At 25.9% G+C, this 115,343-nt stretch carries 115 protein-coding genes and 4 tRNA genes (1 of these 119 running past the window's edge); 61 read left to right on the top strand and 58 right to left on the bottom strand.

Going from position 1 to position 115,343, the window contains the following annotated elements:
• Together C7380_RS05075 and C7380_RS05070 are read right to left on the bottom strand one after the other, a co-directional pair.
• Positions 1–473: the 5' portion of a metallophosphoesterase family protein gene (locus C7380_RS05075; protein ID WP_109604399.1), read on the bottom strand. The gene continues 250 nt to the left of window position 1, outside the view; 473 of the gene's 723 nt are visible here — the first part of the coding sequence; the start codon lies at positions 471–473; the stop codon falls past the left edge of the window.
• Positions 474–575: 102 nt separating this feature from the next.
• Positions 576–1,058, bottom strand: coding sequence for a glutathione peroxidase (locus tag C7380_RS05070; RefSeq protein ID WP_109604398.1), 483 nt, complete (start codon positions 1,056–1,058; stop codon positions 576–578).
• A gap of 152 nt (positions 1,059–1,210) precedes the next feature.
• Here C7380_RS05070 and C7380_RS05065 point away from each other — a divergent pair, with 152 nt between their 5' ends.
• Positions 1,211–2,095, top strand: a complete 885-nt coding sequence (locus C7380_RS05065; RefSeq protein ID WP_109604397.1) for an ABC transporter substrate-binding protein — start codon at positions 1,211–1,213, stop codon at positions 2,093–2,095.
• Here C7380_RS05065 and C7380_RS05060 read toward each other — a convergent pair.
• From C7380_RS05060 to dnaN, 6 genes are read right to left on the bottom strand one after another with little or no spacing between them, the layout of a single operon-like run.
• The gene (locus tag C7380_RS05060) at positions 2,065–3,348 is read right to left on the bottom strand and encodes a ComEC/Rec2 family competence protein (protein WP_109604396.1); all 1,284 of its coding nucleotides are present in this window, start codon (positions 3,346–3,348) and stop codon (positions 2,065–2,067) included. The genes C7380_RS05065 and C7380_RS05060 overlap by 31 nt on opposite strands.
• Positions 3,341–4,225, bottom strand: a complete 885-nt coding sequence (locus tag C7380_RS05055) for a bifunctional enoyl-CoA hydratase/phosphate acetyltransferase (RefSeq protein WP_109604395.1) — start codon at positions 4,223–4,225, stop codon at positions 3,341–3,343. The genes C7380_RS05060 and C7380_RS05055 overlap by 8 nt, the downstream gene beginning before the upstream one ends.
• A gap of 17 nt (positions 4,226–4,242) precedes the next feature.
• A complete protein-coding gene (locus C7380_RS05050; RefSeq protein ID WP_109604394.1) occupies positions 4,243–5,742 on the bottom strand; it encodes a YifB family Mg chelatase-like AAA ATPase in 1,500 nt (499 codons plus the stop codon).
• Between the two features lie 20 nt (positions 5,743–5,762).
• Complete coding sequence (locus tag C7380_RS05045) at positions 5,763–6,881, bottom strand: MFS transporter (protein ID WP_109604393.1); 1,119 nt, start codon at positions 6,879–6,881, stop codon at positions 5,763–5,765.
• Positions 6,874–7,374 (bottom strand): 2-C-methyl-D-erythritol 2,4-cyclodiphosphate synthase, encoded by a 501-nt coding sequence (gene ispF / locus C7380_RS05040; RefSeq protein WP_109604392.1) that lies wholly within the window; start codon positions 7,372–7,374, stop codon positions 6,874–6,876. Before ispF ends, C7380_RS05045 begins: the two co-directional genes overlap by 8 nt.
• Positions 7,374–8,486 (bottom strand): DNA polymerase III subunit beta, encoded by a 1,113-nt coding sequence (gene dnaN, locus C7380_RS05035; protein ID WP_109604391.1) that lies wholly within the window; start codon positions 8,484–8,486, stop codon positions 7,374–7,376. Before dnaN ends, ispF begins: the two co-directional genes overlap by 1 nt.
• 136 nt (positions 8,487–8,622) lie before the next feature.
• On the opposite strand from dnaN, the gene C7380_RS05030 reads away from it, so the two are divergent.
• A complete protein-coding gene (locus C7380_RS05030) occupies positions 8,623–11,028 on the top strand; it encodes a WD40 repeat domain-containing protein (RefSeq protein WP_109604390.1) in 2,406 nt (801 codons plus the stop codon).
• Positions 11,029–11,040: 12 nt separating this feature from the next.
• On the opposite strand, the gene C7380_RS05025 is transcribed toward C7380_RS05030, so the two are convergent.
• The 7 genes from C7380_RS05025 to C7380_RS04995 all read right to left on the bottom strand — a co-directional run bounded on the left by C7380_RS05025 (position 11,041) and on the right by C7380_RS04995 (position 18,218).
• Positions 11,041–11,571, bottom strand: coding sequence for a LexA family transcriptional regulator (locus C7380_RS05025; RefSeq protein ID WP_109604389.1), 531 nt, complete (start codon positions 11,569–11,571; stop codon positions 11,041–11,043).
• Between the two features lie 251 nt (positions 11,572–11,822).
• Positions 11,823–12,896, bottom strand: coding sequence for a Gfo/Idh/MocA family protein (locus tag C7380_RS05020; protein WP_109604388.1), 1,074 nt, complete (start codon positions 12,894–12,896; stop codon positions 11,823–11,825).
• 17 nt (positions 12,897–12,913) lie between these two features.
• Complete coding sequence (locus C7380_RS05015; protein WP_109604387.1) at positions 12,914–14,224, bottom strand: nucleotide sugar dehydrogenase; 1,311 nt, start codon at positions 14,222–14,224, stop codon at positions 12,914–12,916.
• An 11-nt stretch (positions 14,225–14,235) separates the two neighbouring features.
• A complete protein-coding gene (locus tag C7380_RS05010) occupies positions 14,236–15,384 on the bottom strand; it encodes a DegT/DnrJ/EryC1/StrS family aminotransferase (RefSeq protein WP_109604386.1) in 1,149 nt (382 codons plus the stop codon).
• Positions 15,381–16,037, bottom strand: a complete 657-nt coding sequence (locus tag C7380_RS05005) for a winged helix-turn-helix transcriptional regulator (protein ID WP_109604385.1) — start codon at positions 16,035–16,037, stop codon at positions 15,381–15,383. The genes C7380_RS05010 and C7380_RS05005 overlap by 4 nt, the downstream gene beginning before the upstream one ends.
• A gap of 111 nt (positions 16,038–16,148) precedes the next feature.
• Positions 16,149–16,754, bottom strand: coding sequence for a transglycosylase SLT domain-containing protein (locus C7380_RS05000; RefSeq protein ID WP_109604384.1), 606 nt, complete (start codon positions 16,752–16,754; stop codon positions 16,149–16,151).
• Between the two features lie 15 nt (positions 16,755–16,769).
• Positions 16,770–18,218 carry an alpha-amylase family glycosyl hydrolase gene (locus C7380_RS04995; protein ID WP_109604383.1) on the bottom strand — a complete coding sequence of 483 codons (1,449 nt, stop codon included), beginning with the start codon at positions 18,216–18,218 and terminating at the stop codon, positions 16,770–16,772.
• A 62-nt stretch (positions 18,219–18,280) separates the two neighbouring features.
• Between C7380_RS04995 and C7380_RS04990 the strand changes: the two genes are divergently transcribed.
• From C7380_RS04990 to pyrG, 5 genes are all read left to right on the top strand, one after another.
• Positions 18,281–19,876: a hypothetical protein gene (locus C7380_RS04990; RefSeq protein WP_109604382.1), complete on the top strand. Its 1,596-nt coding sequence runs from the start codon at positions 18,281–18,283 to the stop codon at positions 19,874–19,876.
• 9 nt (positions 19,877–19,885) lie between these two features.
• Entirely contained in the window at positions 19,886–21,748 is a 1,863-nt protein-coding gene (locus tag C7380_RS04985; protein WP_109604381.1) for a hypothetical protein, read from the top strand.
• Between the two features lie 5 nt (positions 21,749–21,753).
• Positions 21,754–22,983, top strand: coding sequence for a hypothetical protein (locus tag C7380_RS04980; protein WP_109604380.1), 1,230 nt, complete (start codon positions 21,754–21,756; stop codon positions 22,981–22,983).
• A gap of 108 nt (positions 22,984–23,091) precedes the next feature.
• Positions 23,092–23,349, top strand: coding sequence for an acyl carrier protein (acpP, locus tag C7380_RS04975; protein WP_109604379.1), 258 nt, complete (start codon positions 23,092–23,094; stop codon positions 23,347–23,349).
• A gap of 97 nt (positions 23,350–23,446) precedes the next feature.
• Positions 23,447–25,024 carry a CTP synthase gene (gene pyrG / locus C7380_RS04970; protein WP_109604378.1) on the top strand — a complete coding sequence of 526 codons (1,578 nt, stop codon included), beginning with the start codon at positions 23,447–23,449 and terminating at the stop codon, positions 25,022–25,024.
• A 26-nt stretch (positions 25,025–25,050) separates the two neighbouring features.
• On the opposite strand, the gene rsmA is transcribed toward pyrG, so the two are convergent.
• Complete coding sequence (gene rsmA / locus C7380_RS04965) at positions 25,051–25,842, bottom strand: 16S rRNA (adenine(1518)-N(6)/adenine(1519)-N(6))-dimethyltransferase RsmA (RefSeq protein ID WP_109604377.1); 792 nt, start codon at positions 25,840–25,842, stop codon at positions 25,051–25,053.
• Between the two features lie 67 nt (positions 25,843–25,909).
• Here rsmA and C7380_RS04960 point away from each other — a divergent pair, with 67 nt between their 5' ends.
• The 15 genes from C7380_RS04960 (at position 25,910) to C7380_RS04890 (ending at position 39,358) form a co-directional block, all read left to right on the top strand.
• Positions 25,910–27,121: a DUF4974 domain-containing protein gene (locus C7380_RS04960; RefSeq protein ID WP_109604376.1), complete on the top strand. Its 1,212-nt coding sequence runs from the start codon at positions 25,910–25,912 to the stop codon at positions 27,119–27,121.
• Positions 27,122–27,139: 18 nt separating this feature from the next.
• Positions 27,140–27,808 (top strand): response regulator transcription factor, encoded by a 669-nt coding sequence (locus tag C7380_RS04955; RefSeq protein ID WP_109604375.1) that lies wholly within the window; start codon positions 27,140–27,142, stop codon positions 27,806–27,808.
• Positions 27,777–29,117 (top strand): sensor histidine kinase, encoded by a 1,341-nt coding sequence (locus tag C7380_RS04950; RefSeq protein WP_109604374.1) that lies wholly within the window; start codon positions 27,777–27,779, stop codon positions 29,115–29,117. Before C7380_RS04955 ends, C7380_RS04950 begins: the two co-directional genes overlap by 32 nt.
• A gap of 129 nt (positions 29,118–29,246) precedes the next feature.
• Positions 29,247–30,380, top strand: a complete 1,134-nt coding sequence (locus C7380_RS04945; RefSeq protein WP_109604373.1) for a cysteine desulfurase family protein — start codon at positions 29,247–29,249, stop codon at positions 30,378–30,380.
• Between the two features lie 35 nt (positions 30,381–30,415).
• Positions 30,416–31,294, top strand: coding sequence for a YicC/YloC family endoribonuclease (locus C7380_RS04940; protein ID WP_109604372.1), 879 nt, complete (start codon positions 30,416–30,418; stop codon positions 31,292–31,294).
• 32 nt (positions 31,295–31,326) lie between these two features.
• Positions 31,327–31,620 carry a DUF370 domain-containing protein gene (locus tag C7380_RS04935; protein WP_109604371.1) on the top strand — a complete coding sequence of 98 codons (294 nt, stop codon included), beginning with the start codon at positions 31,327–31,329 and terminating at the stop codon, positions 31,618–31,620.
• Positions 31,617–32,252 (top strand): guanylate kinase, encoded by a 636-nt coding sequence (gene gmk / locus C7380_RS04930; RefSeq protein ID WP_109604370.1) that lies wholly within the window; start codon positions 31,617–31,619, stop codon positions 32,250–32,252. The genes C7380_RS04935 and gmk overlap by 4 nt, the downstream gene beginning before the upstream one ends.
• A gap of 8 nt (positions 32,253–32,260) precedes the next feature.
• A complete protein-coding gene (locus tag C7380_RS04925) occupies positions 32,261–32,497 on the top strand; it encodes a DNA-directed RNA polymerase subunit omega (RefSeq protein ID WP_109604369.1) in 237 nt (78 codons plus the stop codon).
• 5 nt (positions 32,498–32,502) lie between these two features.
• Positions 32,503–33,057 carry a hypothetical protein gene (locus tag C7380_RS04920; protein ID WP_109604368.1) on the top strand — a complete coding sequence of 185 codons (555 nt, stop codon included), beginning with the start codon at positions 32,503–32,505 and terminating at the stop codon, positions 33,055–33,057.
• Between the two features lie 30 nt (positions 33,058–33,087).
• Positions 33,088–33,513, top strand: coding sequence for a hypothetical protein (locus C7380_RS04915; RefSeq protein ID WP_109604367.1), 426 nt, complete (start codon positions 33,088–33,090; stop codon positions 33,511–33,513).
• Positions 33,503–34,771, top strand: coding sequence for a HEAT repeat domain-containing protein (locus tag C7380_RS04910; protein ID WP_109604366.1), 1,269 nt, complete (start codon positions 33,503–33,505; stop codon positions 34,769–34,771). The genes C7380_RS04915 and C7380_RS04910 overlap by 11 nt, the downstream gene beginning before the upstream one ends.
• Complete coding sequence (locus C7380_RS04905) at positions 34,746–35,402, top strand: ComF family protein (protein WP_146192151.1); 657 nt, start codon at positions 34,746–34,748, stop codon at positions 35,400–35,402. The genes C7380_RS04910 and C7380_RS04905 overlap by 26 nt, the downstream gene beginning before the upstream one ends.
• Positions 35,386–36,735, top strand: a complete 1,350-nt coding sequence (locus C7380_RS04900; protein WP_158274782.1) for an FAD-dependent oxidoreductase — start codon at positions 35,386–35,388, stop codon at positions 36,733–36,735. Before C7380_RS04905 ends, C7380_RS04900 begins: the two co-directional genes overlap by 17 nt.
• A 193-nt stretch (positions 36,736–36,928) precedes the next feature.
• Positions 36,929–38,665, top strand: coding sequence for a hypothetical protein (locus C7380_RS04895; protein ID WP_109604363.1), 1,737 nt, complete (start codon positions 36,929–36,931; stop codon positions 38,663–38,665).
• A gap of 12 nt (positions 38,666–38,677) precedes the next feature.
• A complete protein-coding gene (locus C7380_RS04890) occupies positions 38,678–39,358 on the top strand; it encodes a DUF554 domain-containing protein (protein ID WP_240597508.1) in 681 nt (226 codons plus the stop codon).
• 57 nt (positions 39,359–39,415) lie between these two features.
• Here C7380_RS04890 and C7380_RS04885 read toward each other — a convergent pair.
• The 10 genes from C7380_RS04885 to C7380_RS04840 form a co-directional block, all read right to left on the bottom strand.
• Positions 39,416–39,491 (bottom strand) — tRNA-Phe (locus C7380_RS04885).
• Positions 39,492–39,515: 24 nt separating this feature from the next.
• Positions 39,516–39,590 (bottom strand) — tRNA-Val (locus tag C7380_RS04880).
• 6 nt (positions 39,591–39,596) lie between these two features.
• Positions 39,597–39,672, bottom strand: a tRNA-Glu gene (locus C7380_RS04875).
• A gap of 123 nt (positions 39,673–39,795) precedes the next feature.
• On the bottom strand, positions 39,796–41,148 hold the full coding sequence (gene murC / locus C7380_RS04870) for a UDP-N-acetylmuramate--L-alanine ligase (RefSeq protein ID WP_109604361.1): 1,353 nt from the start codon (positions 41,146–41,148) through the stop codon (positions 39,796–39,798).
• A gap of 9 nt (positions 41,149–41,157) precedes the next feature.
• Positions 41,158–42,189: a UDP-N-acetylglucosamine--N-acetylmuramyl-(pentapeptide) pyrophosphoryl-undecaprenol N-acetylglucosamine transferase gene (locus tag C7380_RS04865; protein ID WP_109604360.1), complete on the bottom strand. Its 1,032-nt coding sequence runs from the start codon at positions 42,187–42,189 to the stop codon at positions 41,158–41,160.
• Positions 42,176–43,282, bottom strand: coding sequence for an FtsW/RodA/SpoVE family cell cycle protein (locus tag C7380_RS04860; RefSeq protein ID WP_109604359.1), 1,107 nt, complete (start codon positions 43,280–43,282; stop codon positions 42,176–42,178). Before C7380_RS04860 ends, C7380_RS04865 begins: the two co-directional genes overlap by 14 nt.
• Before the next feature lie 2 nt (positions 43,283–43,284).
• Positions 43,285–44,568, bottom strand: a complete 1,284-nt coding sequence (gene murD, locus C7380_RS04855; protein WP_109604358.1) for a UDP-N-acetylmuramoyl-L-alanine--D-glutamate ligase — start codon at positions 44,566–44,568, stop codon at positions 43,285–43,287.
• 1 nt (position 44,569) lies between these two features.
• The gene (gene mraY / locus C7380_RS04850; protein ID WP_109604357.1) at positions 44,570–45,499 is read right to left on the bottom strand and encodes a phospho-N-acetylmuramoyl-pentapeptide-transferase; all 930 of its coding nucleotides are present in this window, start codon (positions 45,497–45,499) and stop codon (positions 44,570–44,572) included.
• Positions 45,496–46,764 carry a UDP-N-acetylmuramoyl-tripeptide--D-alanyl-D-alanine ligase gene (murF, locus tag C7380_RS04845; protein WP_109604356.1) on the bottom strand — a complete coding sequence of 423 codons (1,269 nt, stop codon included), beginning with the start codon at positions 46,762–46,764 and terminating at the stop codon, positions 45,496–45,498. Before murF ends, mraY begins: the two co-directional genes overlap by 4 nt.
• On the bottom strand, positions 46,761–48,260 hold the full coding sequence (locus C7380_RS04840) for a UDP-N-acetylmuramoyl-L-alanyl-D-glutamate--2,6-diaminopimelate ligase (protein WP_109604355.1): 1,500 nt from the start codon (positions 48,258–48,260) through the stop codon (positions 46,761–46,763). Before C7380_RS04840 ends, murF begins: the two co-directional genes overlap by 4 nt.
• A 121-nt stretch (positions 48,261–48,381) precedes the next feature.
• Between C7380_RS04840 and C7380_RS04835 the strand changes: the two genes are divergently transcribed.
• The 11 genes from C7380_RS04835 (at position 48,382) to C7380_RS04785 (ending at position 59,091) form a co-directional block, all read left to right on the top strand.
• The gene (locus C7380_RS04835; protein WP_109604354.1) at positions 48,382–49,389 is read left to right on the top strand and encodes a hypothetical protein; all 1,008 of its coding nucleotides are present in this window, start codon (positions 48,382–48,384) and stop codon (positions 49,387–49,389) included.
• Between the two features lie 33 nt (positions 49,390–49,422).
• On the top strand, positions 49,423–50,097 hold the full coding sequence (locus C7380_RS04830) for a nucleotide exchange factor GrpE (RefSeq protein ID WP_109604353.1): 675 nt from the start codon (positions 49,423–49,425) through the stop codon (positions 50,095–50,097).
• A complete protein-coding gene (gene dnaJ / locus C7380_RS04825) occupies positions 50,097–51,242 on the top strand; it encodes a molecular chaperone DnaJ (protein WP_109604352.1) in 1,146 nt (381 codons plus the stop codon). Before C7380_RS04830 ends, dnaJ begins: the two co-directional genes overlap by 1 nt.
• A gap of 16 nt (positions 51,243–51,258) precedes the next feature.
• Positions 51,259–52,146 (top strand): YitT family protein, encoded by an 888-nt coding sequence (locus tag C7380_RS04820; RefSeq protein WP_240597506.1) that lies wholly within the window; start codon positions 51,259–51,261, stop codon positions 52,144–52,146.
• Between the two features lie 65 nt (positions 52,147–52,211).
• A complete protein-coding gene (locus C7380_RS04815; RefSeq protein ID WP_109604351.1) occupies positions 52,212–53,531 on the top strand; it encodes a hemolysin family protein in 1,320 nt (439 codons plus the stop codon).
• The gene (locus C7380_RS04810) at positions 53,509–53,910 is read left to right on the top strand and encodes a cytidine deaminase (protein WP_109604444.1); all 402 of its coding nucleotides are present in this window, start codon (positions 53,509–53,511) and stop codon (positions 53,908–53,910) included. Before C7380_RS04815 ends, C7380_RS04810 begins: the two co-directional genes overlap by 23 nt.
• Positions 53,894–55,045: a fused response regulator/phosphatase gene (locus tag C7380_RS04805; protein WP_206050528.1), complete on the top strand. Its 1,152-nt coding sequence runs from the start codon at positions 53,894–53,896 to the stop codon at positions 55,043–55,045. The genes C7380_RS04810 and C7380_RS04805 overlap by 17 nt, the downstream gene beginning before the upstream one ends.
• A gap of 57 nt (positions 55,046–55,102) precedes the next feature.
• Positions 55,103–55,645: an NUDIX domain-containing protein gene (locus tag C7380_RS04800; RefSeq protein WP_109604349.1), complete on the top strand. Its 543-nt coding sequence runs from the start codon at positions 55,103–55,105 to the stop codon at positions 55,643–55,645.
• A 1-nt stretch (position 55,646) separates the two neighbouring features.
• Positions 55,647–57,104, top strand: a complete 1,458-nt coding sequence (gene gltX / locus C7380_RS04795; protein WP_109604348.1) for a glutamate--tRNA ligase — start codon at positions 55,647–55,649, stop codon at positions 57,102–57,104.
• The gene (cysS, locus tag C7380_RS04790; RefSeq protein WP_109604443.1) at positions 57,104–58,498 is read left to right on the top strand and encodes a cysteine--tRNA ligase; all 1,395 of its coding nucleotides are present in this window, start codon (positions 57,104–57,106) and stop codon (positions 58,496–58,498) included. Before gltX ends, cysS begins: the two co-directional genes overlap by 1 nt.
• 125 nt (positions 58,499–58,623) lie before the next feature.
• Positions 58,624–59,091, top strand: coding sequence for a chemotaxis protein CheX (locus tag C7380_RS04785; protein ID WP_109604347.1), 468 nt, complete (start codon positions 58,624–58,626; stop codon positions 59,089–59,091).
• Between the two features lie 52 nt (positions 59,092–59,143).
• Here C7380_RS04785 and C7380_RS04780 read toward each other — a convergent pair whose 3' ends face one another.
• Both C7380_RS04780 and C7380_RS04775 read right to left on the bottom strand, forming a co-directional pair.
• A complete protein-coding gene (locus C7380_RS04780; protein WP_109604346.1) occupies positions 59,144–61,171 on the bottom strand; it encodes an alpha-amylase family glycosyl hydrolase in 2,028 nt (675 codons plus the stop codon).
• Between the two features lie 96 nt (positions 61,172–61,267).
• Entirely contained in the window at positions 61,268–62,005 is a 738-nt protein-coding gene (locus C7380_RS04775) for a hypothetical protein (RefSeq protein ID WP_109604345.1), read from the bottom strand.
• A 256-nt stretch (positions 62,006–62,261) separates the two neighbouring features.
• Here C7380_RS04775 and C7380_RS04770 point away from each other — a divergent pair, with 256 nt between their 5' ends.
• Together C7380_RS04770 and C7380_RS04765 are read left to right on the top strand one after the other, a co-directional pair.
• Complete coding sequence (locus tag C7380_RS04770) at positions 62,262–62,609, top strand: encapsulin-associated ferritin-like protein (protein WP_109604344.1); 348 nt, start codon at positions 62,262–62,264, stop codon at positions 62,607–62,609.
• A 21-nt stretch (positions 62,610–62,630) separates the two neighbouring features.
• On the top strand, positions 62,631–63,416 hold the full coding sequence (locus C7380_RS04765) for a family 1 encapsulin nanocompartment shell protein (protein ID WP_206050527.1): 786 nt from the start codon (positions 62,631–62,633) through the stop codon (positions 63,414–63,416).
• 28 nt (positions 63,417–63,444) lie between these two features.
• Here C7380_RS04765 and pgl read toward each other — a convergent pair whose 3' ends face one another.
• The 3 genes from pgl to gnd are packed head-to-tail and all read right to left on the bottom strand — an operon-like array spanning position 63,445 to position 66,623.
• On the bottom strand, positions 63,445–64,131 hold the full coding sequence (gene pgl, locus C7380_RS04760; RefSeq protein ID WP_109604343.1) for a 6-phosphogluconolactonase: 687 nt from the start codon (positions 64,129–64,131) through the stop codon (positions 63,445–63,447).
• 4 nt (positions 64,132–64,135) lie between these two features.
• Complete coding sequence (zwf, locus tag C7380_RS04755) at positions 64,136–65,650, bottom strand: glucose-6-phosphate dehydrogenase (protein ID WP_109604342.1); 1,515 nt, start codon at positions 65,648–65,650, stop codon at positions 64,136–64,138.
• Positions 65,634–66,623, bottom strand: a complete 990-nt coding sequence (gene gnd, locus C7380_RS04750) for a phosphogluconate dehydrogenase (NAD(+)-dependent, decarboxylating) (protein WP_109604341.1) — start codon at positions 66,621–66,623, stop codon at positions 65,634–65,636. Before gnd ends, zwf begins: the two co-directional genes overlap by 17 nt.
• 189 nt (positions 66,624–66,812) lie before the next feature.
• Between gnd and C7380_RS04745 the strand changes: the two genes are divergently transcribed.
• The 3 genes from C7380_RS04745 to C7380_RS04735 all read left to right on the top strand — a co-directional run bounded on the left by C7380_RS04745 (position 66,813) and on the right by C7380_RS04735 (position 69,290).
• Positions 66,813–67,409, top strand: a complete 597-nt coding sequence (locus tag C7380_RS04745; RefSeq protein WP_109604340.1) for a deoxynucleoside kinase — start codon at positions 66,813–66,815, stop codon at positions 67,407–67,409.
• On the top strand, positions 67,396–68,010 hold the full coding sequence (locus C7380_RS04740) for a deoxynucleoside kinase (protein WP_109604339.1): 615 nt from the start codon (positions 67,396–67,398) through the stop codon (positions 68,008–68,010). Before C7380_RS04745 ends, C7380_RS04740 begins: the two co-directional genes overlap by 14 nt.
• Before the next feature lie 86 nt (positions 68,011–68,096).
• Positions 68,097–69,290 carry an FprA family A-type flavoprotein gene (locus tag C7380_RS04735; protein WP_109604338.1) on the top strand — a complete coding sequence of 398 codons (1,194 nt, stop codon included), beginning with the start codon at positions 68,097–68,099 and terminating at the stop codon, positions 69,288–69,290.
• A gap of 23 nt (positions 69,291–69,313) precedes the next feature.
• Here C7380_RS04735 and yjjX read toward each other — a convergent pair whose 3' ends face one another.
• The 8 genes from yjjX to C7380_RS04695 form a co-directional block, all read right to left on the bottom strand.
• A complete protein-coding gene (yjjX, locus tag C7380_RS04730) occupies positions 69,314–69,835 on the bottom strand; it encodes an inosine/xanthosine triphosphatase (RefSeq protein ID WP_109604337.1) in 522 nt (173 codons plus the stop codon).
• A gap of 12 nt (positions 69,836–69,847) precedes the next feature.
• Complete coding sequence (locus C7380_RS04725) at positions 69,848–70,555, bottom strand: adenosylcobinamide-GDP ribazoletransferase (RefSeq protein WP_109604336.1); 708 nt, start codon at positions 70,553–70,555, stop codon at positions 69,848–69,850.
• Positions 70,545–71,201, bottom strand: a complete 657-nt coding sequence (gene cbiR / locus C7380_RS04720) for a cobamide remodeling phosphodiesterase CbiR (RefSeq protein ID WP_109604335.1) — start codon at positions 71,199–71,201, stop codon at positions 70,545–70,547. The genes C7380_RS04725 and cbiR overlap by 11 nt, the downstream gene beginning before the upstream one ends.
• Entirely contained in the window at positions 71,198–71,722 is a 525-nt protein-coding gene (locus tag C7380_RS04715; protein ID WP_109604334.1) for a bifunctional adenosylcobinamide kinase/adenosylcobinamide-phosphate guanylyltransferase, read from the bottom strand. Before C7380_RS04715 ends, cbiR begins: the two co-directional genes overlap by 4 nt.
• Positions 71,710–72,312, bottom strand: coding sequence for a hypothetical protein (locus tag C7380_RS04710; RefSeq protein ID WP_109604333.1), 603 nt, complete (start codon positions 72,310–72,312; stop codon positions 71,710–71,712). Before C7380_RS04710 ends, C7380_RS04715 begins: the two co-directional genes overlap by 13 nt.
• A 150-nt stretch (positions 72,313–72,462) precedes the next feature.
• On the bottom strand, positions 72,463–73,116 hold the full coding sequence (locus C7380_RS04705; RefSeq protein WP_109604332.1) for an ABC transporter permease: 654 nt from the start codon (positions 73,114–73,116) through the stop codon (positions 72,463–72,465).
• Positions 73,113–74,207, bottom strand: a complete 1,095-nt coding sequence (locus C7380_RS04700; RefSeq protein WP_109604331.1) for an ABC transporter ATP-binding protein — start codon at positions 74,205–74,207, stop codon at positions 73,113–73,115. The genes C7380_RS04705 and C7380_RS04700 overlap by 4 nt, the downstream gene beginning before the upstream one ends.
• A 12-nt stretch (positions 74,208–74,219) precedes the next feature.
• The gene (locus C7380_RS04695) at positions 74,220–74,873 is read right to left on the bottom strand and encodes an ABC transporter permease (RefSeq protein WP_240597502.1); all 654 of its coding nucleotides are present in this window, start codon (positions 74,871–74,873) and stop codon (positions 74,220–74,222) included.
• A 250-nt stretch (positions 74,874–75,123) separates the two neighbouring features.
• On the opposite strand from C7380_RS04695, the gene C7380_RS04690 reads away from it, so the two are divergent.
• The 12 genes from C7380_RS04690 (at position 75,124) to C7380_RS04635 (ending at position 87,718) form a co-directional block, all read left to right on the top strand.
• Positions 75,124–77,298 carry a sodium-translocating pyrophosphatase gene (locus C7380_RS04690; RefSeq protein ID WP_109604330.1) on the top strand — a complete coding sequence of 725 codons (2,175 nt, stop codon included), beginning with the start codon at positions 75,124–75,126 and terminating at the stop codon, positions 77,296–77,298.
• Positions 77,299–77,444: 146 nt separating this feature from the next.
• Complete coding sequence (locus C7380_RS04685) at positions 77,445–78,254, top strand: fumarate hydratase (protein WP_109604329.1); 810 nt, start codon at positions 77,445–77,447, stop codon at positions 78,252–78,254.
• Positions 78,244–78,732 carry a FumA C-terminus/TtdB family hydratase beta subunit gene (locus tag C7380_RS04680; RefSeq protein ID WP_109604328.1) on the top strand — a complete coding sequence of 163 codons (489 nt, stop codon included), beginning with the start codon at positions 78,244–78,246 and terminating at the stop codon, positions 78,730–78,732. Before C7380_RS04685 ends, C7380_RS04680 begins: the two co-directional genes overlap by 11 nt.
• Positions 78,733–78,755: 23 nt before the next feature.
• The gene (locus C7380_RS04675; RefSeq protein ID WP_109604327.1) at positions 78,756–79,892 is read left to right on the top strand and encodes an NAD(P)-dependent malic enzyme; all 1,137 of its coding nucleotides are present in this window, start codon (positions 78,756–78,758) and stop codon (positions 79,890–79,892) included.
• A gap of 394 nt (positions 79,893–80,286) precedes the next feature.
• Positions 80,287–82,584, top strand: a complete 2,298-nt coding sequence (locus C7380_RS04670; RefSeq protein WP_109604326.1) for a methyl-accepting chemotaxis protein — start codon at positions 80,287–80,289, stop codon at positions 82,582–82,584.
• Between the two features lie 192 nt (positions 82,585–82,776).
• Positions 82,777–83,376: a hypothetical protein gene (locus C7380_RS04665; RefSeq protein ID WP_146192150.1), complete on the top strand. Its 600-nt coding sequence runs from the start codon at positions 82,777–82,779 to the stop codon at positions 83,374–83,376.
• Between the two features lie 18 nt (positions 83,377–83,394).
• On the top strand, positions 83,395–84,198 hold the full coding sequence (locus C7380_RS04660; RefSeq protein ID WP_109604324.1) for a DUF4198 domain-containing protein: 804 nt from the start codon (positions 83,395–83,397) through the stop codon (positions 84,196–84,198).
• A gap of 59 nt (positions 84,199–84,257) precedes the next feature.
• Positions 84,258–84,494: a FeoA family protein gene (locus tag C7380_RS04655; protein ID WP_158274781.1), complete on the top strand. Its 237-nt coding sequence runs from the start codon at positions 84,258–84,260 to the stop codon at positions 84,492–84,494.
• 12 nt (positions 84,495–84,506) lie between these two features.
• Positions 84,507–84,740 (top strand): FeoA family protein, encoded by a 234-nt coding sequence (locus C7380_RS04650; RefSeq protein WP_206050525.1) that lies wholly within the window; start codon positions 84,507–84,509, stop codon positions 84,738–84,740.
• Positions 84,737–85,438, top strand: coding sequence for a FeoB small GTPase domain-containing protein (locus C7380_RS04645; protein WP_109604322.1), 702 nt, complete (start codon positions 84,737–84,739; stop codon positions 85,436–85,438). The genes C7380_RS04650 and C7380_RS04645 overlap by 4 nt, the downstream gene beginning before the upstream one ends.
• A complete protein-coding gene (locus tag C7380_RS04640; protein WP_109604321.1) occupies positions 85,431–87,440 on the top strand; it encodes a nucleoside recognition domain-containing protein in 2,010 nt (669 codons plus the stop codon). Before C7380_RS04645 ends, C7380_RS04640 begins: the two co-directional genes overlap by 8 nt.
• Positions 87,441–87,445: 5 nt before the next feature.
• Complete coding sequence (locus tag C7380_RS04635) at positions 87,446–87,718, top strand: hypothetical protein (RefSeq protein WP_109604320.1); 273 nt, start codon at positions 87,446–87,448, stop codon at positions 87,716–87,718.
• A 28-nt stretch (positions 87,719–87,746) separates the two neighbouring features.
• On the opposite strand, the gene rny is transcribed toward C7380_RS04635, so the two are convergent.
• From rny to C7380_RS04585, 10 genes are all read right to left on the bottom strand, one after another.
• A complete protein-coding gene (gene rny, locus C7380_RS04630) occupies positions 87,747–89,297 on the bottom strand; it encodes a ribonuclease Y (protein ID WP_109604319.1) in 1,551 nt (516 codons plus the stop codon).
• Complete coding sequence (locus C7380_RS04625) at positions 89,298–89,765, bottom strand: regulatory protein RecX (protein WP_109604318.1); 468 nt, start codon at positions 89,763–89,765, stop codon at positions 89,298–89,300.
• Positions 89,755–90,888 (bottom strand): recombinase RecA, encoded by a 1,134-nt coding sequence (gene recA / locus C7380_RS04620; RefSeq protein ID WP_109604317.1) that lies wholly within the window; start codon positions 90,886–90,888, stop codon positions 89,755–89,757. The genes C7380_RS04625 and recA overlap by 11 nt, the downstream gene beginning before the upstream one ends.
• Positions 90,881–91,468, bottom strand: a complete 588-nt coding sequence (gene thpR / locus C7380_RS04615) for an RNA 2',3'-cyclic phosphodiesterase (RefSeq protein WP_240597500.1) — start codon at positions 91,466–91,468, stop codon at positions 90,881–90,883. The genes recA and thpR overlap by 8 nt, the downstream gene beginning before the upstream one ends.
• Positions 91,469–91,499: 31 nt before the next feature.
• Positions 91,500–92,015, bottom strand: a complete 516-nt coding sequence (gene pgsA, locus C7380_RS04610) for a CDP-diacylglycerol--glycerol-3-phosphate 3-phosphatidyltransferase (protein WP_109604316.1) — start codon at positions 92,013–92,015, stop codon at positions 91,500–91,502.
• Positions 92,012–93,313, bottom strand: a complete 1,302-nt coding sequence (gene rimO / locus C7380_RS04605) for a 30S ribosomal protein S12 methylthiotransferase RimO (RefSeq protein WP_109604315.1) — start codon at positions 93,311–93,313, stop codon at positions 92,012–92,014. Before rimO ends, pgsA begins: the two co-directional genes overlap by 4 nt.
• A 126-nt stretch (positions 93,314–93,439) precedes the next feature.
• The gene (gene polA / locus C7380_RS04600; RefSeq protein WP_109604314.1) at positions 93,440–96,103 is read right to left on the bottom strand and encodes a DNA polymerase I; all 2,664 of its coding nucleotides are present in this window, start codon (positions 96,101–96,103) and stop codon (positions 93,440–93,442) included.
• Between the two features lie 211 nt (positions 96,104–96,314).
• Positions 96,315–96,590 (bottom strand): metal-sensing transcriptional repressor, encoded by a 276-nt coding sequence (locus tag C7380_RS04595; protein ID WP_109604313.1) that lies wholly within the window; start codon positions 96,588–96,590, stop codon positions 96,315–96,317.
• A 9-nt stretch (positions 96,591–96,599) separates the two neighbouring features.
• Complete coding sequence (locus C7380_RS04590; RefSeq protein ID WP_158274780.1) at positions 96,600–96,812, bottom strand: SHOCT domain-containing protein; 213 nt, start codon at positions 96,810–96,812, stop codon at positions 96,600–96,602.
• Positions 96,813–97,024: 212 nt separating this feature from the next.
• Positions 97,025–98,305 carry an ArsB/NhaD family transporter gene (locus C7380_RS04585; protein ID WP_109604311.1) on the bottom strand — a complete coding sequence of 427 codons (1,281 nt, stop codon included), beginning with the start codon at positions 98,303–98,305 and terminating at the stop codon, positions 97,025–97,027.
• Positions 98,306–98,852: 547 nt separating this feature from the next.
• Here C7380_RS04585 and ffh point away from each other — a divergent pair.
• From ffh to lepB, 8 genes are read left to right on the top strand one after another with little or no spacing between them, the layout of a single operon-like run.
• Complete coding sequence (gene ffh, locus C7380_RS04580) at positions 98,853–100,181, top strand: signal recognition particle protein (protein WP_109604310.1); 1,329 nt, start codon at positions 98,853–98,855, stop codon at positions 100,179–100,181.
• A gap of 51 nt (positions 100,182–100,232) precedes the next feature.
• Entirely contained in the window at positions 100,233–100,529 is a 297-nt protein-coding gene (gene rpsP, locus C7380_RS04575) for a 30S ribosomal protein S16 (protein ID WP_109604309.1), read from the top strand.
• Entirely contained in the window at positions 100,529–100,759 is a 231-nt protein-coding gene (locus C7380_RS04570) for a KH domain-containing protein (protein WP_109604308.1), read from the top strand. Before rpsP ends, C7380_RS04570 begins: the two co-directional genes overlap by 1 nt.
• A 4-nt stretch (positions 100,760–100,763) precedes the next feature.
• Entirely contained in the window at positions 100,764–101,318 is a 555-nt protein-coding gene (rimM, locus tag C7380_RS04565; protein ID WP_109604307.1) for a ribosome maturation factor RimM, read from the top strand.
• Positions 101,293–102,051, top strand: a complete 759-nt coding sequence (gene trmD, locus C7380_RS04560; RefSeq protein ID WP_240597497.1) for a tRNA (guanosine(37)-N1)-methyltransferase TrmD — start codon at positions 101,293–101,295, stop codon at positions 102,049–102,051. The genes rimM and trmD overlap by 26 nt, the downstream gene beginning before the upstream one ends.
• On the top strand, positions 102,041–102,628 hold the full coding sequence (locus C7380_RS04555; protein WP_109604306.1) for an RNA methyltransferase: 588 nt from the start codon (positions 102,041–102,043) through the stop codon (positions 102,626–102,628). Before trmD ends, C7380_RS04555 begins: the two co-directional genes overlap by 11 nt.
• Positions 102,629–102,639: 11 nt before the next feature.
• Complete coding sequence (gene rplS, locus C7380_RS04550) at positions 102,640–102,987, top strand: 50S ribosomal protein L19 (RefSeq protein WP_109604305.1); 348 nt, start codon at positions 102,640–102,642, stop codon at positions 102,985–102,987.
• Between the two features lie 5 nt (positions 102,988–102,992).
• Entirely contained in the window at positions 102,993–103,979 is a 987-nt protein-coding gene (gene lepB / locus C7380_RS04545) for a signal peptidase I (protein ID WP_109604304.1), read from the top strand.
• A 26-nt stretch (positions 103,980–104,005) separates the two neighbouring features.
• Here lepB and C7380_RS04540 read toward each other — a convergent pair.
• Positions 104,006–104,092: transfer RNA gene (locus C7380_RS04540), tRNA-Ser, on the bottom strand.
• A 53-nt stretch (positions 104,093–104,145) separates the two neighbouring features.
• Here C7380_RS04540 and rsmG point away from each other — a divergent pair.
• Both rsmG and C7380_RS04530 read left to right on the top strand, forming a co-directional pair.
• The gene (gene rsmG, locus C7380_RS04535) at positions 104,146–104,871 is read left to right on the top strand and encodes a 16S rRNA (guanine(527)-N(7))-methyltransferase RsmG (RefSeq protein ID WP_109604303.1); all 726 of its coding nucleotides are present in this window, start codon (positions 104,146–104,148) and stop codon (positions 104,869–104,871) included.
• Positions 104,868–105,638: a lipoate--protein ligase family protein gene (locus tag C7380_RS04530; protein WP_109604302.1), complete on the top strand. Its 771-nt coding sequence runs from the start codon at positions 104,868–104,870 to the stop codon at positions 105,636–105,638. The genes rsmG and C7380_RS04530 overlap by 4 nt, the downstream gene beginning before the upstream one ends.
• A gap of 30 nt (positions 105,639–105,668) precedes the next feature.
• On the opposite strand, the gene C7380_RS04525 is transcribed toward C7380_RS04530, so the two are convergent.
• From C7380_RS04525 to C7380_RS04490, 8 genes are all read right to left on the bottom strand, one after another.
• Positions 105,669–106,844: a type III PLP-dependent enzyme gene (locus tag C7380_RS04525; protein ID WP_109604301.1), complete on the bottom strand. Its 1,176-nt coding sequence runs from the start codon at positions 106,842–106,844 to the stop codon at positions 105,669–105,671.
• 254 nt (positions 106,845–107,098) lie between these two features.
• Positions 107,099–107,848, bottom strand: a complete 750-nt coding sequence (locus C7380_RS04520) for an ABC transporter permease (RefSeq protein ID WP_109604300.1) — start codon at positions 107,846–107,848, stop codon at positions 107,099–107,101.
• On the bottom strand, positions 107,841–108,806 hold the full coding sequence (locus C7380_RS04515; protein WP_206050524.1) for an ABC transporter ATP-binding protein: 966 nt from the start codon (positions 108,804–108,806) through the stop codon (positions 107,841–107,843). The genes C7380_RS04520 and C7380_RS04515 overlap by 8 nt, the downstream gene beginning before the upstream one ends.
• Complete coding sequence (locus tag C7380_RS04510) at positions 108,803–109,258, bottom strand: GyrI-like domain-containing protein (protein ID WP_109604299.1); 456 nt, start codon at positions 109,256–109,258, stop codon at positions 108,803–108,805. Before C7380_RS04510 ends, C7380_RS04515 begins: the two co-directional genes overlap by 4 nt.
• Before the next feature lie 15 nt (positions 109,259–109,273).
• Positions 109,274–110,119 (bottom strand): AraC family transcriptional regulator, encoded by an 846-nt coding sequence (locus C7380_RS04505; RefSeq protein ID WP_109604298.1) that lies wholly within the window; start codon positions 110,117–110,119, stop codon positions 109,274–109,276.
• Between the two features lie 123 nt (positions 110,120–110,242).
• Complete coding sequence (locus C7380_RS04500) at positions 110,243–111,715, bottom strand: S41 family peptidase (RefSeq protein ID WP_109604297.1); 1,473 nt, start codon at positions 111,713–111,715, stop codon at positions 110,243–110,245.
• Between the two features lie 24 nt (positions 111,716–111,739).
• A complete protein-coding gene (locus C7380_RS04495; protein WP_206050523.1) occupies positions 111,740–112,507 on the bottom strand; it encodes an ECF transporter S component in 768 nt (255 codons plus the stop codon).
• A gap of 48 nt (positions 112,508–112,555) precedes the next feature.
• A complete protein-coding gene (locus C7380_RS04490) occupies positions 112,556–114,196 on the bottom strand; it encodes a GGDEF domain-containing protein (RefSeq protein ID WP_109604295.1) in 1,641 nt (546 codons plus the stop codon).
• Positions 114,197–114,267: 71 nt separating this feature from the next.
• Between C7380_RS04490 and C7380_RS04485 the strand changes: the two genes are divergently transcribed.
• Positions 114,268–114,924, top strand: a complete 657-nt coding sequence (locus C7380_RS04485; RefSeq protein ID WP_109604294.1) for a hypothetical protein — start codon at positions 114,268–114,270, stop codon at positions 114,922–114,924.
• Positions 114,925–115,343: the final 419 nt, after the last annotated feature.

The raw sequence follows: 115,343 nt of genomic DNA, 5'->3' as shown, positions 1-115,343 counted from the left end.
CTATCAAATTTTTTTATTGTGTTTTCTATTAGAGGCGGATTATGTGTCGCTACTATGTCTATATTTTTAATTCTTTTTAGAAGCATTTTTATGTTAATATCTCTTTTGAATTTTGCAGTGTCTTTTTCAGATATATGAAATGGTTTTATTCCATATGATAAAGCTCCTGAAAAGGCCATTATATTGATATCTTTTTTTATGTATCTTTTTAGGTTTATGAGACTTTTATTTAGAACAAGAAAACCTTTATATATATCAGAATATTTTTCATTTTCTTCTTTGTATACTTCTGGGAAGTATTTTTTATCATGATTTCCATGTACCATTATACTCAATGAAGGCTTGAATTCATTATTTACATAGTCCATATATCCAGGTGAAAGGTCTCCACATCCAATCAATAGATCATAATTTTTGTTTTCTCTGTTTTTTAATGTGACTTCTTCATCAGATACAGATATTATATCTATCATTTGTTTCTCCTTTTTAATCACTTTTTATATATTTTATCATATTCATTTTAAAACTTTTGCATAAAAAATAAACGAGCAGAATTAAATCTACTCGTTTATTTTTTATTTATTTAAATATTTTTCAATATCTTTTGATAGAGAAAGTGGCTTTTTTATAGGAGCATATCTTTTTACTACATTGCCCTGTTTATCTAAAAGAAATTTTGTGAAATTCCATTTTATATCTTCACTATTTAAAAGACCCTTTACTTCAGATTTTAAGTATTTGTATATTGGATGAGTATTTTCTCCATTTACATCTATTTTATCAAATAGTTGGAAAGTTACATTATAATTTAATTTACAGAAACTTCTAATTTCTTCATTTGAGCCAGGTTCTTGCTCGCCAAATTGATTACATGGAAATGCAAGTATTTCAAAATCTTTTCCTTTATATTTTTCATAAAGTTCTTGTAATTCTTCATATTGTGGAGTAAAACCACATTTACTCGCAGTGTTTACTATTAATAGGACTTTTCCTTTATACTCACTCATGTTTTTGTTTATACCCATATTAGTCTTTGCTGATAATTCATAAAATGACATTTTACCACCTCTTTTTAATTTTTTTAGATTTAATCTATATAAATCAATTATAATATTTATTTTCTTTAAAGTCAAATGGTATAAAAATGTTAAATTTTAAAATAATTTAAAAATATGATATTATTTAAATATAAAAATAGGAGGTGTTTTTGATGAAGAAAAAGTTAACTATTTTTTTGTTTATGATTTTAATATTAAATTTATTTGCTACTAAAGAATTGATCATTGGAGCAAAGATGTTTACAGAAGGGTATATTGTATCAAATTTAGTATCCGAACTTTTGAAAGAAAATGGTTTTGAAATAAAAGAAAATTTTGGTCTTTCTTCATTTCCATTGAGAAAGGCAATTGAAACAGGTCAAGTTGATATATATCCAGAATATACAGGAACAGCTTGGGCTGCATATTTTAAGAAAGATGAAAGAATTTATGATCCAGTTAAATTATTTGAACTAGTGGCAAAAGAAGATTTAGAAAAAAATTCTATAGTTTGGTTAGATATGATAAATTTTAATAATACTTATGGAATGGCTGTTAGAAGAGAGTTTTCAGAAAAGAATAATATTTATTCTTTGAGTGATCTTTCTGAATATTTGAAAGAAAATAAAGATATTATTTTTGGTGTTAATCCAGAATATTATCAAAGAGCAGATGGTATTTTTTCTGTTTTAAGTTATTATGAGATGGATGTTCCAAGAGTGAATATTAAAACTATGGAAGCTGGTTTGACTTATACAGCTCTTAATAGTAAAAAAATAGATGTTTCAATGGTTTATTCTACAGATGCTTTAATTTTAAAATATGATTTAATTGTTTTAAATGATGATAAAAACTTTTTTCCAGCATATTATCCGTCTGTTATGGTTCGAAAAGAAATATTGGATAAATATCCTGAAATCAAAGATATTTTAAAACCTTTAAAAAGGTATTTGAATGAAGATATAATGATAAGGCTTAATTATTTAGTTGATGTTGAAGGATATGAACCAAAAGTTGTTGCTCAAAATTATCTTAAAGGTCTTGGTTTTATTAAATGATTTAAAATTATAATATAAAAAATGAATATTATGCACCATATTATAAATATTAAAAAGTTATTTTCAATTTTTAATAGCGGAATATTTTCAAATATTTTTAGAAAGTTTAATATTCCACTACTTATTGTATTTGTGAATGATTGTAAAATTACAGAATTTATTAATATATTAAAAAAACCTAATAATATTAATAGTCCTATTATAGGAGAAATTATTGGAGTTATTATTATTCCTGATAATGATATTTCTCCAAACGAATATAAAGAAATTGGAAATATACCTATATAAGCTGATATGGGTATTATTATATTTTTTATTTTTGACTTATACAGCTTTTTATTTGTGTACAGTATCATAAATGTAGCTGAATAACTCATTAAAAATCCTATGTTTTGTAGGTTTTCTGGGATTATTATGAGATTTATATATCCTATTAAAGATAATATGTTTAGACTATCATATTGTAGATCTAATATCTTAAATATGTTTATTATGCTTAATAATAATACAGCTCTTAATGAACTTGCAGAAAATCCTGTTAGTATTAAATAGAAATTTATTATTATTGTTGAAAGTATTAATCGTATGTTTTTTTTGTATATTAATAAATTTATTATTTTAGATATGATAAAGTATATTATATATACATGAAATCCAGATACAGCAAATAGATGTAATGTTCCTGTTTTTTTAAATTTTTCTTTATTTTGTATATTTCCCATAATACTTGATTTTACTATGTCGAAAGTATTAGGATCTTTTAGTCTATTTTTTAATTGATTTATTATTAGATCTTTTATTTGAAGTATTGATTTATTTCCTTTAGTTGCAATGTAATCTGTTTTTATTATGTTATTATTTTGTTTTTTACCATATAGATAGATTTTTTGTCCATTTTTTAATGGTTCAACTGAGAATTTTGAATAATAAGTTATATAAATTTTGTTTGTTTTTTTCCAATTTTCATCATAGAATTTGTTTATCATTATTTTATATTTACCATCATCTTTGTCTATTATTGTTCCAAGCATTCCCAATGATTTATTTGGAATATCTGAAATTAAAAACATATTTAATATTATGGGTATTATCAATATTGATTTTGTGTAATTTTTTTTTATTAAATATAAAATAATAAATGCAATTGCAGATAAAATACCTGCAATTGCATTTATTTTTGAAATTGAAATAGTTATTATTGTTATTATGAAGAGTTCAAAAAAATAAGGTATTTTGAATTCTTTTTTAAGCATTCAAAACTCCAAGCGCTAGAGAGGCTAATTTAGATTTTGAATCATTTGCTCTTGATACGACTATTATTGGAGCTTTTGCTCCTAAAATTAAGCCAGCTATTTTACCACCTGCAAAGTATATTGCGGATTTTCCTAAGAAGTTTCCAGAGTGTATATCGGGAACAACTAATATGTCTGCTTTTCCCGCTACATCACCATCTACTTTCTTTATTTTAGCTGCCATCATATCAAGCGCATTATCTATACCAAGAGGACCATCTATAATACAATTTTTTATTTGATGTCTTTTATTCATTTGAGTTAGTATTGCAGCATCCATAGTAGCTTGCATATCTGGGTTTACAACCTCTACAGCAGCTATTAATGCAACTTTTGGGATATCTATACCAATTGAATGGGCGAGTGAAACTGAATTATCTATTATCGAAATTTTTTCTTTCAGTGTTGGATTTATTATCATTCCACCATCTGTTACCATTATTAATTTTTGTAAGTGTTCAGTTTCTATTACTGCACAGTGAGATAAAACATTTCCAGTTCTTAATCCCCATTCTTTATTTAAGACAGCTTTTAATAATGTTGATGTTTTTATATTACCTTTCATAAGTACATCAGCTGTCGATGAAGAAACTAATCTTACGCCTTTTCCAGCAGCATCTTCTACTGAATCTGCTTCTATTATTTGATAGTTTTTTTCTATTATTTTTAAGTTTTCTTCAATTTTTTCTTTGTTCCCAACAAGAATAGGTTCTGCAAATCCTTCTTGTTCTGCTTCTGAAACAGCTTTTATTGCTTCGATATCTTCAGCCCCAACAACAACAACTCTTTTTTTTCCACCCTTTTTTGCTTTTAAAATTAAATCATCAAAGTTTTTCAATTTTATTCCCCCTATATTTAAAATAAATCTTTTCCTCTATAATTAAAAGCTTCTGCTAAATGTTTTATTTGTATATCTTTTTTTTCATCCATATCAGCGATTGTTCTAGATACTTTTATTATTCTGTTTACAGATCTTGCAGTTAAATTTAATTTTTTTGAAGTGTTTTTTAGAAATTCTTCTGTTTTATCCGACATGTTAGAAAATTTTTTTAATTCTTTATTATTTAATTTCCCATTCAATTTATTTTGTCTTTTTAATTGAATAAGAGCACTTTTAGAAACTCTTTCTTTTATGTTTTCAGATTTTTCAGCAGGATCTTTTGACATTAATTCATCTATTTTTACTCTTGGAACTGATATTCTTATATCGATTCTATCTAATATGGGTCCGGATATTTTTTTATTATAATTCATTATTTGCACCATAGAGCATGTGCATTCTTTTTCTTTGTCACCATAATATCCACAAGGACAAGGATTTTGAGCTGCTACGAGCATAAATTTTGCAGGATATTCTGCATAAGCCTTTGATCTTGCAATTGTAACTTTTCCATCTTCTAAAGGTTGTCTTAAGGCTTCTATTACATCTGTTTTATATTCAGGAAATTCATCCATAAAAAGTACTCCATTATGCGCAAGACTTATTTCACCTGGTCTTGGATTTGAACCCCCACCAATAACTGAAGCTGATGAAGCTGTATGATGAGGTGCTCTAAAAGGTCTTTTTTCTATGATTTTGTTTATCATTCCAGAAATAGAGTATATCTTTGTTGTTTCTATTATTTCTTCTTTAGTCATGTTTGGGAGTATCGTTGGAATTCTTCTGGCTATCATTGTTTTACCTGAACCTGGAGGTCCATTCATTATTATATTATGAAATCCACAGGCGGCTATTTCTATGGCCCTTTTTGTTAGAAATTGACCTTTTATTTCTGAAAAATCTAAATCTGATATTTCTTCTATTATTTTATCTATTTTTGGTTTATAATTTTCTGTTTTTCCCAATAATATTTTTTCTATGTCTTTTATATGATCTATTACAAATATATCTTCTTTTTTTATGAATTGACTTTCATCTTGATTTTCTCTCGGTATTATGAATTTGCTATTTTTTATTTTATTTTTTATTTCCATTAAATAAAGAGTTATACCATTTACAGGTCTTATTTCTCCGTTTAAACCAAGTTCACCAAAAGTATATAAATTTTCTGGTATTGATTTTATTTGTTTAGATGCTTCAAGAATAGATAATGCAACAGGAAGGTCAAAATGTGAACCTTCCTTTTTTATTGAACTTGGTGATAGATTTGCTATTATTGAGCCATTTGGCACTCTATAATTACTATTTCTAATTGAACTTAATATTCTTTTTTCACTTTCTTTTATTGATGTTGCTGGCATGCCAACTATTTTAAAGTTTTGAATTGTTGATCTTGAGTTTATATCTATTTCTACAAGTATTTCTTCAACATTAAATCCATTTATTGCTCCTGTCTTTAATCTTGAATATTTCACCAGGATATCCCCCTCCCAGATTATTTATGTAGAATTTTAGTTAATATTACTATTATTGCAAAGGTTAAAAATGGTACTGAAAATGACATATAGAGATTGCTTTCTCCTATTATTCCCATTATTGGTGATATTATTAAAGCTCCCAATCCCGTTGCTGCGAAGGTTAGGCCATTGAATAGTCCAAGTTCTCTACCATTTAATATATTTGAAGAATAGTTTTGAGCTGAAGGAAATATTGGACCAAATGATAGACCTATTAGTATAAAAAATATAGGATTTTTGGTTGTTAATAGTAGTATTAAGTTTATTATGAAGAGAATAGAAAAATATTGTATAGTTTTTAAAGAAGTTATCTTTTTATTCAAATAATTTGTTACAAATCTTGCGAAAGTAAATAATATCCAGAATATACTCAAGTATATAGATGAATTTGATTTTGTTAAGCCTATTTCAGTGTTTAAAAAATTTCCAGACCAAGTTATTACACTTATTTCTGTTCCAGAATAAAGTAAGAATAATAATAAAGGTAATATGACTGTTTTTTTGCTTATTATTGTTGAAGCTTCTATTATATTTATTGGCTCATATTTTATATTTTTTATTATTTTTCTTGTGTTTAATGAGAACATCATAATTATTAATATTACTATGTATGATATATATATAGTTCTAAAATTTATATTATTTTTTATAAATATTCCAGCAAGAAATGGAGCAACTATTCCTCCAACTCCAAAAAAACCATTCAATGTACCAAAATTTTTGTATTTTTCTGAAAGATGAGCTGTTATACTGCTCAAGCTCATGAATCCACTACCTGTAGAAGCTCCTATAAAGAAAACTGCTATTAATACCATTGTAAAATTTTTTGAAATTAAAAAAATAATGCTTCCGATTAAGGCTTCTATCAATGAAATATTTAAAAATGTTTTTAATCCCAATTGAGCTATTAATAGACTTCCACTCAAATTAGATATTAATACACCAACGGTAGTCATTACTGGGATCATGGATGATGTTGCAACTGTTATTGAAAAGGTGTCTTGTATTGTTGTCATGAGTGGGGCAACTGTATTTGAAATTAAGGATAATATGAACATTGTTAATAATGTAAAGTTTCGAGAAGTTTTTTCATTCATTTTTATCCCTTCTTTGTATTTCAGCAAGAATTACACAGTAAGTTTCAATAGCTTTATCATTTCCAGCATTTCCTATGGAGTTACCGCTTTTCCCCTTTATGTTTATCTGGTCTTTTTTTATTTTTAATATTTTTTCTATTTTTTTTGATATATCATTTCTTATTTCAGTTATTCTTATACTTTTACTTATTACAGTTATATCTATATTGTTTATTTTTAAAATATAATCATTATTCAATTTTTTAACAGTTTTTTCCAGCAAGATAAGACTACTTATATCTTTATTTTCTTTATTTTCTGGAAAGAGTTCTCCTATTGAACCGTAATTAGAAATACTTATTAATGAGTCTATCAAAGCATGTAATAATACATCAGCATCCGAATGACCTGAAAGACCAAGATCATTCGGATGTTTAATATCTAAACCACCCAATATTAATTTTCTTCCTTTTACCAATGCATGAACATCATATCCAAAACCTACTTTTAACATCATGCCCACCTTGTAGGCATAACTATATACATATAGCTATTATCTTGAATTGGTTTTAATATAGTGGGATTTATATCTCCAGATATATTGAATTCTATTTCTGTTGTTTCAATTTTTTCAATTGCTTCTCTTAAAAATCTTGGTGAATAAGCTATTAACATGTCTTCTCCATCTTTTTCTATAGGAAGAGTTTCTGTTGCTTCTCCTACATCCGGAGAGTTTGCAGTAAAGGTTATAGAGTCTTCTTCTATTTGCATTTTTATTTGTTCTGTTTTTCCAGCAGCAATTGATACTCTTTTTAAAGAGCTCATGAACTGTGAATTTGATATAGTCATCTTTGTTTTAAAAGCTTGTGGAATTATATCGGTGTAATTAGGATATTTTGCATCTACAACATTTAAAACGAGTTCTATATTTTCATCATCAAAATGAAATAAAGCTCTTGAACCATCAAAATTTAATTTTATTTTTTCTGTTTTGGAATTAGAGAGTACGATTTTCAATTCTTCCATACTTTTTAATGAAAGAAGAAAAGATGAAGGAATTGTATCTTCTTGAATTTTGTTTTCAGATAATGCGAGTCTATAACTATCTGATGCAACTAAGGTTAAGTATCCTCCTTCTCTGAAATCCCAATAAACACCATTTAAATTTTTTGATAATGGGTCTGAGTCTTTTAAAGCACAAAATATTACTTTTTCTATCATTTTTAATATAGTATCTTTTTCAAGTTCTAATGTACTTCCCATTACATCTGGTATAACTTTTGGAAATTCTTCTGCACCCATAGTGGGAATTTTGAAACTGGAGTTTCCAGATTCAACTTCAAGTATTTCATTATAAGTTATTTTTATGAGTCCATCTGGTAATGTTTTTACTATTTCAGAAAAAACTTTTTGATCTACAACACATGAAAATTCTTCATCATTATTTTTTGAATCAAGAGATATATGAAATCCAGTTTGTAAGTCTGTTGCATATATATGTAACTTATCTTTGGTTGCATGCATTTTTATTCCTGCTAAGACGGGGTTTGTTGTTTTTCTGGCAACGGCATTACTTGCCATTTCTAAGGCGTTATTTAAACCCTTTTTTTCTATTTCGAAAGTCATTTTTCATCCTCCTCATTATATTTGTTTTTTTCATATTTCTATTTTACAACAAAAACGCCTAAAAAACAACAAAAAGCAATTTCTAAACATTGATTTATGGTATAATATATATGATATTTGAATGTGAGGTTATTATATGAAAAAATATATTTTTATTTTTGTTTTTATTATTCAATTAGCTCTTTCATTTGCTGTTGATGTTGTTTTAAGTTCATACGATACTTCAGATATAAAGGTACTTATAAAAAGTCCTTATAATAATTTTATATCTTTCATTTATGAAGATTATATAAAGGTCTATGATTCCAAGGATTTTAGTATTATGAATTATTTTGAAACATCTTCAAAACCTTTTAATGGTGTTTGGTCGGAAGATGAAAAATATTTTTTTAGTGGTAATTATAATGGTACTATAGATGTTTTTAATAGAGAATCATCCATTTTGAATTTTCAAATAAATGAAGCTTCTGATAATATAATATCTATTAAAAGTTATGGGAATTTTATAGCTTTTTCTTCTATGGATAGAGGCTTTTATGTTTATAATTATCAAAAAAGAAGACTTGTTTATAAAAAAATTATGGAAAATTCTATTCATTCGATTTCTTTTTTAAATTCAGATGAGATATCTATTGGTGATTCTGAAGGAAATATATTTTTTATAAATATAAATGATGGTCATAATCAAAATAAAAAAGTTTCTAATAGCCTTATAAGAGATATTTTTAAGGTTAATGATGAAATAATAGTTTTTTCTGTAGATGGTAGAATAAGTATATTTGATATGAATTTTATTCATAGAAATACTATATATCTTCAAAATTCTATTTCAAAAGTTATATTTTCTCCAAATAATAATTATTTTTCAGTTTTATTTTCAAATAATGATTTGAAAGTTTATAGTTTTGATACCATGTTTTCAACTTTGAATTTGAAAAATCTTGATTATAAAATAAAAGCGATAGAGTGGTCTTATGATTGGAAATTTATATATATTTCAGATGGAGAAAATATATACATCGTTGATATAACAACTGGAATATTAAAAAAAGTATTTGAAAATTTTGCCAGTGAACCATCAGGAGTTTTGTGGATAGATGATAAGATAGTTTATATGGATCAGAGATCAAATCTTGCAATAATAAATTCTTCCACTGCAAGAATAGAGAAGTTTTTTAAAACACCTATATTGTTTACATCATTTGATATAACTTATGATTTTAAACTCATTGGTGTTGATAGAGAAGGATTTTTATATGTTTATGATCTTGATAATGGTAGTATAATTAATAAATTGAAAGTTTCTGATTCTAATTTAAATGTTGTAAAAGTATCTAAAGATAATAGCTATATAGCTGTTGGAGGTTGGGATTCGAATTTATACATATATTCCTATCCAGACATGAAATTATTCAAAAAAATTGATAAGCTTCATTCAAATTGGATTAAAGATATAGATTTTAACAAGGATAGTAATATTATGGCTGTTAGTGGATTGGATAAGAAAGTTAGTTTAATACAATATCCTTTTGATAAAAGCAATGTCAGATATTTGAACGATTTTAAATATAATATATGGTCTGTCGAATGGTCTAATTCAAGTAATTTACTTGCTCTTGGGGGATTTGATGGGATAATGGAAATTTGGGATCCTTATTTTTCAAATATAATCAGTAGAACTGGAATTTCAACTGGAGCTATAAATATACTTGATTGGTCTAAAGATGGAGCTTTGATATCTTCAGGTTCTGAAGACGGTAGTATTTATTTGTGGAATTCTAAAGATTCTTCTTTGAACAGTATATTAACTGCTAATAATGAAAGTGTTTTTGATGTTTCTTTCGACTCAGGAGGAAGGTATTTAGTTTCTATAAGTAATGAAAATATTATTAGGATTTGGGATATTCAAGAGAAAAAAAATGTTGCAAATATAATGATATTTTCAGATGGTAAATATGTTTCTTTTAAAGATAATGGCGATTATATTACCAATATATCTGAAGAGTTTGAAAAAAAATACTTCTTGAAATATAATCCTATAAGTTTATTCGAAAGTCTTAACTTTAAAAAGATAGATTCTTTGTCTTTAAAAGAAAAAGAACCTCCAGTTATAAATGTTGTAGATGAATTATCTTATACTGTTAATAATTCTTATATAATGATAAATGTTATAGATAATGGAATTGTAAAAAATATAAGAATTCTTGATGAAAATATTCCTGTTAATAATAAAGTTTTTAATATAAATTATAAAATAAATTTGGAAAGATTATATGGTAAAAATCTTCTTATAGAAGCATACGATGATTCTGGTAATTATTCTGCCAAAAATGTTTCTCTGAATTTTAAAGATATTAAACTACAAGTTATTTCAAATCAAGCTGTTATAAGGAATGAAGAAGGAAAAATAATATCTGTTTTATCCAGAGGAATAGTTGTTGATCTAATAGATTTGGATAAAGATAGATATTTTATAGAGTACAGAGGTAAAAGAGGTTATGTAAATAAGGCTTTTATGATGAAAATAAATCCGGAAAATTAATTTTCCGGATTTTTATTTTTGATCGAAGTATGTAATTTTTCCTATGACTTTTCCAATAATTTTATGATTTTTTTCATCATATTCTATTATAGAATAGTTTAAATTTTGAGGTATTAATTGTATAGTATTTTCTGTTTTTATCATGTAGCGTATGATTAGATTTTTATTTGAATCTTCTATTAAGAATAGAACTTTATTTGTTATTTTTTCATCTTTTTTTATTAAAGCTATTTCATCTTTCTTTAGAATAGGATAGTTAGAATCATCTGTTATTTGGATTTTTAAACTAAATATTTTTTCATTGTATTCTTTGAGCTGTTCTTCTAATATGATATTTTCTTTATTATAAAAAAGGTCATTTGGGGTGATATTTAATTTTTGGCATATTCGAAATAAAATATCGGCACCTGGGATTTTCATGTTTTTTTCATAATAATATATGGACATTTTAGATATTAATACTTCATCAGCGAGTTCTTGCATAGAATATCCACATTTTTCTCTAAAGAATCTTAACTTTTCACCAATTTTTATATTTGACATTTTATTTCTCCAATATAGTATTTTTATATCACTATGGTAATATTATATTGGAGATTGATTATAAGTCAATCTAATTTTAATTAGACTTTAACCACTTCTTAAGTTGCTTTTGTATAATTTTTGTTATATAATATAAATAAGCGGGATTATTTTATTATAAATAGTATTTTTATAGTCTAATTATTGTTAGATTAATTATGTATTTTAAAATTTAAAAGCAGCCAATTATTTTTTGGCTGCTTAATTTAATTTTATAAACAATTTTTCATTTCTAATGTTGAGAATTCAAATGGAAATTTTATAGGTTTGTTTTCTTTACAAGATTTATATATGGCAAGTACTACTTCTACAGCTTTTTTTCCTTCTTTTCCATCTATCAAAGGTTTTTTATCTTGAATTATTGATTCATAAAAATCTTGATAAAGTGGTATATGTCCAAAGCCATACACAGTATCTGGATCTGGAAGTTTTTGAAATGGGTGTTCATTTTCGTTTTCAAAGTTCCAAGTTTCTATTTTATTTACAGCAAGACCACCTATTACAACTGTTCCTTTTTCACCAAATATAGATAGGGTTTCTTCAAGATTTTTTGGATATACATTTGCTGTTCCTTCTATTATTCCGATCATTCCATTTTTAAATTTTATTATTGCAGTTCCAAAATCTTCAGCATCTATATAATCATGGTTATAATTCACTGTTTTTCCGTAAACTTCTTCAACTTCAGATAAACTATTCCATATCAATAAATCTATGTTATGGGTACATTGATTCATAAGAGTACCGCCATCCATTTCCCAAGTACCTCTCCAATTTGCTTGATCATAGTAATTCTTGTTTCTATTCCATCTTATAGAGGCCTGTGAATGAAATAATTTACCAAAATCATCATTTGTTAATTTTTTTCTTAATTCTTGTATTGGAGGATTAAATCTATTTTGAAAACAAATTTCAAGTTTTAAATTCTTTTTTTCTGATAATTCTATCATTTCATCCATATCTTTTATTGATAAAGCCATTGGTTTTTCAACGAGAACATTTATATCATTTTTCATAGCATACATGCTTATTTCATGATGTTTTCCAGATTCAGTAGCTATACTTACAGCATTTAAATTTTCATTTTGAATCATCTCTTTATAATCTGTATAGATTTTTATATCCTTTATTCCATTTTCATTCAATATATTTCTTACTTTTTCAGCATTTTCTTTAACTATATCACATACAGCTATTGTTTTAATTTTGTCTTTGTTTTTTATTATTGCTTCTGTATGTTTTTTTTGAGCTATTCTTCCACAACCTATTAAAGCATGATTTAACATTCTATACACCTCTGCTTTTATAATAATATTATTTTTTCAGAGTATTTTTCTCTTTTATCTTTTAAAACATTTTTTGTATCAAATATTATTTTTGAATTTTGTAGTATTAAATCATAGTCCACATTATGTTTGTGTCCTGTTGTTATTATTACAGCATCAGAAGTTTCAATCAATTCTTTTGTTAATTTTACAGTTTTATATTCTTTACCTTTCAACATAAAAGTATCTATATATGGATCTGTTACTTTTATATCGGCATATTTGTTTTCAAGATTTTCTATTACTTTTAATGCGGGAGATTCTCTTAAATCATCTATATCATTTTTGTATGCAACACCAACGATTAATACTTTTGCACCATTTAAACATTTTTTTTGTTTATTCATCTCATCCATTAATCTTTCAACAACATATTCTGGCATAAAATCATTTATTTCTCCTGCAAGTTCTATCAATCTTGTATGATAATCATATGCTCTTGCTTTATATGTTAAATAGAATGGATCTATTGGTATACAATGTCCCCCAACACCAGGTCCAGGATAAAATGGCATGAAACCAAATGGTTTTGTAGCAGCTGCATCTATAACTTCCCAGATGTTTATTCCCATTTTTTTTGCAACTATAGCCATTTCGTTTATGAAAGCTATATTTACAATTCTAAAACTATTTTCTAATATTTTAGACATTTCTGCTTCTTTTGGTGAAGATACTGTAAATACATTTGCATCGAGAACATTCTCATATAAAACTTTTGCATGTTCTGTACATTTTGAGGTTACTCCACCAACTACTTTTGGAGTATTCTTTGTTTTATAACTTATATTTCCTGGATCTACTCTTTCAGGAGAAAATGCGAGATAAAAATCTATACCAACTTTTAAATCATCTCTTTCTAAAAGAGGAAGCATTACTTCTTCTGTTGTTCCAGGATAAGTAGTACTTTCAAGAACTATCAACATTTCTTTGTGTAATCTTTTTGAGACTTCTTTTGTGGACATTTCAACATAAGTTAAATCTGGTTGTTTGAATTTATCTAAAGGAGTTGGAACACATATCATAACTGCATCGCATTCTTTTATTCTGTCATAATCAGATGTTGCAGATAATTTTTTGTTTTTTACAATTTCTTCTAATTCTTCATTTACAACATCACCTATATAATTTATTCCATCATTCACTTTTTCTACTTTATCTTCTTGTATATCAAAACCCAATACTTCATATCCTGCTTTAGCTTTTTCTACTGCAAGTGGTAACCCAACATAACCAAGCCCAATTACACCTATTTTTGCCGTTTTATTTGATATTTTTTCTAATAAATTCATATTTATCCCCCTTAATTATAAAATTCTTTTATTTTATTTACTATATATTCTTGTTCTTCATCAGTTAATTCTGGAAATATAGGTATGGCAATTGTATTTTCTGTAGCTTTTTCAGCTATTGGAAAATCACCTGTTTTATATCCCAAATATTCAAAGCATTTTTGTCTGTGAAGACATTCTGGGTAATATTTAGAGTTTCCAATCCCATTTTTACTTAGATATTGTGCAAGTTCATTTCTATTTCCTTTTTTTAAGGTTATTACATATTGATGGTATACATGAGTTTTATCATTAATATAATCTGGATATATTATTTTATCGGTTAAGTTTAAATCTTTAAATAGTTGATCATATCTTTTGGCTTTTTCTATTCTTTTTTCTGTAAATTCATCTAACATATTCAATTTTATATTTAGTATTGCAGCTTGAACTTCATCTAATCTTGAATTATAACCTATTTCATCATGAAAATATTTTTTTGCAGCTCCATGGACTCTGAGTTTTTTAACCCTTTTTTGTAAGTTTTCTTCTTGTGTGAATATCATTCCACCATCTCCATATCCACCAAGATTTTTGGTTGGAAAGAATGAAGTTGTACCAAAATCTCCAACAGTACCAGAATAAATTTTATTTCCATCTTTTGATTTCCATATGGAACCTATTGATTGTGCACAATCTTCTATTATTTTTATATTATATTTATTTTTTAAGTATTTTAATTTTTCCATATCAAGAGTTTTTCCAAATAAATGTACTGGAATTATTGCTTTTATTTTTTCTTTTTCTGGATGTGTTTTTAATATTGTTTCAACTTTTTCTAAATCAATATTATAATATTTTTCTTCTACATCTACAAATATTGGTGTTGCATTGTTTCTTGTTATAGAACTTGCTGTAGCAAAAAAAGTGAAAGGAGTAGTTATTACATAATCTCCATTTTTTATGTCTAAAGCATGTAAAGCAATTAATAATGCATCTGAACCATTTGCGACACCACAGGCATACTTAGATTCAATTTTTTTTGAAAGATCTGATTCGAGCTTTTTAACATTTTCACCAAGAATAACTTTTCCTGATGAAAATATATTATCTAAAGATTCTAATACGTCTTTTTTTATGTCTTGATATTGTCTTGTTAAATCGAATAATGGTATATTCATATTATTTCCTCCTCATTTAAAGACACATTTCCATTTTCATCTATTTTAAAAATGAATAAATTTTTAAGCTTTTCTTTTAGAGCATTTTCTTTTATTTCTTCAGAATGCCTAAATGAAGCTATTATTATAGCATCATAATCAAATTGGTCAACTTCTTTTGGATTTAATATATCTATACCATGAATTTTATCTCCTTGTTTTGATATAGAGTCATCTATAAATCCAAGAACATTTATATCTTCTATATTTAAGACTTTTAATACTATAGTTCCTACAACACCAGCACCATAAAGAAATATATTTTTTAGATTATGTTTTTTTAAAGCTTTTATGAGTTCTTCAAAAGAATCTCTTGTATCGGTATAAAGTTTTGAAACTTCGTTTATATAAGAAACCATCAAAAATTGTAGTCTTTTTTGTCCATTTTTAGTTAATTGATATGACATCCTTCTTCTGTTTTCTCCAGATTTTATAATTAAGTCTTTATCCTCAAAATCTTTTAAATAACGATTTACCATAGAAGGAACTATTCCAACTTTTTTTGCAAGAGATTCTTGAGAAGTATCAGAATTTTTTGAAATGATTTTTAATATCATCATCTCACGATAATTGGGTGAGGGATTAAAAAACATGTACTCTTCTGTATCAAACATTTTATCACTCCTAAATCATTCATTCACTAAGTGAATTATAACATAAAAAATAAAAAGATCAAAATTTTTATTATAAAAAAACATCAGCATTTGTCATGCTGATGTTTTAATTTAAATTGTTGGATATGATACAGATATTTCTGCTATTTTATATATTACTTTTTTTGCGTAATACTCATTTCCTCCACCATTATACCAACCTACAGCTTTATAAATATCTTCTTCATGATTATTCATTAAATGTTTTAAATAGGCTGTACCTACTAATATATTGTATTGTGGGTCTATTAACAATCTTTTTTGTATCCAATCTACTGTAAAATCATCATATCCTGCATTCTTAAATATTTCTGGATACATGTCTATGACATATTTTGCTGTTGTAGGTCTTAATTGCATATAACCAACTTCTCCATAACTACCTATTATATTTCTGAAATTTGTTTCTGTGTCTATTATAGCCGCTATTAGAAGTGGAGATATTTCAAAGGTTTTTGAGGCATTCATTATACCATCTATAATATCATATAATCTTTCTGGAGCTAAATCTTTTCCACTTGCTATTTTATATTGACTTGATACATAGTCTGTTAAAAATGTTTTAAATTTTAAATCTTGTTTTGTATCTTCAGAGTTAGTATAACTGAATAGACTTTGACTGAATGTCAAGGTAGTTATGAGTGATACAGCTATTAATATTAATAAAGTTTTTTTCACTTTATCACCTCATTATTATAGATCCCCCTTTGTTATCAAAATAGAATATCCAGGGATCTCAGTTTTATTTTCTGTGCATTTAACATTATCAGAATAATATAAAATTTTATCTTCATTTATATTAATTTTTGTTTTTGAAGATTTAAAGTTATAATGAATAATAATTGAGTTTATTTCATTATTGATACTTAATTTTACCATATTTTTATCATTTTCTAAAATATTAATTTTTGAATTTTCTATCCAACTATTTTCTTTTCTAAACTTAATAAGTTTTTTGACCCTATTTAAAGTGGATTTAGGATTTTTATGCTGTTCTTCGACAGAAATTTTACTGTAAGGTGTGTTGAATTTATAGCCTTTCCATTCTGTTTGACCTGGTCCAAAACCAATTTCTGACCATTGAATTGGTTCTTCACCATCTTCTGTGAAGTTAACATTTTTAAGTTTACCTTTCATAGATAATTCTTCGCCATAATATATGAAAGGTATTCCGGGTAGAGTTAAAAGTATATTTAAAGCAAAATTTGATTTTTTTATAGATTTTAACTCACTTCTGAGCCTTGTCATATCGTGATTTGTTAAAAAATTTCCCGATTTAGTTTTTATGGGCTTTTTTTTGAAATATGCAGGCATTACTTCTTTTAAATCTTTGACAAATTTTTCTGCATCATTTAATTTTATGGAATCTTTAATGATATATGAAAGTGGAAAATTAAATCCTATTTCGAATATTCCATCGTATTTTTTTACTATTTCTTTTTCATCCCAAACTTCACTTATTATTATGGCATCTTTTTTTATACTTTTTATGTATTCTAACATTTCAATCCAAAATTTTATATTTTTATCATGTTGATATTTGAATTTCATATTTTTTTTATCATAATCAAATATATGCTTAGCTGCATCTAATCTAAACCCATCAAATCCGATATTTAACCAATGTTTAAATATTTTTTTTATTTCATCCCAGAGTTCTTTGTTTTCAAAGTTTAAATCGGGCGAACCAGGTCCAAATAACCCATAAAAATATTTATCATTTATTTTATGCCATATTTTATCATTTCCCCAATGTCGTCTTTCATCAGTATTCGTTTTATTATTTGACCATATAAACCAATTTTTATACGGCTTTTCATCATTTAAAGCTTTTTGAAACCATTCAGATGATACAGAGACATGGTTTATTGGCAGATCTAAAACAATTTTTATATTTCTTTTATGTGCTTCATTTAATAATTGTTTTAATTCATCAATATTTCCATATAAAGAATTGGTTTTATAAAAATCAGTAATTGTATAACCATGAAATGCCGGAGATTTCATTATTGGTAAAAGCCATATGGAATCGATTCCAATATTTTGTAAATAATCTAATTTTTTTTCAAGTCCTTTAAAATCACCAATTCCATCGCCATTTGAATCATAGAAAGAACGTAAATAAAGTTCATAAAAAATCATAATTATTCCTCCTTCTGGTATAATTAAAAAAAAGATATTTTGATTATTTTGAGGTGAATATTTTGAAAAATAAATCTATTTTTAAAACTTTAAACTTTTATTCTTTTATGATGATTATACTATTTTTAGTAGTTGGTTTGATGGTTTTTAATAAATCCAAATATATTTCTGATTATGAAAATATAAAATCTTATACAAAATTAATAATATCAAATTTATCTTTAAATTTTGATTCAAAAATAAAAGAATATGTAAATCTATCTTTAAATGAGGGAGTGGGTCTTGGACCAATAATTAATTTTAGTATGGATACTGATATTCAAGATACTTTTTTAGAAGATGGATTTATGGAGTATGAAAAAGTGCAAAATGAAAGCATTCTGAATGTATATTATCTTAAAAACAATATTTTTTATTATTTTGAATTTGATTTAAATTATATTTTAAAAGAAATTATATTCAGTATGGATTTGAGTGAAAATTATGCCTTTGTAGATGATTATGGAGAATTTCTTTCAGGAGATATGAGTTTTTATAATAATGTAAAGAAAGATAAGTTAACGTTCAGTGAACTTTCTCTTGATGAGTATAAAAATGGTTATATAGTTTATAATACTTTTGAAAATTTGGGTATTAATTTTTTATTTTATAAAAAAGCTGGATTATATTTGTTCATAAAAAGATATTTTTTACTTTTTATATTATTTATATTCATATCTTTTATTATCACAACTTTTTTTAATTATATAATATCTTCTGGAATAAAAAATATGTTCAATGAAAAAATTAAAGATATGAATAAAAGCTTTGATAAAAATAGAAAGTATGATTTAATCAAAACATATGATGAATTAGACATTCCACTGGAAAATTTCTTTAATGAAAAAAAGAAATCATTTTATGCATTGAAAGAAAAAATTTTGACAAATGATGAATTTTACTATCTTTATGAAGTTTCTATACAGCATAACTCTCTTTTAATAGAAATTATAAGTTTTATTCAGGAATTTTTTGATGAAGATTTTAAAAGAGAAGATATAGATTTGAAATTGAATGATATAGAAAAAAGTAAAAAATATAAGGAAATAGATGAAGAATTTTTCAATATCATAAAAAATGATGTGGGTCTTATATACAAAAAAGTTGAGAATTTTAAATTTAAAATAAAAGATCTTGAGAATAAAAAAGAAATAGATATTTATGAAAGTTTGGATTATAGAAAGAATATTTTTGATAGAATAAGCAATATTTTGAAATTATTTTTTAATCAAAAGTATGATGATGAAATAATTTTTAATGTTACATCTGGTATAATATTGTTTATAAAATACTACGATAATATAAATATAAATGTGAAAAAAGAATATGTTTTTGAACGAAGAATAGAGAATATGAAAACATTGGATATTTTTATTTGTATGAACTATATATATAATGAATATTTTGTTGAGGGGGGTGAAAAAGAAAAAATAAAAAATATGAATGAAATTTATCAAATTGCTTTTTTGATTTCCATTATTGAAATAAGTTTTGAAAAATCTGACTTTTCTGACTTTAAAGATATAAAAAAAAGTATTAAAGAATTTTTAAGCGATGAAATGATTTATATGTTTGAACTTTTATATAGGGAATTTGAGGATTTTTACATCCATTTGTGAGGTGATATTATGAGAAAGATTTTTATTTTTGGACTTATGATTATATCTATTCTGATTGTTTTATCTGCATGTAATGTAGAAAAAATCAATGTAAAAGCAAATCCTAAGGTACAGGCGCCTGTGGGGGCTACATCTTTATCTATAAACGATTTTATAGGGACTTTTGAAGATGAACTTGAAAAAGCTCTTCCTGGTTTATTAAAAGTTAATTCTAATCCTTTAACTTATAGATATGCTACGGATATAATAAACATTTCTACTGATGAACTTTTTACGACTGGCGATATGGATTTTTCACAGTTTGATTTCAATCAAAATATTTCTGTAAGTATTCCAAGTATTCCTGAAGTTTCTTTAGATGGAATACCAATATTTCCAGGTGCTGGGTCTTCAGCAATTCCAATTGAAATAACTTTTGATAATCCAAATGATCTTGTTTCTGCAACTATAAATGAAGGAACCCTTATATTGAGTGCAGATAATTTGACTTTTTCAGATGCAACAGTTACATTCAATTCGAATGATGTTAACACGAGTATCATAGATGGGAATATTCATGTGAACTTAAAAGACCAAGTTTTAAATGGTACAAATACGGTATCTTTAAATGAATTTGATTATAATTCATCAACTAATTCTTTTAGTATAAATGTTTCTGTAAGTTCTGATACAGAGTTTAAGCAGATCGTGTTTAAAAAAGAAGGTTTAAACTTTAATAATTCTGGGTCTAATGAGATTATAGTTCCTGAGGAAATTAAAGAACTCGTTGATAGAATAAATCTCTCTTCGGGGGAACTCGAATTTAGATGGTTGAATGGTATGAATGTTGATTTTAATGCCAATATATCTTCAACAAGTATAAAAGCTTCTGGAACAGATACTCCTTTGAACTCTAATCAAGTATTTACTAAAAATACTGATTATTCGACATCTGTTATAGATCTTTCTAATAAGTATATAGATGTTTCTTCTGGCAAAATAAATCTTGATTTCGATGTAGAGCCAGCAGGATATTTAAATGATGAAGTGACTTTAAATGGATTAATAAAACAGGGGGATAATCTTTCATTTGATTTTTCACTTGGATTTAAAGATATAATTATTGAATCTATAAAGACTAAGAATACTACTTTTAGTGGAAAATTATCTTCTGGATTTTTAAATTTTGGAGATGATCTTGGTATTTTGAATAATGTTAATTTTAAAACATTACCTGCAACTTTGACTATAAATAAAGAAAATATAACAGGAAATCTAGATATTACATTATCTGCATCTTATACTGGTAATAGTACACCTATTATTTCAACCGGATCTTCTGGAAATGAATTTATAGGTGATTTCAGCTCAGTTTTTAATGAAAAACCAGATAATCTCGAGATGCTTTATTCAATTCAATCAGATGGACTCACCATAGAAAGTGGTAGTTCTATTTCAGGAAATATAAAAATAGATATTCCTTTTGCTTTCGATGTTACAAAAGAATCAACTTTGTTTTCATATGAGTCTGAAGGGGACATGCTTGGAAGGAACGATGAAAATAGAGAAAGTATAAATGAAGCTTTGAATATGGTTGATAATCTTAAAGTGTTTTTTCAACTTGAAAATAGTACTGGAATTACAGCAAAAGTTTCTATAGATTTTAATGGTAGTAAATATCAAATCGATTTTTCTTCAGGAAATATACAAAGTATAGATCTTGGTAATATAGCAAAAAATATAGTCGAATCAGATGTTTATAAAGTTAAAGTTGATGTAGCGCTTCCTATAGGAGATTACAGTTTGAACTCTGATGGAAAGATGGACATAAATCTATGGGCAGCTCTTGATACTGATCTAAACATTCCTATTAAACTTAAAGGACAGGAGTGATTTATATGAAAAAGACTATATTATTAATTATTGTTTTAATTTTAGGCGCTTTAACATTTTCTCAGGGGCTTTATTCTTGGGAACATAATATAAACCCAGCCTTAATAAATGCAAGAAGAAGAAGTATTTTTGAATTAAATGTGACTCCAGACATCAATATTTATCAAAATCTTGTTAAAAATTCTTTTATATTTGATAATTTGAATAAAAAAGAAATAACTATAGATTTAAATGATTTTTATGAAGGATTAAATGGTAATGATTTTGAATTGAGTACAGATGATTATATTAATACAAATTTTGCGATCAATATTTTTGATTTAGGCCTTTCAGTTTATGCAAATGCAACTGTTGAAGCCGAAGCTAAAGTTCCAAACGAACTTTTAAAATTAATAGTTGAAGGAAATGAGATTAATAAAACATATAAAGGTAAAGGAGATTTGAATTCTTTCAGTACTGCAGAAGTTGGAGCATATCTTTCATATAAATATTCAGATAATTTATTAGGAATAAAGTATGGTTGGTTTGTTCCAGTACTTGTTTCTGATAAAAATTCCGGATATGATTATGAATTTGTGACTTCGAATCAAACATCATCCATCAATGCAAATTTAAACGTTGAAGCTCCTTTTTATTCAGTGTTTAATTCATCTGAAATAGAGAATTTAAATGTAAACACTGTTTTTGATAGAATAAATAGTAATAGAGGACAAAGTATTGATATAGGTTATATAAGGTATGCAGATGAAGAACCATGGTTTGGAATTTCTGTTGGTAATATAACTCTTTCACCAGCTCTTGCAAATAAGGGAATAAAAGCTGTGGGAAATTATACTATAGATTCTACAAATTTAATCTTTGAAAATAAATTTGAAGTTAAAGGGGATATAAAATTAGAAGATATTCAAAATGTGAATGAAAAAATTTCTAAACCTTTAAAATTAACGGGTTTTTATAAACAAAATTTATTGATAGATTGGATTCCATATATCGAATATTATCCTACATTGTCCAGAATAGATTGGGGAGTGTTTGCCAGAGGAGATTTATTTGTAATTCCTTATTCTATAGGATTTGAAAATATAAATAAATTATGGAAAGTTAGCATTGGAACTGGTATAAATCTTCATATCTTAGAATTAGATCTATCAGTGGCTTCTGTAAGTACGGATATCACTAAAATTTTAGATTTAAGAGGAATTTCAGCAAAAGTTAACCTATCTTTAGGATTTTGACTTGACAATACAACTTTAAGAAATTATAATTAATAAGAATTTTGTTATTTTAGCATTTATTTCAGCAAGGTTATGTAGAAATATAGTGTTATCCGGGAGGTTGAAATAATGACAAGAGAAGAACTTATTGAAAAAGTAAAAGAAATAATAGCAGAGACTTTAAGTGTAGATGAGGCAGACATAACAATCGATTCATCTTTTACAGATGACTTAGATGCAGATTCTTTAGAATTGGTTGATTTAACTATGGCTTTTGAATCTGAACTTGGAATAACTATAGAAGATGATGAAGTTGAAACAATAAAGACTGTTGAAAATGCTGTCGATGCTATTGCGGAAAAGTTAAATATTGACGACGAAGATTAACCTGAAATAAGGGGGAGCGTTTGCTCCCCTTTTTTATATTAAAAAAGTTAAAAATAATTGAATATTTAAATTATAAAGGCAGGAGGTTTTTTATAAAATGGCGAGGAAATATATAATAGTAACAGGTGGAGTTTTAAGTGGAATAGGAAAGGGAGTTGTTTCTGCCTCTATTGGTAGACTCATGAAAGAATCGGGTATAAAAGTAAATTCTTTGAAAGTTGATCCATATTTAAATGTTGATGCTGGAACTATGAATCCTAATCAACATGGAGAAGTTTTTGTAACTGATGATGGGTATGAAGCAGACTTAGATCTTGGGCATTATGAAAGGTTTTTAGGGATAGAAATGAAGAGATTTAATAATATGACTGCTGGACAGATCTATAAGACAGTCATAGAAAAAGAGAGAGAAGGAAAATATCTCGGTGGAACTGTTCAAATGGTTCCTCATGTAACTCAAGAAATAAAAAATAGAATAGAAGCTGTTGAGGCAGATGTTCTTCTTATAGAAATTGGAGGAACTGTAGGAGATATTGAAGGAGAAATATTTTTAGAAGCGGTTAGACAATTATCCACAGAAAAAGGAAGAGAAAATTTCATGTTTGTTCATGTTACATTTGTACCTTATTTGAGGGTTACAAATGAATTTAAAACAAAACCAACTCAACAATCTGTTCAATTATTGAGAAGAATAGGTATACATCCTGATATGCTTGTTGTTAGAACAGAAATGGAAATAGATACAGAAAGTCTTGAAAAAGTAGCTTTATTTGGAGGACTTGATAGCAAATATGTTATAAATCTTCCAGATTTGGGAAATATATATGAAGTTCCTGAGGGACTTTATAAAATGAATGTTCAAAAACTCATTGCAGATAAACTTTCATTTGATATCAAAACTGATATGAAATGGAATTGTCCTAAGAGTTTTAGAAGAGATAAAATAGCAATAATAGGAAAATATCTTGGTACTGATGATGCATATAAGAGTATTATGGAGAGTATATTTTTATGTGGAGTAAAAAAGCCTGAACTAATAGATTCCGAAAGACTTGAAGAACTTGATGATGAAGGGGTAAAGGCTTTATTATCGAATTATGATGGTTTAATAATTCCAGGTGGTTTTGGTAAGAGAGGAATTGAGGGTAAGATAAAAGCTTTGAAATATGCAAGAGTCAATGATGTTCCTCTTTTAGGTATATGTCTTGGAATGCAATTGATGGTTATAGAATATGCAAGAAATGTAAAAAATCTTGAAAATGCTAATTCAAGAGAATTCGATGAGAACACTCCTTATGCGGTAATAGATATAATGGAAGAACAGAAAAAAATAATAAATATGGGTGGTACTATGAGATTAGGTTCTCAAAGAACTGAATTGATAAGAGGATCTAAATTATTTGAATTACATAATGAAGATATAATATATGAAAGACATAGACATAGATATGAAGCTAATTCTCAAGATTTTTCAGAATTATTTAAAATGCCTGGAGAAGAAGGAGAGAAATTAATAATATCAGCTAAATCAGATTTTGTAGAAGCTGTTGAACTCGAAGATCATCCTTTTTATATGGGTGTTCAGTATCATCCTGAATTTAAATCTAAAGTAGGAGATCCTAATCCCGTTTTTATAGGATTTGTACAAGCAATAGAAAAGTTAAAAAACAAATAAAAAATGCGACTTTAAAGTCGCATTTTTTATTTGTTTATCATTTTGAATAAGCTCAAAAAATTTTCTATACTTATTTGTTCTGGACGAGTTTTTGTATCTATTTTTAAATCTTCTAATATTTTTTCTATATTATTTATATGTTTTAAATTATTTTTTATGGTTTTTCTTCTTTGAGAAAAACAAATATGTATGAATTTAAAGAATTTTGAAAGATTTATATCTTCATTCCTATTTTTGGGTGTGAGTTTTATAACAGTAGAATCTATTTTAGGTTTGGGTATAAATTCATTCTTGGGTATATTCAATACATTTTCTACATCACAATAATATTGAACGAATATACTCAAAGGACTATAATTTTTCCCACTTTTTGCAGTTATTCTTTCTCCAAACTCTTTTTGAACCATTAAAATTGCTTTTTTAAAATATGGTGTTTCAATAAATATTTTTTCCATTATTGGAGAAGATATATTATATGGAATATTTGCTATATAACTTATATTTTTCCCCTTGAATTCAGAGAGATCTACATCTAAAAAATCCATTATTTTTAAATGAAAATTTTTTTTATTTTTAAACCTTTCTTTTAACAGTCTTTCTAAGGTTTTATCGATTTCATATGCATATATTTCATTTTTAGTCTTAATCAATTCATCTGTTAAAGTACCCGCACCAGGTCCAATTTCTATTATAATCTCATCTTCTATTTGTGAAGCTTCAACTATCTTTTTTGGATATATATCACTTGCGAGAAAATTTTGTCCAAACATTTTTTTTAATCTTATATCATATTTCTTCAGATAATCTGATGTTTTCATTTTACACCTCATTTTTATTTTTTAATGTATAATTATATTATATAATATATTATTGTGGGGGATTTATATGAAAAAACTTATTATTTTATTTTTTGTTATGATATCTTTTTTTGCTTATTCTCATGATCTTATTTATAATAATATCGATATTAAAACACTTTTTATAGACCTTGAAAACATTTATGGAGTTGAGTTTATATTTTTAGATGATATAGATGAAAATTTTACATTTAAATCATCTACTGATAGTGTAGAAACTTTAATGGATATATTGTTTTATTCCAAGGGTATTAAATATGAAAAATATTCTGATTCTGTTTATGTCATTATGAAAATAAAAGGGCATTATCCCATAAAAAATGAATTTGTACAAAAAATAGAGTTGATAAATACGGATACAAATCTTTTAAATCCTTTTTTAGAAATGTACAGAAATAATATTTATTTTATAAATAATTCTAAATATATAATTTTTAAAAACAATGGAGATTTAGAAGATAAAATTAAGGATTTTTTTAATAATATAAGTTATGATAATTCAAGATATTTTATCATAAAAAATAAATATTTATTAAATTTTAAAGATATTGATGAAAAATATATTAAAGATATAAACTTTTTTTATAAATATAATTATAAATTTTCTGAATTATATGATATAGAATATGATTTTTTTGATAATATCGATGAGTATGATGAAAAAAATATAAAAAAAGAAAATTTTTATATAAATACGGATAAAGATTTTTTTTATGTATATGGTATTTTTGAAAGAAAAAAATTTATAAATAAAAATAATTTAAATTATGATTTTGATTATGGAATTTCTTTTGAAAGAAATATAAATTTTTATGGTGATGTATATAATGATAAAAATTATATAAACTTTATATGGGGTATTGATAAAAATTTTTTTGTATCCGGTGGAGCTTTTGTAGATAGAAATTTTGGATATGGTCTTTTTTATAAATGGGATGAAATGTCTTTATTTGGGGTAGAAGGACGATTTTTATTTGATTTTGATCATTTTAATTCAAATTTTATTATAAAAGCTGGTTCAGATGTAAATGATTTTAAATTTAAAGATATAATTTTTGGATTTGAAGGATATTTATTATATACTTTAAATGATATTTTTTCTGTTGGAACTAGATTTGAAAATGATTTTCAAAAAGAATTTTTTATAGATCCTATTTTTATGATGAAAGATAAAAAAATAAAAATTGAAATGACTTTTAATAAATTTTCTAAAATAATTATAAAATTTGAATTGATATAGTTACTTGGAGGTGCTTAAATGCATAAGATTTTAATTGTTGAAGATGATAAATCAATAGCGAGATTATTAGAATTAGAAATGGAACATGAAAATTATGAAGTTGCAGTTGCATATGATGGTGATGAAGCACTAGAGCTTTATGAAAGTTTTAAACCAGATATAATATTGCTAGATATAATGTTGCCCATAAGAGATGGTTTTGAAATTGCTGAGATAATAAGAAATTATGATAAAGAGGTTGGGATTATAATGTTAACTGCAAAAGGAGAACTTGAGGAAAGAGTAAGAGGGCTCAAACATGCAGATGATTATATAGTTAAACCATTTGAAATAGAAGAAATATTTGCAAGAATAGAATCGCTTTTGAGAAGACTTGGAAAAACAAGAGATAATTTAAAAGCCGATAATATAGAGCTTTTTGTTGAAAGAATGCAAGTTTTTGTAGATGATGAAGAAATTCATTTAAGTCTTACTGAATTTAATATTTTGAAGACTCTTCTAATAAACAAAAATATAGTTGTTTCAAAAGAAAAAATAATGGAAGAAGTTTGGGGATATTCGGAAGAAGATAATAAAAATATTGTAGAAGTTTACATGAACTATTTAAGAAAAAAGTTGGGTAAATCTTCAAAACTAATAAAGACGGTGAGAGGCGTTGGCTACGTTATCAGAGAAGGAGAAGAATAAAAAAAGTGCTGTATTTAATCAGACTTTTATAATAACATTTACTACTTTTTTACTTTTATCTATAATGATACTTGCTTTAAGAATAATTGTTATTGATACGAGTATAGATACTTATGCACATATGTTTATAAATGAAGTCAGTCCAAGTGGTTCTATCTTGAAAGGTACTTCAGAACTTGATAATCAAGATATAATAGATAGACTTTTGAATGATAATGATGTTATAAAAAAGTCTTTACTTGCAAATAAGATAGTTATAATAGACGGAAAAGTTTTATCTGATCCGTATAATTTGATATACGATGGTTTTACAATCAATAAACTTCCTTTTTTATATAAACATCAAGATTATTATTATATATTTGTTGCGATACAGATACTTGGCTCTAAACTTATGATAGTTGGAGGTCCAGCTTTTGAATTTACAGCTTTTATAAAAACATTCGATAGAATAGCTATAATAACAATATTTTTAGCTTCTTTAAGTTCTTTATTCATATCATATTTTCTATCAAGGAATATACTTAGGCCTGTTATATCTATTTCAAAACATATTTCTGAAATAAATATAAACAATCTTGAACATAGGATACCAGAACAAAAAACTATAGAGTATGAAATAATTTCTAATAAAATTAATTCCATGTTGGATAGAATTCAATATGGGTATGAAATTCAAAAACAATTTATATCAGATGTTTCCCATGAATTGAGAACACCTTTAACATCTATAAGTGGATATGTTAAAATGTTGAAAAGATGGGGGACAAGAGATGAGGGTGTTTTAATAGAGTCTATTGAAAGTATAGAAAGATCAACAAATTATTTGAAAGATATGATAGAAAAACTGTTGATTTTAAATGAACCTGAAACTGAAATAGAATTTGAAGAGTTCAATATAAAAAGAGTGGTAGAAAAAGTTTTAAAGCTTTATGATAATTCGGATTATAATTTTTATATACGAGGAGAAGATTTTAAGGTTAAATCTTCTAAAGAATATTTGTCCATAATTTTTAAGATTTTTATTGAAAATGCCATGAAATATTCTCCAGAGAACAAAAATATAGATATCATAATGAAGGATTATTCTATAATTATAAAAGATAATGGAATTGGAATAGCAGAAGATAAAAAAGAAAAAATATTTGAAAGATTTTATAAAGAAGATAGTGCAAGAACTACAAAAAGTCATGGACTTGGATTATCGATTGCGAAAAAACTTGGTGATAAATTGAATATAAACATAGAAGTAGAATCAAAGTTAAATGAAGGTAGTTCTTTTATATTGCAGTTTAAAAATGATGTATAATACATTGTTTTTAATTTAAATAAATTAACATTTTAATTTAATATATTTCATATAGAATTTTTATAACAAATGGCCGTATTTGTCGGCCATTTGTTATAATAGTTTGATGGGAGGTTTTTAAAAAATAATATGATATATTTTGATAATAATGCTTCTACTCCATTGGATAAAGATGTTGCAGAAGTAGTTTTAAAGTATATGTGTGAAGAGTATGCAAATCCAAATTCTTTACATGAATTTGGAGTAAAAATGGATGCAAAGATAGAAGAAGCAAGATTTAGAATTGCAAAATCTTTAGGTTGTATGCCTTTCGAGATTTATTTTACTTCTTGTGCCACCGAATCTATTAATTGGGCTTTAAGAGGTGTTTGTAAGGCAAACACTAAATATGGAAAGCATATTGTAAGTTCTAATATAGAACATTCAGCCACTTTAAACACTTTAAAATCACTTGAATCTGAAGGTTTTGAAGTTACATATATTCAAGCAGATCAGAATGGTGAAATCTCATTAGAAAAATTATCAAAAGTTATTAGAGAAGATACAATTCTTGTAAGTATTATGGCTGCCAATAATGAAATAGGAACTATTCAAGATATTAAAGGTATGTCTCAAATAATAAAAGAAAAAAATAAAAATTGTTATTTTCATGTTGATGCTGTTCAAATTGCTGGAAAAATAAATTTTTCTTTGAAAGAGATGAAATGTGATTTAGCTTCTTTTTCTTCACATAAATTTCATGGACCAAAAGGTGTTGGTATTTTATTTAAAAAAGAAAGAACAAGAATATTCCCATTCATAACAGGTGGTTCTCAAGAACGTGGTATGAGGGGAGGAACACAGAATGTCCCTGGTATAATAGGAACGGCATTGGCATTAGAAAAATCTTTTGAACATCTTGAATATATGAAAGAAATAAGAAATTTAAGGGATTTTATGGCTTTAGAAATAGAAAAAATGGGTGGTAAGATATTAACGCCTATTAGTGAAAAAAGTGTGCCAAATACATTGGCTGTTTTTTTTGAAGGTGTTAGAGGTGATATTATAGTTAATGCACTCTCAGATGAAGAAATATTTGTTTCTACATCTGCAGCATGCTCTTCAAAAGGAGTATCTGGAAGTAAAGTCATGAAGGCACTTGGCTATGATAATGAACAATCAAAAGGAATGATAAGAATAAGCCTTTCTTACCTGAATAATCGTGAAGAAACGGAAATTTTCCTAAATAAGTTGAAAAATATCCTTGTTTTTTTGAATTTTTAGCTTATTTGGTGTATAATATCATTGGAGGAGATATTATGAGAAGTATGACTGGTTATGGCAGAATAGAGAAGATAATAAACGATTATAATTATTCTGTTGAGATAAAAAGTTTGAATGGAAAGTATTCTAATTTAAAAACTTCTATTGCGGGTATATTTTCGCCATTAGAAATAGAAGTACAAAATCTTGTAAAAAAATATTTCAAAAGAGGAAATATAAGTGTTTACATCGATATTAGATTTTTAAATCCTCAAAATTTTGTAGATATAGATCTTGGTTTGGCAAAATCTTATCATAGTGCATTACAACAAATGACAAGTGAATTACATATGTCTGATGATGTATCTTTAGATGTTTTAACGAAATTTAGAGAAATAATTAAAATAAAAGTTGAAGAAGAAGCTATGAATAAGATATGGAAAGGTCTTGAAGAAATATTGTTGGAAACAATAGAAAAAGTTAAAGTTTTTCAAATAGAAGAAGGAGAAAAACTTAAAACTGTTTTACTTGGTTATATAGATGATATAGAAAAAATAGTAAATGATATACAAAATGCTGCTGTTGACATGAAAGATACTTTTAAGGAAAGACTTGAAAATAATTTAAAAGAATTATTAAACAATTCTGAACTCATAAATGAAGGAAGACTTGAGCTTGAAGTCGCACTTTTAGCAGAAAGAGCTGATATTTCAGAAGAAATAGAAAGGCTTAAAAGTCATATTAAAAAATTCAGGGATATAGTTAATTCAGAGGATGAATTGATGGGTCAAAATCTTGATTTTTTATCTCAAGAAATGCATAGAGAGTTCAATACAATTGCTTCAAAATCTAAATTGATAGAGCTTACCAATCTTTCAGTAGAGGGAAGAGGGCTTGTTAATAAGATTAGAGAACAAGTTCAGAATGTTCATTGATTTTATAAATATAAATCCTGGAGGTGTTTTTTATGTACGGACTTATAAATATAGGTTTTGGGAATGTTGTTGTTGGGGATAGAGTAATAGCGATAGTTAATCCTGGCTCACAGCCTTTAAAAAGATTAAGAGATGTTGCTGAAACTCAAGGTAAATTATTAGAAGTAAACCATGGTAGAAAAACAAGAGCTTTTATAATAACTGACTCTGGTCATGTAATAGCTTCCGCAATTCAACCAGAAACTATTACAAATAGATTTTCTCAAAATTTCTATGATATTGAAAAAGCACTTGAAAGAATACGTAATGAGGCGCGCCAGGGATGAAAAAAGGAATATTATACATAGTAAGTGGACCATCGGGAGCTGGAAAATCCACATTAATAAAAAAAGCATTGAAAACAGTAGATGGGTTTACATTCTCGGTATCTTATACAACAAGAGAAAGAAGACCTGGAGAAATAGATGGAGTAGATTATTTCTTTGTAGATGAAGATAAATTTATGGAATTAAAAGAAAAAGATGAATTTCTTGAATATGCTAAAGTACATGGCTATTATTATGGAACTTCTAAAACATTTATCCATGAAAAACTTGAACAAGGATATAATATAGTTTTAGATGTGGATGTTCAAGGTTCTCTTAATATAAAAACTTCTATCCAAGAAGAGAATCCTGTTTTAATATTTGTTTTGCCTCCTTCTTATACAGAACTTGAAAAAAGGCTTGTTGGAAGGGGTACAGAAAGTGAAAGGGATCTTGCAAAAAGATTAGAAGATTCAAGATGGGAAGTTTCAAAAATTAATGAATTTAATTATGTCATAGTTAATCGTGATGTTAATGAGTCTGTTAATCAACTCATATCCATTATCATAGCTGAACAATTGAGAGTTTGTAGAATTGAAAATGGTTTAGAAAATAGAGTTGATACATTTTTTAAAAAAGAATTTGAGAGGTGAAATAATCGATGGACGTAGGTTTTAATCATGATAAAATCATGAAAAATATAGATTTTAAATATGCTGTACCTATTATTGCTGCTAAGAGAGCTGAAAAATTAAAAGACAATTTCGAGATGAAAAATACTGATAATTTTATAAGCAATAGAAATTTTGTTAATGATGCATTTAAAGAAATTGAAGAAGGAAAGACTAATGTTAAAGATGTAGATAAGCTTGAGATGATAAAAACAGATACGAAGTGATTTGTATGAAAAAATATATAGTTTTTTTAATGATGATTGTACTTTCTATAAGTATCTTTGCTTATAATAATTTCAAAATGGGATTTACAGTTTTAACAGATGACAATCCTTTTAGATTGGCTTTAAAAACAGGGTATGAATCTGAATATTTTAATTTTTCATTTGATTTCAATCCTAATTTTGGAGAAAATTTTTATTTGATAACTATCACAGATCTTTCACTTAAAATTCTTGATATAAATGAGAATTCACAGGTGAGAGGGGGTCTTTTGTGGTTAAATGATAGACCTAATAGTGAATTTCAAGATAAGAATAGAAATATACTCTATGGATATATGGGGATAGGTTATAGCATAGAAAATTTATATGCAGGATTGGCACTTGGATATCCTATTTCAAATGAATTTAAACCTACTACAAACATCTCTGATTATTTGATCTTTAATATAGAATATACCATTCCGAAACCTGCAGAATTTGTTGATGATTTAAAAATAAGTTTTAGATTTGCAAATTATAGAAAAGATTTTTCATTGTTCATATCATATCCGATATTTTAATTTTTGATAGGTATGAAAAAAGGATTTTTGTTGTTAGAAAGTGTATTCGAATTATTTATAATAAGTTTAATAATATTAACAGTCCTTGCAACTTTTGCAAGGACTGTGTTTGTTTTGAATCAAAATATCAATGAAATGATTGAAAGAAATTTAATGATTAATTCAATGATTATTATAATAAATACAGTAGAATTTGAATTGGGAGATATAACAACAACTTATAAAGATTCTATAAGATGTAATTATGGTCATGAGTGGAAATATTTGTCTATAGAATATTCAGCTTATTATGATAAAATATACAGAAAAAAAAGAAATATGTATGATATAGGAAAAACTTATATCGGCAATAATGTTACTGATTTTATATATGATAATAATATATTGCAAATAGAATTTCATAATGAATATAGATTGATTTTGAACAAATATAGGGAGGAAAATAATGGCAAATGAAATAATAGAAACTTATAAACTCATGGAAGAAAGAATTAAATCTGAAAATGCTAAAATATTTTTTGAAATGCTTGATTCGCCTTTTCCGGCATTTAAAGCTAAAGCTATAAACGAACTCATGAAACAAAAAATAGATTCACCTATAATAAAAGAATATCTCGATGATTCAGATGCTGAAGTTAGATTTTCTGCATTGAAACATATGGAAAAATTGGGCACAATTGATGAAGAAGAAACAAAAAAAGCCTTAAAAGATCTTTCGGCTTCTATAAGAAAAGAAGCTTTAATAATATTTACAAGTTATGGATTTGAACCAATGGAGTTTATATTGGATTATGTAAAAGATCCAGATCCAACGGTTAGATATCAACTTTTAACTTCTGTTTTAGAATTTTATCCAGAAGATTCAGAAAAATTGATAGAATTGATGAAAGAAGACCCATATCAAAAAATACAACATTTAATATATGCACTTGAAAATATAGGGGAAACGCTTATTTCAGAAACAATAGAAATGAGTGTAAAAAAAATAGCTCTTTCAAGATACTATGAAAAAAATGATTCTATGACATTTTTTAATGTTTTAAAAAATAATTATTATAATTGTGATAAAAAAACAAAATTATTGATCATAAAATTTTTAGCAGGTCTTCCTTGTGATATAATAAAAGAATTTATGGAAAAAGAACTTTCAGATGAGAAAGATGATGAAATTTTAATGCAAATCACAAGAACTATAAAAAAAGTTTGTGGAAATGATTTGATACCTTCTTGGATAGTCGATGCATTTATAAATAAGGATGAACCTAAGTATATTAAATATGGTTTAAAACTTGCAACTGATAAAGATGATATGGCATATGTGGATTTTTCTAGAGGACTTCTTGATAAAATAGATGATGATTATGTTATAGGAGCTGCTGATTACTTAGTTTTTTTTCAAGATTATAAATTAAGTGATTATGTTCCTGATTTTTTGAATTCATTATCTACAAAAAGAATTTTAACTGGTTTAAAAATAATAAAAAAATTAAAACTTGAGAATTATCTTTCTGAAATATCCGATATAAGTATGAACAAAAAATATCCTATAAGCGTTAGAAGAAGCGCTATAAATCTTCTCAAATATTTTAAAGCTAAACAATATTGGGAAATACCTTATAATATTCTTAAAGATCCAACAGAAAAAGGTAGACTTAAACTTGCAGCTTTAAATGCATTATTAAGACTTAATGCGGAGATGGTTACAGATTTATAATATTTTAAATGATATGTTTGAACATAGATGCTTGAATTGTGGTGCAAAAGTTAATTTTGGAGAATTTATATGTGATAATTGTTCAATGTTTATATATGAACCTTCACATACAAAAAGCATTTATGATATTTATCATATGGGATATTATAAAGATTCATTGGCAATTTTGATAAAAGAATTTAAGTATAATAAGAATCTTAAAATAGGTAAATATTTAACAGATATACTTTGTGAATATTTTAGAAGTATAGATATAGAAAATCATGATTATTATGTTTCTTATGTACCATCTAATTATTTTAGTATCTATAATAAAGGATTTATACCTGCCAAAATCATAGCTGATAGATTTGCTAAAAATTTTGGATTAAAAGTTATAAATCTCTTTAAATCTAAATCTTATAAAAGACAGGCATCATTATCTTTGAATGAAAGACATAAAAATATACAAAAAAAGATAAAAATCACAACCTCTATACCTAAATACCTTATAATAGTAGATGATGTTTATACTACTGGTGCTAGTATGTTTGAGTGTATGAATATCATTAAGAAAAATGTGGATTTTTGTTTGGGTCTTACTTTGGCGAAAGCTCATTATGGAGGTGATTCTTTTGAAGAACAAGTATGATATTTTGATAATAGGAGGAGTTGCAGCTGGAACAAGTGCTGCTGCAAGTGCTTTAAGAGAAAATCCAAGTTTAAATGTGGCAATATTTCAAAAAGAGCCTTATATTTCATATGGTGGTTGTGGTTTGCCATATGTTTTAAATGGTAAAGTAAAAGAAGTAGATGATCTATTTGCTTTTACTTCAGAAAAATTTCAAGAGAAAAAAGGTGCTGAAGTTTATACCAATTATGAAGCTATTGATGTTGATTTTGAACAAAAATATGTTTTAGTAAAAGGCAATATGGATAGAAGAAAGATATTTTATGATAAATTAATAATAAGTACTGGAGCATCACCGATAATTCCAAAATTTGATGTTTGGGGTCAAGAAGGAATATTCAAAATGAGAAATCCTTCTGATGATGAAGAAATATTAAACTTTATTGAAAAAAACAAACCATCTCATGCAACTATTATAGGTGGAGGTTTTATAGGTGTTGAAGTTGCTGAAGTACTTATCGAAAGTGGAATAAAAGTTACTTTAATAGAGGCTAAAGAAAATATACTTGGAGATATAGAACCAGAGATTCATGATGAATTTTCTGAATATATGATAAAAAATGGAGTCGATTTAAAAACTGAAAGTATGGTAGAGAATATATTAAAAAAAGAAAGATTTATAGTTAAAACAGAAAAAGAAAGTATAGAAACAGATATGATTATTATTTCTATAGGTGTAAAACCTAATACAGATTTTTTATTAAATAAAAATGTTAATATGTTAAAGAATAAAGCAATTATAGTAGATAATTATATGAGAACTAATATAGAAGATGTATATGCTGCCGGAGACTGTGCTACGGCTTATAATATATTAAGTGGTGAAGATGAATATATACCTTTGGGAACAACTTCTAATAAACAGGGTAAAATAGCTGGTAAAAATGCAGTAAAAGGAAATGTAGAAGAGTTTAAAGGGGTAATTGGTTCACTTATAACAAAGTTTTTAGATATGGAATATGCTAAGACTGGTTTGACTTATGAAAAAGCAAAAGAGCTTGATTATAATGTTGGCAGTGTATATATAAAAGCAAAAGCCAGAGCAGGATATTATGAGAATGCAGGTAATATATCATTTAAAATGATTTTTGATAGATCAACTGGTAAAATACTTGGAGGTCATTTTGTGGGTAAAGAAATTCATTCAAGAGTTAATATCATAGTCTCTCTAATATATTCTTGTGGAACGGTACAAGAATTATATAATATGGATTTACCATATTCGCCACCATTTTCTCCAGTTTGGGATATAACTTTAATAGCTGCATCTAAGGCTATGAAAAAAGTAAAATAAAAATAATATATACTTCCAGTAATTAAATTTTATTAATTACTGGATTTTTTCATTTTAAAAGTAAATTATTTAATTAATATATCAGTTAATTAAATAATTTACTTGAAAGAAAGAATATATGACCCAAATTTTATAATATAGAAAAACTTAAAATGCTATAATTAAAGTATCATAAGAGTTTAGGAGTGGATTTATGAAAAAATTATTTTTATTATTATTAATTTTAATTAACTTTTTGTATGTTTTTGGAGGATATATTCTTTTAAAGAATGGTAATATGATAATAGGAGATATACAAAGTTTAGAACAAAATGTTTTAAAAATAATTAGCGAAGGTAAAGTTCATGTTTATTCAGCTGATAATCTTTCTTATCTATCTTATGAAGAAAAAATAACAGAGTTTAAAAAAGGATTACATTTAAAAAATGAAATAATTATAAATAAAAAATTAAATCTTTACAAAGTTAAAGATGATTTTTTTTATTTTAAAAATGATTATGATAAACTTATTATAAAAAAAGAATTTTTAAGTAGTTTTTCTATTTATAATGAGGAAAGTAAAGAAAATATTATAAACATAAAAGATACTTTTATTAAATTCAACAAAATTTTATTAAATTCAGATAATTTTGAAATAATATTGGAAAATGGAATTATAAAAATCGATTTAAATGATTTAAATCGATTTTCATCTAAAAATAAAAACTATGTTTTTTATGAAGAAGAATTTATTTTATTTTCAAATGAATTAATATTCAAAGAAAATGGCATAGTTTTTGATACATTTCCTCATTTAAAGTTTAAAAATATAAATTCATTATTTTTGATAAATAAAAATTCAAATAAAAAAAATACTTCACAAGTACTAAAATATGAAGGTTTTGAAGAAAAAAATTATGGAATATATAGAATAAATAATGATGATGATTTATTTTATACAAATTCTTTAATATTTAGAAATAACAAAATAATTGGAGATAATTTTGAAATAATAAATCCCAGTATAAATTCAATAGAGTATATAAAGGTATATGATGAAATAAATGAATTTAATAATATAAGCAATATATATAGTGATTCTGATAATATATATATTATAGATACATTTGGAAATTTATATAAATATTCATATGATGGTTTTTTAAATGATCAAATTTTAATAGAAAGTTCTTATAAACCAAAAAGATATATTGAATGCTTCAATGGAATATTGATAACAGAATCATCGGATTATTTTTATTTTATAAATTCGAAAAATATGCAAATATTAAAAAAAATAAGAAAATCAAGTAAAGATATAATAGCAACTAAAATAAATAATAATTATTATATAGGATATTTTTTAGAAAAATACTATGAAATATATAATGAAAATTATTCTTTTATTAAGAGAATAAATCTTGAAGATTATTTTAGAAATATATATTCTTATAATGAAGGATATTTAATTCTTGATTATGAGGGAATTTCTTTTTATAATTCTGAAAATGATTTAAATTGGGATTTTAAAATAAATATAGATAAAAATAATATCGAAATATTCAAAAATAAAATAATATTATATACAGAAAACAAGATCTATATTTTAAATGAAAATGGAAAAATTGTAAAAGAAATTAAATTTGATTCTTTGGTAAAAAATATATTTTTTAATGATAAAAATATATTCGTTTCTTTAGAAGATAAAAAAGTATATAAAATTAGTACTGAAGGATCATATGAATTATTATTTGAAACTGAAGAGGATATTATTTATATAAATAATAATAATAATTCATATTTTTGGAAAGAAAAAAATATTTACATAAAATTTGATGATCAAGAGTTTCATAATATAAGTATTTCAGAAGGTATGAAATATAATTTTGTTTTAGATGATTATATGATAATTTCTTCTGAAAAGGATATTTATATTTTGAGAGTAAATTGAGGTGATCTGTTGTTGAATTATGCAGTTATATTTAATTCTTGTGCTATAATCATAGGAACACTGATTGGAAAATGGCTTGGAAGTTTTTTTAATTCAAAAATTAGAAATATTCTATTCGATTCTATAGGCTTAACAACTATAATAATCGGTATTTCTATGGGATTAAAATCAAATAATATGATAATCGTATTGATTTCTTTAGCAATTGGAGGAGTAATAGGAGAATTTTTGAATATAGAAAAACAAATTGAATCACTTACCAGTTTTTTTAAGAATAATAAAGAAACAGTTTCTAAGGGTTTTTTGACTACGACTATCTTATTTGTTGTAGGTCCTATGACTATATTGGGAGCTATGAAAGCGGGTCTTTCACAAGATAATACTCTTTTAAATTTAAAAAGTATTCTCGATGGAATATCTTCTATAATATTTGCATCTATTTATGGATATAGTGTTATACTATCGGCGATCAGCGTTTTTTTTGTTGAAACTATTTTAATCATATTTTCAAAAAATTTATATTTTTTGATGGATGAAGTATATTTAAATGATTTTACAGCTGTTGGAGGTATTATGATACTTGGACTTGGAATAAGACTTCTTGATTTAAAAGATATAAAAGTTGGAAATTTTTTGCCTGCTTTATTGATGGTTATAATTATAGATTATATTAAATTGAGATTTTCTTTTTAATAAAAATATTTAAATATAAATAAAAAAACAGATGATAAAAAATCATCTGTTTTTTTATGGTGGGCAGAGACAGAATCGAACTGTCGACACACGGATTTTCAGTCCGTTGCTCTACCGACTGAGCTATCTGCCCACTCGTTTATAAATTTATAAAAAATGGTGGGCGCTGCAGGATTTGAACCTACGACCCTCTGCTTGTAAGGCAGATGCTCTCCCGCTGAGCTAAGCGCCCGGTTGATGGCGCCCCCAACCAGATTTGAACTGGTGTCTTTGGCGTGAAAGGCCAATGTCCTAGGCCGCTAGACGATGGGGGCTTTTGTTGTTTTTGTTTCGCCAACCGAAATATATAATAACATATTTATTATAAAGTGTCAAGAAAACAAAAGGAAACTAAAATATTACAAAAAAATACATAAATGCGATAATTTTATTCGGTTTTATTTTATATGTGAATTTAAAAGTTCAGAAGACAGTTTATAAGCTACTTTTGTTATATCACCAGCACCAACAAATAAAAAGACAGATTCTTTAATTGCTTTTAGATAATCGATCATATCATTGTCAATATCAAAAAATAAACAATTTTTTCCATTTTCTTTCAATAAACGACAAATATAATTTTCATCTATCCCATCTATGGGATCTTCAAAGGCTGAATATATTCTGTAAACGATTATTTCATCAGAATTTTTGAGAACATTTACAAAATCATTTTTATGTCTATGAAGTCTTGTATATCTATGGGGTTGAAATATTGTTATTATTTTTTTATTTGGGAAATATTCTTTAGCACCTTCAATAGTATGAAAAATTTCTTCAGGAGTATGAGCATAATCATCTATTACATATTTATTAGAATTAGAATATAGTATATTAAATCTTCTACCAACAGATTCAAATTTTTTTAAAGATCTTTGAATATCTTCAAATTTTATTCCATATTCTAAAGAAATGGAAGCAGCTGCCAAAGCGTCATAAGCATAATGGATACCTGGCATAGATAAAGTTATTTTTCCAAGATATATATCTTTTTTATACATATCGAATTCTTGATGAGAATTTATTTGCTTTCTATTTTTCATTATATAATCGGCATCTTCGTCTATTCCAAAATAAATAATATTTTGGAATTCATTCTTCCATTTTTTTAAAATTGGATCATCGTAATTAAAGAATAAAAATTTATTTGAAGTTTTACAATAATTTTTTATAGATTTTTTTAAATTTTCAAAATCATTATCATAATGTTCTAAATGATCAGGTCTTAAATTATTTACAAGTATTGTATTTGAAGAGGCATATTTTATATACCCATCACTTTCATCTACTTCAGATATTAAAATATTTTTCCCAAAGTTAAAGTTTCCATCTTTTAGAGATTTATGCAAACCGCCTAAAAAAACTGTTGGAGATTTTTTAGCATTTATAAATATATTTGCTGTCATAGCAGTAGTTGTTGTTTTTCCATCTGTACCCGTTATACCTATGCTATGATTTTCTTTAAGAATTGTATTTAAAAATTCCATTCTCGATAATATTTTTATATTTTTTTCTTTAGCCGCTATTATTTCAGGGTTATCATTTTTTATAGCAGTTGATTTTATAAATAGATCTACATCGGGTATATCTTTATTTTGTTCAAATTTTATATTTATATTTTGATTTTGAAGATAATTCGTTCTTTCATTTTCTTCATTATTAGAACCATATACTGTATGACCTGTATATTTTGCATATAAAGCGAGAGAACTCATACCTATCCCGCCAATTCCTGAAAAGTAATACTTCATGAGAACCTCCTAAATTTCATCTATATTATTTATAATTTCATTTGTTGAAACATCTTTTTTTGTATGCCATGTATAATTTATATTTTTGATATTTATTTTATTTATAAAATTTAAAATATCTTCTATATTTGGTTTTTTTTCATCTATTATTATTGCTTTACCATTTTTTTGTAGTTCAAGAGCATTATAATATTGATGGTTTTCTGAAGCACCACTCCAAGGTATTAATATAGCTTTCTGATCATAAAATTTGATCTCAGCAATACTTGTAGCACCAGCTCTTGATACTATTCCATCGCAAACAGATATTATTTCATATAATTCATCTATATATTTAAAACAAAAAACATTTTTAAAATTTTTGAATTTATTATCATTTTCTGTAATATGAATAAATTTTGTATTTATTGAAGATTTTTTATATACTTCATACATTATATCATCAACTTTATTTGAACCCAAACTTCCACCAAATACAAGTAATATTTTATTAGATATATTTTCTATACCATATTTTTTTAGATTTTCTCTTTTAATATCATGATCAGATATTCTTACGGGATTTCCGGTTTGTATAAATTCCTTAAAATAAAAAGAAGTGAAAATTTTTTTTGCCCATTTAGAAAGTCTTTTATTGGTTATTCCCATTATTGAATTTTGCTCATGAACATAAAAAGGAATATTTAATTTCTTTAATGAGTAGCCAACAGGTCCACAAATATATCCACCAGTTAAAAAACCAAAATCTGGACTAAATTTTTTGATTTCATCTTTAATTTCTATATATTTTTTATAAGCATGAAATAATCTTTGAATATTTTTAGGATTATAAATAGGTCTTATCAAACCTTTCATATTTATTTTTATAATATTTGCATCTGGAATATCTTTAGGAAGTTTCTTTTCTTCTATTCTACCATCAGTTACAAAGTATAAAATTTCTAAATCATTTTTCTTTTTAAGTTCTTTTAGTACAGCCAATGCTGGATAATAATGACCACCAGTTCCTCCACCGGCAACTACAACTTTAATTTTTTTCATTACTTTTTCCTCCGGAATTAAAATATATGAGTCCTAAAGATAGACCTATAGATGTTAAAGTAATTATTAATGAAGAATTTCCATAGCTCATCAAAGGAAGGGTTACTCCTGTTACTGGAACACCAGGTACACCAAGTCCTACAAGTGCATTTATAGTGACCTGTATAAAAAGCCATATGGCTATTATAGTTGAAAATGAAAAAGCAATATATGATTTTGTTTTATAAGACATCATTATTAATTCTCTTGATAGAAAATAAAATAAAGTTAGCACTATTATTATTCCTACTTTACCCCACTCTTCTCCTATTATTGACATTATAAAATCACTGTAAGATTCAGGAACCATATATTTAAAATCTCCAGCAAAAGGCGTTTTCCCGAAAAGACCTCCACTTTTAATGGCATTTAATGATTGCAAGGTTTGGAAATTATCTTCTTTATCCAATCTTTTTAATTGATAATCTGTTAATAATATATCTTTAAAATATATTGCCGTTATTCCAAATATTATAGCAATTATTAATAATATAACTATTAATTTTTTATTTCTAATAGATATTAACATAGTTAAAAAAGCTATAAAAGAAACTATTATAGCAGTACTTAAATCAGGTTCTTGCATTATTAAAAGTATTACAGGTAAAGATATAAAGATAGGAACTAAAATATTTTTAAAAATTGTTTCTTTTGAATCTCTTATAAAATCATAATAAAATATTAAAAATGCTGGCAATAAAAATTTTGCAAGTTCACTCGGCTGAAATTGAAAACCAGCCAGTGTAATCCATCTTCTAACTCCAGCAATTGGAGAAGTAAACATGACTGCAAAAAGAGCTCCCAGCATTATTGTATACATACTTATCATGAATATGGGGATTTTTATCAATTTATTACCAAATATAAAAGCTATAGAACCACCTATAAAACCTATACCCATAGATATGATATACATCGTTAGTTTTCTATCTGGATCAAATCCTTTTGCATCTTCCATAGCATATAAGGCACTATATACGAAAAAAACACCCAACATAAGGGTTATACCAAGTAAAATAAAATAAAAAACAAATGATTTTTGATTTTCTTTCATAGTTATCCCTCCAAAGAGTTAACTATTTTTTTAAAATAATCTCCTCTATCTTCATAATTTTTAAATTGATCAAAACTTGCACCAGCTGGAGATAGAATTATATTTTCATTTTGAATTGAATTTTTGAAAGCCATATATAAAGCTTTATCTACATTTTCTGTAAATATAAATTTATCAGATAAATTGTATTTTTTAATTTCTGATATCATATCTCCAAAAACATAAATGTTTTTTGAATTTTTTTCAAGTTCTTCTATTAAAGAACTCATATCTTCATTTTTTGGTATTCCACATAAAAATGCTGTATAAACTTTATTTCTAAAGCTTTTAAATGCATTTACAGCAGCATGTACATTTGTAGCTTTTGAATCATTATAAAAAGAAACGCCTTTTAAAGTTTTTATAAACTCAATTCTATGATTTAAATTTTTAAAAGATCTAAGACCAAATTCTATGTTACTAATTGGAATATTCAAATTATAAGCAGCAATGGTTGCGGCCACAGTATTTTCTTTATAAATATCAAAGTTTAAAAACTCATTTTCTACTTTTATTGTTTTATTATTTATGATTATATTTGAATTTTTTAAAAAATCTTTAGAAAAAGCATATATATTATTGCCGTTTATATTTTTTTGTATATCTTTATTTATTATACTTAAACCATTTATTTTTTGAGTATTTTTGAGCATTTTAAATTTGCTATCATAATATTCATCTAAGTCTTTATGCCAGTTTAAATGATCTGGAGCAAGATTTAAAAGTATTGAAATTTCTGGAGAAAAGTTTTTAGACCAAAAAAGTTGAAAAGAGCTCACTTCAAGAATATAGTACTTAGCATTTATAGGTGCGCTTGCAAGTGGAACACCAATATTTCCTCCAACAAAAACTTCAGAATTATTACAATGTAATATATGACCTAATAAACTCGTTGTTGTTGTTTTGCCATTTGTTCCAGTTATACCGACAAAAATACTTTTAGGATTTGCTTTTTTTATAAAATTCCATGAATACTCTATTTCTGTAGTATAATTTATGTTATTTTCAAAGATTATTTTTCCAGCTTTTCCGTAAGGGTTCACCCCTGGACTTATTATAGCTAAATCACAATTTTTTAACATCTTATCATGAGATTCTTCATATGGAATATCATATTTTTTTAATAAAAATATATCTTCTTCAGTTAATTTATTATCTTGACTGATATATATTTCATGTCCTTGATCTAATAATATATTTACTAATTGTTTATTACTTTTTCCAAATCCAACGAGACAAATTTTCATGTTAACCTCCGATTATTAAAATTCCAAATAATATATTTATAATCCAAAAATTCATGACTACTCTCTCTTCATGCCACCCTTTCATTTCAAAATGATGATGAACAGGTGCCATTAAAAAGACTCTCTTTTTTCTTATTTTATAACTCAAAACTTGAATTATTACAGAAAACATCTCAGCAATGAATACAAAGCATGTAAATATTGCAAAAATTTCTGTGGAATAATATATTGAAATAGAGGCTAATATTCCTCCTAAAGCTAAAGAACCTGTATCTCCCATGAATATTTTTGCCGGTTTAATATTAAACATCATAAACGCAATTACAGGTAAAACTATTGTATATATTAGATTAATAGGTGCTTTGCTTACTATTACTGTCATTATAGTTGAAATTATAAATAGTCCAGAAGATAATCCATCTAATCCATCTGAAAGATTAGTTGAATTAGATAAACCACTTAAAAATAAAACAGCCCAAATAGGGTAAAAAAATCCCAAATCTAAAGTTTTATCTATATAAGGTATTTTTAAATAAGTATGAGGATTAAATTTATTTACTATATAAAAAATTATCAAAGAAAAAATTATTTGCAGTAATAATTTTTGATAAGATCTAAGGCCCAAAGAATTCTTTTTGAATATGCTTAAAAAATCATCTATAAAACCTACAAATCCAAATAAAATTGAACTGAAAAATACTATTAAATATATTGGATTTGAAGATAAATAATAAGAAATTAGATTCAATATTGAAATAAAAAATAAAAATAAAATTCCACCTGCAGTGGGAGTACCCTGTTTATAATTATGCAAATCAGGACCTTCTTGTCTAATGTATTGACCATATTGTTTTTTCTTTGACCAATTTATATATTTTGGATAAAGTGAGATCAAAACAAAAAAACTTATAATAGATAATATCTCTATCATAAATAACTCCTTTCCTTCATGAATTTATAAAGGCCTGTAGAATTAGAACCTTTTATGTATATGATACCTTTAGTGTTATTTATAAGTTCTTTAACTTCTTCTATATTTTTTATAAAATTTATATTATTTAAATAATTAAATTTATTTTCGGGATCTAAAAAATAAATCTCATTGAATATATTTTGAGCCAGTTTTATTGTTTTTATATGAATTTCTTTTGAATATTCACCAGATTCTTTAATTTCTGACATTATTAATATTTTTTTATCTTTAGAAGTATATTTTTTTATAGATTCAAAACCACTTTTAAAAGATTCGAAAGAGGCATTATATGAATCATTTATTATAGTACAATTATCAGTTTTAATTATTTCAAATCTACTTGATGGTAACTCTATATTAGATATAAAATAAGGATCTATAGGGATTTGAATGAATATACAAAATGAAATAACCGCCAATAAATCTATTAATTGACCTTCAGACCAAATATTATTCAAAGTCAAAAATACGTCTTTACCAAATATTTTATAGAGTACTTTTGTTTTATTTTCTGAGTATTCAAAATCTTTTAATACAGAATCATTAGAATCTTTTTTACCAAATTTTATAATATTTAAATTTTTTGGTATAAAATCCAATAATTTTTCATAATCTCCATTCAAAACTACAAGACCTTTTTTCATATTTTTAGTTATCAAAGATTTTTGATAAGCAATATTTTCTTTAGATTCTAAAAATTCTATATGAGATGTACCTATATTAGTTATAAATGCTACATCTAAATCATAAAAATTAGATAAAAACTTAAGATCATCTTTTTTCTGAAGACCCATTTCAAGTATTGCTACATCTTCATTATTATAATAATTTAATATACTTAAAGGAATTCCTATTTCTGTATTATAGTTTTCATGAGTAGAAAATATACTTAGAGTATTTGACAAAATTTGATGTAAACATTCTTTAGTTGTAGTTTTCCCAGTTGATCCCGTTATACCAATTTTTAATTTACTATTATTATTTACTAATTTTGAAGTCTCTTTTAATATATGAATTAACACATTATCAACTTTTAAAATATTTTTAAATGGTATATCTTTTTCAACAACAGCAAAAGATGCGCCCCTTTGGAACGCATCATTTAAATAGTTATGACCATCATTTTTTTCGCCTTTTAAAGCTATAAAAACATCATCTTTTTTTATATCTTTTGAATTTGTTTGAAAAAAATATTTTTTATTTTTTAATTCTATCAAGTTCATTTTTTCATACTCCTTCTCAAGCCATCTATGGCTTCTGCTGCTACATCGTAATCAGAGAATTTAATTTGTTTTCCACCACCAAAAAGTTGGAATTTTTCATGTCCTCTTCCAGCTATTATTACTATATCTTCACGATTTGCAAAGTTAATAGCTGCATTTATAGCAGTTTTTCTGTCTGGAATGACTATGAAATTTTTTTCTTTATTTACTCCTTCTTTTACCTGTTCAATTATTTTATCTGGATCTTCATCTTTTGGATCATCATTGGTTATGACAACTATGTCGGATAATTCACTCGCTATTTGTCCCATTATCTTTCTTTTACCTTTATCTGCATTACCACCAGCACCAAATACAACGATTATTCTTCCTTCTGTTAATGATCTTGCATTTTTTAAAACATTTTCAAGTGCATCTGGAGTATGAGCAAAATCAATAACAACAGAAAAACCCAATGCTTTTGAACTTGGAATTATTTCAAATCTACCTCTAACTCCTTTAAAAGTAATTATGCCATGTTTTATTTGTTCATAGCTGAGTCCAAACTGTCTTGCCGCTATCAAGGAATTTACTATATTATAAGCATTAAAACTTCCTATTATGGAAGAATATATAGAAATTTCCCCTTCATCAGGTGTGATCAATTTGAAATTCATTTGGTATATACTTTGATTTAATTCCTTAATAACATAATCAGCATCATCTGAAAAACCATAAGTTATAATTTTTTTAGAATCTATAAATTCGAATTTCTTCATATCAAAATTATCATAATTTATTATCACTTTCCCATCAGGTTTTAAATTATTTGCAAGAGAAAGTTTTATTTTTTCATATTCATTAAAAGATGAATGATAATCGAGATGATCCCTTGTTATGTTTGTGAATGATATAATATCAAAATAAATATCTTCAATTCTTTTTTGAGAAATTGCATGTGATGATACTTCAAGATTTATAAAGTTTACATCTTTGTCTTTACTTTGTTTAAGTAAATTTGATATTTTAATTATGCTGGGTGTTGTATTGTATGGTTCTTCAATTAGCAAATCATTTATTTTAATTTCAACTGTACTCAATAAAGAAGAATTTATCTTTGATTCTCTTAATAAATGATGAAGTATATTAACACTTGTAGATTTTCCATTTGTCCCGGTAACACCAAATATTTTAAACTCGTTTGAGTCTATTTCATTTGAAAGATGAGATAGTCTGGCGAGGGCAACACGTGAGTCTGAAACCAGTATATAAGGAAAATCCAAATCAGATATATAGCTTTTATTTTCTATTATAACTAAAGAACATCCTTTTTTGATTGCCGGTTTTATAAAATTATGACCATCAAATTTGTAACCTTTAATTGCAACAAAAACATCGTTTTTGTTAATATTTTCGCTATTATCTGTTACAGAATTGAGCTCTTTAGATAAAATTAATTTATCACTCTTTTCTAAGATAATATCTGAAAGTTTTTCTAATACGTTTTCAACTCTCATATTTAATACCCCCTAAAATTCTTTTATCTATATTATTTTAACTCTTATTTTTCTATTTGACAATAAATAAATTTATTGATATCATATAATTAGCACTCATAAAAAAGGAGTGATAAAAAGTATGGGAATGGAATTAACGAGCAGGCAAAAAGAAGTTCTATTAAGTATAGTTAAGATTTATATTAAAGAACATAAGCCTGTTAGTTCAGATGATGTTTTGAGTAATTCTAGTATAAAAGCCAGTAGTGCAACTATAAGAAATGATATGCAAAAACTACAACATTTAAAGTATATATATCAACAGCATACAAGTGGAGGAAGAATTCCCACAGATGCTGCATTGTTTCTTTATTTTAATATTATAGATGAAGCTTATTCAAAAAATGGAACATATATGGAAATGCCAAAAGATTATAAATTTTATGATTTAAATCTCATGTATGAAAATATATCTAAAATGATATCAGATATTCTTAACGGAATGGTTCTTTTTGAATATCCAAATCCCAAATATATTTACATAACAAGAGCGGTTGTTACACCTCTTACAGATTATAATTATGTTGTAAATCTTATGACAAATCTTGGAATGACTATAACAAGAACTGTTGATATATATGGTCTCCCTCATTATAAAGAATTAGAAGAGATGTTGAATATAGGGCTAAAAGGAAAATCTTTTAATTCTGTTTTTGAGGCCATAAAAAATCAAAATTTTCAAACTGATGATATAAGAGTAATAAATATGTATAATCTAATTGAGGTTCTATTAAATGAATTTTCAAGAAATAAATATATAATTAATGGGCTTGAAAAGATAATTTCTTTTCACAAACCCGGTTATGATAGTATAAAAAGTTTGAGTATGATAATAGAAAATGATGAAATAAAAGATGAGATATTTAAAGATCTCGACTATTCAAGAGATATAAAAGTTTTTTTTGGAAATGATATAGGTTTTAGGTCTTTAAGAAATTTTGCTTTTTTTTATACATCTTATTGTATGTCATCGAATTCTATAGGTAGACTTCTATTTATCACTGAAAAATATTCTGATTATGAAAAAATTTATAATACAATCAAAGAATATACTTCTAGGTTCTCTGAAATTATATCAAAAAATCTTTAGTTTATAAAATTATATGTGTTGGAGGTGCTTTTAATGAGCAAAAAGGAAAATAAAAAAATTGAAAATAAAGTGAATAAAAAGATAGATGAGAAAATTGTTGAACAGATAGAAGAAGAACTTAATGAAGTCGTTGAGGAAGAAAAGAAAGAGGATATTTTAAACATTGAAGAAGTATTGAAAGAAAATGAAGAATTAAAAAAAGATCTTGAAAAAATTAAAATTGAAAATGATAAATTAAAAAATTATGCTTTTGATTTAAAAAGTGATTTTGAAACTTTTAAAGAACTCGTTGAAAAAGAAAAAAAAGATATAAAACTAAAAGAAAAAGAAAAATTGATAAGGAGTTTTTTAGTACCATATGAAAAATTGTTAATTTCTTTAAATTATAAAGAAGATGAACAATTTCCAAAAGCAATAGAAATGGTAGAAAAAGATATGAATAAATCCTTTGAAAATGCTGGATTAGAATTTATAAAACCATCATCTGGAGATATTTTTGATCCTTTTGAACATGAAGTGTCTGATAAATATGAAACTGATGAAATTAAAGAGTACCATGTTTATAAAACAGAAAATCCAGGATATAAACTTAATGGTAGAGTCATAGAGCCAGCTAGAGTTGTTGTTGCAATTAAACCAAAAGTTGTTATTTCAGTTAAAGAAGAGGCTGAAGAAGATAATCCTAAAAAAGAAGAAGGTGAAAATTAATGCCTCAAAAAAAAGATTATTATGGGATTCTTGAGGTTTCAAGAGATGCTTCTCAAGAAGACATAAAAAAAGCGTATAGAGTACTTGTTAAAAAATGGCATCCAGATAGACATTTAGAAAATAAAAAGGTTGCCGAAGAAAAATTTAAGGAAGTTCAAGAAGCTTATGAAGTTTTATCTAATCCTGAAAAAAGAAAACTTTATGATAGATTTGGATTTGTACCTGAGGGTGGTATGCCAAATGGTGGAAATGGTTCTTATACAGGTGGTGTAGAAGACATATTTAAAGATTTTTTTGGAGGTGGATCTGGCAATTTTGGAGATGCTGGAGGACCATTTTCAGATTTTTTTGATATGTTTTTTGGAAATGAAAGAGGCGGAAGTTCGAGAGGAACGAGAACTCAGAGAGCTTCTAAAGGTCAAGATATTCACGCAACTGTTACGCTTGAACTTGAAGAACTTTTATATGATGTAGAAAAAGTAATAGAATATAGTAGATATGAAAATTGTACATCATGTAATGGTACAGGTGCTGAGGGAGGAACTGCTTTTAGTACATGCCCAAGATGTAATGGTAGAGGACAAATAGCTGAAGAACAAAGAACTTTTTTTGGAACTTTTGTAAAGAATTATACTTGTCCTACTTGTAATGGACAAGGCAAGATAATAAGTAAAAAGTGTAGTGTTTGTGGTGGAAGTGGAAAAAATTATAAAAAAGAAAGACTTAGTGTTAAAATACCTGCCGGTATAGAAGATGGTTATGTATTAAAGATAACTGGGAAAGGTAATAATGGATTAAATGGAGGACCTAATGGAGATTTAATAGTTCATATAAAAGTTATAAATAATCCTAAATTTAGAAGAAATGGAGCAGATCTTGAAACAGAGATAAAAGTTGATTATATAACTGCTGCTTTGGGTGGAACTATTAAAATACCTACATTAGAAGGTAATATTACAGAAAAAATTTCTGAAGGTACTAATCCCGGAACCATAATAAGATTAAAAAATCTTGGCCTTCCTAATTTTACAGGTAAAAAAAGAGGGGATATTTATGTTAAACTTAATGTGGAGATAAATAAACCTTCTATGAGAGAAAAAAAATATCTTAAAGAGATAGCCAAAATAAAAAAATTAGATATATAAAGGCAGGTTGATTCGGTTGAATGATAATCTCAAAAAAACGATAGTTGATTATGTGATAATTTCTATAGGTACGCTGATAACAGCAATTGGAATTGTACTGTTTTTTGTTCCATACAATATTGTGGCTGGTGGAGTTAGTGGATTGGCTATAGTATTGAATTCATTGTTCGGTTGGTGGATTGGATTACAAATGTTAGTTTTTAATGTAATTCTCTTTGCACTCGGTTTTTGGTTGTTAGGACTTGGATTTGGGATGAAAAGTATATTTTCAGCGATTACTTTGTCTGTTTTTACTGATGTATTACAACAGTTTTTTGAGATGGATCAAATGATACCGAATTTAATAGCCCAAAGTCAAAGTTATAATATAGATATAATATTGATGTCAGCTGTTTATGGAGGAGTTATATCGGGATTTGGAATGGGACTTGTTATATGGAGAGGTGCAACTACTGGTGGTACTGATATTCTTGCAATGATATTCAACAAGTATTTTTCTGTATCTGTTGGTACGGGACTTTTAATATCAGATAGTTTGATAACGGCATCTTCTATTTTTATAAATCCTATATTACCAATGTATGGTATAATAACTATTTTTATAGCAGCAAAGACAATAGATGGTATAGTTAATGGTTTATCTTCATCAAAAACTTTTTTGATTATAAGTGAATATCATGATAAAATTAAAGAAAGTATATTTAATGATTTAGATAGAGGAATTACATATATTAAAGGTGTAGGTGGTTACACTAAAAAAGATAAAGATATTTTAATGGTTACAATAACGAGATCTGAGATTGGAAGACTTAAATCTTTGATAAAAGAAATAGATTCAAATGCATTTATAATAGTTCTACCCAATAGTGAAGCTATTGGGTATGGATTTAAAAAAATAACTTAAAAATTAAAAGGTAGGTGTGGGAATTGGACGACCCCCAAAGTAGCTCGCAGCTGATATTTTCACTTATGTTTATATTTGTTTTACTCATGTTATCGGCACTTTTTTCAGGTTCTGAAACAGCATTCACCTCTATGGGAAGAGGAAAACTTAAGGATTATCTCGAAAATGAAGAAGATGAAAAGAAAAAAAGTATGCTTCAAAAGTTTATGAATAGTCCAAATCAATATTTAACGACTATTTTAATCTTAAATAATGTAGTAAATATTTTGGCATCATCACTTACTACATTGTTTGTTGCAAATCTTCTTCCAAACTCTAAAGGAGTTGCTGTTGGTATTGCAACGGGTTTTATGACATTAATGATTTTAATATTTGGTGAAATAACCCCTAAAGTATATGCAAGAGAAAATAAAGAAAAATTTTTTAAATTCTCATTTAGAATAGTAAATGTTTTAAATTATATTTTAACTCCTGTTGTATGGATACTTGTTAATTTGTCAAATGTAGTAATAAAAATATTTGGTGGAAAGGGATTTGGTCAGACACCTCCTTTTGTGACAGAAAGTGAAATAATGACTTATCTTGATATGGGACATGAAGAAGGGGTAATTGAAAAGTATGAGAAATATCTCATGCAAAGAAGTCTTGAAATACGTGAAACTTCTGTAAAAGAAATAATGACCCCAAGAGTTGAAATGGTCTCACTTGAAGATGATGAAAAAATAAATGATTTGATTAAAATTATAAATGATGATGGTTATTCAAGAATTCCTATTTATAGAGAAAGTCTTGATACTATAGTTGGAATATGTTATGCAAAAGATATTTTTAAACTCATGGATGAGGTTAGTGATTCAGATAAACTAAGAAATATGAGTGTTTTAAAGATCTCACATAAGCCTTTTTTTGTACCGATTACCATGAAAGTTAAAGATATTCTCAAGATGTTTCTTACAAATCATACTCATATGGCTATAGTTGTTGATGAATATGGAGGAACTGCAGGATTGGTAACACTTGAAGATGTAATAGAAGAACTCACAGGAGAAATTCTTGATGAATATGATGATATAATTGAAGAATCTAATATAACAAGGATTGATGAAAATATTATACTTGTTAATGGTTCTACTCCTATAAATGATATAGAAAGAGAATTAGATATAGATTTTCCAGAAACAGATTTTGAAACTATAGGTGGTTTTTTATTAGAACAACTCGAAAGATTTCCAAAACCAGGCGAACATATAATATTTGAAAATTATGAATTTGAAGTTATATCTGTTACTGTTAATAAAATAGATAAAGTTAAGATAATTGTTGTTCCCGATGTAAATATAAAAGGTGATGAAAATGACAGAGATGATGATTCAGAAACTTTATAAAGAAGCTTTAAAAGCAAGAGAAAATGCTTATGTACCTTATTCTAATTTTAAAGTTGGGGCTGCATTACTTACACAAGATGATGAAATTTTTACAGGCTGTAATGTTGAAAATGCTTCTTATGGTCTTTCTATATGTGCAGAGAGAAATGCAATTTTTTCAGCAAATAATTCAGGGAAAAGAAAGTTTAAAGCTTTATTTGTAATTGCTGATACCCCAGATCCAGTGAGCCCTTGTGGAGCTTGTAGACAAGTTATGAATGAATTTGGAGATTATGAAGTTTATCTTGCTAATTTAAATGGAGAAATAAAAAAAACTTCTACAAAAGAACTGCTTCCTTACGGGTTTAGCAAGGATGATATGGATGATACAAAAAAATAAAAAATTTAAAGTTTTGATCATAGAAGATTCTATGATAATAAGAACTCTTGTAAAAACAATACTTCAAAAAGATTCGAATTTTGAATTTTATGAAGCTGAAAATGGGAAAATTGGATATGAAAGAACCTTAGAAATTCTTCCAGATGTTATATTGTTGGATATAATGATGCCGGAAATGAATGGCTATGAGGTTTGTGAACTTTTAAAAAAGAATAAGTTCACAAAAGAAATTCCTATAATAATAATAAGTGCTCTCGATGAAATAGAAAACAAAGAAAAAGGCTTTGAACTTGGTGCTGTTGATTATATAATCAAGCCAGTTGAGCCTCAGGAGCTTGTTGCAAGAATTAAAACTCATGCCGAACTTTATAATGCTCAAAAAGAATTAAAAAATTATATACAACTCTTTGAAAATGATCTAAAAACAGCTCAAACATTACAATACGCCATGTTACCTAAGAAGAAAATTTATGATCATATAGAATTGGATTGGTATTTTAAAGAATCTTTTAACGTTTCCGGAGATATATTTGGGGTTCTTGATATGACTGATGGTTCTAAATTTATTTATGTTATAGATGTTTCAGGGCATGGAGCAGCTGCTGCCATGTTGTCATTACTTGTTAAACAAGAAATAGAAAATTTGATATACGAAAAGAAAATAGTTAATATAAGTGAACTCGGGAAATATCTCGATGAAAAAGAAAAAAATATATTCAATGATGGTTCTTATTTTACTGCTGTTTTTTTAAAAATAAAAAAAGATGAGATTAAAATAATTAATTTTGGACATAGACAACCTTTTATAATAAGAAAAAATAAAAAAACAGAAATAATAAGAAATACTAATTTACCACTTGGAATGGGCCTTATAGAAAACATAAAAAATATAGATGAAATAAGTGTTGAATTTAATAAAGAAGATATGTTTTTAATATATACTGATGGATTAGTTGAAGCACATAACTCTAAAAAAGAAGAATTTTCTGAAGAAAATATAATAAATATAATAAATAATCTTCAAGAGATAAATCCTAACAAATTAGTAAACCAAATTAAAAAAGAATTAAATTTATTTTTAAACAATAATACACCTGAAGATGATATAACAATAGTATCAGGGATAAAGTTATAGCCTAAAGCAAAAAGCTTATAGGCTATTTTTATAATCTAAATGTGAGGAGTAATAATTATGAAACTTGAAGAAATCGAAATATCTGAAAAACAGATATTTAAAGGAAACCTTCTCGATGTTAGAAAATATGAAGTAGAACTTCCAAATGGTAGACAATCAACTCGTGAACTTGTTTTGCATCCTGGAGCAGTAGCTGTTTTTGCTTTTGAAGATATGAATAATAAAGTTATTTTGACGAAACAACATAGATTTCCTATTAGAGCAAATCTTCTTGAAATACCTGCAGGGAAGTTTGATTCTCCGGAAGAAGACCCTATAGAATGTGGTAAAAGAGAGCTCGAAGAAGAAACTGGATATATATCTGAAAATTGGACATATCTTGGATATATATATACTACACCTGGATTTTCTAATGAAATAATACATCTTTATTTAGCTAAAAATTTGAGAAAAACTCATCAACATACTGATGAAGATGAATTTATAGAAATAATAGAAATGAATTTAGATGAGTTTGAAGAATTAATAAAAAATGGTGAAATAAATGATGCAAAAACTATAGCTGCATATACAAGAGCTAAATTATTGGGAGGAATATGAAATGGAAGTTAGAACAAGATTTGCTCCTAGTCCTACTGGTTTTTTACATGTTGGAGGAGCAAGAACAGCTTTATTCAATTACTTATTTGCAAGAAAGCATAATGGAAAATTTATTTTGAGAATAGAGGATACAGATGTTGAGAGATCTACTAAAGAATCTGAGGATCAATTGATAGATGCTCTAACATGGTTAGGTTTAGATTGGGATGAAGGACCTAATGTTGGGGGTTCTTATGGCCCTTATAGACAAACGGAAAGAACAGAAATTTATCTTCAAAAAGCTAAAGAGCTTGTTGAACAAGGAAAAGCTTATGAATGTTATGTTTATCCAGAAGAAATGGAAAGTATAAGAGAAGAATTATTGTCTCAAGGAAAAGCTCCTCATTATAATTATGACATGCTTAAAGTATATAATACAGAAGAAAGAAAAAAGGAATATAAAGAAAAGGGATTAACACCTGTTATATTTTTTAAAATGCCAAGAAAAGATTATAAATTAAATGATTTAATAAAAGGTCCTGTAATATTCAAAGAAGGATCTGTTGGAGATTTTATACTGATTAGAAGTAATGGTTTTCCTACATATAATTATGCTGTTGTAATCGATGATATGATGATGAAAATAACTCATGTGATACGTGGAGATGATCATTTATCAAATACATTAAGACAAGTTGCCATATATGAAGCTTTTAACTCAGAATTACCAGAATTTGCTCATGTTTCTATGATATTGGGACCAGATGGAAAAAAATTATCTAAAAGACATGGTGCCACTTCTGCAGAAGAATTTAGAAATAGAGGATATTTACCAGAATCTGTTGTAAATTTTCTAGCATTATTGGGATGGTCACATCCAGAAGGAAAAGAATTATTAGATATAAATGAATTGATAGAAAATTTTGGACTTGAAAGAGTAAATTCGAGTGCAGCAGTATTTGATGATGTAAAATTAAAATGGATGAATGGAAACTATATAAGAAGTGCAAAACTCGATAGAATATATAAATTATCAATTCCTTTTATAGTTCAAAGTGGTATATTAACAGAAGAACAATGTGAAAACAATAAAAAATGGCTTCTTGAAGCAATAGAACTTGTTAGAACATCTTCAGAAGAATTAAATGATATTCCAAATGAATTAAAAATATTTATAGAAGACTTTAAAATAAATATGGAAGATGAAGAATTCATAGGGTATCTAAATGATGAAGGTGTTAAAGAAGCTATTAAACAAGCTTATAAACTATTTTTAAATGATGATGAATGGACATCAGATAGTGTGCTTGAAAATCTAAAAATAGCTATGAAAGAAAATAAACCTAAGAAAAAATCTTTTTATATGGCTCTAAGAAAAACTTTAACAAATGAATTCCATGGCCCAGATCTTGTGAAGTCCATACACTTAATAGGAAGAGCAAGAGCTTTAGAAAGATTCGAAAGGGTGATTGAATATTGATAAGAATTTATGATACTTTATCTTCAAGTTTAAAAGAATTAAAAACTATAGAAAAAAATCATGTTAAAATATATGTATGTGGACCAACTGTTTATAATATAATACATGTTGGAAATGCCAGACCTATGATTGTATTTGATTCTTTTAGAAGATTCTTAGAATTTTCAGGGTATAAAGTTACTATGGTTCAAAATTTTACAGATATAGATGATAAGATAATAAATAAATCAAATGAAGAAAATACTCCTTTTAAAGAAATTCCAGAAAGATTTATAAATGAATATTGGAAAGATTCAAATCTTTTAAATATAAGACCTGCAAATTTTCATCCAAAAACTACAGATTATGTAGATGAAATAATAATATTTATAGAAGATCTTATTAAAAAAGGATATGCTTATAAATCAGAAAATAATGATGTATATTTTGATGTTAGAAAACTTGAAGATTATGGAAAACTTTCTCATAGAAATCCGGATGATATGCGTTCTGGAAGTAGAATAGAAATTTCTGAAAATAAAAGAGATCCTCTAGATTTTACTTTATGGAAGGCATCAAAAGAAAACGAACCAAGTTGGAGCAGTCCTTGGGGTGATGGAAGACCTGGATGGCATATAGAATGTTCTGTAATGTCAACTCAAATCTTAGGTAAAACTTTTGATATTCATGCAGGAGGAAATGATTTGATATTTCCCCATCATGAAAATGAAAGAGCACAATCTGTTGCAAGACATGGGTGTGAGTTTGCCAATTATTGGATGCATAATGGAATGTTAAAGCTTTCTGGAAGTAAAATGTCAAAATCTACTGGAAATATATGGCTTGTTAGAGATATAGTAAAACAATATGGTGCAGATACATTAAAAATATTTATGTTATCTAAACATTATAGATCGCCGCTTGATTTCAGTGAAGAAGGATTGATATCTCAAAAAAAATCAGTTGATAGACTCAATGAAACACTCAAAAAAACTGAAGATTTATTTGAAAATGATATACCATATTTAGCCTATACAGATTATATGAAAGAAAAAATAAATATTTTTAAAGAATATCTTTCAGATGATTTTAATACAACAAAGGCAATTGCTTTAATATTTGATATAAGTAAAGAGTTAAATAAATCACTTGAGCAAAAAAATAAAAAAAATATACTTGAAAATTATCATCTTTTGAAGAATATATTTGGCCCAATATTTGGAATTTTTGAGGACAATTATATTGAAAAGCAGAATATGAGTTCTGATGAAGTTATAAACCTTCTCATAGACATAAGAAATAAAATGAGAAATCAAAAAAACTATGAAATGTCTGATTATATTAGAGATAAATTAAATGAAATAGGAATAGAAATAAAAGATAATATTGAAGGAACAACATATAAAATAAAATAATAAAAGGGAGAAATCCCTTTTATTTTTAAAAAAATTCAAAAATTAACATAAAATAAAATAAACGTTTAAATAAAATATTCAATTAATGTTATAATTTTATTATCAAGTATTTGGGAGGTATTAATATGATAGATGTAAAAATAATCAATTCAGTTTTAAGTTCTTTGACAGATACGTTTAAATCAGCTGCACAAACAGATATAAATTTACAAAGCCCTAAACTTGTTAAAACAATTGAAAAAACATATGAAATAGTTACAACAATAGGATTTAATGGAGTTTTAGAAGGTAATGTAATATATACTTTAACTTCTGAAACTTCATTAGAAATAGTAAATAGTATGATGGGTGGAATGATGAAATTAACCGAAGTTGATGATATGGCAATAAGTGCCATAGGTGAATTGGGAAATATGATATCTGGTGCAATAGCTGTATCACTTGAAAAAGTGGGATATTCAATAGACATAACTCCTCCTTCTGTTGTTGAAGGAAAAGAAATGAGAGTTAGTGTAGAAGGAAATATATTAAAGTTTGCTGGAACATTATTAGATGGAAAAGAAATAGAAATATTTTTAGTTGTAAAAAAATAAAAAAATATCCTGTGAAAATAACTTAAAAATATTATTCACAGGATATTTTTTATCATTTAATAGTAAATACTCTAGCCTCTCCAGGATTTATAGTTACTCTCAGTATTCCATCATTTATATCCCAAGAGCTTTCGCTTCTTCTATAATTTTCTATAGTCGTTTTTATGGAATGATTTCCTCTCCATGTATGATATCCAAGATTAATTTCAAAATAATAAGGATTATCAAAGTTTAAATTTATTGGTATTACTATTCCATCTTTTCCGTCCCACCAAAACATCACGAATGATTTTTCTCCAAAATCTAAAAATCTATAATTCTCTTTTTTCAATAATAGATTTTTATGATTATTTTTTATATTCCCAAGATATTTTAAGAGTTTTATCATATGATGATCTGTATCCCAATGAAGAGCATACCAATCAAAAAAAGCAAGTTTCCCATAAAATTGATCATCCGGTTTTAAGTATTTAAATTTTTCTTCTAAAGGTTTTTCAAAATCAAGACCTGTGTTCATAGGTTGAGATTCGAATATCTCTGATCCAGAATTTATAAAAGTTATCCCATTTGGCATAAATGTATTTATTACAGCAGAAAGTTTTGAGAAATTTTCTCCATATTTTCTTGTTATTGCTCTTGGCGAATCTGGTGTTTCAGAGGTTGCAAATGCTGGTAAAGAAAGTTCAGGCATTATTTTAGAAACGAATTTTTTAGTCCATCCCTCATCTATACGAGGCTCTGACCACCAAGAATTGCCTAAAATTCCATCATAACCATTATTTTTAGCTCTGTTATGATTATCCATATTCAATTCTTCTGCTATTATAGCAAAAGCTGGATCATATTCTTTGGCTTTTTTTATTATCATATCTTCAAGCTCAGAAGGTAAAGCATGTCCCATATCAAGTCTTGCACCATCAATACCAAAATTTTTTTGATAAAATGGCATTATATCTGAAATTAATGTCCAAAGTTCTTGATTTTTTTCTTTACCTGGGAAATTACTCGATTTAACAACATCAAAAAGTACATATGGAGGTTGATTCTTAGGTAAATATTTTTCGGCTTCTTCAGGATGAGATAAATAGAGTCTTAAGAATGTTATATCATCCCAAGTGGGTTGAGTATCGTTTATCCAATCAGAAAAACCTGGTACAGTGATAATTTTGAATGATTTTATTAATTCATCAAAGAAATCAGGATTATCCTTATTTTTTTTCAAAAAAGTTTCCCATTTTTTAGGGTTTGTAGTTTTTGGATCAAATCTAAATTTAGATAGATGTTTTTTTACTTCATCATCATTATATAAAATTTCTAAATTTTCTTTTGTAGGTTGTTCAAATTTTAAATTTTTTATTTTTGGTGGTGCATAAGAATTTAATTCTTTTAAGTCTATCCAATAAAACCATTCTGGATGATCTAATATTAATTTATTATCTCTTGCAGCAGTTCTTGGAACAAAATCTAACATAACTCTTATTTCCATTATATGGCAGGCCTGTACAAAAGCTGCAAATTGTTGATTAGATGAAAATTCATCATCCAAAAGAGTATCTTTATAATCTTTTTCCACACTAAAATAATCTTTTACTGCATATGGTGATCCCACTTCACCTTTTTTAAATTTATTAGAGCTTTGGCTTATAGGTAGAAGATATATACAATCGATATTCATTTTTTTAAAATAAGGTATCATAGCGATCATTTTTAAATATGTACCAGATTCTGTATATCCGAGTTTATCTATAGGCATAAAAATAGTTTTTTGATCATGTATATATGCAGCTGTAGCTCTTATATGTGCCCCATACATAGTTGATAAATTTACCCATGAAGGATCTTTTTCTTCTTTTATAAAAGACAAAGGATTAGAATAATCTTTTTTTTCATCAGAGTTTTTTAAAATTTCATCAATAACGCTGGAAACGTATTCATAAGGGTTTAAGAAAAATTTTCTTCCATTTAATTTAACATCACCCGAATAATTTTCTGGCATCCAATTTTTTGGAACAGCATAATTTTTTTTACCTTTTTTTACTTTAGATTTAAGATATTCATTTATATCTTTTAAGTCTTTCATTTTTTAACCTCCTTTAATAAAAGGGTAAAAAGGGGTAAATCCCCTTTTTGTAAGAATTAAGTCAAATTTATTATATCATACAAATTGTCTAATTAATTAAACAACATCATCTATTTTATGAAGTATTTGTTTCAAGAGTTTTTTTAATTCGGAATTTTCTTTCGAAAGTCTTTCATTTTCTTTCAATAAAAATTCATAATCCACTTTTTTTAAAATATTTTCTGATTGTTCATTTAAAGATTTTTTTTCTTCTTTTGAATCATGACTTTTTTTGTATATTGATTTCAAAAGATCTATTATATATTCATCGAAAAGTTTATTATTTTCTTGTATGGCATGAAAAATAAACAAATTATATTCTGGGATTTCACTTTTATCAGAATTTAAGTTAGATTTTAAAATATAATCAATAAAATTTTCTTTTTCGAGGGTGTTCATTTTATTTAAAATGGTATTTATTTTGTCATTATAATTGATTATATATATTTCAAATATATCATTTAAAATCAAGTTTAAATTTTTATCTTTTGTATAATGAGAAGTATTTTTTATTTCATTTATAAGTTTAAGATATACATTTTGCATTATTTCAATTGAATTTGTATCATTATTTATTTTTAAAATATTATTTATTTTTTTTATAAAATTATCCCAATAAATATAATTTATTCCTATTGAATCTATATATAACATCATTAAATATGCATCATATTCATTCAATTCATAAATATCATTTATCTTGTGATAGTTTTTATCAAGAAATTTGTTTATTTTATCAAAAATCGACATAAAAAAAGATTTATTATTTTTAAAATAATAAGGTCTAAAATTCATAATAGTCCCCCTGTATAATTATATTAATATTTTTATAAATAGTATTACATTATTAATACTATAGAAAAATATATTTCATATATTATTATACAATATTTTTTTTGATTTTTTCTTAAAATTGTATAATATTAATTTTTAAAAGGGTGTTTTACTTTATGTTTAAAAATATATAAAGAAAAAATGTTATAATGGTACTTAGAACAAACTAATATTTTATTTAAAGGTAGGTGATAATCCGGATTTTCCGGAGGAAAATATGGGAGATTATCATGAATCATATGATGCTTTAGATCAAAGAACAAGAGATTTAACAAGAGCTTTGAATAGTTTAAAAGAAGAAATAGAGGCAGTTGATTGGTATAATCAAAGAGTTGCCCTCGCAGAAAATGAAGAATTAAAATCTATTATGGCTCATAATAGAGATGAAGAAATAGAACATGCTGTTATGACACTTGAATGGCTTAGAAGAAATATGGATGGTTGGGATGAAGAAATGAAAACATACCTTTTTAAAGAGGGAAATATAACAGATTTGGAAGAAGAAATTGAAAAAAGTGAAGATTCAAAAGATGAATCTTTAGGAATAAAAGACATGAATAAATAAAAAGAGGGGGAGTTTAAATTTATGAGTATATTTAAAAGAGATTTAGCTCCAATTTCAAAAGAAATTTGGTCAGAAATAGACGAAAGAGCTAAAGATGTTTTTAATTCGTATTTATCTGCCAGAAAAGTAGTTAACTTCATAGGTCCTTTTGGAATTGATTATAATGTTTTATCAGAAGGAAGAATTGCAGTTGAAGAAAGTAAAGAAGGAGTTAATTTCGGTATATATAAAGTAAAACCTTTAGTTGAACAAAGAATAGATTTTGAATTGAACAGATGGGAATTAGATAACATATTTAGAGGAGCTAAAGATATAGATTTTTCACCATTGGAAGATGCTGTTAAAAGAGCGGCTCTTTTTGAAGAAAATGCCATTTATAATTCTTTATCGCAAGCAAATATAAAAGGTATAATTCAAACATCTTCAAATAAAATTGAATTTGGTAACTCATCATCTGAAATTATGGAATCACTTGCAAAAGGAATTCTTGAATTGAGAAGTTCATATGTTAAATCTGATTTAGTTTTAATTGTTGGACCAGATAATTGGAAAAAAATAAATAAATTTTCTGATAATTATCCATTAAAAAAGAAAATAGAAGAATCTTTAGGAACAAAAATAATTTTGTCCCATGTTTTAGATGGAGCTATTTTAATGCCATTAAAACATGAAGACATAGAATTAATTGTTGGACAAGATTTTTCTATAGGATATCATAATTGTACAGAAGATAAGATAAAATTTTTTATTATGGAGTCTTTCACATTTAGAATCTTAGATCCAGATATAATAGTAAAATTTGAATGATATTTTTAATTTATAAAAGACGGATATTTTAATATCCGTCTTTTGCAATTAAATAATAAATATTTTGATTTTTTAATGATGTTGTAGGATATTTATTTTTTACTGTTTCAAAATTTTCTATTATTTGATTTAAAACTTTTTCCTTTTTTTTATAATTTGACATAAAAATAATTTTGTCAGCTTTTTCTATTAAATCAAAGTTGACAGAGATTCTTTTTAATGGAGGATTTCCATGTTCTTTTTCTGTGTATATGATAAATCCTTTTTTCTTTAACTCATCTGGAAATAAAGAAGCTGTGTGACCATCATTTCCTATACCTAAATATATTAAATTAAATTTATAATTTTTAGTTTTTGTTATAATTTTATTTTCATAATCTATTATAGATTTTTCTATTGGAATATCTGTTCTTATTTTAAATATGTTTGACTTTGGTATTGGAATATGTTTTAAAAAATTTTCATAAGTATTTTTATAATTGTTATTTGAAGAATTTTCAGAAATAAATCGTTCATCGCCAAAAAATATTAAAACATTTTCCCAGTTTATTTTATCTTTATATTCAGATATTATTATTTTATACATATTTATTGGAGTAGATCCTCCTGAAAGCATTACTTTAAAAGAATTACTATTTTTTAAATATTCTTCATAGAATAATTTTGCAGATCTATTAGCCATTTCATCTTCATTTTTAAACAAATAAATTTTCATAAAATCACCTCAATGGATACCATGTACCATTTTTAAATAATCTACTACTCTCTTTAGGCCCCCATGTTCCTGCTTCATAAAAATTCAAAGTATTTTCTTTTTTCCATTTATTAATTATGGGTTCTAAAAGTTCCCAAGATATTTTCATAGCATCGCTTCTTACAAATAAAGTTTGATCACCTATTAAAGCATCTAAAATTAATCTTTCATAAGCTTCTGGTGGATCAAAATCAAAATGATTCTTATATTTAAAATCCATATTTAAAGTGTTTAAACATAATTTAGAACCAGGTTGTTTTGCCTGTATATAAAGAGAAAATCCTTCATCTGGTTGTACATTTAAAATTAAAGAATTTTGTTCTAAATTTATAAAATCATGTGAAAAAATGGAATGTGGAACATCTTTAAATATTATTGCAATTTGACTTAATTTTTTTTTAAGTCTTTTGCCGGATCTAAGATAAAATGGAACTCCACTCCAACGCCAATTATCTATAAAAAATTTTCCAGCTACATATGTTTCAGTGCAAGAATTCTTGGCTACATTTTTTTCTTCTCTATACCCTGGAACTATTTCATCATCGATTTTGGAGGAAATATATTGTCCTCTGACAAGATTATCATCTATGTTTTTATTGTTAAAAGGTCTTATAGATTTTAAAAGTTTAACTTTTTCATTTCTAACGCTTACAGGTTCTAAGGATGCTGGAGGCTCCATTGCGACAAGAGTCAAAAGTTGAAGCATATGATTTTGAAACATATCTCTTAAAAGACCTGCATTTTCAAAGTATCCAGCTCTATGACCAATACCAAGGGATTCTGATACTGTTATTTGAATATTATCTATATATTTATAATTCCATATAGGTTCAAATATTATATTCGCAAATCTTAACATCATAATGTTTTGAACTGTTTCTTTTCCAAGATAATGGTCGATTCTATATATTTGCTGTTCTTCTAAATACTTATGAAGTTCATCATCTAAAGAGTTAGAAGAATTTAAATCACTACCAAAAGGTTTTTCAATTATAACTCTTTTGAAATTATTTTTTTGATCATTTAAACCAACTTCACCTAATTTTTTTATTATTATTGAATGTATATCTGGTGGAGTTGCAAAATAAAATAAATTATTTCCATTTGTTTTGTATTTATCATCCAAATATTTAATCTTATCATTTAGTATTTTATAAAGATTAATATCATTATATTGTCCATTTTGATAATATATTATTTTTAAAAATCTATTTATTATTTTTTCATCTTTGCAAAGATTTGAAATAATATTTTTTGTTTTATCTCTAAAATTTTGATCATTCATTTGAGTTCTTGCAACACCTAAAACATAAAAATTTTCTGATAAAAGATTTCTTTTAAAAAGTTTAAATATTGCCGGAATTAACTTTCTTGAAGTTAAATCACCTGAAGCACCAAATATTATTATTGATGATTTATCAGCTTTTATTTCTTCACAACTATTACTTTGGCTTATTATTTTTTTATTTATTTTTTCCATAGAAATCCCTCTTATCTGGATTAGCTGATTCAACTTTACCGGCACCGGTAGAAGTTTTTTTGATATTCCTATCTTTTTTATAAAGTGCATGACCACCAAATTGATTTCTCAAAGCAGCTACTACTTTATCAGAAAAAACATCTTTTTGTCTTGATTGAAAACGTTTAAATAAAGAAGCTGATATTATTGGAACAGAAACACCATTATCTATTGCTTCATTTACAGTCCAACGTGCTTCTCCAGAATCTTCAACATAACCTTGAATATCTTTGAGAGAAGAATCATCTTTAAAAGCTATTTCAAGCAATTCTAATAACCAAGATCTTATAACACTTCCATTATTCCACATTTTTGATATATCTGAAAGATTTAAATTTTCACCATATTTTGAAGCTTTTAAAAGTTCAAAACCTTCTGCATAAGCTTCCATCAATCCATATTCTATACCATTGTGTATCATTTTGACATAATGACCTGCTCCTGTAGAACCACAATACATATACCCATTATTTGGAGCTAAAGACTTTATTATAGGTTCTATATATTCAAATATTTTTTCATCTCCCCCAACCATTGTACAGTAGCCTTCTTTCAATCCCCATACTCCTCCAGAAACACCTGCATCTATATAATTAATACCTTTATTTTTTAAGGTATTAAATCTTTTAATATCATCTTTATAATTAGTATTAGCTCCATCTATTATTATATCTTCTTCATCCAATATTTCTGAAAGTATTTCAATGTTTTTTTCAGTTATATCTCCAGCTGGAAGCATTGACCAAACTACTCTTGGTGTAGATAAAACATTTTTAATTGTTTTTAAATCATAAATAACTTTTGCTCCGTATTCCTTTAGAGTTTCAGATTTTTCTGAAGTTCTATTGTATACAAAAACTTCATGGCCGTCTTCTAGTAATCTAATTGCCATATTATATCCCATTCTACCAAGTCCTATTATAGATAATTTCAAATTTATCTCCTCCATTTAATTAATTTTTTAATAATAAATACATTTAAATTTTAACATATTATTTTGTATTTTCAGATAATAAAAAATAAAAATACTATTACGGGGTATTATAAATATTTGTTGTATGTTTATTGACAAAAAAATGTATTATGGTACAATATATTGAGAAAATACTTAGGAGTGATTCTTATGAATAAAATAAGAATAAATATAGAAGGAAATATAGGTAGTGGAAAAACAACATTAGCAAATGCTCTATTTAAAGAATTTAAAGCAGATGAATTGATATTAGAAGAGTTTGAAAATAATCCTTATTTACCTTTATTATATAGAAATGAAGATGTTGGATTTCAAACTGAAATGTTTTTTCTTGTATCCAGATATAAACAATATAATTCCATGTCAGAAAGTTCTTTAATTATAAGTGATTATGATATGATTAAAAATAAAATTTTTTCAAATATCACTATAAAAAATGAAATAGAAAAATTAAAATTTTATAAAATATATGATATTCTCACAGAAAATCTTGAAAAATCAGATTTAATAATATATATAGACACTTCTGTTGAAACAGTTGTTAAAAGAATAAAAAGCAGAAAAAGAGAGTTTGAAAATAAAATAGATATTGAATATTTAAAAAAAGTCGATGAAGCTTATAAAAAAACTTTTAAAAAAATTAAAAACTGTATAATTTTGGATGGAGATAAATTTGATGTTTTTAATAATGAAGATTTTGAAAGACTTATAAAAATAATAGAGGTGAAAATAGATGAAAAAAAATAAAATGATCGTCTTTGCTGGAAATGTAGGTGCAGGAAAATCTACATTTACAAATATAATTTCCAATAAAATAGAATTTAAACCATATTATGAATCTGTTGTGGATAATCCATTTCTTGAAGATTTTTATTATAATCAAAAAAGATGGTCATATCATTTACAAACATATTTTTTATTTCATAGATTTAAAAGTATAAAAGATATAATAGATAAAGAAGTTAATGCTGTACTCGATAGATCTATTTATGAAGACTCTGAAATATTTGCAAAAAATCTCTATATGAACAATAAAATGAGCAAACCCGAATATGATTCATATAAGCAAATATTTGATACTATGTTGCAATATTTAAAGAAACCAGATCTACTAATTTACATAAAAACAGATGTAAAAACAATTTTAAAACGTATAAATAAACGTGGTAGACAAATGGAGATTCAGACACCAATTGAATATTGGGAACAATTAAATGATTTATATAATAATTGGATAAATGATTATGATCAATCACCTATTTATATAGTTGATGGAAATGAATTTGATATAATTGAAAAACCTAAACTTGTTAATGATATTGTTGAAAATATAAAAACATTAATTTAAGTTTTGAATTTATTTAATTAAAAGGGAACAATTTTTATGGTATAATTAAATACGACTCAAACAATCGACTAAAGGGGGTATTATTTGTGAATGGATTCATAAATATAACTGAAGATATTTTTTATGTTGGTGTTAATGATAGAGAAACGGCTATATTTGAAAATTTATGGCCTTTGGATAAAGGAGTTTCATATAATTCTTATATTATAAGAGACAAAAAAAATGTTTTAGTGGATACTGTAAAAATAAACAAATTCAGTGTTTTCATTGAAAAAATTAGAAATCTTTTAAATGGTGAAGATATAGATTATCTTGTAATAAATCATATGGAACCAGATCATTCAGGATCTATACAGGAAATACTTGAAGAATTTCCTAATATGAAAATAATTGGAAATAAAAAAACATTTGAATTTTTGAATGATTTATATGGTATACAAAAGAATTTATATGAAGTAAAAGATGGAGATGAAATAGATCTCGGAGAACATAAATTAAAATTTTATATGACACCAATGGTTCACTGGCCAGAAACTATGATGACATATGAAACAAAGAGTAAGATTTTGTTCACAGGAGATGCTTTTGGAGGATTTGGAAGTCTTGATGGTGGAATATTTGATGATGAGGTTAATTTGGATTTTTTTGAAGATGAAATAAGAAGATACTATTCAAATATAGTTGGTAAATATTCTCCTATGGTGCAAAGAGCTTTAAAAAAGTTGTCAGATGTCGATATAAAAATAATAGCGGCAACACATGGGCCAGTTTGGAGAAAACATCCTGAAAGAATAATAGAAAAATATGATAGATGGAGTAAATATGAATCAGAAGAAGGCGTTGTTATAATATATGGTTCCATGTATGGTAATACTGAAAAGATGGCAGATCATTTGGCAAGAAAAATAGCTGAACAAGGTATAAAAAATATAAAAGTAATAAATGCTTCTAAAACTCATCTTTCACATATTATAAATGAAATATGGAGATTTAAAGGCGTAATGCTTGGAAGTTGTACTTATAATACAGGATTATTTCCACCAATGGAAGAGATAGTACAATGGATATCTCATACAGGTTTAAAAAATCGTGTATTAGGAATATTTGGAACATATGGTTGGAGTGGAGGTGGAGTTTCCACTATAGAAAAATATGCTGAAAACTTTAAATGGCCTATAGTAAATGAATCTGTGGAAGCTAAATTATCTGCGAAGGAAGATGATTTAAAGAAACTCGATGAACTCGCCAAAGCTATGGCAGATGCTGTAAAAAATAATTAAAAGGGGTTAATTAACCCCTTTTTTTATTGATATATATCGGCATTTAATATAGGTATCAAAGAACTTATTATTGCAGGTATGTATATTTTAGTCCTTGTTAAAATCCCCTTTGAAAAAAATTCAATAGCACCACCCTTTTGTTTTATATTTTCAATTTTTGAAATTTCTTCCATTATATCTCCAAGTTCAGCACCTTTTTTTATGTCTTTCATTATAAAAGTTGGAAGTTGATATATTGGGGATATTCCTATTCCTTCTTTTCCAAATTTATTTATTGTATGAACTACGGTGAATAAAAAAGGTTTATTGAACATTATTTTTATTCCAGCTTCTATACCAATGAAAAAGTCACCATCTAAAAAATTTTGTTTTAGTTGTGAAGCTCTATTATAAGCCCCTTTAAAGGTTTCTTCTTCTAAAGGTTGGGCTGAAACTTTAGAATCTATATCATAACTTTTCAGTTCAAAGTCTTCAAAATACTCTTTAAAAGCTAAGTTACAAGCATTTATTTTAACTGGGTTTTTTGAACCTACCAATATTATCATATTGAATTCTCCTTATTTTATATTTATAATCAAAAGAAATATTATTTCAGTTAAACATATATTAGCTCCTATTACATCACCATTTATACCATTGATTTTTTTATTCGATATAATATTTAATAAAAAAGAACTTATTATAGAAGATATGATACCGATTAAAAAGATTTTCAAAGAGATAAAGGCTGTTATTGAAACTATTAAGAATGAAGGAATTAAATATAATTTTTTGAATGGAAAATACATTTTTCCAAGTCCTTCATCAAATGCTGGTTTTGAGATAGATAACAAAACTGGTACAGAAAATCTTGAAAAAATTGGCATCATATACCAAAAGTCTTTATTTTGAAATATTAAAAAAATATATAATATTATATAAAAAATCCCATATAATAAAGAAAAAGCTCCAATCCTTGAATCTTTAAGTATTTTTCGTCTTTCTTCAATATCTCTTATTTGAGCACCAAATCCATCGAATAAATCTAAAATACCATCAAAATGAAAGTATTGAAAAAGATAGAAATATAAAATCATATTCAATATAAAGGTTATATTTATATTGAATATATTGATGAAAATCATTTGAAATAACCACAAAACAAAACTTGCAAATATTCCTACCAATGGAAAATAAATTACAGACCTTTTAATATTTACATTTTTTACAGTTGGGACCGGAATTCTACTAATAGTACCAAAAGCTACAAATATATCATTTAGCATTTTTTAATACCTCTACTACTTGTAATGTCTCTTCAAGTTTAAATAATTCTACACATACAGGAGTATCTTTAAAATATTTTTTATAAGTTTTTATAAAGCTTTTATACTGTTCTTTCGTTGGTAAAGAATGATCTTTGCCATTTTGAATGCCATGAAAATGTATTTCTTTTATTTTACTTTTAACACGACTTATAAAATATTCAGGATTCTCTCCGAGTAGAGTTAAATGTCCCCAGTCCATTGTTATAGAAGGATTATATTCTTTTATTTTATTATAATATTCGAAGAACTTTCCATCTTCTAAATTTTCAACACATAATCTTTTTTTAAAAATATCCTGACAATATCTGAAGGTATCTTTAAATTCCTCTATTTCTCCAAATGGATGCATTGTTAGTCTATAAACATTAAAATCTTTAAAATAAGAACAAACATTTCTAATGCTTTTCATATTATCTGTTGGGAGATGAATGCTGAGTTTTATGTCAGAGTTAAAAAGTTCTTCGGATTCTTTTTTTATTATAGATTGAATATGTTCATCCCATGAATATATTAATAATTCTACAAAATCTACTTCATCTTTTAATATTTTTAAATTTTCAAGATATGTTCCAGGTATTTGCCATGAAGTTGTTCCTACTATCATTTTATTTTCACCTCTATTCCTGAAACCATTAAAAATACATTATCACATAATTTTGCAAATTTTTTATTTACAGTGCCCAATATTCTTACATATCTTCTTGCTAAGGTATTTTCAGGGATTATTCCCCAACCTACTTCATTTGTAACAAAAATAGTTTTAGGTATATCATTCTTTTTAAGAAAATCTATAAATTTATCTACTTTTTCAAAGATTATATAATCATCATCTTTTTCATGTTTTAAAAGTAAATTAGATGTCCACATTGTAATACAATCCATTAAAATAACATTGGGATTATAAGTTAAAGCCTTTTTAAAAGCATCAATAGGATTAAAGGGTTCTTCTACTGTAAAGAAATTTTCTCCTCTTTCTTTTATATGATTATCTACTTTTATTCTCATCTCCTCATCAAATATTTGAGCAGTAGCTATATAAACTCTGTTTGGTTTTTCTTTTTCGGCAAGAATTTGGGCATAAGTTGATTTACCACATGCCTGTCCTCCAGTTATCAATGTATACATTTTTTAATCCTCCCTATTTCGAATAAAGGTATATCATTTCTTTTTATTTCTTTTTTAGAAGTAAAAATTCCGCAGGTTGCTGGGCCTGCAGATTTTTTTATATTGATATTTTTATTTTCTATTATATCATCGAATAAAATATATTTTAATTCATTTTCTTTTGATAAAATTTCGAGTTCCTTATATATGCCACCCGAACCACAGGGAAGAAAATCTCCTATTGGATTTTCTTTAATTATTTGAGCTATTATTTTAGGATTTAAAATATTATTTTGATTTTTGATAACTTCTTCACCTACATATGGAATACCTATCAAATATATATGATCATTTTCTTTTGAATTTCTCCATATAATATTTTCTGTATATCCAAAAACAGCCATACCATAAGCAGTCATTGAAGTTTTAAAGTTTTCTTCTGTACTTCCATTAATAGGAATGTCTAATTCTAACTTTGAAAGACCTTTTTTAATACCTTTTAATACATTCATTCCTGTTGGATTCCATTCATTACTAACCATAGAAAGCACTGTTAATGGTTTTACATTTAAACTATATAATTCATTTAAACAAACATTTAAAGTGAACATAGCCGAATCTACAACATTAAAAGATAATTCATCATTTTTTTTTTCACCAATTGAACCAAGAGTATCTAAAGCTATAACCTGATAAATATCTTTAAATTTATAAATAGTAGTATCTCTATAAGTATTTATTATTTTTATGTATATCGCCTCCTAATTTTCTGTTATCATTTTGATTCCTTTAGAAGTTAAAAATTTTTCTATTAGACCTAAAATCTGATCTATAATTACTGCAAGCAAAGAAACAGGTAAAGCGCCAGCTAATATCATTGTATAATCAAAAGCACTTAAACCTATGAAAATTAATTCTCCAAGTCCTCCAGCTCCAACTGCTGAAGCTACTGTTGTTGTTGCAATATTTATCACAGCTGAATTTCTAAGACCAGAAAATATTGATGAAATTGACATTGGTATTTCTATTCTAAAAAGTATATGAAAGTTTGTCATACCCATCCCTTTAGCAGCTTCGATCAATTTTTTATCAACACTTAATAATCCAGAAGCAGTATTGAATATAATAGGTACTAAACTATATAGAAATAAAGCAAAGATTGCAGGAGTTGCTCCAATACCTAAAAATATGAAAACAAGAGCTATTACAGCTATTGATGGTATTGCTTGTGTTGTACTCATTATGTTTATAATTAATTCTCCAGTTTTTTTTCTTTTTGGTCTGCTTACAAAAATACCTATCAATATACCAATTATAACAGCTAATAACCATGAAATAATAAAAATATAAAGATGTTCATAAGTTTTTAAAAATAAATAATCTAAGTTTTCATTGTAAAATTTAAAAATATTCATTTATTCACCTCTGAAAGAGAAAAATGTTTAAAAATACTTTCAAATTCAAGTAAACCAATTATTTCATTTTTATTATTTATAACAGGAATTTTAGATACTCCAGCTTTTAACATTATATTCAAAGAATCAAAAAGGCTAAAATCACTTTTTACATTTAATTTTTTTATCTTTTCAATATTAAACTTATCTTTATTCATTAAATCAAGATATCCAGAAAATTTATTATTTTCATCATTAAAAATAATAAATTTTAAATTGTTATTTTTTATCATATTAAAGACTTGATCTTCGTAATTATTTATATTGAGAACTGTATAGTTTTGACTCAAAGATTCTGAAACTTTTATAAATTCAAGAGCTTTAAATTCACTATCTTCTCCCAATAAATTCCTTACAAAAGAGTTTTTTGGTCTTTTTATGATATTGATCGTATTATCATATTGTTCTATTTTTCCTTTATTCAAAATAGCTATTTTATCTCCAAGTTTAATAGCCTCTCTTATATCATGAGTTACGAATATTATAGTCTTTTTTATTTTATTTTGAATTTCTAAAAATGCATTTTGAAGTGTTTCCCTATTTATGGGATCTATAGCACCAAATGGTTCATCCATTAATAAAATTTCTGGATCTGCAGCCAAACCTCTTGCAACACCTACACGTTGCCTTTGACCACCAGAAAGTTGAGCTGGATATTTATTAATATTTATTTCATAATCAAGATTAACAAGTTCCATCAAATATTTGATCCTATCCTCTATCTTTTTTTTCGGCCATTTTAAAAGTTTAGGTACAATAGAAATATTTTCTTTTACTGTCATGTGTGGAAAAAGTCCTATTTCTTGAATTACATAACCAATACTCCTTCTAAGAGATATAGTATCTATATCATCTATTGAATTATTATTTATATAAATTTCGCCTGAACTTCTTTCAATTAATTTATTTATAATTTTTAAAAGAGTTGTTTTACCACAACCGGAAGGTCCTATTAAAACAATTATTTTATGATCTTCAAACTCTATATTAATATTTTCTATTGCTGTAAAATCATCATATTTTTTATATATGTTTTTTAGTTTTATAGACAAATAAATCACCTCTTATTTAATTTTTAACCCCTTTGAAGTTATTAAATTTTCTAATTTTATGAGTAAATAATTTGTCATAATTCCAAGAAAAGAAATAAGTATAACTCCTGTTATTACCATTTCATATCTTGATCTACTCAACCCTGCAAATATAAAATAACCAAGTCCTCCAGAAGATACGAAATATCCCAATGTTGCTATTCCAACTCCCATCACTACTGCATTTCTTATTCCAGACATTATTATCGGTATAGATAAAGGTAACTTTATTTTTAACAAAATTTGAGAAGAAGTCATACCCATTCCTTTAGCAGACTCTATTATTTTAATGTTTATTGATTTAATACCTATCAATGTATTTCTTATTATTGGCATCAAAGAGTATATTATTAAAGCAATTACAGCTGGAGTTGTCCCTATTCCAGCTTTTATAGGTGCAAGAATTACAACCATTATACCAAATAAAGCCAATGAAGGAATTGTCATCAATATTCCAGCAATTTGAAGAGTAATATTGGCTATTTTTGAATTTTTAGATATAAAAATGCCTATAGGTACTCCTATTAATATCGAAAAAGGTAAAGATAAAGCTATAAGTTTCATATGCTGCAATGTTTCAAATAAAATTTTATTATAATTTATTAATATATAATTTATAAGGTTCAAATAAAAACACCTCCTTTAATTATTTTGTTAAAAAACATTTCTCTTGTTAACATTATTATATCATGATAATTTTATGCAATTTATATATTTAAAAGTCTAAAAGAGAAAATTTGTGAAAAAAAGAATTAATTGAATATAATGTTATTTTTTTGATTCAGAAAATAATTAATCGTATTTTTTATAATGAATCAATTGTTATAAAATTATAATGGGGGAATTTTTAAATAAATTTTTAATCGGAGGTGTGACTATGCAATTTTTGTGGTTCTTGTTAATAGTACCATTATTAGCTTTGTTGTTCGCCAGGATTAATTATAAAGGTATTCTAAAGCTTGATGAAGGAACTTCAGAAATGAAAGAAGTTTCTAAAGCTATTAGAATAGGGGCAAACGCGTTTTTAAAACATGAGATGACTACGATATTATTTTATGTAATAATAATAGGTATCGTATTATCAGTGATAATAGAATGGTATGTCGGTGTTGCTTTTGCCATCGGTGCTTTTATGAGTGCCATGGCAGGTGTTGTTGGAATGAAGAGCGCAACACAAACCAATGTGAGAGTTGCTAATACTGCAAGAAACACAGAAGATATAAGTTCCACTTTAAAAGTGGCTTTTAAAGGTGGTAGTGTTATGGGTCTTGCGGTAGCTGGGTTTGCACTCAGTGGTATGATATTGATTTATTTGATATTTGGACATTATCTTGGACAATTAGATCCAGAAAATATGATAATAAAAGTTAATTGGTTAAAAATAAATTATATACCTTTTACTATGACTGTTTCTGGATATGCTTTAGGTTGTTCTTTAATAGCCATGTTTGATAGAGTTGGAGGAGGTATATATACTAAAGCAGCTGATATGGGAGCAGATTTAGTTGGAAAAACAGAACTTGAACTTGATGAAGATGATCCAAGAAATCCAGCGGCAATAGCAGATAATGTTGGAGATAATGTTGGAGATGTAGCTGGTTTGGGAGCTGATTTGCTTGAAAGTTATATAGGGGCTATAATTTCTTCAGTAGTACTTGTATTATATACTCAATTTTTGTTGGGAGATTCAAATTTAACACATAATTCAGCTATAAATCTGACATTATATCCTTTAATTTTTATGAGCATAGGCCTTGTAAGTGCTATGATAGGAATATTTTATATATTGAAATCTAAAGGTAGTAGTAATCCTCATAAAGATTTAAATAGATCTTTGACCATATCTGCCGGTTTAACAATATTATTTTCATTCATAATGACCTTTTTTTATCTCGATTCCATGACGGCAGAAGAATTGAAAAATATAGGTTTTGTTTTTGGTAAAATATCTCCATGGGTTGCATCTATAGCGGGTATATTTTCTGGGATATTCATAGGCCTTCTTGCAGAATATTATACGAGTGATGATTATAAACCCACTCAAACATTATCTAAATTTGCAAAAGGTGGACCTGCAATAGTTATTTCAAAAGGATTGGCACTTGGAATGAAAAGTGTTTTTTTACCAGTTGGAGTATTAATGATATCTATATTATTTTCATATGAAATATCTGGACTTTATGGTGTTGCCATGGCTGCAGCTGGTATGTTGTCTTTTGTAGCAGCAACTGTAACTGTAGATTCTTATGGACCTATTGCTGACAATGCTGGTGGAATTGCAGAAATGGCTCATTTACCTAAAAAAGTTAGAGATATAACTGATAAATTAGACTCTGTTGGTAATACAACAGCAGCTGTTGGTAAAGGTTTTGCAATAGGCTCTGCTGGATTGGCTGCATTATCACTATTTGCATCATATATATATTCTGGAGCTGGACCTCAAGATGCAGGTATAGGAGATTTAACTCATATATTGAATTTAAATATAGTCAATTCAAGAACTATTGGAGGAGCTCTTTTTGGTGCAGCATTACCTTATTTTTTCAGTGCTTTTTTAATAGATGCTGTTGTAAAAGCTGCAAATAAGATGGTAGATGAAGTCAGAAGACAATTTAAAGAGATTCCAGGACTTATGGAAGGAACTGCCAAACCTGATTATGAAAGATGTATAAAAATAAGTTCAGAGGGCTCTTTAAAAGAAATAAAAATACCTGCCATGATTTCTGTATTCACTCCAATAGTTACTGGATTTATATTTGGAGTAGATTTTGTTGGTGGATTATTAGTTGGTACAACTTTAAGTGGTATAATGCTTGCAATATTTTCAGCTAATTCTGGTGGTGCTTGGGATAATGCAAAAAAATATATTGAAAAAGGAAATATACAAGATGAAAAGAAAGGTGGAGAAGCTCATAAAGCTTCTGTTGTCGGAGATACAGTTGGAGATCCATTAAAAGATACAGTTGGTCCATCTTTAGATATATTAATAAAAATAATGTCTGTTTCATCTTTGATAACAGTATCTATATTCAAAGTATATCATTTATTTTAAAACTCTAATGATTAATGAAAATGGTGAATTTAATATTCACCATTTTTTATTTTTATTGATTTTTCTTAAATGTATTTTATTTTTAATATAAATAATAAAAAATACTTTATAATATTAAAGAAAGTAAATTTTATTGGAGGTTAAAAATGTTTGAAAATATAATAAATAAAATAGCGAAAAAAATAGAAATTGCAAATAATCATATAAATAAAGATGTATTAAAAAGTTTAATAGAATATGATGGCCCATTTTCTAAAGAAATAAATGAAAATTATAAAATATCTGAAAAGCTTAATATACCTTTATGTCAAGATACAGGTATGGTTGAATTTTTTGTTTTTTTACCAAAAAAAAGTATAGATTTAGATATTGAATATATAATAAATCAGTCTGTTATAAAAGCATATACTTCTAATAATTTTAGGTATTCTACAGTTAAAGAACCTCTATTTAAAAGGGAAAATATGAAAAATAATTCTCCAGCTATAATACATTATTTTTTTCATGAAAATAAAAATATAAAAATAAAATTTTTAATAAAAGGTGGTGGAAGTGAAAATCTTTCTGCACTTTATATGTTAAAACCTTCTGCCGATAAAGAAGAAATAAAAAAAATTATAAAAGAGCATATAAAAGAAAATGGAGCAAGAGGGTGTCCACCTATGAATATAGGAATAGGAATAGGTGGAACATCAGATAAAGCTATGATATTATCTAAATTAGCTTTAACAGAAGATTTTAATGAAAGAAATCCAATTACAGAATATTCTGATTTTGAAAAAGAATTAATAAACGATTTAAATGATCTAAGAATAGGATTTCAGGGACTTGGATATGGAAAAACAGTTCATTCTGTACATATAAAATCATATCCAACTCATATAGCAACACTTCCACTCGCAATAAGTATAGATTGTTATCTAGTTAGAAAAGGAGAGGTTGAAATTGAACTTTGAAAATCTAAGAGTTGGAGATCAAATTGAATATACGGGGGAACTTATAGTTATGAGAGATGCAGCTCACAAAAGATTGAAAGAAATATATATTTCTGGTAAAGAACTTCCAATAAAATTAGATAATAAAATAATTTTTTATGCTGGCCCTGCAAAGAAACCAGATTTTCAAGTTATTGGAGCAATAGGACCAACAACAAGCAATAGGATGGATAAATATTTAGAATTTGTTTATAAACTTGGTGTTATTGCTACAATTGGTAAAGGGAAAAGAAGTTTGGAAGCATGCAAAGTGAATAAAAAATATAAAAAACATTATTTTATAACTCCCAGTGGAATGGCTGCTTTATTATCTCAAAAAGTAAAAAAATATGAAATTTTAGCTTTTGAAGATTTGGGAACAGAAGCTATTCAAAGACTTTTTGTTGAGAAATTTCCATTGATGGTTGGGATAGATAAATATGGAAAAAGCTTATGGTAAAATGAAATCTAAGGAGTGAGTTTATGGATAATAAAGAAAAAGCACTTAAAATGCATGAAAAATGGAATGGTAAACTTGAAATATTATCAAAAGCAAAAGTTAATAATGCAGAAGATCTTGCAATTGCTTATACTCCAGGAGTTGCAGAACCTTGTAAAGAAATAAATAAAAATATTGAAAATGTGTATAAGTATACTATGAAATCCAATACTGTTGCTGTAATAACTGATGGGACAGCAGTTTTAGGCCTTGGAGATATAGGCCCAGAAGCGGCATTACCTGTTATGGAAGGAAAATGTGTTTTATTTAAAGAATTTGCGGGAATAAATGCAATACCAATATGTTTAAATACTAAAGATACAGAAGAAATAATAAACACAATAAAAATAATATCCCCTGCTTTCGGGGGAATAAATCTTGAAGATATTTCGGCACCAAGATGTTTCGAAATTGAAAATAGATTAAAAGAAGAACTGAATATTCCAGTATTTCATGATGATCAACATGGAACTGCAATAATAGTATTAGCAGCTATAATAAATTCTTTAAAAATAGTAAAGAAAGAAAAAAAAGATTTAAAAGTTGTTATAAATGGTGCTGGTTCAGCTGGTATAGCCATTACAAAACTATTAAAAGATTTTAAAATAGAAAATATTATTTTATGTGATAGGGATGGTATATTAAAGAAAGAAGAAAAAAATTCAAATTGGGCGCATGATGAAATCGCAAAATCTATAAATCCTGAAAACATAAAAGGTGGATTAAAAGAAGCTTTGATGGGAGCAGATATATTTATAGGGGTCTCTGCACCAAATATTCTTAAAGAAGAGATGATAAAAAGCATGAATAAAAATCCTATAATATTTGCTTTAGCAAATCCAATTCCTGAAATAATGCCAGATATTGCAAAAAAATCAGGTGCAAGAATAGTTGGTACTGGTAGATCTGATTTTCCAAATCAAATAAATAATGTTCTTGCATTTCCCGGAATATTTAAAGGTGCTCTCATTTCAAGGAAACAAATAACTCAAGAAATGAAAATAAAAGCAGCTTTTGCGATTGCTTCTATGATAAAAGAAGAAGATTTAAATGAAGATAATATACTTCCAAAGGCTTTTGATGAAGGAATATCAGAAAAAGTTGCAAAATCTATAATATAATAAAAAAAAGGTTTAGATTTTATCATCTAAGCCTTTTTTTATTGATAATAGAAGAAAAAGAAAAAGTTTTTTTCCATCATATTATTTACTCTATCAACCTTTTTATCAATATTTTCTTTTTTCTTTTTAAAATACATAATATCACCTCTCCTAATTCGGATATTTTTTATCTCAATTAAATTATATCATTATTATATTAATTAATTATTTAATATAATAATTTTTTGTAACATAAATCTTTCTTTTTTTGAAAAATAAAGATTTACTCTCTTAATCCAATTTAATTATACATAATGTATGTTAATTGGAGATATACCGTATATTTATATATCGATAAAAAAATCTTTTTTGATATAATATTATTAGAAAACGTTTTCAAAAAAGGGGGATTTAAATGAATTATAAGGTTAATTGGTTTAATAAAATAAGTAATAAAATAGCAATTATAATGCTTTTAATAGCTGTTATACCAACTTTATTTATAGTTTTTTATATGAAAACAAATGTTGATAAAGAAAGTATAAAAGTACAAAATAATTTAAATGAGAAAATTTCTATACTTGAAGAAAATTATGAAAAAGAATTTGAAAGTTATAATGAAAACGTTATCGAAAATATAAATGATTATAATTTATACATAGTTGAAGAAATAAAAAATATTGAAAAAGATATAAATGATAAATTTTCAAATTCTTATCAAGAATCTTTTGATTCAAAATTAAAAACATTGACAAATGTTTTTGTTAATTTTATAAGAAATGAAAAATCTGATATAGAAAAGATAGGAAGGTTAATAACTGAAAATCGAGATTTAAGAGAAATTACAGCGAATAAAAAAATAAGTTTAATGCAAAGGTACAATCTTTTAGAACCATTTGCAATGCATCTTTATATGACTGGAATGCAACTTTGGGTTGTGAATCCAGAGAAAACAAACAAAGATAATATAGTACAAGTAAAAAATGATATTATCAATAAAAAATCAGAATATTTTAAGGATAGTAATAATATAATAAAATCTCAAGATATGTCAAAATATCTTGAAAAATATTTTAAAGATTTTTTGAATTCGACAAATAAACATCCAAAAATAGTTACATTATCTATAGATAATTTACCATATTATATGGGAATATTTCCTATAACTGGTATAGACAAAGTTGATACTATAAATGGATTTTTAATCATATTTGATGAATTTAATTATCAAAAACTTATTGATATTTCTTTGATACTTGATTCATATATAACAGTTTATTCAAAAGATAAAAGTCCACTATATTCAAATTTACCATTAGATAGTCTAAAAATAGATGATAAAAAAATTATTGAAGAATATTCAACAGATAAAATAATAGGTAAAAATTTGAGAAGTCATTATAAAAAAATAGATGATTTTGATGGCATATATATACAAGTATCTGATGTGTTTAAAGATGCAAAAGCTGACATAGAAATACCTTTAAAAACTGATTTCAAAGTGGATTTTTATGTTCCTGAAAAACAAAAATTTAATTTTAATATAGATCTTGATAAAATAATCCAAAATATATTCATAATATTATTTTTTATAATAGTGATTATTTTTTTAATATCTTATTATATAAGTAAAAAAATAGGAAAAAATGTAAACAATATAAATGATGAATTAAGGAATATTTCAGATGGAAATCTAAATTATTTTAATAAAACTATTAAGAAAAATGATGGGGAATTTTTCTTAATGAAAAATAATTTAGAAAATACAAAAAAATCCTTAAAAGATATTATAAATAGTATAAAAGAAAATACTCAAAACCTTTTACATGTTTCAAAGAATATAAACAATGATTCTAATGATTTAGAATTTTTTCAAGAAAATATTAAAGATATTATAAATAAAACAAAGAATTTAGATAACAAAATAGAAAATATTTTAAATAATGCATTGATTCAAATGCAAGAACTCTTAAAAAATTCATTTGAATTAAAAAATAATTCTGATAAACTTTCTAATATAAACAAAGAAGTTAAGATTTTTTCTGAAATAGGTTTAGAACAAGTAAAAACTATAAACGTCAATAATGAAGATATTGAGAATTTTATGAGTAAAACTTTTATAGATCTTGAAAAATTTAAAAAAGAATTTGAAAATATAAATTCATATATAGAAAATATAATGAATATATCTGAACAAACAAATTTACTTGCATTAAATGCATCTATAGAAGCTGCTCGGGCAGGTGAATCAGGAAAAGGATTTTCTGTTGTTGCAGAAGAAATAAGAAAATTATCAGAGAAAACTCAAAGTACAGCAACAAATATAAATGAAAATGTTTTAAATCTTTCTGAAAGATTTAAAGAGCTTATAAAGGGGTTAAATTCATCTAAAAATGGTGTAGACAATTTAAAATCATCTGTTAAAAATCTTAATTTAGGATTCAATGATTTAAATAATTCAACGAAAGAATCTATAGAATATTCTAAAAACCTTAAAAGCTCTATAGATATTCAATTATTAAATGTAGAAAATTTTAAAGAAAGTATTACAAATATAAAAGACAATATAAATATTTCAAAAGATGAATTAGATAATTTATTAAACACATTGGAAAAGAATTTAGAAATTTTTGAAAGATTAAACAATGATTCTCAAAGTATAGATAGAATTTCTTCTTTGCTCGAAGATAAATGTAAAAAATTTAATATTTGAAATTTAAAAATAAAAAACAGGATTATTTTTATATAATTCTGTTTTTTTTTATTCTTTTTTTAGATTATTTTTTTTAAAAAAAATAATAATAAATTAAGTAACTTAAAGGTTACTTTTAATTATTTTTGATTTAAACTAAATAATGTAGTATAACAATAAAAATGTAGATAAAACTACAAAATTTTTTTGGGGGTGTTTGTCATAAAAAAAACATTTTTATTTTTAATGATTTTATCAATATCGATTTTATCTTTTTCACATTCTCCACTTCTTTTGATAGAAGATAATGGCGATGGAACAATATATGTTGAAGCAGGATTTTCAGATGGAAGTGGTGCTAAAGGTCTTGAAATTAGACTTGAAGATGAATCGGGTAATATTTTATACAAAGGTGTATTGGATGATTTTAATTCTATAGAATCTATACCTATACCAGAAGTTGAAAAATATTTTGTTATATTTGATGCAGGTCCTGGTCATATTGTTACTAAAGATGGCATAGTCAATTCAAATAAATCAGAAGAAGTTTCTTTTGAAGAAGAAAAACAAGTAGAAACTAAAATAGAAGAACCTGTTCAAAAAGAAAATAATTCTCAAAACAATCAAAATGTAGGACAATATATGCCAGTAAACAGCTCTATGATCTATCCACAGATGAATTATAATTCATCTGATGATGGTATAGAAAGAACGCTTATTACTACAAATATATTATTGACTTTTATAGCGGTATGTCTTTTAATAATTGCTTTTACATCTATATTAAATTTAACTTCAAAAAATAAAAAATAAATTTAAGGGGGTAATTATATGAAAAAAAGCATTTTGGTAATTTTTAGTATTCTTATGTTAATAACTGCCTTTTCACATTTTCAACTAGTTTATACAGAAAAGGATTTTATTGGTGAAGGAGATTCAAGTAATTTAGATATTCAATTAATATTTACACATCCAGGTGGAGGAACACATGATGTTATTTCAGATCCTTTATCTATGAATATGGGAAAACCTAAAAAATTTGGTGTATGGAATAAAGGTGAATATACCGATTTAACAGATTCATTAAAAGCATATACTTTTTCACATGGAAAAAGAAATGCAGATGCCTATAAACTAAATTATAGACTTAGAGGTATGGGAGATTTTGTTTTTGTTATAGAGCCAGAACCATATTGGGAAGCTTCAGAAGAAATTTATATAACTCAATATACAAAAGCTATAGTTAATAAAGCGGGATTACCTTCAGATTGGGATGCAGAACTTGGCTTACCAGCAGAAATAGTTCCTTTAACTTGGCCAACAAATATATATGCTGGTAGTACTTTTAGAGGAGTTGTAATGAAAGATGGAAAACCAGAACCTAATGTTGAAATAGAAATTGAATATTTAAATGCAAAAGCTTTTAAAAATGCTTTTAATGAAAAAGAAATAAATTTTGATGGAGGAGAAGCTCCAGCAATGTTAATAAAAACAGATAGCAATGGACAATTTTCTTTTACTTTTCCTTGGTCAGGAGTGTGGGGATTTGCAGCACTTATGGAGGGGGAACAGTATAAAGGCCAAGATCAAGAACTTGGCGCATGTTTTATGTTAAGAGTACATGACTTACCCTAATTTTAATTAGTCCTGCTTTTTAAAGCAGGACGCCTTTTAATATAATGGAGGGATTTTATATGGTAAGTTTAAGTTTAGATAAATTAAAACAAGGTAAAAAATCAATGATTATTTCTATGGATTTAAATGAAGATATATTGAAAAGACTTAATGATATGGGCCTTAACATAGGGGCAAATATAGAAGTCCTTGTAAAAGGCAGTAAGAATTCTCCATATCTTATAGGAGTAGATTCATTTAGAGTTGCTTTAGAACCGGATCTTGCACAATCTGTATATGTTATATCTGAAATGTGAGGTGTTTTATATATGAAAGAAATTTATTTGCATTCTTTAAAACCAGGGCAAAAATGTATAATAAGATCTTTAAATTCAAGTGGTATAGAAGGTCAAAGACTTTTGGATATGGGTTTTATAAGAGGGACTGAATTAAAAGTTGTAAGAAATGCCCCTTTTGCAGATCCAATAGAAATTCTTATTAGAGGTTGTAATATAAGTATAAGAAGAGATGAAGCAAGTTTAATAGGTGTTGAAATAATATGAAAAATTTTAATGTTGCCCTTGCCGGACAACCAAATGTGGGAAAATCTACTCTTTTTAATGCATTAACTGGAGTGAGACAATTTGTTGCAAATTATCCTGGGGTTACTGTTGAAAAAAGATTTGGAAAGTATGTTTATAAAGATACAGAATTTACAGTTATTGATCTTCCGGGAACTTATAGTCTCTCTTCATATACCAAAGAAGAAAGAGTTTCAAGAGATTTTATTCTTAATTCTGATATAGAACTCGTTATTCAGGTCTTAGATGCTTCTAATCTTACAAGAAGTTTTTATCTGTTTTTTCAGCTTTTAGAGTTAGAAATACCTATAATAGGAGTTTTAAATATGGTAGATATATCTAAAAAAAGAGGAATTGAAGTAGATATAGATAAACTTCAAAATAAAATAGATATTCCTATAATAGAATGTATTGCCAATAAAAATAAAGGAATTATTGAATTAAAAAATCGAATATTTGATTTTTGTTTAAAGGATAAAAAAATTTCTAATTTTAAAGTTGATTATGGTAAAGAATTAAACAAAGAGATTGATCAAATAACAGAAATAATAAAAAAATTAAACATTAAAAATTATCCACCAAGATGGCTTGCTATAAAGTATCTTGAAAATGATAAAACAATAATAGATCTTATAAATTCTTCTTTTGAAGGATTAGAAATGAGTGATATTAATGTCTGAAAAGAAAAAAATGGAAAAAATAAAAGAAGAAATAATGGAAAAAAATAAAGTACCTTCACAAGTAATAGTGGCAGAAAAAAGATTTTTAAATGCAGAAAATATAGTAAATTCATGTTTAAAAAGTTCAGGACATGGAAAAAGAACTATTACTGATATAATAGATTCTTTTGTTTGTAATAGATTTTTAGGTCCTATAGTACTTTTTTTGACTTTGTTTGCTGTATATGAACTTGCCATTGTTGGTGGTTATAAATTAACTGATTATTGGTGGCCTATTCTTGGAGGAATTCAAAAATCTATAGTTAATATACTTCCAGCAGAAGGGTTTTTAAATGACCCTTTTATCAGAGATTTTGTTATATGGATGGTTCAAGGAATAATGGCGGTTTTAAATTATATTCCTATATTTATAATTTTATTTGCTTTAGTTGCGATAATGGAAGATTCAGGATATATGGCAAGAATTGCTTTTATATTGGATAGAGTTTTTAAACCTTATGGATTACATGGACAATCGGCCTTACCTTTAATGTTAGCTGGTCTTTATGTAGGTGGTTGTGCGGTTCCTGGAGTTATGGCTACGAGATCTATAAAAGATGAAAAAGTTAGAAATGCAACTATAATGGTAACTCCACTTATGAATTGTTTAGCTAAAATACCTTTTTATCTTCTCATGATAGATGTTTTTTTTAAGGAAAGTAGTGGATTAACTATGTTTTTGATTTCTACTATTACTATATTTATAGCATTAACAGTTAGTAAATTACTTTCTATAACAGTTTTAAAAAATAAAGAGACAGCTCCTTTTGTTATGGAGATGCCCCCATACCATATACCTTCATTTAATAATGTTTCAAGAAGAGTTATTGAAAGAACATGGATATTTATAAAAAAAGTTTTGACTGTTATAGTAGTTGTTATGGCTGTAATTTATTTCTTTTTGAATTATCCAGGAGTAAATAATATAGAAAAAGAAAACTTTGAAAATAATATAAATACTATTATGTTAGAGCATAATTTAAATAATATTGAAAATCCATATATAAAGACTTTTTCAAATTCAGAAATAATAGCAGAATATTTTGATTATTCTTCAAGATATAGAAGTAGTTTGAGAAATGCAAAAGATGATTCAGATAAAGAAAGAATAGATTTTAAATATAGGCGTATAAACCCTGAATTTTTTATAGTTTATAATAATGGAAAGGTTAATATATATGATTCTGAAAAAGAAAACTTTGAAAGATATTTTAATGATTATAATAAATCACTAAATAATCTTATAACATCATATGGCAGTATAAATAATCAAAATTATTTAATCTATTATGATTTTTATAAAGCTTGGCAAAGTGCTAATCCTGTTTATTTTAGTTTTGTTAAAGATGGAGATTCCAATTATAAAAGTTCAACATTATTCAATGCACAAGCTTCAAAAATGAATAAGAATTTAAAAGGAATAGATAGAAGTAGAAAAGAATTAAGATTAAAAAAACATGAAGAAAATCTTATGGGTAGTATGCTTGGAAAATTAGGTATATATTTAGAACCAGTTACAAAATATGCAGGCTTTAATTGGAGAATAAATGTAAGTCTTTTAAGTTCATTTGCTGCAAAAGAAAATACAGTCTCTACACTTGGTAGTATATATAAAGATGGAGTTGAATCAAAAGAATTGAGCCAAAAAATTTCTGATATGGAAAGTGGTTGGACTTCTTTACATGCAGCTGCTATGATATTTTTCATGGCTTTAACACCTCCATGTATAGCAACTATAATAACTATTGCAACTGAAGCTGGATGGAAAATAGCTGTTTTTACCTCTATTTATCCAGTTATTATAGGTTTTATATTTGCCGTTTTTATATTCAGTCTCGGATCTATTTTAAACTTGACAGGTTTGCAAATGCTATTAATAGTATATTTTATATTTGTATTCATAACCGTATTGCTTGGAATTTATAGTAATTATTCTAAAAAGAAAAAGCAAAAAAAGGTGTGAGCTATATGATTATAGAACTTTTATCCATCATAGAAAAAAATAATATATCTACTTATTATGAAATTTCTAAAATAATGGATAAAGAAGTTTTTGAAATAAAAAATTTGATTTTTTTGTTAAGAGATATGAACTATATAAAATTTTTAAATACAGAAACGTGTATAAGTTCTAATTGTAGAATATGTAGCATAAATAGTTCATGTTCGATAAAAACATTTGTAATGCCAAAAATAGTTTTAACAGAAGAGGGTAAAAATTTATTAAAGTATAAAAATTAAAAAAGCTTGCACGAAAGTGCAAGCTTTTTTAACTGGCATAAGAAACTGATCTTTTTTCTCTGATAACTGTTACTTTTATTACTCCTGGATACTGCATCTTTTCTTCTATTTGTATGGAAATATCTTGTGCTAATTTTTCAGCCATCGCATCTTCTATTTTATCAGGTTGAACTATTATTCTTAATTCACGGCCAGCCTGTATAGCATAAGCTTTATCAACATATCTAAATGATTTTGCTATTTCTTCTAATTGTTCTATTCTTCTGACATAATTTTCTAAAGTTTCACGTCTTGCCCCAGGTCTTGCAGCTGATAATGCATCAGCAGCTCCAACCAAAACAGCTTCAGGTGTCATGGCATCTACTTCATTGTGATGATATTGTATACCATTGACAACTTCGATTTTCTCATTATATCTTTTAGCTATTTGGCCACCTACAACTGCATGAGAACCTTCAACTTCATGATCAATAGCTTTACCTATATCATGGAAAAGAGCAGCTCTTTTTGCAAGTTCAACATTTAAACCAAGTTCGGAAGCCATTAAACCGGCAAATTGTGCAACTTCTATAGAATGTTCTAAAACATCTTGACCATAACTTGTTCTAAATTTTAATCTTCCAAGAAGTTTAACTAATTCAGAATGAGGTGGTTTTATTCCAACTCTCATGACTGCTTCTTTACCAGCTTCTTTTATATATTCTTCAACTTCTTTTTTCGATTTTTCATACATTTCTTCTATTCTTGCTGGATGTATTCTTCCATCTGCCACTAGCATTTCTAAAGATCTTTTAGCTATTTCACGTCTCAATGGATTAAAACATGAAAGAACTACTATTTCAGGTGTATCATCAATTATTAAATCTGTTCCAGTGAGCTTTTCAAAGGTTCTAATATTTCTTCCTTCTCTACCTATTATTCTACCTTTCATATCATCGGTTGGTAAAACTACAGTAGATGTTGTAATTTCTGATGTTATATCTGAAGCGTATCTTTGAATAGATGTTGTTATAACCCATTTAGCATATTTTTTTGCATCTTCTTCATATTGATCTTTAATTTCTTTGAATTTCAATGCTAAATCACTTTCATATTTTTCTTTTACCTCATTCATAACAATTTCTTTTGCTTCATTTTCACTCAAATTGGCAATTTCATTTAATTTTTCTTTTGCTTGAGTTTTAATTTCTTCTATTTCAGTTTTCTCAGTTTCAAGTTTTTCTTTTAATTTTTCAATATTTTGATCTTTTCTATCTATATTTTCTTCTTTTCTTATGAGTCTTTCTTCTTGATTTTTTAGATCCTCTTTTTGTTGTTTAACTTCTGAATCAAATGATTGTCTTAATTTATGAACTTCTTCTCTCGCTTCTACAATTTCTTTTTTCTTTATTGCAGATGCTTCTTCTAAGGCTTTTTCCCTTATTTTAGCAGCTTCAACTCTTGCTTTTGCAATATCTTCTTCAAGCTCTTCTTTTTTTGTTTTTAAAGTAGAAATAAATTTCGAATTTCCCATATATAATCCAATAAAAAGTGTAATTATTGCAATTATTAAAGTAATAATTATTTGGATTACTAACATTTAGTCACCTCCTAAATCTCTAATCACGAATTCTATTGTATCGGTTTCGAATCCTCGTCTGAATAAATAGTTTTTTGTTTTTAAAATATCTTTTGTTTTTTGATAATATTTTGAAGAAACATTTTTTGCAATTTCATAAATGTCGACTTCTTCTTTTATTTTTTCAAGGGTGGTATAAATTATTGATTCATCTACACCAAGTTTCTTAAGTTCTATGAAAACATACTTAGGACCTTTTTCGCTCAATGTAATTTTATCATAAGAATAATAATATGCAAACATATTATCATTTATAATGTTATGTTTTTTTAATTTTTTTATTAAATTTTCTATATTTTGTTCTGAATATCCTTTCATTTTTAATCTAAACTTTAATTCATGTTCAGAACGCATTCTATATTTTAATAAAGAAGCAGCAGCTTTTTCAACAGCTGCTGGGTCATCTGGGTCTATTTTTTTATTTTTCATCTTTTTTTACTTCACCAGCATCTTCTTTTACTTCTTCTTTTTTATTTTTTTTAGATTTATCTTTAAACATCTCTTCGAGATCTTCTGGAACTGCTATTTCCATTTTTTTTCTTATTTTATATTCAAGATAATCGAGTAATTCAGGGTTTTCCATTAGATAATTTACAGAGTTTAGTTTTCCCTGTCCTATACTTACTTCTTCTTCATTTTCATTTATATAAGAAAACCAAGCTCCTTTTCTTTGAATAAATTCATTTTCGACTGCAAGATTAAAGATATCATATTCTTTTGCAATACCTTTTCCATAGATCATATCTACTTTTGCTTCTTTAAAAGGAGGTGCAACTTTGTTTTTCACAACTTTTAAAGTTGTTTCATTTCCAACAGCATCCTTTCCTTCTCTTATCTGAGAACCACGTCTTACTTCGACTCTTATAGTAGAATAAAATTTTAGAGCTACTCCTCCTGTAGTTGTTTCTGGGCTACCATACATAACTCCAATTTTCATTCTAACTTGGTTTATAAAGACTACTATAGTTTTAGATTTACTAACACTTCCCGCTAATTTTCTTAAGGCTTGAGACATTAATCTCGCTTGTAAACCAACATGAGAATCTCCCATAGCACCTTCGATTTCAGTTTTTGGAACTAAAGCAGCTACTGAGTCTACAACAACCATATCTACAACATTTGATCTTACAAGAGAATCAACTATTTCTAATGCTTGTTCTCCAAAATCAGGTTGAGAAACTATTAATTTATCAATATTTACACCCAATTTTTTAGCATATTCAACATCAAGAGCATGTTCTGCATCTACAAATGCAGCTATACCATTATTTTTTTGAACTTCTGCGAGTGCTTGAAGAGTAAGAGTAGTTTTTCCTGAGCTTTCATTACCATAAACCTCTATTATTCTTCCACGAGGAAACCCTCCAACACCAAGTGCGACATCTAAAGATAAACAACCGCTTGGTATAGTAGATATATTATTATTATCTACACCTTGTCCCATTATCATAACAGAACCTGTACCATGACTTTTTTCAAGTTCTTTTACCAATTTTTCTAATAATTGATCTTTGTTATTATCATTATTATTTGTTGTTTTTTTCTTAGCCATTTATTATTACGCCTCCTTCAAAGTCAATACTGTAAAGCTTTTTATATACAGGACCTGTTTTTGTTAGTGTAGATGAAAAAATTCCTACAGAGTTTACAGGTATCTGTATTGGTTCAAAGCTTATAGATTTTATAAGAGTATCCCAATGTTCGGGGTGTTTTTTGACCCTTCCCAAAGTTATATGTGGAACAAACTTTTCGTCTTTAACATTAATATTTAAAAGTAATAAAGATTTCTTTATTTCTGAATAAAGACCTTTTAGAATTTGTTCTTCTTCTACTCCGAACCATATGCTTTTTGGTTCATTCTCAAAAGAAAAGTAACCTATTCCTCTCGTGGTGTAAACAAAAGTTGGGAAACCTGAAATTCTTTCGCCTATTTTATAAGCTAATTTTGCTATTAAAGACATATTTAAATTACCAAGAAAAAATAAAGTTAGATGTATATTTTCTCTCTTAGTCCAATTTGATTTAAAACCCATTCTATCGAGTTTTAATATGCTATCAGTTAAAAGATTTCTTTGTTCTTCATTAGACTCTATAGCAATAAAAGTTCTTATTGAATTTCTATTTTCCATCATTTGAATACACCCCTCCGCCACCTTTTTTTGTTTACATTTTAAAGCCTTCTTTGTTTTTTATTAAATAGTTAAAACCAGAAAATAAACTTACAAAAGCTGTTGTATATATTAATACATTGTTTAATAAGATAGAGAAATTCAAATATATAGCAATTATTAAAACTATTTGTAAAAATGTTTTTAGTTTTCCAAATTTATCTGCAGCAACTACTATATTTTTATTTGCAAGAAACATTCTCAATCCACTTACGAAAGTATCTCTAACTACTATTATTGCAACAAACCAACCAGGCACAAATCCAATGGTAAGTAATGATATTAAAACAGCATTTATCATTATTTTATCTGCTATTTGGTCAAAAAATTTTCCAAGATCTGTAACCATATTATATTTTCTTGCAATCCAGCCATCTAATAGATCTGTGAAAGAAGCTATTATGAATACTATGAGGGCTGGTAAAAAATAATTTTCACCCATAACAGTTAATATATACAATGGAAATACTGCTAAAATTCTTGAAAATGATAACCAATTAGGTATATTCAATCTACTAATTCTCCTTCCATATCATAATCAAAAGTTTCATTTATTTTTATTTTAATTAAAGATCCTTTTAATAAGTCTTTTTTGCTTTTGAAAAACACATTTCCATCTATTTCAGGTGCATCCATCCAAGATCTTGCTATGTATACTCCATCATTTTCTTCTTCGAGTATACATTTTATAATTTGATTTTCAAATTTTTTTAAGTTTATATTTGAAATATCTTTTTGTAAAGACATTAATTCATCTAATCTTTCAGCTTTTGTTTCTTCATCTACTTTATTTTTAAAATTATAAGAAGGAGTTCCTTCTTCTGGTGAATATATGAAAGCTCCAAGTTTATCGAATTCAACTTTATCTACAAAATCTAAGAGCTCTTTGAAATCTTCATCAGTTTCACCAGGAAAACCAACTATTATAGAAGTTCTTAGAATTGAAGGAACTTTTCTAACTTTTTTTACAATTTCTAATAAATTTTCCCTCATCTTTATTCTACCCATGGCTTTTAACATTTTATTTGAACCTGTTTGCATAGGAATATCAAAATAGTTTAAGATTTTATCGTTATTATGTATGGCATCTATTATTTCATCATTTATAAAATCGGGGTGAAGATACATAACCCTTATCCAAAAATCACCATCTATTTTATTCAGTTCATTCAAAAGTTTAGGTAAACTTTGTTTTCCATAAAGATCTGCACCATATAGAGTATTATCTTGTGATACAAGTATTATTTCTTTTTTTCCATTTTTTATAAGAAATTCAACTTCTTTTTTTATATCTTCGATTTCTCTACTTTTTGGATCACCTTTAAAATAAGGAATAGAACAAAAAGCACATTTTCTTGAACAACCATCTGATATTTTCACATAAGCATATGGAGTTTCAGGTATATATCTATATTCACATTTATATGTGTCGATGGGAAAAGGATGTTTATAAAAAAATTCATTATTTTCTATTTTATCAACTATCATTTGAGGAGTTATAACTCCAAACAATCCATCAGCTTCATTTAATTCTTCTCTAAATTCATCATAATATCTTTCAATCATACAACCAATAGGAATTATTTTTAAAGCGGGATTATTTTCTTTTAATGAATTATATTCAAATATAGTATCTATAGATTCTTTTTTAGAGTTTTCTATAAAACCGCATGTATCTATTATTATCATATCTGAATTTTCTGCATTTTCTTCGTATTTATAACCTTTGTTTTCTAAAATACCTCTCAGTATATCCATATCAGCATCATTTTTTGGACAACCGAGTCTTACAATATGAAACTTTTCCATTTGTTAACCTCCACAATTTACATCAGACATTAGGGCGAACTTTAGTTCGCCCGTATTTTGAATAGATTATATAAAAATTATATCAAAAAACGGGTTTAAAAAAAATAAAGTTAAAAAAATTAACAATTATTTATTCCATATTTTTCCAAAGGAAACATCGACTTTTAAAGGAACAGAAAGTTTTACAGAATTTTCCATACAGTCAACTAATATATTTTTGATTTCTTCTTTTTTATTTTCTGGAGCTTCTATTAAGATTTCATCATGTACTTGAAGTATCATTTTTGCATAATCTGGTAAATTTTTAAAAAGTTTTATCATTGCTATTTTCATAATATCAGCTGCAGTACCTTGAATAGGTGTGTTTATAGTTATTCTTTTCAAATCATGAGATCCAGTTCTTATATTTTTCATAAATCTTTTTCTGCCAAAAAGAGTTTCTACAAATCCATTTTCTTTAGCTTTATTGATAGAATCCTCTTGATTTTTTTCAACAGCTTTATAAAGTTCAAAATATCTATCTATGAATAACTTCGCATCTTTAAAAGGTATATTTAATTTTTGAGAAAGACCGTAAGGAGTTGAACCATATACGAGTGAAAAGTTAACCATTTTTCCTATTCTTCTCATATTAGAATCTACGTTTTTTTGATCTACATTAAATATTTTTGAAGCTGTGATACTGTGAATATCATCATTTGTATTATAAGCTTTTAATAAAACTTCGTCTTGTGATATGTGAGCCAATACTCTTAGTTCTATTTGAGAATAATCTGCACTTATCAATATATTATTGTTATCTTGTACTTTAATAGTTTTTCTTATTTTTTCTCCTTCAGGTTCTCTTATTGGTAGATTCTGTAAATTTGGATCTGAACTACTTAATCTACCAGTTGCCGTACCTGTTTGATTAAATGAAGTATGGACTCTACCTGTTTTTTTATTTATAAGTTTTGGGATTGAATTTATATAAGTTGAGAGTAATTTTTGATATTTTCTATATTCAAGTATTTCTGATATTATTTCATGATCATTTTTTAATAATTCGAGTGATTCTGCATCCGTAGAATAATTACCAGATTTTGTTTTTTTCTTTCCTTTTAAGCCAAGTTTTTCAAATAATAATTCTCCAACTTGTTTGGGAGAATTTGGATTAAACTCTTCTCCGGTAAATTTAGACATTTTTTCTTCAATTTTATTCAATATTTTTTGATATTCTGTACTCAATTTTTTTAAATCTTCTGAATCAAAGTAAACACCATTTAACTCCATATTGGCAAGAATTGGAACTATTGGCATTTCTATTTCCGTGAAAATTTTTATTAAATCTTTTTTATGAAGTTCTTTTGAAAGTACTTCATAAAGCCTAAAAGTTATGTCAGAATCTTCTGCTGCATATTCAAGCACTGTTTTTTCATCTATATCTTCAAGAGTAGATGAAAAAAGTTTTCCATTCATAACTTCTTTATATTTTTTTGTTGTATAGTTTAAATATTTTTGTGCGAGATCATCCATATTAAATTTTCTTGAATCAGGATTTATCAAATAAGCAGCTATCATAGTATCAAAATATGGATTATTGATAGTATAACCATACCTGTTCAATATTGAAATATCATATTTTAAATTTTGTCCTATTACTTTTTTTTCATTTAAAATTGGTATGATTTTTTTCAATATATTTTTCTTTTCATTTTCATTTATATTTTTTAAATTTAAATAAAATCCTTCAAAAGATTTAAATGAAAAGGCAATTCCTAAAAGTTTGGCTTCAAATGGATCTAAAGAAGTCGTTTCTGTATCAAAACATATGAAATCATTTTTCTTCATCATTGATATTAATTCATCTATATTTTCAGGTTTTAATTCCTTATAAGTTCCTTTTTTTGAATAATCAATTTTATTTTCAGTATCATTTGAAGAACCTAATTCAAGTTCTTTTATTAAGGATGAAAATTCTAATTTTTCAAGAAATTTTTTTAATTCTTTTTTATAGCCAGTGTATAAAATATCTTCTTTTTTAAAATCTAAAGGGGCATCCAACATTAATTTAACCAGCTTTTGACTTAAAAAAGCCATCTCTTTATTTTCGATCAATTTTTTCTTAGTTGCACCTTTTACTGAATCTATATTTTTATATATATTCTCAAGAGTTTTGAATTCTGCAAGCAATTTTTGAGCAGTTTTGATACCTATCCCTTTCACACCTGGTATATTATCAGAGCTATCACCCATCAAAGCTAATAGATCTATAATTTGATTTGGGAAAACACCCATTTTATTTTTAACTTCTTTTGAATCATATTTTTTAATGTCGGTAGTGCCTTTTTCAGGTCTCAAAATAAAAATATTCTCTTTTATTAATTGCATCATATCTTTATCAGAAGTTATTATAAAAATATTATCATAATCATTTTTATATTTTATTGCTGCAGTAGCTATTACATCATCTGCTTCATATTTATCAAAGGCTATTACATTTATTCCAAGATTTTCAACCATTTCATTTATATTTGGAAGTTGAGCAATAAATTCATCTGGTGCTTTAGGCCTTTGAGCTTTATAACTCTCAAGTAATTCATGTCTATAAGTTTTTGTCTTTTTATCCATAACAAATAATATAGAATCTTCATCTTTTTTTATATAATCATTTAAAATTTTTAACATCATTCTTGATACACCAAATATAGCATTTGTTGGTTTACCATCAGAAGTACTCATCCAATTACCTATAGCAAAAAATGCTCTATAAGCTATTCCAGAACCATCTATTAAATATAAATCAGCCATATTAAATCTCCTTTGTATATTTATTTATGTAATTAAAAATTGTCAATTTTTATTTTTGATAAATGTAACATAAAACTTATTAATTCACCATATTATTATAACATTATTTCATTACATATTTTTTGAAAGAGAATCAAAAAATATATATTTTTGTATAATTTTTTTATAAAAAAAAGGTGAAGAATAAAATCTTCACCTTTCAAAATTAATATCACATATTTTTATTGAGATAACTTATAACATTTTCAAGTTCTTTAAGTTTTTCATTTATTTCATTTTCATCTTTTCCAAAAGCGGCTTCTTTTACGCAAGATTCTATATGATTTTTTAAAATAATTGTATTAGCTTTTTTTAATAAAGCTATAGATGCAAGTACTTGATTAGAGATATCAATACAATATTTTTCATCTTCTATCATTTTTATAGCGGCTTCTGTTTGGCCTCTTGCTGTTTTTAGTATTTTTAAAGCATTTTGATGTTTTTTCATATTGCACCTCTATTTTTTTATATTTTCCTTCATTCTGAGATACTCATCTTCACTTATTTCACCTTTTGCGTATCTTTCATTCAAAATTTTCAAAGAATTATCATCGATATTATCATTAGGTATATTTCTATATCTGTTTTCATAATAATTTCTATTATTATTCTCATTTCTAAATATTATCCAAACAATTGCGATGATTATTACGATTAGTATAAAAAACATAAAACCACCTCCAAAAAAACCATTTGAGTAATAATGCATCATATAAATCAACTCCTAAAACTTATACCCCTATATAGGGGGTACTATATAATAACTCATTTATTTTTCAAAAATATTAATATAATATAAAAAATATTCGTTTTTGAATTTATCATACCAATAATTTTGGAGGATTATATTCAAAAACGAATATCTTGTATTTAAAAAATTATTTATAAAATTACATAATAATGGAAAAAAAGGTATAAAGTTCCAACTATTAAAGTGGCAAGTACAGTTAAAGAAGCCATTTTCATATATTCAGCAAAACCAATCTCTTTTCCTGTCTGTTTTTGAATTAGAGATGCTCCCACAATGTTTTGAACTGCTCCAAGAGGGGTTAAATTAGTTCCAAGATTGGCACCAATTGCATAAGCATACCATAATTCAAAAGGAGCTCCTTTTGATATTAAGACGCCGACTACTGGGGCGATTAAAAGAGTTCCTGGAACAGCACTTAAGAAAGGAATTACTAGTGCACCAACCCACATTATTATTAACATTAATACTAATGGAGTATTTATCAATGGAATGAATAAATTTGAAATTACATCTATTACTCCAATTTCTTGTAATGAAAAAGTTACTATGAACAATCCGGCATAAAAAAACATTGTATCCCAATCTAATTGTTTTGCCATCGATTCAAAATCTCTTTTTGTTAATAACATCAAAACCATGGAACCAGATATTGCTATTATTGCAATATTCATATTTATCATACTATGAAACATAAAGCCTAATAAAACAATTACAAAGATTATTAAAGATTTTATCATAGAATTTTTATCTTGAATAGCTTTTTTAGGATCCATTTCTGAAAGTTTTTTTAATTTTTCAGAAAAATTTGAAGTATCTTCTTTATAAGTAGCTTTAAACATAAAGAAAGTTATTAGAAAAGATATTATGGTTAGGGGGAGCATGGTTATCAAGAATTGTGTGAAATCAAGTTTTCCTACAGAACCTAAAACTATATTTAAAGGGCTACCTATAAGAGTACTCATACCACCTATGTTATCAACGAATATAGAAAGCATCATCAATGGAGCTGGATCTATATTTAATGTATCAGAGATCAAGAATATTATTGGAGCTATTAAAATTATAGTTACCAAATTATCAAGAAAAGCAGAAAACAGAATTACAACTATCATCAATAAAAATATTGCCGTCCAAAACTTATTCCTGCTGAGTTTGATTACATTAACCGCTGTAAAAGTAAAAAAACCACTTTCCTTCATAATTTCTACTATAATCATCATACCCAATAATATACCTAAAGTTTCAAAACTTACTATATTACCTACATTTTCAAAATTTAAACCGGGTACGGGTTTAAACATAAACAATAAAACACCTAAAAAGAAAGTTATAATAGATTTTTTAATCTTTCTTGCGAAGATTATAAAATAATAAGTTAATACCGCAATTGCCAAAACTAATACTGAGCTCATCATAATTCCTCCATTTAAAAATATTCGTTGATGTATATATATATTAACAACTTTATAATTTAGTTTTAGTTAAGCTTTATTTAAGTTTTTGAGCATATTATGAATTTTTTTCTCATATTTATAATTAAACTAATGTAATTAGAATTAAATCATTAAAATTGCTTAATTTAAAATTATATTCAATTAATTATATCTCTAAAAAGGGGTATTTTTTTTAAAAAAATCATTATTTTTATAAGAATATTGTTATAATTTTTTTAATATAGAAAATAAATTAATCTATATTTATTGTTAATTGATTTGAGTTTTTAGGCTTAAAATATATGAAAAGACTGTTAATTGATTTTATGTAAAAAATGATATAATAGTTATAAATAAAAGAAAGTGAAAAAAATATCAATAATTACTCATCAAAAATGTTCTTTAAAATTTAATAAAATTGCAACAATAATGTATAAGCTATGCATAAGATTTATCATCATTTTTACCAAAAGTAATATTTTTTATAGTATACTTTATAGGTATTATTTCCTGAGAGGTGAAAAAAATGTTTGAAAACATACAAAAAAAGCTGTCAAGTGCTTTTAAGAATTTATCAGGACAGGGTAAAATAAGTGAAAAGAACATAAAAGAAGCTGTGAGACAGGTAAAGCTTTCTTTGCTTGAAGCTGATGTTAATTATAAAGTCGTTAAAGACTTTATAGACAAGGTTAAAGAAGAAGCTATGGGCGCAAAGGTTTTAGAAAGCTTAACACCTGATCAGGAATTCATAAGAGTTGTTAGAGATAATTTAATAGAACTTATGGGTGGAAATAAACCTGAAAAGATTTCCTTATCGAGAAATCCTGGTTTTATAATGTTAGTCGGTTTACAGGGTAGTGGTAAAACTACTCATGCTGCCAAACTTGCAAAAATGTATCAAAAAGAGGGAAGAAAACCTTTATTGATTGCGGCAGATACATATAGACCTGCAGCTATAGATCAATTAGTTCAATTGGGAGATAGTCTTGGAGTACCAGTTTTTACTGGAGATAAGACTGATGCGAGAAATATAGTAAAAGAAGGTAAAAAATATGCAGAAAAATTATTACATGACATTGTTATAGTTGATACTGCTGGTAGACTTCATATTGATCAGCAAATGATGGATGAAGTTGAAGATATAAAAAATATAGTTAATCCAGAAGAAATAATAATGGTTGTAGATTCTATGATGGGTCAAGATGCTGTTTCTTCTGCAAAAGAATTTAATGATAGACTCGAGCTTTCTGGGTTCATAGTTACCAAACTAGATGGTGATTCAAGAGGTGGAGTTATTATCTCAATAAGAGAAATAACTAAAAAACCAGTGAAATTTGTAGGTGTTGGAGAAAAATTAGATGAATTCGAACCATTCTATGCAGAAAGATATGCTGGAAGAATATTGGGTATGGGAGATGTTCTTTCATTAATTGAAAAAGTTGAACAAGAAGTAGATAAAGAAAAAGCTGAAGAAGATGCTAAAAGAATGATGGAAGGGAAGATTACCCTTGAAGATTTTCTTCAAAATATAAAACAAATAAGAAAAATGGGTCCTTTGAGTAAAATACTTGAAATGATACCTGGAACACAAGGGGTAGATGTTGATACAGATAAAGGTGAAAAAGAGATGACCAAGATGGAAGCCATAATAAACTCTATGACGCCTAAAGAAAGAAAAGATCCAAAGGTTCTTACTTATTCAAGAAAGCAAAGAATAGCAAAAGGTTCAGGAACATCACTTCAAGATATAAATAAACTTTTGAAATCGTATGATCAATTGAAAAAAACGATGAAACAATTTAAAAAATTTGGTAAGAAGAAATTTTTTGGAAATAAAATGCCATTTGGAATGTAATTTAAAAAACTAATAAATATAAAGTAAAAAATCAGGAGGTGTATTTTACACATGGTAAAAATAAGATTAAACAGAATGGGAAGAAGACATCAACCATTTTACAGAATAGTAGTAGTTGATTCAAGAGAAAAGAGAAGCGGAAAGTACATAGAATCTTTAGGATATTATAATCCAATAGATGATAATGATAAATACAGACTTGATGCAGATAAGGCTTTAGAATGGTTATTAAAAGGTGCTCAACCAACAGATACAGCAAGAAGTATATTATCTAAATTTGGTGTAATGAAGAGATTAGATGAAATAAAATATGAAAAGAGACAGGCTAAAAAGGGAGAAAGTAATTAATGAAAGAACTTCTTGAGAGCATTTTGAAAAGAATTGTTAAGAAGCCTGAAGAAGTTACTATTGTTGAATTTGACGAAGAAGATAGTATAATCTTTGAAATAGTTGTTAATCCTCAAGATGTTGGACAAATAATTGGAAGAGATGGAAGAACTATAAAATCCATAAATACAATTTTAAATGCAGCAAAGGGAGAAAACGATAAAAAGTTTGTTTTGAAAGTTATAAGGTGATTATATGAAAAGGCTTGATGATCTTCTCGATGGCAAAATTGCAATAGGAAGAATAACCAATAATCATGGTCTGTATGGAAATGTAAAATTTTTTCCTTATACAAATATAAGAGAATTAGTTTTTTCTTTAGATGAAATATTACTTTATAATCCAGGGAACAAAAAATTTTTCTTTTCAAGAGTTGAAGAAGTTAAGCCTTTAAACAGGCTTTATGTTTTTCAACTTCATGGAGTAGAAGGAATAAATGAAGCAAAAAAATTAAAAGGATTTGAAGTGTATATTGAAAAAGAAGATTTACCTTCTCTTGAAAAAAACGAATATTATATATTTGAACTCATTGGTTCAGAAGTTTATTTTGAAGATGGAGAACATGCCGGTAAGATAACAGATGTTATTCAAACTGGTGCCAATGATGTTATTCAAGTAACTAAAAATAAAAAAGAAGAATATTTAATACCTTTAATCAAAGAATATATAATAGAAATGAATAAAGAAGAAAAAAAATTCATCGTTAAAAGAATGGAGTTTCTCGATGATGGAACAAAAGATGAAGATTAAAGTTTTGTCTATTTTCCCAAATATGTTTAACACTCTATTTGAATATGGAGTTCTAAAGAAGTCGATAGAAAATGGTATAGTTGATTTTGAAGCTATAAATCTTAGAGACTATACAGATGACAAACATCATGTTACTGATATTCCAGGATATGGCGGAAAATCTGGTATGGTGATGAAAGTTGAACCTTTCTTTAAATACTATGAAGAATATTCAAAAGATGGTGAAAAACCGTATGTTATCATGACTTCTCCTCAAGGAATAAAGTTTGATAATTCAGTTTCAAGATATCTATCTGAAAAGAAAAAACTTTTATTTTTATGTGGAAGATATGAAGGTATAGATGCAAGAATAGAAAAAATAGTTGATAAAGAAGTTTCAATAGGAGATTTTGTTGTAACTGGTGGAGAAATCCCTGCAATGCTTATGATAGATTCTCTTTTGAGGTTTGTGCCTGGGGTAGTTGGAGATAATGACAGTGTTATAAATGATTCTTTTTATAATGGATTACTTGATTATTCGCAGTATACCAAGCCTTATGATTTCAACGGAGAAAAAGTTCCAGAAATTCTATTGAGTGGAAATCATTTGAAGATAGAAAAATATAGAAAGAAAAACAGTCTTTTAAATACCATATTAAAAAGAAAAGATCTTTTTATAAAAAGAAAATTATCTGAAGAAGAAAAAGAACTTTTAACCGAAATAATTGGGGAGTTGTATAATAATGCTAAATAAATTATATGTTGCATTGATACACTATCCTATTCTTGGTAGAGAAGAACAGATAATATCAACAGCTATAACTAATTTTGATATACATGATATATCCAGATCATGCAGAACATATAATATAAAAAACTTTTATATGGTTTCTAATTTACCGGCACAGAGAAAGATAGTAAACAATGTAGTTGATTACTGGAGAGAAGGATATGGTAGTACATATAATCCAAATAGAAAAGATGCATTATCCGTTTTTAAAATAGTAGAATATTTAGAAGATGCTATAGAAGATATTGAAAAAATTGAAAATGAAAAACCAAAGATAGTTTTTACCTCAGCTAAACCAAGAGAAAAAGCAATTGATTTTTCTGAGCTATCGAAGGTTATTGAAGAAGAAGAAGCTCCTATTTTAATACTTTATGGAACTGGATGGGGAATGCCAGAAGAAATAAGAGATATATGTGATTATGATCTTGAGCCAATAAGAGGTAATTCTGATTTTAATCATCTTTCTGTAAGAGCGGCAGTAGCCATTTCACTTGACAGACTCATAGGAGAAAAAGTTTTAAATAATAAAAATAATATATAGGAGGGAAAAACATGGATTCCTTAATAAGAGCGATAGAAAGCAATTATAAAAGAAATGATATACCAGAATTTAGAGCAGGAGATACTGTAAGAGTTCAGGTAAAAGTTGTTGAAGGTGGAAGAGAAAGACTTCAAGCATATGAAGGAATAGTTATTAAAAAAAGAGGAGCTGGAATGGGTAAATCATTCACAGTTAGAAGAATAGGTGCGGATAGAATAGGTGTTGAAAGAGTATTTCCTATGAATACACCTTTAATAGATTCTGTAGAAGTTGTAAGAAAAGGTAAAGTTAGAAGAGCTAAACTTTATTATTTAAGAAACGTGAAAGGTAAGATCAAGATAAAAGAAAGAAGGGACTGAGCCCTTTGAAAAATAATAGCGAAGTCAAGAATAAAATAAAACATGAAGCTCTTGACTGGCTTGGTGCTATTATATATGCAGTTATATTTGGTACAATAATTAGATTATTTGTTTTAGAGACAATGATGGTCCCGACTCCTTCAATGGTTCCAACCATTAAAGAGCAGGACCGTTTTCTCGTTGAAAAAATAACATACTCTTTTGAAAGGCCAAATACAGGTGATATAGTAGTATTTTGGACACCTTTTGTTGATGTTAGAGCACAAGCTAAATTGAGAGCATTTGATAATTTTATGGATTTTTTTGCACCAAAAGAGTTTGAAGGTCATGCAAAATATGTAAAAAGACTTGTGGGAAAACCAGGAGATAATTTAAGATTAGTTCCTGTTGAAGATAGTTTTTGGGAAAAACTTGATTTAAATGAAGAAAATATAAAAAATTATCCAGATTTTTTGCAATTCATAATAAAATATTATGAAAGAATAGAATATATACCTTCTTCAGTAAAATCAAGAGTGGCACAACTCGAAATAAATGGTAAAATTCCAGAATCATTAAAAAATAGATATTATCTAATAGATGGAGTTTTTTATGAACCAAATTTTTATGATTTTTTAGCTTATCCAGAAAAAAATGAAAGAAAAATAAATCTTTCAAAATATACCATGTTTTACAAAGATAATTTTGATGGGAATTATGCTTTATATAATTTAAGACCTAATTTAGAATTTTATAAGCAAAGTAATTATGCATATGATTATGATGAAACATATAAAAAATTTGAAAAAGATTTTGATTTAAAAGAAATAATATATAGAGATGAAGAAGGACTTATAAATATAAAAATTCCTGAAGGATATTATTATTTCATGGGAGATAATTCTCTTGAAAGCTGGGATAGTAGATTTTTTGGTTTTGTTCCAGAAAACAATATTATAGGTAATATATTTTTAAGAATAGGACCACTTGATAGATTTGGTAAAGTAAAATAAAAACCGCCTTTTAGGCGGTTTTTAAATGGCGGAGACGGTGGGACTCGAACCCACACGAGGGGTTACCTCATCGGTTTTCAAGACCGACGCCTTGCCAATTAGACTACGTCTCCAATCCTCGGCTTCAAAGCCAAATATATTTTAACATAAAAGGAGCAAGTTGTCAATGTTTTTAGACGAAAAATATGTAAAAATTATGGAAAGTTATTCTTTAGATATTGAAAACAATAAGTTGCAACAAATCTCATATTATCTGAATATGTTGTTAAACTATCCAGCTAATTTGACAGCTATAAAAGATAAATATATTGCATTTGAATATCATGTGATTGATTCTATATTAGCAGCTGAAAAAACTGATGAATTTTCAAATGCAAAAATTATAGCAGACTTAGGTTCTGGTGGTGGTATTCCAGGAATAATATGGGCTATATTATATCCAGAAAAAACTTTTTATTTAGTTGATAGTATTGGTAAAAAGACAGAAGCTTTAAAAAAATTTTATCATGAACTCAAACTCAAAAATGTTAATGTTATAAATAAAAGAATAGAAGAATTTGCAAGAGAAAATATTTCAAAATTTGATATAGTATCATCGAGAGCTCTTGCAAGAGCTGATATTGCACTTGAGTATTCAGCACTCGCAACTAAAAGAAATGGTTATATAGCTCTTTTTAAGGGTCCTTTATATATGGAAGAAGAACAAAAATTTGCAAAAAAAGCATCTAAATTATTAAAAGTTAAAGAAGAAAAAATCATAAAATATAATTTGTTTGAAGAAGAACAAAAAGATAGATATATGATAATATTTAAAAAATATGATAAAACCCCTTTAAAATATCCAAGAGAGACTGGCGTACCAAATAAAATGCCTTTGGGGGGATCTAAATGATAAGATTAATAAAAGATGATTATTATTCTGGTGAGATGAATATGGCAATAGATAAAGTTCTTTCAGAATCTATAAATAATTTTGAAGATATAATAATAAGAATATATGGATGGGATAGACCAACTTTATCATTAGGAAGGAATCAAAAGATAAATAATATAGATATAGAGTATATAAAAAATAATAATATAAATGTAGTTAGAAGACCTACAGGAGGAAGGGCAGTATTACATAATGACGAAATAACTTATTTGTTTTCATGTTCTTCTAAAAATGAAAAATTACCCAAAAATATAATTAAAAGCTATATGGAAATATCTAAGGGATTAACAAACGCTCTTTTAAAATTAGGTATTCCATGTGATGTACAAAAAGCAAAAAAAGAAGTTTTAAGCAAAGATATATGTTATGATGTACCTTCTATATATGAAGTTACTATAGATGGAAAAAAGCTTATAGGATCTGCTCAGTATAGAAATGAAAAATATGTTTTACAACATGGATCAATACCAATTAAATTTGATTATGATAATTATATAAATTCTTTTACCTTAAAGAATAAAGAAAAGATGAAAGAACATTTGAAAAAAAATGTTGCAGATATAAATGAATATCTCAACGATGAAATAAACTTTGATCAAGTATTAAAAAATTTTGGAAATGAATTTTCTAAAATATTTGATCAAGAAATATATTATGAAAATATTAAAGAAGAAGAAATTTTTGAAGCGAAAAAAATAAAAAATGAATTTATTATTGAATTATAAAAAAAGGCTGGATTTATATCCAGCCTTTTTTTATATCATAATTTCTTCAGATTTTATTTTATATTTTTGAAGTTCTTCTTTCAATTCTTCCACTGTAAAAACTTTTGGTGGAGTTATTCCATTAAAATGTGGTGAAGCATATTCTATTGTATAAGCTCCAGTATTTATAAAATAAACTATATCATTATAATCTATATCAACAGGTAATTCTATTTCATCATATATAGTATCTACACTATCACATGAAGGACCAGCGAGGGTCATTTCAGCTGTTTCATGATTTTCTTTATTATTTACTACTACTTCATATCTAAAGTTTTCAATTGTTTCCATTAAACCATGAAATACACCTACATCAAGATATACCCAGTGTTTTGTTCCTTTTATACTTCTTAACAATACTTTAGAAGCCATTATTCCTGCATTCCCAACCATGGATCTTCCAGGTTCAGTGAATACTTTCAAACCATCAACCCATCCAAGATATTCTTCAATAGATTGATTAATTACCTCACCTATTTCTTCAACCATAGGTATTGGTTTAACATGTTGAACTGGCATACCTCCACCTAAATTTAGAAGTTTGAGGTTTATACCTTTTGCGGCAAGTTTTTCAAATACTTCACTTGCATTTAATATAGCTTCTTTCCATTTATGTTTATTATATGATTGTGAACCAACATGAAAACTAACACCATAAGCATTTAAACCTTTTCTATGAGCATATTCAAGTATTTGTATAACATGATCTACATCTGTTCCAAATTTGTCAGATAAAGGCCAATCGGCATCATTTGAACTGGTTGAGATTCTTCCATATACTTTTGCATTGGGAGCATTTCTTGCTATTTTTTCTACTTCCATTTCAGAATCTACAGCATAATATTCTATACCATTTTCCCAAGCAAATTTTATATCTATTTCTTTTTTTATAGTATTTCCAAAACTTATTTTATCAGGAGAAACTCCTAAAGATAATAATTTATCGATTTCACCTCTTGATGCGGCATCAAAACTACAGCCTTCATCCCTTAACAGTTCTAAAATTTTTGTATGTGAATTAGCTTTTACTGCATAAAAAACATCAACATTATTTATAGCTTTTTTTAATTTTTTATAATTTTCTTTTACATAAGATAAATCTAATACCAAAAATGGTGTATCAAGTGTTTCAGCTGCCTTTTTAATAAGAGGGGTTAATTTCATAATAAAGACCTCCTTAGAGTTGAATTTTTTTCATAAAACTATTGTCTATTTAATACTTTTAAAGTAACAGAGATAATATAGAAAAGTTAATAAAACATACAAGGTGTGTAAATATTATTAAACAAGAAAAATTATATATATATGATCTCATTTTATGATATTATTAATGGTTGAAATAATGATTAAAAGCTAATAATTGGTATATATAAAATAAAATGGAGAATGATATAATAAATATCATTCTCCATTTTATTTTATTGATTTATTTCTTTATTTAATGTAAAAATTGAAAGTAAAAATATTAATATGGATAGAATTGAAAATAAGATCACAACTGAAAAAAACATATTATAGTCTATTTGATTTGAGAATAAAAGATCTCTTATTAAATTTATAAAATGGGTAAAAGGATTAAATAGTATAATAGATTTTAGAATACCATTTATATTATCTATTGGAAAAAGTGCAGAACTTAAAAAAAATATTGGTAATACTATAAGAGTCATTATAGTTTCATATATTACTTCATTTGGCATTTTTAAACTTATAAAATAAGCTAATCCAGATAAAAAGAAAGCATTTAAAAATATTAATACTAATATACAAAGAAATCCTATAAATCCAGAACTAATAGTCACATTAAAAAATAAAGATATAAAAAACAATATAAAAATTTCTAAAAGTGATAATAAAATAGCTTCTAATATCTGTCCAAGAATCATAGAAGATCTTTTTATTGGAGATATCAAAATTCTATAAAAACTTCCATTAGATTTCATTATGAAATTTATAATACCACCACTTGAACAAGAAGAAAATGTCACTAAAAACATTATTCCAGGTAAAACAAAAGCAGTATAATTCGAAATATTAATTTTTTCCATTGTTTGAGATGCTACTGTACTATATAGAATTAACCATAAAAGAGGTTGAATTATTGTTATAATTATTGAAATTGGATTTTGAAATCTCCATTTCATATTTCTCAACATAATACTAAACATTATTATTCACCTCTTTATCTTTATTTATAATATCTATAAAAGCTTCTTCGAGGGTAGGTTTTATGATAGAGATTCCTTTAAAATCAATATCTTTTTTCAATAAAAGATTGTTTAAATCTTTAAAAATATTTTTTCCATTTTGAATACTTATAAATAATATATTTTGTTTTTTTTCATATCTTAGATTTAATTTTAAAATTTTATTTAAATCTTCAAAATTTTCAAGATTTTTCATATCTGTAAACTCTATCTTAATAACTCTTTTTTTAGTTAAATATTTTAGACTATCTGGAGATGATTGAATTATATTTTTACCATCTTTCATTATACAAATTTCATCGCTTAAATGATCAGCTTCTTCGAGATAATGTGTTGTCAAAAATATAGTAGTATTATAATTTTTGTTTATTTTTAATATTATATCCCATAATATCTTTCTAGATTCTATATCCATACCAGTTGTAGGTTCATCAAGAAAAAGTATTTTGGGATTGGATATCATATTTATAGCAATATCCAATCTTCTTTTAATTCCTCCAGAATAAGTTTTTGTAGGAAAATCTATATATTTCTCTAATTTTAATATATTTATTAAATCATTCATTCTACGATTAGATTCTTTTCTATCTATTTTATAAAGGTGGCTTTGAAATATAATATTTTCTTTTAAAGATAAATGATTATCTACAGAAATATTTTGAGATACACAAGCAATGTTTTTTCTTATTTCTTTTGAATTATTTATAAGATCTGTTCCAAAAATATTTATTTCACCAGAATTATATTTATAATAAGTTGTGAGTATTTTTATTAAAGTAGATTTTCCAGCACCATTTGGTCCAAGTAATGAAAAAATTTGTCCTTCTTTTACTTTCAAATCAAAATTATTTAAAGCTTTTACACCATTTTTAAATTTTTTCGTTACATTTCTAGATTCTATTATATATATTTTTATCACTCCTCTAAAATAGGAATTTGTATTAAAGTTATATAATTATCTTCATTACCTTTTAGAAATAATCCAGGTCCTTTCACAAAAATTTCTCTCCAAGGAGTAGACAATTTTAAATTATGTTCTTCGGCATAAATAGTTAATTCCTCATAACTTTTTTGTAAATTTGAATAAGAACCTTTATGTGTTTTACATAGAAATAAACCTCCTTTAATAGTTTTTGATTCGATAGAATTATTGTTGGGAATTTCATTTGTTGGAACACATAATTCTATTTTTGCCATTTGATTATTTTTATCAAAAAAATAATAATTAAAAAATGGTGCTCCATTATTTTGCCCTTTTATTGATTTAAATATCTTTGGGAAAAATTTATTTGCTCCTTTCAAAATTCCTTCATAATTAATTGATGCGACTTTTAATGGTTCTACATTTTCAATAGTTATAGATTCATTCATCAAAAAACCCCTTTCTTATTTATTTTTTATAGAAATCCACACTTCAAAATTTTTGCTTTTGTCAAAAGGATATACTTCAATATCAGGTAATTTACCATATTCATAATTCGAAAAAGGTAGCCATTCTTTAAAGAATTTAGTATAAATTTTTTGAACTGATTTTTCAAAATCTCCTTCTGACTTGAAAATTATCCAAGTTGATTTTGGTATATTAATTTCATACATATTTTTTGGAGCCTTTTTATTACTCGACACTGAAATATAATAGTAAATATATCTTGAATTTTTAAAATAATTAACTCCTAATATACCTTTTGGATAATTATTGTTGAATTCTTTCAATTTATTTATAAAATCATTATTTATCATTTTTTTCCAAAAATTTGGGACTATTTTAAAATTTTCATTCATATTTTCTGATAATGAAATTCTATTTCCTATAATTTTAAAACTTTCTTTTTCTACTATCGAATATTTAACATCTTCTGTTCCCGATATTTCAAGGGATAAACTTAACTTAGGGAATATATTTAAAATTGCTTTATTATTTTTTGCTTTTATTGGAGGAATACCATGCACACTTTTAAAAGCTTTATTAAATGAATTTGGGGAGGCATATCCATATTTATAAGCAATATCAATGATTCTTCCTTCATCTTTTTGTATATCGAAGGCAGCTAAAGTCATTTTTCTATTTCTTATATATTCACCCAAAGATAAACCAGTTATGTATGAAAAAACTTTTTGAAAATGATAATAAGAACAGCAAGATATTTTAGAAATTTCTTCATGAGAGATCTCAGAATTCAAATTTGATTCTATATAGTTTATTACATCATTTAAAATGTTTATCCAATTCATTTTGCACCTCCAAAATAGAGTTTAGCATAATAAAAAATTTATATCTTATCTTTTTTTGTTCATTTAGGTGAGATTATTTATAAAAAAATCCGTTATAATTTAAAAATTATAACGGAAATTTTTTTATTTTTGCTCAATTGAAGCCAATATTAAGTTAAATGATGTTTCATATATAATATCTTCTCCTCTAACTTCATTATCCGTATAAGGAATATATATATCTGGTTTAATTTCGTATTCTTCTAGTATTTCTTTATAATGATTTAAATACATTAAATAAGGAAATTTCAAAATAATATCATCAAACTTAATATCAAAAGTTTTACCTATATTCATGATAGTATTTCTACCTATTACTTTTCCAATACTATTATTTTTAAAGTAATATATGAAAAGATCACTTGAATTATAGTTTATATTATCTATTATAAGTATTACAGGATTATCATATTTATTATTTGAGGGTTCATAATTTAGTTTAATATCCGGATAAAATTCTCCATTGAATTCTATATCATTTGGATAATCATTAGAATTTCTCCCGAATATATGTAAAAATTCAGAATTTTTAATTCTTTTATATAAAAATTCATCATTTGTATTCATGAACTTCGATAATAACAAAAACATATTTTTTTCATTGCTCTTTTCAGAGTTACCCCTTATATCTATTATCAATCCTTTAGTTCTTTCAAGTTCTATATTTTGAATGAAATCTTCAAAATTTTCATCTTCAAAAGAACCTATTTTTAGATAACCGATATCTTTATCAAATATTTCAAAATTGTTTTTTGTTGAATTATAAGCATATTCATTTATCATAAAAGAATTATTTTTAAAATATATATCATTTGGATTGTACTTTTGAGAAATAGTATATTCATTTTGCTCTGAATCCTTTAATGTTAGAGTTGAAGAATCATATTTTTCATCTTTAATATAAAAATTATAAAGATTAAAAATTTTTTTTAATATTAAATCTTTACCATTTTTGACTTTTCCATAATAAGTTTTTGAAGAGATTTCTTGGATGATTTCGTCTATTGGAATATCATCTATTTTTAATAAAGTGTCACCTATTTGTATATTATCCTGAAATTCTATTGCATGAATATTATAAGCTTCTATTTTTATATCATTTCCAAATTCCTTTAATTTTATTGGAAGGGTTAAATTATAAAAGTTGTCATGATTCGAATCTATTTTAATATTTGAATCATTTAAAAAACTAATCATTTCATTCAATAAATACATTTTTTTATCTTCATTATCAGTATTTTTTATTTTATCGATATAAAAATCAGATAAATCTTTCCAATCGAAATCATATTTCTTTTCTTTTAAGTTCAAATAAGGATAATCGCTCTGAACTATATCTTTTACAAAATAATATAAATAATCGTCCTTATATTTATTTTTATAATCATTTATTATTTCATATTTTTCTTTTTCAAAGAATTCTTTTAAAGCTTTTTCTTTTGATCCAATATAAAATATTCTTTTATCAGATATTTTTATAAAACCTGCAAAAAAGATAAGAAAAATAGTTATAAGTAATATCAAAAAAATTATTGATAAATAAATGGTTTTCTTCATTTTTTAATCTCCTAACCTAAATCTTTATAATTTTATTTTTAAATTTAATTTATTCAAAGAAAATACTATTAATATTGCTATTATAGCACTTCCAATAAATTGAGTTATATTCCAAGGTATTTCAAATATAGGTATTATAGAATTTCCATATATGAATATTCCACTTATATAATAACTCATCACCATCCAAAGACCAGAAATAATTATACCTAAAAAGGTATTTAAATTAAATAAATCTTTATCCCTTTTTCTAAAAATTGATATTAGTATAAAACTTAAAATTGGGATTATTATAGATATATATAGAAGTATATTTTGTATCTTTTTTATTGTCGAATCAAGGTTTTTGATGTTATCTAAACCAGTTTCATTTATTATTTTTTGTGAATAATTTAAATCATTTTTTATATCGATTTTTAAGTTATTTAAAGATATATAAATAATTGAACTAAATAATATCCATATTATAATTCCCAATATTGTCATAATAAATGCAATGTTTTTAGATTTTTTCTTTGTGAATAGACCAATTATTCCTGCCATTATAGATTTTATTATTAAAGTTGGTAATGCCCAAAATGCATAACCTCCAATTAAATCAGCCATGGAGGCACCCAATCCGCCAGATATCATTCCTGTTTTCCATCCAAATATTATGGATGCTATAAATATCATAGAATCTCCAAGATGAATATAACCATTGGTTATTGGAACTGGTATCTTTATTAAAAGTGTTGATATAAAAACTAATGCCAACATCATTGATGTATAAGTTAATTTTTTTGTTTTCAAAATAAACACTCCTCATTTATTTTATATTTGAGATTTGAAATATAAATTTTAAATAGTTATTCTATCTTTACCAAGTTTTTTAGATTTATAGGCTCTTTTATCGGCTAAATCTAAAAGTTCTTTATATTTTGATGTTTCAGAGGAGTCAGCAATTCCTATTGAAAAAGTTATATTTGAATTTATTGAAGAAGTTTTCTCAATAAATCTTTTAATTATATCTTTAGATTTATCTTTTTTAATATTATTAAATATAAATACAAATTCATCGCCACCATATCTATAAACTCTATCATTATCTCTTATATTGTTTTTAAATAGTTTAGAAATTTTTTTCAATATTTTATCTCCTTCTAAGTGTCCATAATTATCATTGAAGGATTTGAAATTATCCATATCAAAAAAAGCAATAGATATATTTTTCCCATCTTTTTCAAATAATTTTAAATCTGAAAATAGCTTTGAATGATTATATAATTTAGTTAATCCATCTCTTTCAGCTATATTAATAACCTCATCATATTTATAAGAATTTTCTAAAGTTATAGATGCTAATTGAGTCAATACAGTCAAAATATTTAATTCTTCTTTTGTAGGTCTAAGACCTGATTCTGGTTCATCACAAGATATATAACCAATTATATCATTCATATCATTTTTTAAAGTTATTAACAATAAATCATCATATCTCCATAGATTAGATGGTTTTAAACTATCATTTATATTTACTTCATTTCTTAAAGAAAAAAGATAATCTTTATCATTGCCATTATTTGGGATGAAATAAGTTTCAAGATATTTGTTTGAGATATCGAGTAAATTCATTATTTTATCTATACTAACTCTTTTATTTTTTATTTTATTAAAATCATTTTCGCTCAAACCTTTTTGAGTTATTCTTTCAACAGTATTTTTTTTAAAATCGAACATACTTATTAAAACATGTTTATATTTCAACTGCGAATGAATAATTTTTGCAATTTCATCCAAAACAAAATATTCAGTATCTTTTACACTGAACTGCTTTAAAATATTTGAGAATTTTAAAGTTATTTCATTAAATTTTTGAAGTCTTTGATTTTTTATTATTTCATCATTTTTTTCATTTTTTAATTTAATCAATAAATAATATAAGATAGATAATAATAAATTTACTGTTATCAGAGCCATTTTAATTATATATTGATCTGAAATTAAATAGAAATATGAAAAAGGTATCAAAGTTAAAAAATGTAAGTATTCTAATAAAAAAATATTAAAATCAAAAGTTTTTAAAGTATTCATTATTATGGAATTAAATATTTTTGATAAAGTCAAAAATAAAAATATTGAGAGAATTCCATCAAATTTATAAGCTATGATAGCTGATAATATATAAGTGTTATAGTATACTAAAAATACATAGAGCCTACCATTTAAAGAACTCTTTTTTAATCTAAAAAAAGTTATAAAAGAATTTAAAAATATATATGGCAATCCTAAAATGAAGGAAAATGTAAATCCAACAATATTGCTAACAAGTCTTCTATCATATCGCCAATATATTTTTAAATTATCCGATATATAAGTTATTAAAAATAATGGTATTAAATATTTAAACTCTATATTAAATTTTTCAAATGGAATATAAGAAGTCAATAATATTCCAGTTATGATTAAAATATAATAAACAACTTTTTTTCGTTTATCCATATATTCACCTTTTGCTTTTAGGAGTTAATAAAATTATAACATAAAAATACGATTGATATTGGAGGAATTTTATGAAAAAATTATTTTTTTTACTAATTCTATTGAACTGTTTTACTTTTGCTTATTCTAACATATTTGAGTCAAAAGAATCATTAAAAATGGTTTATGATGAATCACTTCCAGATGGAATAAATGAGAGTAAAATGCTTTATAATAAAGAAAATTTTTATGTGGAATGGATAGGAAATGAAGATAAATATAAGGTCTATCATGATAATGAAAAGGTTAATAAATTAGAATATATATCAAAAGATAGTCATTTCATTCTCGAAAGAAAAGAAAATAAAGTATTTCTAATGGGAGAAAAAGAAAATAAAAAAATAGAAAAAGAATTTATATTAGATGATTTGCCATGGTTTCAAATTTATGGATATTCTTTATCTTTAATAGATTATAGTTCTGATAATATATATTTTTGGACATTTAATCCTCAAGACTTAAATTTTAAGAAAATGTATGTATATTTCAATTCTTTTGAAAATATTCGAATAAATAATAAAGACTATAACACAATGAATATAAAAATGAAAATAGATGGATTCTTATCTACTTTTTGGACTGGAGATTTTTGGATAGATTCAGAAGATAAAATTTATCTTAAATATAAAGGATTGAATATATACCCAAAATTATATACAACTGAAATAATTTTTAATAGATTTGAATAAAAAATAATCACTATAAGATTTTGCTTATAGTGATTATTTTTGATTATATTTGAATATTATCAAATAATGGTGATTAAAGAACAAAAAAAGCTTTTTTGTATCAAATATTATGTTTTTATTAGAAAGTTTATTGATTAGGAATTTTTTGCCACATCATTATGGAAATACAACGTGAGTATTTAATTGTATTTAATATATGAATATATTAAAATATCAGATGAATGAATAATTTTAGTTAGGAGCATTCCTGAAATAAAAAAAGAAAGAGGTTGAAAAAAAAGGAACCTCCCCGTAAAATAAAAGTGTAACAAGAATCCATCAAATATTTTACAAAGGAGGAACCTAAATGAATTATACACAAAATAATAAAATAAAACAAGTGGATGAAAAAACATTAGTAGTGGGAGTAGATATAGCAA

It is taken from the genome of Oceanotoga teriensis (assembly GCF_003148465.1).
GTDB lineage: Bacteria > Thermotogota > Thermotogae > Petrotogales > Petrotogaceae > Oceanotoga > Oceanotoga teriensis.
This window is presented reverse-complemented; position numbering and strand designations above follow the sequence as displayed.

Excerpts from the sequence above, each read along its gene's own strand:
- C7380_RS04645 (WP_109604322.1), top strand. The coding sequence starts at position 84,737 with ATGAAAAATTTTAATGTTGCCCTTGCCGGACAACCAAATGTGGGAAAA.
- C7380_RS04640 (WP_109604321.1), top strand. The coding sequence starts at position 85,431 with ATGTCTGAAAAGAAAAAAATGGAAAAAATAAAAGAAGAAATAATGGAA.
- mraY (WP_109604357.1), bottom strand. The coding sequence starts at position 45,499 with ATGATAGAGATATTATCTATTATAAGTTTTTTTGTTTTGATCTCACTT.
- C7380_RS04895 (WP_109604363.1), top strand. The coding sequence starts at position 36,929 with ATGAAAAAATTATTTTTATTATTATTAATTTTAATTAACTTTTTGTAT.
- rimM (WP_109604307.1), top strand. The coding sequence starts at position 100,764 with ATGAAAAGGCTTGATGATCTTCTCGATGGCAAAATTGCAATAGGAAGA.
- C7380_RS04595 (WP_109604313.1), bottom strand. The coding sequence starts at position 96,590 with ATGAAAAAACATCAAAATGCTTTAAAAATACTAAAAACAGCAAGAGGC.
- C7380_RS04860 (WP_109604359.1), bottom strand. The coding sequence starts at position 43,282 with ATGAAAGAAAATCAAAAATCATTTGTTTTTTATTTTATTTTACTTGGT.
- C7380_RS04800 (WP_109604349.1), top strand. The coding sequence starts at position 55,103 with ATGAAACTTGAAGAAATCGAAATATCTGAAAAACAGATATTTAAAGGA.
- C7380_RS04805 (WP_206050528.1), top strand. The coding sequence starts at position 53,894 with ATGATACAAAAAAATAAAAAATTTAAAGTTTTGATCATAGAAGATTCT.
- C7380_RS05045 (WP_109604393.1), bottom strand. The coding sequence starts at position 6,881 with ATGAATGAAAAAACTTCTCGAAACTTTACATTATTAACAATGTTCATA.
- C7380_RS04905 (WP_146192151.1), top strand. The coding sequence starts at position 34,746 with ATGCGGAGATGGTTACAGATTTATAATATTTTAAATGATATGTTTGAA.
- murF (WP_109604356.1), bottom strand. The coding sequence starts at position 46,764 with ATGAACTTGATAGAATTAAAAAATAAAAAATATTTTTTTCAAACAAAT.
- C7380_RS04500 (WP_109604297.1), bottom strand. The coding sequence starts at position 111,715 with ATGAAGAAAACCATTTATTTATCAATAATTTTTTTGATATTACTTATA.
- rimO (WP_109604315.1), bottom strand. The coding sequence starts at position 93,313 with ATGGAAAAGTTTCATATTGTAAGACTCGGTTGTCCAAAAAATGATGCT.
- C7380_RS04590 (WP_158274780.1), bottom strand. The coding sequence starts at position 96,812 with ATGTTTTTTATACTAATCGTAATAATCATCGCAATTGTTTGGATAATA.
- C7380_RS04715 (WP_109604334.1), bottom strand. The coding sequence starts at position 71,722 with ATGTATACATTGATAACTGGAGGACAGGCATGTGGTAAATCAACTTAT.
- C7380_RS04865 (WP_109604360.1), bottom strand. The coding sequence starts at position 42,189 with ATGAAAAAAATTAAAGTTGTAGTTGCCGGTGGAGGAACTGGTGGTCAT.
- C7380_RS04985 (WP_109604381.1), top strand. The coding sequence starts at position 19,886 with ATGAGAAAGATTTTTATTTTTGGACTTATGATTATATCTATTCTGATT.
- C7380_RS04725 (WP_109604336.1), bottom strand. The coding sequence starts at position 70,555 with ATGCTAAATGATATATTTGTAGCTTTTGGTACTATTAGTAGAATTCCG.
- rny (WP_109604319.1), bottom strand. The coding sequence starts at position 89,297 with ATGTTAGTAATCCAAATAATTATTACTTTAATAATTGCAATAATTACA.
- C7380_RS04840 (WP_109604355.1), bottom strand. The coding sequence starts at position 48,260 with ATGAGAGTTGAAAACGTATTAGAAAAACTTTCAGATATTATCTTAGAA.
- C7380_RS05060 (WP_109604396.1), bottom strand. The coding sequence starts at position 3,348 with ATGCTTAAAAAAGAATTCAAAATACCTTATTTTTTTGAACTCTTCATA.
- C7380_RS04780 (WP_109604346.1), bottom strand. The coding sequence starts at position 61,171 with ATGAAAGACTTAAAAGATATAAATGAATATCTTAAATCTAAAGTAAAA.
- rsmA (WP_109604377.1), bottom strand. The coding sequence starts at position 25,842 with ATGAAAACATCAGATTATCTGAAGAAATATGATATAAGATTAAAAAAA.
- C7380_RS04530 (WP_109604302.1), top strand. The coding sequence starts at position 104,868 with ATGATAAGATTAATAAAAGATGATTATTATTCTGGTGAGATGAATATG.
- C7380_RS04555 (WP_109604306.1), top strand. The coding sequence starts at position 102,041 with ATGCTAAATAAATTATATGTTGCATTGATACACTATCCTATTCTTGGT.
- C7380_RS04525 (WP_109604301.1), bottom strand. The coding sequence starts at position 106,844 with ATGAAATTAACCCCTCTTATTAAAAAGGCAGCTGAAACACTTGATACA.
- C7380_RS04940 (WP_109604372.1), top strand. The coding sequence starts at position 30,416 with ATGAGAAGTATGACTGGTTATGGCAGAATAGAGAAGATAATAAACGAT.
- C7380_RS04910 (WP_109604366.1), top strand. The coding sequence starts at position 33,503 with ATGGCAAATGAAATAATAGAAACTTATAAACTCATGGAAGAAAGAATT.
- gltX (WP_109604348.1), top strand. The coding sequence starts at position 55,647 with ATGGAAGTTAGAACAAGATTTGCTCCTAGTCCTACTGGTTTTTTACAT.
- acpP (WP_109604379.1), top strand. The coding sequence starts at position 23,092 with ATGACAAGAGAAGAACTTATTGAAAAAGTAAAAGAAATAATAGCAGAG.
- C7380_RS04925 (WP_109604369.1), top strand. The coding sequence starts at position 32,261 with ATGGACGTAGGTTTTAATCATGATAAAATCATGAAAAATATAGATTTT.
- C7380_RS05005 (WP_109604385.1), bottom strand. The coding sequence starts at position 16,037 with ATGTTTGATACAGAAGAGTACATGTTTTTTAATCCCTCACCCAATTAT.
- ffh (WP_109604310.1), top strand. The coding sequence starts at position 98,853 with ATGTTTGAAAACATACAAAAAAAGCTGTCAAGTGCTTTTAAGAATTTA.
- C7380_RS04835 (WP_109604354.1), top strand. The coding sequence starts at position 48,382 with ATGGGAATGGAATTAACGAGCAGGCAAAAAGAAGTTCTATTAAGTATA.
- C7380_RS04770 (WP_109604344.1), top strand. The coding sequence starts at position 62,262 with ATGGGAGATTATCATGAATCATATGATGCTTTAGATCAAAGAACAAGA.
- C7380_RS04765 (WP_206050527.1), top strand. The coding sequence starts at position 62,631 with ATGAGTATATTTAAAAGAGATTTAGCTCCAATTTCAAAAGAAATTTGG.
- rplS (WP_109604305.1), top strand. The coding sequence starts at position 102,640 with ATGGATTCCTTAATAAGAGCGATAGAAAGCAATTATAAAAGAAATGAT.
- C7380_RS05030 (WP_109604390.1), top strand. The coding sequence starts at position 8,623 with ATGAAAAAATATATTTTTATTTTTGTTTTTATTATTCAATTAGCTCTT.
- C7380_RS04655 (WP_158274781.1), top strand. The coding sequence starts at position 84,258 with ATGGTAAGTTTAAGTTTAGATAAATTAAAACAAGGTAAAAAATCAATG.
- C7380_RS04960 (WP_109604376.1), top strand. The coding sequence starts at position 25,910 with ATGAAAAAACTTATTATTTTATTTTTTGTTATGATATCTTTTTTTGCT.
- murC (WP_109604361.1), bottom strand. The coding sequence starts at position 41,148 with ATGAAGTATTACTTTTCAGGAATTGGCGGGATAGGTATGAGTTCTCTC.
- dnaN (WP_109604391.1), bottom strand. The coding sequence starts at position 8,486 with ATGACTTTCGAAATAGAAAAAAAGGGTTTAAATAACGCCTTAGAAATG.
- C7380_RS04980 (WP_109604380.1), top strand. The coding sequence starts at position 21,754 with ATGAAAAAGACTATATTATTAATTATTGTTTTAATTTTAGGCGCTTTA.
- C7380_RS05010 (WP_109604386.1), bottom strand. The coding sequence starts at position 15,384 with ATGAATATACCATTATTCGATTTAACAAGACAATATCAAGACATAAAA.
- recA (WP_109604317.1), bottom strand. The coding sequence starts at position 90,888 with ATGGCTAAGAAAAAAACAACAAATAATAATGATAATAACAAAGATCAA.
- cbiR (WP_109604335.1), bottom strand. The coding sequence starts at position 71,201 with ATGATAGTAGGAACAACTTCATGGCAAATACCTGGAACATATCTTGAA.
- yjjX (WP_109604337.1), bottom strand. The coding sequence starts at position 69,835 with ATGATAATATTGGTAGGTTCAAAAAACCCAGTTAAAATAAATGCTTGT.
- C7380_RS05065 (WP_109604397.1), top strand. The coding sequence starts at position 1,211 with ATGAAGAAAAAGTTAACTATTTTTTTGTTTATGATTTTAATATTAAAT.
- thpR (WP_240597500.1), bottom strand. The coding sequence starts at position 91,468 with ATGATGGAAAATAGAAATTCAATAAGAACTTTTATTGCTATAGAGTCT.
- C7380_RS04995 (WP_109604383.1), bottom strand. The coding sequence starts at position 18,218 with ATGATTTTTTATGAACTTTATTTACGTTCTTTCTATGATTCAAATGGC.
- gmk (WP_109604370.1), top strand. The coding sequence starts at position 31,617 with ATGAAAAAAGGAATATTATACATAGTAAGTGGACCATCGGGAGCTGGA.
- C7380_RS04490 (WP_109604295.1), bottom strand. The coding sequence starts at position 114,196 with ATGGATAAACGAAAAAAAGTTGTTTATTATATTTTAATCATAACTGGA.
- polA (WP_109604314.1), bottom strand. The coding sequence starts at position 96,103 with ATGGCTGATTTATATTTAATAGATGGTTCTGGAATAGCTTATAGAGCA.
- rsmG (WP_109604303.1), top strand. The coding sequence starts at position 104,146 with ATGTTTTTAGACGAAAAATATGTAAAAATTATGGAAAGTTATTCTTTA.
- C7380_RS05070 (WP_109604398.1), bottom strand. The coding sequence starts at position 1,058 with ATGTCATTTTATGAATTATCAGCAAAGACTAATATGGGTATAAACAAA.
- C7380_RS04505 (WP_109604298.1), bottom strand. The coding sequence starts at position 110,119 with ATGAATTGGATAAACATTTTAAATGATGTAATAAACTATATAGAATCA.
- C7380_RS04945 (WP_109604373.1), top strand. The coding sequence starts at position 29,247 with ATGATATATTTTGATAATAATGCTTCTACTCCATTGGATAAAGATGTT.
- rpsP (WP_109604309.1), top strand. The coding sequence starts at position 100,233 with ATGGTAAAAATAAGATTAAACAGAATGGGAAGAAGACATCAACCATTT.
- C7380_RS04625 (WP_109604318.1), bottom strand. The coding sequence starts at position 89,765 with ATGAAAAATAAAAAAATAGACCCAGATGACCCAGCAGCTGTTGAAAAA.
- C7380_RS04685 (WP_109604329.1), top strand. The coding sequence starts at position 77,445 with ATGTTTGAAAATATAATAAATAAAATAGCGAAAAAAATAGAAATTGCA.
- trmD (WP_240597497.1), top strand. The coding sequence starts at position 101,293 with ATGATGGAACAAAAGATGAAGATTAAAGTTTTGTCTATTTTCCCAAAT.
- C7380_RS04705 (WP_109604332.1), bottom strand. The coding sequence starts at position 73,116 with ATGAATATTTTTAAATTTTACAATGAAAACTTAGATTATTTATTTTTA.
- C7380_RS05015 (WP_109604387.1), bottom strand. The coding sequence starts at position 14,224 with ATGAATTTATTAGAAAAAATATCAAATAAAACGGCAAAAATAGGTGTA.
- pyrG (WP_109604378.1), top strand. The coding sequence starts at position 23,447 with ATGGCGAGGAAATATATAATAGTAACAGGTGGAGTTTTAAGTGGAATA.
- C7380_RS04740 (WP_109604339.1), top strand. The coding sequence starts at position 67,396 with ATGAAAAAAAATAAAATGATCGTCTTTGCTGGAAATGTAGGTGCAGGA.
- C7380_RS04660 (WP_109604324.1), top strand. The coding sequence starts at position 83,395 with ATGAAAAAAAGCATTTTGGTAATTTTTAGTATTCTTATGTTAATAACT.
- C7380_RS04510 (WP_109604299.1), bottom strand. The coding sequence starts at position 109,258 with ATGAATGAATCTATAACTATTGAAAATGTAGAACCATTAAAAGTCGCA.
- C7380_RS04585 (WP_109604311.1), bottom strand. The coding sequence starts at position 98,305 with ATGAGCTCAGTATTAGTTTTGGCAATTGCGGTATTAACTTATTATTTT.
- C7380_RS04785 (WP_109604347.1), top strand. The coding sequence starts at position 58,624 with ATGATAGATGTAAAAATAATCAATTCAGTTTTAAGTTCTTTGACAGAT.
- C7380_RS04670 (WP_109604326.1), top strand. The coding sequence starts at position 80,287 with ATGAATTATAAGGTTAATTGGTTTAATAAAATAAGTAATAAAATAGCA.
- C7380_RS04570 (WP_109604308.1), top strand. The coding sequence starts at position 100,529 with ATGAAAGAACTTCTTGAGAGCATTTTGAAAAGAATTGTTAAGAAGCCT.
- ispF (WP_109604392.1), bottom strand. The coding sequence starts at position 7,374 with ATGTTAAAAGTAGGTTTTGGATATGATGTTCATGCATTGGTAAAAGGA.
- C7380_RS05020 (WP_109604388.1), bottom strand. The coding sequence starts at position 12,896 with ATGTTAAATCATGCTTTAATAGGTTGTGGAAGAATAGCTCAAAAAAAA.
- C7380_RS04485 (WP_109604294.1), top strand. The coding sequence starts at position 114,268 with ATGAAAAAATTATTTTTTTTACTAATTCTATTGAACTGTTTTACTTTT.
- dnaJ (WP_109604352.1), top strand. The coding sequence starts at position 50,097 with ATGCCTCAAAAAAAAGATTATTATGGGATTCTTGAGGTTTCAAGAGAT.
- C7380_RS04775 (WP_109604345.1), bottom strand. The coding sequence starts at position 62,005 with ATGAATTTTAGACCTTATTATTTTAAAAATAATAAATCTTTTTTTATG.
- C7380_RS04920 (WP_109604368.1), top strand. The coding sequence starts at position 32,503 with ATGAAAAAATATATAGTTTTTTTAATGATGATTGTACTTTCTATAAGT.
- murD (WP_109604358.1), bottom strand. The coding sequence starts at position 44,568 with ATGAAAATTTGTCTCGTTGGATTTGGAAAAAGTAATAAACAATTAGTA.
- C7380_RS04520 (WP_109604300.1), bottom strand. The coding sequence starts at position 107,848 with ATGTTTAGTATTATGTTGAGAAATATGAAATGGAGATTTCAAAATCCA.
- zwf (WP_109604342.1), bottom strand. The coding sequence starts at position 65,650 with ATGGAAAAAATAAATAAAAAAATAATAAGCCAAAGTAATAGTTGTGAA.
- C7380_RS05025 (WP_109604389.1), bottom strand. The coding sequence starts at position 11,571 with ATGTCAAATATAAAAATTGGTGAAAAGTTAAGATTCTTTAGAGAAAAA.
- C7380_RS04635 (WP_109604320.1), top strand. The coding sequence starts at position 87,446 with ATGATTATAGAACTTTTATCCATCATAGAAAAAAATAATATATCTACT.
- C7380_RS04815 (WP_109604351.1), top strand. The coding sequence starts at position 52,212 with ATGTTTATATTTGTTTTACTCATGTTATCGGCACTTTTTTCAGGTTCT.
- pgl (WP_109604343.1), bottom strand. The coding sequence starts at position 64,131 with ATGAAAATTTATTTGTTTAAAAATGAAGATGAAATGGCTAATAGATCT.
- C7380_RS04810 (WP_109604444.1), top strand. The coding sequence starts at position 53,509 with ATGATGATTCAGAAACTTTATAAAGAAGCTTTAAAAGCAAGAGAAAAT.
- C7380_RS04650 (WP_206050525.1), top strand. The coding sequence starts at position 84,507 with ATGAAAGAAATTTATTTGCATTCTTTAAAACCAGGGCAAAAATGTATA.
- C7380_RS04935 (WP_109604371.1), top strand. The coding sequence starts at position 31,327 with ATGTACGGACTTATAAATATAGGTTTTGGGAATGTTGTTGTTGGGGAT.
- C7380_RS04690 (WP_109604330.1), top strand. The coding sequence starts at position 75,124 with ATGCAATTTTTGTGGTTCTTGTTAATAGTACCATTATTAGCTTTGTTG.
- C7380_RS04675 (WP_109604327.1), top strand. The coding sequence starts at position 78,756 with ATGGATAATAAAGAAAAAGCACTTAAAATGCATGAAAAATGGAATGGT.
- C7380_RS04830 (WP_109604353.1), top strand. The coding sequence starts at position 49,423 with ATGAGCAAAAAGGAAAATAAAAAAATTGAAAATAAAGTGAATAAAAAG.
- C7380_RS04710 (WP_109604333.1), bottom strand. The coding sequence starts at position 72,312 with ATGTTCACTTTAAATGTTTGTTTAAATGAATTATATAGTTTAAATGTA.
- C7380_RS04745 (WP_109604340.1), top strand. The coding sequence starts at position 66,813 with ATGAATAAAATAAGAATAAATATAGAAGGAAATATAGGTAGTGGAAAA.
- C7380_RS04955 (WP_109604375.1), top strand. The coding sequence starts at position 27,140 with ATGCATAAGATTTTAATTGTTGAAGATGATAAATCAATAGCGAGATTA.